The following is a 112,786-nucleotide window of genomic DNA, read 5'->3' on the forward strand; positions in this document are numbered from 1 at the left end:
TGCTGCCCAATGGCGCGCAACTGCGTGATTTGGCCGAGAACATCCTCGATTCCGGTAAGCAGAGCCTTGTTGACTATATCGCCAGCCCCAGCACCAATCGCAAACAGGCCGTGGCGGCGATCATGAAGACGCTGGCCGAAACCGCCAGCGAAGATGTCCGCACCCAGCAGGAACGCCTGCGCCTGAGCATTGCCCAGCGCCTGGCCACCGGTGACTATGCTGACGATGATGACCGAAAGCGGCTGCTGGACTTGTTGAATGCAATGAAGGGCTAGCCTGTCACACACTTGCCAAAGGGCAATCTGCGGCTAGGTTCATCGCCATGCGCTTTGTCCTGCTCTCACTGCTGCTCGGCAGCCCCGCCTATGCGTGGAACGCCACGATTGGCGAGATCTGCACATTGACACACGAGACCGAAGCAGAGGAGATCCGGCTCACCTACGATCCGGCGCAGCCGCTCTATACCCTCGAAATCATGCGACGCGCCGAAGGCTGGACGCAAACGCCTTGGTTTGCCATGCGATTTGAAGGCCCAAACCCGATTGAGATTGGAACGCCAAGACATAAGCTGTCGGACGATGCGATGTCCCTATTCGTCTCAGACACCGGCTTTGGCAACGTCTTGGATGGCTTGGAGTTCAACCAAACAGCCTACGCCTTCACGCAAGACCACCTGAGTGAATTCTCACTGGAAGGCGCCGCGCCAGAGGTGCGCAAGTTTCGCACCTGTGCAGCGGCACGGCTTTCGTAGCATTGCCTGAAGTGGCGCGGATCGGCCTGTGGTCAAACGTGCGTTCAGCCTTTGTCCCAATGGGCAACCACGTCAAAGCCCGCCGGGGTTGGCGGCGCTTCCATGAATTCAGCGAAATGCCCCCAAAGCTCGGCCACTTTTGGGGCGTTTGCGTTCGAGATATCCTCACTTTCGACCACCGAGATCACGTATCCGGTCCCATCCTCGTTCATGACGTTGGTAAAACAGTGCATGCCGGGCATGCCCATGATTTCAGATTTCAATTCGTTCATCTTCGCCGTGGCCGCCTCGCGCGTGCCAGGCTTCATTTTAAATTGAGTTACGCGTGCAAACATCTTTGTCCTCCCAACCTGGGCGAAATTGCCCGATGGAGGCACCAAACTGGTACCAACGCGGCGCATCATAGCATGTTCTGGCAGATTCCCGCAGCGCCACAGGCCAAACGGTCGCGGAGGAGACAGCCCTCAACCCACGGGTTTTAGGGCTTGATGAACTTGGCGTTGCCCAAGGACCTTTGGTTGACGGTTGTTTCGCGGGGCGTGGTCGTGCTTGGTGATGGGACCGTTTGACGCTGCGCCACATCCGGTCCACAGGCCACTCCATCCCCGTCGGGATCGTTGCGCGGATGATAGCCCGCATAGCCTTCGTAAAACGTTCCAAAACCCATGGACCGAGAGGCATCGCAGCCGGCCAGCGCGATCAGATGGACCATAGCTTCATCCCGACCATAGTCCGAAAGGCGCACGAACATGTTGAAAGAGATCAACGCGACGGTCAGCGGCAGGCACAGAACCATAAGCAGAATACGCACCGGAGAGAGTGCGCGTCGCCGGGCGGCTTCGGCCCGGCGCTGACGTTTGGTCGGCAAGGGTTCGTCCAGATTGGATTTGCGAAACATCATGCCATCGCGATACAGGGACTTTGTGGCGAAGCCGAGGCAGAACACGGCTTACCCACAAAGATCACCGCGGATAGAATTACCCTCACGCTCACCAATGCGAGGCACAATGCCAACGAAAGACCCCTACCAACCGCTGGACGACACCGCCCGGGGCCTGATCCGCGAATTGATGGATGAGGCGACCCATGCTGCGCTCGCCGTTTTGAGGCCAGGCACCGTTGTACCATCTGTATCGCGGATTGCAATGGCAACAGATGCCGAGGGGCAGCCGATCTCGCTGATTTCAAGCCTGTCGGACCATAGCCAGTCGCTACAGAACAACCCTGCCTGTGCCTTGCTGATCGGGGATCCCGGCGCTAAGGGAGACCCCCTCACGCATCCTCGGCTGACCTTGCACGCGACGGCCCGTTTGATTGCACGGGGAACGGCGGATCATGACAACCTCCGCCAGAGGTATCTGTCACTGCGCCCGAAGGCTAAACTCTATGCAGATTTCACTGATTTCAGCTTTGTCCGCTTTGAGATTGAAGATGGGTTGCTGAACGGCGGGTTTGGCAATGCTTACCGCGTCGAAGCTACAGACATCTGACCCCAATGCACGGGACCTGCGTCAATTAAATGTCTCAGCCACGTCATACATGACCGGCTCAAAACTCTTGCACAGCTCATTGATCTTGCGGTTGCGGTCGCGCATTTCCGGGGTACGCAGCATGGCCAGAAAATCCTCGCGCCGTTCCCATTGCGAATAATTGGCAATACGGGTCTGGGCGTCGTTGACATGCAGGCCGGCCGATACAAATCCGGGCTGTTTTGAGATGAATTCGGAATAGGCATCCGTCAGAGCCTCAAGCAGGTCCTGACAGGTGCCGGGTGTCATCTCAAATGTCGTGATAACGGTCTGAACGCTGGCGGTTTTGGCTATTGTCGGCATCTGAGTCCTCCTTTGGCTTACCCTCAGCCTAGCACAGGATTCCCAAACGTCTTGTCTTTCCTGTCACCCAAAGCGAAGCCGCCCCGATACAGGGGCGACTGGCTGCTATCGTTACTCTTCCAGACGCATCTGTACCGATACATCGCCGCTCAGGCTTTCGGCCCAGCGCAATTGGACGGCATCGCCATTGCTGCCCTGTTCGACATCGGCATAGGGAAAGGAATAGCGCACCGACCCCAGCGCCGTTCTGAGCGGCCCCAGAACCGCCACCGCATCGCAACTGCGCGCCTTGGAGCCAAACGGCAACCGACCGTACGAGTCGATGGTCCAGACCAGCGAGGCCGAGCTCTGGCTATGTCGTACCCGCAGCGGGTTTTCCACCTTGGCTTCAATACCGTGATAGGTGTTGTTGCTGAACGTGACGTTGATGTGCTGATCCGCATCCAGATCCGCAAAAGACGTATCCACCCGGTCGGCGCGCTCTAGGTCCGTTCCGTTAGAGCGGAACTTGTTACCGGTCACCGCCAGCCCGTCCAGAAAATGCCCCGGACCGTGCGGGCGGATCACGATATAGCTGAACCAGGGCGGGGCCTCGCTGGAATAGAAGATATTGTCAGTGATGCTCATGGCGCTGAAGGAATAGCCCGAGACATAGGCAGGCGTCGTGTCACGCTCGTTCGTCCATTGCACAAAGCAATTGTCTATGTAGTTCTCGGCGATGGTCGAGCTGTTATAGGTCCCGATCATGATCAGCCCTGCGGTCCGCACCCCTTGCGGAATACTGTCGCCCTGGAAGAAGTGGTTACCAAGGATCATATTGTTGTCCCCGCCGATAACCGCAAAATGCTTGAAGCGCACTGCCCGGTTGTGGCGGATCTTAACATCATTCGAGGTGGTGTTCAGCGCGATCGACTTGCGATCCGGCACAATGAACGACTCTTCCGAGGACAGGAACTGGCAATTGTCGATCAACATCCCTTTGCAGCCCGTGCCAATCGAGGTGATGCCGCGATCCAGCGGACGGCTGATGAAACAATCCGACAATGAGAATGTGCTGCCCGCAGGTGCCAGACGAATGGCGCTGCAGCGGCCGTTGCACTGGAACTCGATCTGTTCCATCCCGAATTTGCGCAGCACTCCGAAATTGCCGAAATCCAGCAGGTATTTGAAGGACACGAAGGTGAAGGTCTGGGTTCCTGCCGCGTCATACATCGGTGCGTTCAACGTCAGCTCTCCGGCGCTTTCATCTTTGCCGCGCACGTAAATCTCGCGCCCGACGCCGCTGCCCTGAACCAGCGAACCGATGGGGATGTTCGCGACGTTGGCCACATTGGTCAGACGGGTCGAATCCGCTGGATCATAGGTCGCGACCGAGGTGAAGGTCTCGGTATCCCAGGCTGAGCTGCTTTTGACATCGAACTGACCGTTACGGATGACGCGGCGGGTCGAAAACCCCGGCTTGTTGGGAACAGCGGCAAACATGTCGATTGGGGCCGTCACTTCGATCTTGCGCCCACCCAGATCCAGCGATTCATGGTCCGAGTTGTTCAACAATGCCTGAAACGCTTTTTTGAAGGCCAGCTCTTCATTCCCGAACGCGGCAATGTAAGTTGGCAGGTCATAGTTTTTCAGCAGCAAAAGCATCTTGTCGTCAGGCATCGTGACCGTGCCCTCAAACTCGACCTCCGAGGACAGGGTGGTGTTCTCTGCTAGACGATAGGTGCCTTGGGGCACAAAAATGCGTGGGCCTCCGGCGGCCTGATCCGCCGCCTCGAACGCGGCCGAGTCGTCGGCAATGCCGTCGCCCACCGCGCCGTAGTCGCGCACATCCACACGGCTGATGATCTCACGCAGGAACACGCCAGTGACATCCGTGATCTCCAGATCATCGACGCGGATGACGGCCCCGTTGGCGCCCTCAATATCAATGCCGAAATGACCGTAGAGCGCACTGACACCCCAAGCCATGTCCACGCCCGGCCGTCGCCCCGTGCCTACAATGGCGGTGATCTCGGTCACTGCGCCATAACTTGCCAGCTGAGTGGCTGGGCCTTGCTCGATTACCCCCGTCAGGTGGGTGTCGCCTGCTGCACCGGCCCAGGCCGCGATGCGCACCTCGGGCAGAGGACCACTGATCGCCTTGACCCGCGCCTTGATCTGCAAATAGCACCCCGGCAGGATCTGGGTCTGGCCCATGTAGCGCAACTGCTGCGGGCTGTTGATCTTCAGGATCTCAAGGCAGCCGCCAAAATCCGCATCCGACGGCACAAATGCCCCGGTGCCCGAGCCATCATAGGTCGGTGAGCCCGGCGTACCATCGCCCGCAGACCACACGCCCAGACCGTTTTCGAAAGCAGGCGGCATGAACACAATGCCGTCGGTGATTGCCTTGTTCATAGAAATCCCTTTCCTCGTCGCGCGGCCCAATGGCTGCACGTTCAAACGCCGTGTTCAGGTCCATCCCGAACGCGACAGTCTGAGTATCCAAAAGGGATTAACCGCCACTCATACGACCGTGACGGTGCTGTTGCATCAGGCTGCTGGGTCGGCGCGCCCAAGTAGCTGCACGCCGTTGATCTTCCAGCCATTCTCCTGCTGGATCATCTGATAGTCGAGAATGTGAACCGCGCCATCGCCATCGGTGATCATGACCTTCTGCCACATCGCGCCTGCGACCTCGCGCAGTTCCAGAAACCGCACATCAGAGGGACGCCAGACCATGGGATAGCCATTGCGTACCATCGCTCCGAAATTGTCCGGGTTTCCGAATAGACGCTGAATATTGGGGCTGGCAAAGGTAAAGGCGGTGGCGAAATCATCCGCCTTAAAGGCCTGAATCTGGGCCGCGATATTGGCCTCGATCTCGGTATTCTGGGCAAACGCACCCGAGGCCAAACCAGCACTCAGGGACAGGGCAAGCAGTAAACGACGCATGGGGCTACCTCCTGACGGAACGGTAGCCCCATGCGGGATCAGGTCAAATCAGACCAGCTCTCCGGCCAAGGCCTTTTCGATCAGCGCGATCGTTTCCGGCACGCCATAGAGGGCAATGAAGCCACCAAAACGCGGGCCTTGCGAGGCCCCCAACAGCACCTCGTAGAGGGCAGTGAACCAACCACGCATCGGGTCAAACCGCTCGCGCCCGATGGAATAGACCACCGATTGCAGCGCCTCGTCTTCGGCTGGACCGTCATAGGCCTCGAGCGCGGCTTTCAGAGCCTCCAACGCCTCGCGCTCTTGCTCCGTCGGGGCGCGGTGCTTGCGCGTTGGTTTGACGAAATCGTTGAAGTAGCGCACGGCAAAACCGGCCGCCTGATCCAGATCGGGGTGGCTCTCGGCGGTCGCCTCAGGCGCGTAACGGCGGATAAAGCCCCAAAGCGCCTCTTTGTCTTCTGCCCCGGAAACCGACGCGAGGTTCAGCAACATGGCAAACGGTACGATCAAGGTCGATTCCGGGACATCACCGCCATGGATATGCCAGACTGGATTGTTCAACTGAGCCTTCAGCTCCTGCCCCGGATAGGCCCGCAGCTGCTGATGGTATTCATCATAGGCCTTGGGAATGACGTCGAAATGCATCCGCTTGGCCGTCTTGGGCTTTTGATACATGAAATACGACAGGCTTTCCGTCGGCGCATAGGTCAGCCATTCGTCAATCGATACGCCATTGCCGGACGATTTCGAGATTTTCTGGCCGTTTTCATCCAGAAACAGCTCATACGAGAAATGCTCGGGCGCGCGGCCACCCAAAGCACGGCAGATCGCGTCATAGATCTTTTCGTTGGTGGCGTGTTCCTTGCCGTACATCTCAAAATCGACGCCCAGCGCAGCCCAGCGCGCGCCAAAGTCCGGCTTCCACTGCAGCTTGACGTTGCCGCCTGTGACGGGAACGGTCCATTCCTTGCCCGTCTCATCATCAAAGGTCACGGTGTAGGTCTCGGCGCAGACCTTTTTCATCGGTACATACATCACCCGCCCGCTTTCGGGATGCAGAGGCAGGAAGATCGAATAAGTTTGCTGCCGTTCTTCACGGAGACTTTTCAGCATGATCGCCATAATCTCGTCATAGCGTTCGACAGCACGCTTAAGAATCTCGTCAAATTGTCCGGACTCGTAGAATTCCTTCGCCGAATAGAACTCATACTCGAACCCAAAGGTGTCGAGGAATCGGCGTAGCATAGCGTTGTTGTGCGCCCCAAAGCTTTCGTATTCACCGAATGGATCGGGAACCGAAGTCAGCGGACGCTGCAGGTGCTGCTCCAGAATCTCCGGGTTCGGCACGTTGCTGGGCACTTTTCGCATACCGTCCAGATCGTCCGAAAAACAGATCAGCTTGGTTGGTATATCCGACAGCGCTTCAAACGCGCGCTTGACCATCGTGGTTCGCGCGACCTCCCCAAAGGTGCCGATATGCGGCAGACCCGAGGGGCCATAGCCGGTCTCGAACAACACAAACCCCTTCTCCGGAGCGTTCTTCTGATAGCGTTTGAGCAACCGGCGCGCCTCTTCGAAAGGCCAGGCCTTGGACGACATTGCGGTTTCACGCAGTTCAGACATCAGATTTGCTCCATCGGGAAAAACAGCGCCGGTCGCCCTTTGCAACCGACCGGCCCCTCCTATTGTGCCGGTGCAGCATGAGTCAATAAAAGCACGGGGTTTTTCTAGCGCCGCCCACTGCAAATAAGCATAAGCTCAGTGTGCAGAACCATTTTGAAATCCCGGGCAACGCGGTAACCTTCCGAAAAGATACACTGCACAAGCACGAGGTGCCTGATGAACCGCCCAGATATTTTTGCTTTTTTGCTCATCCTAGCGGTTAGCATCGCATCAGGCCCCAGATCGGCGACGTCGCAGCCAAGCGAAGATGTACAGACTTGGCCGAGAGGGGCGCTGCGGTTGGAAACTCCCATTCCCGACCTAAGTGCATTGAACCACCGGCCTGCGGGCCGTCACGGTAAAATACAGGCCGTTGGCGATGAGCTTTTCTTCGCGGATGGTACCCCGGCCCGATTTTGGGGGGCGAACCTTCAAGCCTATGCGCTGTTCACGACCGAAACTCGTTTCATGCGGGCCCACGCCCAACGCCTTTCTCGGTTGGGCTTCAATCTGGTGCGCATCCACCACCACGACTCGCATTGGGTGCAGCCCAATATCTTTGGCAACGAAGCGCAGACAACCCGCAAGCTCGATGCCTTCTCATTGAAAAAACTGGACCAATGGATCGCGGCACTAAAGGCCGAGGGCCTTTACATCTGGCTCGACCTTCATGTCGGTCGCAGCTTTACACCCGAAGACGGGGTCGAGGATTTCGAAGAGATCGCCAAGGGTGAGACCTCGATTCGCGTCAAGGGATTCAGCTACATTTCACCAAGCATCGAAGCGCTGATGCTTGAATTTCAGGACAAGTATCTACGACACATCAACAAGATAACTGGGCTATCCTACGCAGAAGATCCTGCGGTCATTGCCGTTATGATCACGAACGAAAATGATCTGACACATCACTTCGGAAATGCGCTGCTGCCAGACAAGAACGTCCCCCTGCATAACGCTGTCTATATGGAGGCCGCGCACGAATTTGCCGTGGAACACGGCCTTGATCCGGAGCTCACCTGGCGATCCTGGCTGCACGGGCCGTCCAAGCTGTTTCTCAACGAACTTGAACGCCGCTTCAATGACCGAATGATCGAGAATATTGAAGCGACCGGGTTTGAGGGTCTGATCACCACAACCAGCCTGTGGGGGGGGATGTCGGTCGCCGGGCTGCCCTCTCTCACGCGCGGCTCCATGGTTGACGGGCATAGCTATGGAAGCTCAAGCGAAGTTTATTACGACCCAAGAACGCAGTCCGGCTTTCTGGATTGGCTGTCTATTGGACAAGTGGTCGGAATGCCGTTCAGCATTTCCGAGTGGAACATCGGAGAATTTCCCGGCGACGACAGGTTTATTGCACCACTCAATGTCGCCGTGCGTGCCGCCCATCAGGGATGGGATGCCCCTATCGTCTATGGTTATGCGCAGCAGCCCTTGAATGGCCCGCTTCGCCCCACCAACTGGAGCATGGCCGAAGACCCCGCGATGATGGCCATGATGCCTGCGGCTGCTCTTCTCTATCGGCAGGGCCATGTGCGCCTTGCGGAAAAGACTTATGCCCTTTGCCCCGATCACGAGGCCTTTTTTGGCAGTTCGATAACGCCGGCATCCTCGGTCGGGATACGAACAATCGTCGAGCAAAGTAGATTGGTCACCTGTATGCCGGACACGCCGGCACTGCCTTGGTTGCAAGCCTCGGTACTGGAGGAGCAGCAACATGAAATACTCGATACCGAACACTCTTACCTGGAACCGGACGCTCAAACCGTTGCGGCGGATACCGGTGATTTTTATAGGGCATTCAACGATGGCCTGATTGTCATCGACACGGCCAAGACCCAGGCCGCCGCAGGACACCTTTCGGACAAAACGGTCGCAACCACGAATGTAGCTTTCGAGGTCGAGAACCCAACTGCGGCTGTTGTTGTCCAAAGTCTTGATGATGAAGAGATTACAACTTCAGGACGTATTCTGGTCTCACTGGCCGGCCGCGCAGTTCCGGAAGAACTCTCCTTCCGGATTGAGCCCTTAGTCGGACGGCTTCAGATAAAAGCATCGCCTAGGCTAACGCTTCGCTTCCCCGACCAGAAAAAAGCCGCCGTGGGAGCACACAGTTTTCAGGACGGTGTGCATGTCATTGACCTTGAAAAATTGGGCACCGGGAACTGGTTTTATCTCGAATAGAAATCCGGGGGCAGCATGAAACCCGTGCGCACCCACATTCCAATTGAACCTTCCAACTCCCCCTCCTGTCGTGTCGGTGCAGCATGAGTCAAAAAAGCACGGGGTTTTTCTTAGGGCCAAGGCCGATTCAACCGGTCAACTGGTCCAGTTTCGCCGCCCAGATAAAGTCATTCTCGCTGAGTCCGCCGATTTCATGGGTTGTCAGCCTGACATCCACATAGCCCCAGCCGAACGAGATATCGGGATGGTGGCCCTGCTGATCCGCCAGCCATGCACAAAGATTGGCCAGATATGTCGCCTTAGCGAAACCCTTGAACGCGAAGTGGCGGCTAAGCTCGGTCGACCCGACATTCAGTGTCCATTCCGATGACAGCTCGCCCATATGAGCATTCGCCTCGTCTGCCGTCAGGGCTGGAATGCCGCCGGAACAAGGTACGCACGTACGGTCTGACAAGTTGCAGGTTTGTCCTGTTGTGGTCATTTTCGATCACTCCGCTGCTGTTGCTTTGGGTGGGAACTTGTTGGGCAATAGACCGAGCGACTGCGCCTGTCTTACATCTGCCAACAGGTCCCTGTCGGCCGCGGCGAACAGCGCCTCGGGGTCTTGCAGAACAAAGTAGCCCATCTGGTGCATGTCGATCCGGTATGGAGTACGCAGGATCGTCAGCACGTCGAACGGGTCCCGGTCCGGCATATCACTTTCGACCGCATAGACAAGTTCAGTGGGCGAGGACGCCAGCCCCGATCCAAGCGCTTTGATCTCACCGTCTTGCCACCGTAACCCGAACTCGATCGAGAACCAATAGAGCCGGATCAGCCAAGCATAGTCCTTCGGCCCAGCCTGCACCCCGGCCTTGCCGATGGCCTGACTGAACGCCGCAAATCTGGGATCGCTGAGCAAGGGCGTATGCCCAAAGATCTCGTGAAAGATGTCCGGCTCTTCAATATAGTCGAAATCCTCGCGTGAGCGGATAAAGGACGCTGCCGGAAACACTCTGTCGGCCAGCATCCCGAAGAAGGTTTCGAACCCAATCAGCGCTGGCACGGGCTGAACCCGCCATCCGGTCAGGTCCAACAAACGTTCCGAGATATCCTTGCAAGAGGGCACACGGGTCTTCGGCAACTCCAACCGTTTCAGGCCGTCGAGATAGTCGCGCGCCATGTATTTCTGCACGTTGTCCTGCTGCGCCGAGTAGAGATCAGCCCAAACGGCGTCCTCTTCAGCCGTATACGCGATATGACCCTTCGCATCGGCGATTTTAGCGCGGTATTTCGTTGATTTCGGCATCTTCTCCTCCCCTTCACAAATATTCTATTCAAGGGCGGTGGCGAATTCAGTTTCTATAAATGGGAAAATCGCTTATAGTTGAACGGATCATTTTGCATTGAGGTCAAAATTGGCACAAACGTTTCATCCTGCTGATCTGGCCATCCTGCAACAGCTGCAAACCGATGGCCGGTTGTCGATGCAGGAACTTGCAGACCGCACAGGCCTGTCGGCCTCGCAATGCTGGCGTCGGGTGCGGGATCTTGAGGCATCGGGCGTTATATCGGGCTACTCTGCGCAGGTCCGCGCCAAGTCTGTCGGACTGAACGCAATTTCTTATATCCACGTCGCGTTGCAGAGCCATCAGGAAGACAACATCAATGCCTTCCTCCGTCTGGTTGAGACAGAACCTCAGATCGTGGAATGCGCGTCGATTACCGGAGATCATGACTTCCTACTCAAGGTCTATGCCAAATCGCCCGAAGATCTTGAGCTTTTCATAATGCAGTGCCTTCTGAAGTCAGGCCTGGTCCGTGACACCCGTAGCAATTTCGTGCTGCGCCAGACCAAAACGCGGGGACCACTGCCAATTCTCTGACACACACAGGCAAAAGCCGTTGAACCCGTCCGCCAGCCCTCCTATCGTGCGACGGCAGCAAATGACTCAGGACGACCCAATGACCGATCAAATTCCACACCCGATGTCTCCGCAAGATTGCCTTGTGGCGATCATGGTCGCGATCTCGGCGTCGGATGAGACGATCCGCACCGCCGAACTGGTCAAGATCGAAGGCGCGGTGAATATGCTGCCTGTGTTTGCGGGTTATGACATCGACCGCACCCGCCGGGTTTCGCAAATCGTTTTCGACCTGTTCGAACAGGAAGATGGGTTGGATGCCCTGTTCGGCCTGATCCGTGACAATTTGCCAGAACGCCTGAACGAAACCGCCTATGCGCTGGCCTGCGACGTGGCCGCCGCAGACGGTTCACTGGCCGAGACCGAGCTACGTTTGCTGGAAGAAATCCGCTATGAGCTGAACATCGACCGCCTGCACGCAGCCGCGATCGAACGCGGTGCCCGCGCGCGCCACGCGGTTTAGGCTCAACTGCCGTAGAGAGACCCCCAGCGTTCAATCAGCGCCCGCTGAAGCTTGCGCGACCGGCGGTTCCAACTACGGGCACCTTCGGGACGCTCGCGTTGTTCGCGCGGGATCGTGGCGCGGTGGTCCACATCTGCGGTAAAGATCGCAAAGGCCAGTTCGGACCCGTCGGCCGTGGTCAGAAAGCCGCCAAGACCCGAGACGAAGTTCAGCGTTCCGGTTTTTGCATTCACCTTGATGGGGTGATCCTTGACCGCCCGACCCTGACTATCGGTCAGCGTGAAAGGCTTGAGCAAGGGCCGCAGCGCCCCGGTTTTGCGCGCAGCAACAAGCGCCTTCACCAAATCGCCGGGAGGCATGCGAGACGCATCACCCAGGCCCGAATGATCCACCATGGCGATTTGACTGGCCCCATAGCTCTCAGCCGCCCAGCGGTTCATCTCAGCCGCCGAGTCCGCCAGATCACTCGGCCTGACCCCGCGTGCTTTCGTAGCCGCCATACCAACCATTTCTGCAGTTAGATTGGTCGAGTATTTCAGCATCCCTCTCAGGATGCTCTCCAACCGGTCGCTCTGGTGGACAACCAACGCAGTGCCTTTCGGGGTTTCCTGCGTGACTTGCACCCGACCCAGAACAACCCCGTTTGAACGGGCAAGCGTGCGAAACACATCGCCCGCATAAAGTGAAGGTTTTCGAACAGGCAACCAACGTGCGCCGCCATTGCCCAGCGCGCCTTTGGCCACGGTCCAGCGGTCCTGACGCGCGCTGGGTTGGTAGGTGTAGATCGGCAGGCTGCGCGGTTCGACCCGCATCACAGCCATATCGACATCTGGACGGTACTTGGCGCTGCGCGCATCCATCGTGACGTTGTAATTCGTCCCGGCCCGCTTCCATTCGAAATGAACGCGGTTGAAGTTCAAAGAAATTCCACTGATCGCCGGGCTATAGCCCAGATGATCTGGCTGCCCAGGGTCGATGCTGAACACGTAGGGCAAGGCTCCGTCATAGACTTTGAACGCCCCGCGAACTTCGGTCACCCCAGCCTCGCGCAGATTGGCTGCCATGCTTGCCAATGCATCTGTATCCAGCAGAGGGTCTCCGCCGCCGACAAGGATCAAGTCGCCCTTTAGAATGCCATTCTCAATTGGCCCATCCGCCAGAAGCTTGGTCTCAAAGCGATGATCTGGCCCCAGAACGTCCAACGCATAGAGCGCGGTCAGCGCCTTGCCCACACTGGCCGGAGGCAACCCGGCCTCACCCCCCAGCGCCTCAAGCTGGGTGCCCGTCTCAACATCTGCCACTGCAAAGATCACATCGCCCCGCAGCCCGGCTGCGCGCACGAACCGCTCTGCCCCGGTCAGCTGAGGTCCACGGGCCTGAGGCCGCAAGGACACCAAGGGGGCCTGCGCAAAGGCAGCAGCGGGGATCGCAGCTGCGCTCAACCCTGCAAGAAACAAACGGCGTGAAATACGATCAACCATGGGTCAATTAAAATCCCAGAGATGAAATTTGGACAACCATTGCATGAGAATATGCAGGCAATGTGGCTATTCGGGCAACACTCCGTTCGCCCAGATGCCGCGATTGCGAAGATCAGTTGAACTGAGATTTACCATCGGCACGTTCACGAAACACCATGCCGGCGCCTGCGCGCGTCCCAATAGATGCCGCGCCTGCCCGTCAATTCTGTAGGGTGCGTAGACCCGCGCCGCTGGCGACATCCGCGCGGAAATTCGATCCCCCGGTCGCGCCACAACGCCTACGGGGACGCTGTCCATGATCAGCCGCCAGTCCTTCCATTGGTGAAACTGCGCCAGATTGTCGGCCCCCATTATCCAGACGAACCGAACTTGAGGATAAAGCCGCCGGAGGGCCACCAGAGTATCCGCCGTCGCCCGCGTACCCGTCAGCGCCTCGATATCCGTAACGTCCACCCGAGGGTGCTGCATCACCGCCTGCGCGGCCCTTAACCGACGCGGCAAAGGCGCAGGCCCTTGCTGTTTCAGAGGGTTACCCGGAGAAACCAGCCACCACACACGATCCAAACCGAAAGCCTTCATCGCCTCAAGCGTGACATGCACATGACCTTGATGCGGAGGATCAAAGGACCCTCCGAACAGCCCAATGACCTGTCCGGGCCGAGCATAGGGTATCTGGTTGCGCAACATGCTTTGCTGTTGTTCAGAAGTGAAGCAGCTTGTCAATCAATCGGTTGCACCCTATCGCCCACCCGAACGCGTCCAGGGCGCACCACTTCCGCACACCACCCGCCATGCCCACGCACGGCAGAATAGCCGCCTTTTCCCAGCGCTTCCTCCATCCGGCTGCAAGGTGCGCAGATCACGGTAAAGCGCAGAACCGCCTCACCTACCTGCACCTCTCGGCCTTTAAGCGCGGAGAGGTTAATCCCCGAAACCACCAGATTGCGCCGCAATATCTCTGGCGCAATCGGCCCTTGTCCTAGATACGAGCCAATCGCCGCCAAATGCTCTTGCTGGATCAAGGTCACCGCCCTCTTTCCCGTGCGACTGCGATCTCCATCCAAACCATTGGTGCAAATCATAGCGGCACCTAAGGTGATGATCTCCGTCCGCCGGGCTGGACGCAAACCAATCCAATCGACCCGACCGGGCTTTGCCCACCCGGAAATCAAATCCGCAAGTTCTGACATCTCACGCGCCTCTCAAACCGAAGCCACTCTAGCCCGCCCAAGGTCTAAGCAAAAATCACGAAACCACCAGCTTGCCCCGCCCGCCCCGCTTGGATATCAAGCGTTTCAACCCAATTTCCCCGACCCAGAGGACGCGACATGGCCGCCTATCAATATGTCTACCACATGCAGGGTGTCTCCAAGACCTATCCCGGTGGCAAGAAGTGCTTTGAAAACATCCACCTGAGCTTTTTGCCCGGCGTGAAAATCGGTGTCGTCGGCGTCAATGGCGCGGGTAAATCGACACTGATGAAGATCATGGCGGGCCTGGACACCGATTTCACCGGTGAGGCATGGGCGGCCGAGGGAGCCAAAGTGGGCTATCTGCCGCAGGAACCGCAGCTGGATGAATCGCTGACCGTCCGCGAAAATGTCATGCTGGGCGTGGCCGCAAAAAAGACCAAGGTCGACCGGTTCAACGAAATCGCCATGGAGATCGCTGAGAATTATTCGGACGAGTTGATGGAAGAGATGACCACCCTGCAGGACGCGATCGACGCGGAAAACCTGTGGGACCTCGACAGCCAGATCGACGTCTCGATGGAGGCGCTGCGCTGCCCGCCGGACGACGCCAATATCGCTAACCTCTCGGGTGGCGAGAAACGCCGCGTGGCGCTGTGCAAGCTGTTGCTGGAAGCACCCGACATGCTGCTGCTGGACGAACCGACCAACCACCTGGACGCCGAGACCATCGCCTGGCTGCAACAGCACCTGATCGACTACAAAGGCACCATCCTGATCGTCACCCACGACCGCTATTTCCTGGATGACATCACCGGCTGGATTCTCGAGCTCGACCGTGGCCGGGGTATTCCTTACGAGGGCAACTACTCCGCGTGGCTGGAACAAAAGGCCAAACGGCTGGAGCAGGAAGCGCGCGAGGACAAGTCCAAGCAGAAGACCCTCCAGCGCGAGCTGGAATGGATGCGTCAGGGCCAAAAGGCCCGTCAGGCCAAATCCAAAGCCCGGATCAACGCCTATAACGAGCTGGCCGAACAGTCCGAGCGCGAAAAGCTGACCCGTGCCCAGATCGTCATCCCCAACGGCCAGCGCCTTGGTGGCAAGGTGATCGAGGTCGAGGGGCTGTCGAAACACATGGGCGACAAGCAGCTGATCGAAGGGCTGGACTTTGCCCTGCCCCCCGGCGGCATTGTCGGCGTCATCGGCCCCAACGGTGCAGGTAAATCGACCCTGTTCAAGATGCTGACCGGTCAGGAACAACCCGACAGCGGCACCATCACGCTGGGCGACACGGTCGAGCTGTCTTATGTCGACCAGTCCCGCGATGACCTTGCCGACAACGACACCGTGTGGGAGGCGATCACCGGCGGCGCTGAGATCATTCAGCTGGGCGACGCGCAGGTCAATTCCCGCGCCTATTGCTCGTCTTTCAACTTCAAGGGCGGCGATCAGCAGAAAAAGGTCTCTCTGCTATCAGGGGGTGAGCGCAACCGCGTCCACATGGCCCGCCTGCTGAAAGAGGGCGGCAACGTCCTGCTGCTCGACGAACCGACCAACGACCTCGACGTCGAAACCCTGCGCGCGCTGGAAGACGCGCTGGTCGATTTCGCCGGCTGCGCCGTGGTGATTTCCCACGACCGCTTTTTCCTCGACCGGATCTGCACGCATATTCTGGCCTTCGAGGGTGACGCCCATGTGGAATGGTTCGAGGGCAACTTCGAGGATTACGAAGAGGACAAAAAGCGCCGTCTGGGACCGGACGCGCTGGAGCCTAAACGGTTGAAGCATAAGAAGTTTGCGCGGTAGATCATGCCAATGGAATGGGAACGGATATCCGAGAGCATTCCATATTTGGACAGCGAAAGAACGATAGAGTTCGTAGTAGGCGACTACGCCTACTCGCTTCTTCTTGATCCATCTCTACCCAACAGAATTCGGCTAACAAACAAAGAAACAAGCGGAAATTGGATCGTGGAAGTAGCCAGAACCAGTCGGGGACTGCTACGGCTTGATGGAATTGCGTTTGGTGCCCCCGGTATTGAGCAAAGTGATTGTTGGTTTAGGTTAGAAACTGGGACGCGAAGTAAGATCACTTATTGGGGTGATAGTGTTGTCCTAAGAACCGACGAAACCACGAGTGGAATAAACGGATGACAACCGGCAATTCGTACCAACCGATCCCGGACTGATCGGCTCGATTTCATCGCTAGCATGCTTGCAAAACTGACTATTTCGAACAAACCCGCAAAGGCATCCCGTTAAAGATTTTTTGGCACTGCGAGAAGTGTTGTAGGTGTCGGGCTCGAGCCCGACCTACAAATTGCGCGTATCTACACTACGACTCTCCGAGCTTGCCAAAGGTAAAACCATCACTCCACTATGGACCCACTCGACCCGCGCGGATGTCGCGATGGATCGACGAATACGGCTAATCGGTTGGATGTTCTACGAGCCTATGCTTGACCGAATTGCTACAACAATACGCCTTGTCGTTGCGGCAATCCGTTTCACTACGGATACGGTGCTTCCAAAACTTGTGTTGCCAAATAGTCGCTTAGCGTTTGTTCCGCCGTAGGCCGGGCTTCAGCCCGGCATATCTGCCACTTGGTACGACGGGCAGGTTTGACGTCGCGAGTGCCGGGCTTAAGCCCGAACTACGACTTGGTTTGTCTACACACTTAGTTAATCGAGCTTTGATTGTGCCCCAACGCGTCGAGTAACCCGCATCCCCCGGTGGCAAAGTCCAAATTGCGTTAAGATGATCGGGCAAGACCACATAGGCATCGCACCAGAAAGCCAGCTCATATCGCGGAGTCCCAAAAGCCGCACGCGAATGCGCAACGTTTCGCACCAACAAATCGGACGACCTGTCGGCCAGCGAGACAATGAATAAATTCTTCGCTCCGGGTATTCGAGCGCGGCGGTAGTTTCTCATAAAGGCATCCCAACGCGCTCGTGGCTGCCAACGCGTTAACCGATTCCGCCCTTGCCACACCGCCACCCCAATGCCATATCCAAAGGGCTAACGTTTTTCTATTTCGACCCACTGTCTCCTTCTACGGCGCTCAGTCATTCGATCCAGACCGACGACGCCAGGCTGCCGCATCCACGTGGGCAGCACTAAACAGGAGACACGGAAATGCCTGCAGGCACCGTTAAATGGTTCAACACCACCAAAGGCTACGGCTTTATCGCACCCGAAGATGGCGGCAAAGACATCTTCGTTCACATCTCGGCTGTCGAGCGTTCGGGCCTGACCGGTCTGGCCGACAACCAGAAAGTCACCTACGAGCTGCGCTCGGGTCGTGACGGTCGCGAAAGCGCAGACAATATCGAACTGGCATAAGTCACTCAGACGGGCGGGGGTAAACCCCGCCCTTTTTTGTGGCCGAAAGGCCTCATATCACAATTTCGTAATATCTGCCCCATAATTGACCAATTAAGATATCATTCTGGAATTCGAGTGATGATTTTTCAGGTCAATTCAAGAGGCGCACATGTTTACACGTCGTGTTTTTCTGGCCGGAACGGCCCTGAGCCTTCTCCCCGGTATTGCCGTTGCCAAGAAGGCTGCCGAGTATGATCCCACACCGCAATTTGTCCGGATCAAAAAGCAGTTTCAGCCGGGGCAACTGCTGGTCGTGCCGCGATCATTCTACCTGTACTACGTGACCGAACCGCGCAAGGCGGTCCGCTATGGCTGTGGTGTCGGCAAAGCCGGGTTGGAGTTCACCGGCACTGCGACCATCGACGTGAAGAAGGAATGGCCCACCTGGCGTCCTACGCAAGAGATGATCGAGCGGGATCCGGTGGCCTATGCCCGTTTCAAGGATAACGACTATGTTCAGCCCGGCGGGGGCGACAATCCGTTGGGCGCGCGCGCGCTCTATCTATTCCAGAACGGGGTAGACACCTATTTCCGTATCCACGGCACAACGCAGCCCCAGACGATCGGGCGGGCCGCGTCGAACGGATGTATCCGGATGATGAACGAACACGTGGTAGATCTCTACAACCGTGTGCCGATCGGAACGGTCGTCACAGTGGTTTGACGGCCCCTAGCCCTGTTCACCCGACATCTTGACCAGTTCCAGCACGGATGGGCCAAGCGCCTCAACAATCCGCGCGACGCCTTGGGCATTCGGGTGAATCCTATCAGGCTGCATGTATTGGCTGACTGCGTTCGGATCACCACTCGAGGCGAGACCGTCAAAGAAACTCTCGGCGTAGAGGACATCAAACTGTTCAGCCAAATCCGGGTAGATCGTGTCGAACGCCTGTTTGTAGTCCGGACCATAGTTGCCGGGGGCCTGCATGCCGATCAGCAAAACGTCGACATCGCTTGTTTCAGCCGCGCTCAGGATTGCGGTCAAGTTGGCGCGCGACAGATCGGGGTCGAGGCCCCGCAGCAAGTCGTTGCCACCCAGCGCAACGATCATCGCGTCCACATCCGGCGTCAAAGTCCACTCGACCCGCGCCGCGCCGCCCGCCGTTGTATCCCCCGAGACACCTGCGTTGATCAAACGAACCTCGGCCCCGTTCGCCTGCAGCCAGCGTTCCAGCTGTGGGACAAACCCATCCTGTTCGACCAGCCCATAGCCTTGGGTTAGCGAATCCCCCAATGCGGCAATCACCACGGGCTCGGCTGTTGCAGTATAGCCCCAACTGACAAACAGCCCTGAAACCAGAACCTTGCGCAGAGCTACAAACGCTCCATATCCCAATTGACTGCCCTCCGATGGAAAGACCAATGACTTCAGCTGTTCTTACGCTCCAAAATGCCTCTTTGTCTCTAGATGGCAATGCCGGGCGGGTCGATATCCTGCATGAAATCTCTCTGTCCGTGACGAAGGGTGAGAGTCTGGGGCTGATCGGGCCATCCGGGTCGGGCAAATCTTCGCTGCTGATGCTGATGGGCGGGTTGGAGCAAGCGACCGGCGGTCGCGTCTCGGCTTTGGGTCAGGATCTGACTACAATGGATGAAGATACTCTGGCCCGCTTTCGACGCGACACGATGGGTATCGTGTTCCAGAACTTCCATCTGATCCCCACCATGACGGCACTGGAAAACGTTGCCACCCCACTGGAGCTGGCTGGCCACAAGGACGCATTCACCCGCGCCGAAGCAGAACTCGACACCGTCGGTCTGTCCCATCGGCGCGACCACTATCCGGCGCAATTGTCCGGGGGTGAGCAGCAGCGGGTTGCTCTGGCCCGCGCCTCGGCCCCGCGCCCTCAGATCCTGCTGGCGGATGAGCCGACGGGCAATCTGGATGAAACCAACGGTGCTGCAATCGTCGATCTTTTGTTCGGTCTGCGGGACAAGCACGGCGCGACCTTGGTATTGGTCACGCACAGCCCATCGCTGGCGGCGCGCTGCGACCGCGTTGTGCGCATGCGCGATGGCCGCATCTCGGATGAGACCAAGCAAGAGGCCGCGGAATGAGTCTGCGACTGGCCGGACGGCTGGCACGTCGTGAACTACGCGGAGACCTGCGCGGCTTTCGTATTTTCCTCGCCTGTCTCGCCCTTGGGGTTGCCGCCATCGCTGCGGTCGGCTCGGTCCGCTCGGCCATCCAGACAGGGTTGACGCAGGAAGGGGCTGCCTTGCTGGGCGGAGACGCGCAGCTTGAGTTCACCTATCGCTTTGCCAGCGACGAAGAACGGCGCTGGATGGACGAGACCGCGCAACAAGTGTCCGAGGTTGTCGATTTCCGGTCGATGGCTGTCGCCGCGCAAGACACCGGAACCGAGCGGGCGCTGACACAAGTCAAAGCGGTAGATGGCGCTTACCCTTTGGTGGGATCTGTCACTCTGGCCCCAGAGATGCCACTGGACAACGCTTTTGCGGGCGCAGACGGCCTGCCTGGTGCCGTCATAGCCCCCGAATTGATCGATCGGATGGGGCTGACGGTCGGCGATCGCTTCGCCTTAGGCACGCAGGAGTTTGTCCTGATGGCGGCCCTGAATCACGAGCCAGACGGTGCCGCGGACGGGTTCGCCCTCGGGCCAAGAACACTGGTCCGAACCGAAGACTTGCAAACGTCGGGGCTATTGGCCCCGGGCACCCTGTTTTCGACCAAATACCGCCTTAACCTGCCCAAAGGTACTGATCTTGCAGACCTCAACCAGCAGGCCAAGGAAGCCTTCGATGGCACCGGCATGCGCTGGACCGACGCCCGCAACGGGGCACCTGGAATCACTGAATTCGTCAACCGCCTCAGCGCGTTTCTGGTTCTGGTCGGCCTTTCGGGGCTGGCAGTCGGAGGCATAGGTGTATCCGCAGCCGTCCGAGCGTACCTGTCGCAAAAGACCGAAACCATCGCCACCTTGCGCACCTTGGGGGCCAACCGCGCGACGATCTTCCAGACCTATATGATCCAGATCGGGCTCTTGTCGGGCATCGGAATAGCCATCGGCGTAACATTGGGCGGGGTCTTACCGCTGGCCTTGGCTCCAATGATCGAAAGCATGCTGCCGATCCCGGCGGTTTTCGCCCTCTACCCGCAAGCTCTGGCCGAGGCTGCGATCTACGGCATTCTGACCGCTTTCCTGTTTACCCTCTGGCCACTGGCCCGAACTGAGGAAGTGCGCGCCGCCACCCTGTTTCGAGATGCGCTGACCACGGCCCGCGCCGCCCCCCGACCCATCTATGTCATGGCAACCGGTTTCGGGCTGGTCCTGCTGATCGCAATCGCCGCGTGGTTCAGCGGCTCGGCCCGACTGACGCTCTGGACCAGCGCTGGCTTGGTAGGCGCGCTCATCCTGCTTTACCTATCGGCCATCGCCATCGGTCGCCTCGCCCGGGCGGGCAAACCCGCCGCACGTGGTCGTCCCGCCCTGCGATGGGCGCTCTCGGCTATTTCCGACCCGCGGGAGGGCGCGGCATCGGTGGTCCTGTCCCTCGGTCTCGGCCTGTCTGTTCTGGCCGCTGTTGGGCAGATTGACGGAACCTTGCGCAATGCGATCTCGGGCAACCTGCCGGATGTCGCGCCGTCTTATTTCTTTGTCGACATCCAAAAAGACCAGATGCCAGGGTTCACCGAGCGTCTCGAAACCGACCCATCCGTCAGCCGCATCGAAAGCGCGCCGATGCTGCGTGGGATCATCACCCAGATCAACGGACGCCCCGCGCGCGACATAGCCGGGGACCATTGGGTTTTGGAAGGCGACCGGGGCATCACCTACTCGACCCGCCCGCCCGAAAACGCCCGCGTCACAGCAGGCGATTGGTGGGCCGAAGACTATTCCGGAGAACCGCAGGTCAGCTTCGCCGCAGAAGAGGCCGCGGAGATGGGCCTGACCCTTGGAGATGAACTGACGGTCAACATCTTGGGCCGAGATATCACAGCGCGTCTGACCTCATTGCGCGAGGTCGACTTTTCGACCGCGGGTATGGGCTTCATCATGTCCATGAACCCCTCGGCGCTGGCCGGGGCACCACACAGTTTCATCGCCACTGTCTATGCCGAGGAACAGGCCGAAACTGCGATCCTGCGCGATCTGGCCAACCAGTACCCCAATATCACCGCGATCCGGGTGCGGGACGCGATTGACCGGGTGTCGGGCCTGCTGGCCGGGTTGGCGGCGGCAACCTCCTACGGGGCAGGTGTCTCGCTTTTGACAGGGTTTCTGGTCCTGATCGGCGCAGCCGCCGCCGGAGAGCCTGCGCGACGCTACGAAGCCGCGGTTCTGAAAACACTCGGGGCGAACCGGCAGCGCATCCTGCAAAGCTTTGCTCTGCGTGCTGTCTTGCTGGGAGCAGCCGCTGGGGGAGTCGCCCTTGTGGTCGGAATTCTGGGGGGCTGGGCCGTCGCCACCTATATCTTCGACACCGGCTATACGGTTATATGGCCCTCCGCGGTTGGCATCGTGTTGGCCGGAATGGTCGTGACACTGTGTGCAGGGCTTGCCTTTGCCCTACGTCCGCTATCCGTACGACCAGCCCGCATCCTGCGCGCCAGCGATTGACGGCTTAGCGCGCGCAAGTGACGGGTTGCAGGATTTTCAACAAAGGATCGTTGTCACAAACCAACGCATCCAGCGTGATATCGTCCAGCGAGGCGTAAAACACCTCAGCCGCGTCTTTCAGCGCCAGCTTCAATCGACACGCTTCGGTCAGAGGGCAGGTGTTGTCGGCATCCGCAAAACACTCGGCAATCGGCAATGCGCCTTCCACATCCCGGAATACCGCCCCAACCCGGATCTCATCAGCCGAGCGCGCCAGCAACATGCCCCCATTGCGGCCCCGTTGGGTGCTCAGATAGTTCAACTGGCTCAACTGGTTGATCACCTGGGCCAAATGGTTCTCGGAAATGTTGCAGACCTCGGCGATCTCGGCCTTGGTCACCAGCCTTTCGGGATGTGCCGCGCAATACATCAACAGGCGCACGGCAATATTCGTCCGTTTGGTAATCCGCATAAGGGCCTCCCTAAATCAATGATGTGATCTTATTGCATGTCTGGCAAAAAAGCGGTTTGACATACATCAATCGACCCAAAGGACATCTCGCGCTGATGGCAGACCCCTATTTCTTTGGCTATGGCAGCCTCGTGAACCTGGCCACACATGACTTTCCCGATCCTCGGCCAGCAAAGCTCAAAGGTTGGCGGCGGGCATGGAAGCACACCGACTTGCGCTCAGTCGCGTTCCTGACGGCAGTCCCTGATCCGGATTCCGAGATCGAAGGTATGATCGCCCATGTGCCCAAAAACGACTGGGCCGCGCTGGATGAGCGTGAGTGGGCTTATGACCGAATTCCCGCCACGCAGTCGGTCGCGCACCCTCTTAAGCAGGATGTGGAAATCGCTGTTTATGCGGTGCCGAAGGACCGGCACAATGCGCCGACAGATCATCATCCGCTGCTGCTGAGCTACATAGACGTCGTCGTGCAAGGGTATCTGCGTATTTTTGGACCGGACGGGGCCGATCGGTTCTTCGCAACAACGGATGGCTGGGACGCGCCCGTCTTGAATGACAGGGCCGAGCCAAGATACCCGCGCCACCAACAGCTCAAACCTGACGAGACAGATTTTGTTGACGATCGCTTGCGCCGGGCGTCGGTGCGGGTCATTCAACCGCACCAACAAAAAGAGGCAGACGAACTGCCTGCCTCTTTCAAGTTCTAAGGTCCGGCAATCAGCCTCGCGCGCGGATCACTTGCAACAGTGGCAAGAGTGCCGCCATCTCAGGCCCGCGCTCCATCCCTGTCAACGCCTTGCGCAGCGGCATGAACAGGCCCTTGCCCTTACGGCCCGTGGCCTCTTTGACGGCCTTGGTCCAAGTGCCCCACGTGTCGCCATCAAACGGACCTTCCGGCAATAGCGCAATTGCCTCAGCGATGAAGTCACTATCCTCATCTGCGATCAGAGGCTCGGCCCCGTCCCGGCAAAGCTCCCACCAACCCTTTAGATCGGCCAGAGTGGTGATGTTCTCGCGCGCCATGGCCCAAAACGGCTCGGCCAGGTCAGCAGGAACGCCCGCCTCGGCAACGGCGTCTGCAACATCGGCCAGCGGAAGCGATTGCAGGTGCTTCGCCGTCAGCGGGAACAGGTCCTGCACATCGAACTTGGTCGGAGCCGCGCCAAAGCGGTTGATATCGAACCCATCGATCAGCTCGGCCATCTCGGACCGCAGCTCAACCGGGTCAGACGAGCCCAGACGCGCCATCAAGCTCAGCAGAGCCATCGGCTGCACGCCTTGCTCCCGCAGATCACGCAGGGCCAGCGTGCCCAGACGTTTCGACAGCGCCTCACCCTGCGGACCGGTCAGCAGCGAATGGTGCGCAAAACGGGGGCAGTTGCCGCCCAGCGCCTCGATGATCTGAATCTGCGTTGCTGTGTTGGTGACGTGGTCCGAGCCGCGTACCACATCGGTCACGCCCATCTCGGTATCGTCCACGACAGACGCAATCGTATAGAGCACCTGACCGTCACCCCGGATCAGCACCGGATCGGAAACCGAGGCCGCATCGATCGAGATGTCGCCCAGAATGCCGTCATTCCACTCGATGCGCTCGTGATCCAGCTTGAACCGCCAGACGCCATTGCCACGCTCGGCGCGCAGCGCGTCTTTCTCGGCATCGCTCAGGTTCAGCGCAGCACGGTCATAGACCGGCGGCTTGCCCATGTTCAGCTGCTTCTTGCGCTTGAGGTCCAGCTCGGTCGGCGTCTCAAACGCCTCGTAAAACCGGCCCATCTCGCGCAGCTTGTCAGCGGCTTCGGCGTAGCGGTCCAGACGTTCGGACTGACGCTCGACCCGATCCCAGTGCAGACCCAGCCACTCAAGATCCTGTTTGATCGCGTCGACATATTCCTCTTTCGAGCGCTCAGGATCGGTATCGTCGATGCGCAGGATGAAGGTGCCGCCTGCTTTGCGGGCGATCAGGTAGTTCATCAGAGCGGTGCGCAGGTTGCCCACATGGATATAACCGGTGGGCGACGGGGCGAAACGGGTGGTTGTCATGGGTGTCTCCTGTTGGCGCGGCTCTTGTCACAAAGGCGCGTTTTTGTCCAGCAGGCGTTTCGGACTACCCAAGTTCCGCAGGACCCCCCAGATCGCAAGATGAACAAATATTAACACGCAATGTTCATCCACGCAGACTAAGTACCGGTGTATAAGGTGGCACGCGACCCGAAGCGAACTACCTTTTTCGCTGGCGTTCTGACAGGGAGACTAAGAAATGGCCATCAATTTAACACGCAGAGCGGCCCTGGGCGCCGCAGCAGCCCTTCCATTTGCATCCGCAGCGACCCCACTTTTGGCGGCCGGAGCCGAGACAAAGGCGAACTCGACCATCGCAAGATCATTCCAGCTGGGCGACTTCACGGTCACAACCCTGCTGGATGGCAGCTTGCCGCGCGACGGTGCGCAGGAAATCTTCGGTGGCGGCGCCTCGGATGAGGAATTCGCCAAAGTATCAGCCGAAAACTTCATCTCGCCTGACGTGGCACAGTTCTTTTTCACGCCGACTCTGGTGAACACAGGCTCAGAGCTGATCCTGTTCGATACCGGACTTGGTCAGGGCGGCATTCAGGCCGCTTTGGCAGATGCAGGTGTCACGCCTGATCAGATTAACGTGGTCGTGCTGACCCATATGCACCCGGACCATATCGGCGGCATGACCACCAATGACGCGCCGACATTCCCCAATGCCCGCTATGTCACTGCGGCACCCGAATATGATTTCTGGTCCGCTCAGGAAGCCGGGAACCGGGTCGGCGATCTGGTTGCTGCCAAGGTCACCCCCCTGGCCGAGAAGATGACCTTTATTGAGGATGGCGGCGACGTGGCCTCGGGCGTGACGGCGATGGCGACCTTTGGGCATACCCCCGGTCACATGGTTTATCACCTGGAAAGCAACGGCCAGCGTCTTATTCTGACTGCGGACCTTGCCAATCACTATGTCTGGTCCTTTGCGCACCCAGAATGGGAAGTTCGGTTCGACATGGACAAAGCCGCCGCAACGGAATCACGCCGTAAGATTTTGGGCCTGCTGGCCGCCGACAAAGTACCGATGATCGGCTATCACATGCCCTTCCCGGGCGCTGGCTATGTCGAAACCCGTGGCGACGGCTTCCGCTTTGTGCCCGTCAGCTATCAAATGATGGGCTAAGCCTTCAATACCCTGGGTCCGGCCGGACCTTTGAGCCATCGGTAAATCGAGACAGGCGAAACGCGGCCGGATCCACACAGGGCGTTCTGTGCATGACCAGATCTGCCATCAGCAGACCCGCACCGGGGCCGATGCCGAAGCCGTGGCCAGAAAACCCGGTGGCAATGAACAGACCCGGCAGATCATCGGCCGACGACATCACCGGGATCGCGTCCGGTGTCACGTCAATCATCCCCGCCCAGCTTTGGACGATCTCGGCCTGCTCCAGCGCCGGATAACTCTTGCGCGCATTAGCCCATGCGCCCCGTATAACCTTTTGCGACGGCGCTGGATCCAGCACGCGGCAATGTTCGAACGGAGTCACATCGGTGGGCAGCCAGCGCCGATCCTCTCGCGCCTCGGTCGCCCAGCGGCCTGACAGGCGAAAACGCAGCGATCTCCATTCCTGCGCGAATGCTGGCAGGAACTTGAGGGCCAGCCGGAAACTGTCGGGCACGATATCCACCGTGTTTTCATGACCCGAAGCGATGGTATAGCCACCATCGGCCCGCTTTCGGATTGCAAACCCATCCGACCACAGCGCGACCTCGGGCCCTTCGGCCACCGGCGACACGCGCATGACCGTGTTCAGCACCTTCAGTTGAGGCAAGTCGAACCCCGCGTTTCCGGCGAACAGGCGCGACCAAGCCCCACCGGCTAAAACCACCCGGTCACACGCCACGCGGCCCCGTTCCGTGTAAACTCCGGCGACGCGGCCCGCTTGCATATCGACGCTACGGACGGCGCAATTGGTCATGACGATCGCCCCACGATCACGCGCGGCCTCAGCGATGGCGGGGGCGGCCCATTGCGGCTCGGCCCGACCGTCTTGTGGCATATAAAGACCGCTTGAGATATCCGACTGCGCCCCGGGCATAAGCTCGGCCAGTTCGGCCCCGACGACGATCCGCGCGCCAGTGTCTAACCCATCGACATGGCGCATCCAACGTTCAAGATTGCGCGCATCTCGCTGGCCTGAGGCCCCAAAGAGAATTCCTGATTGCGTGTAGCCGGTCTGACGCCCGGTCCGGTCCTCCATCCCTCGCCAAAGGCGCAGCGATTCCTGCATCAGAGGGATCTCCCTCGGGTCGCGCATACCAAGACGCACCCATCCCCAATTGCGAGAGCTCTGCTCGCCAGCGATCTGACCCTTTTCACAGAGCAGGACCGAAACGCCCCGCTCGGCCAGCTCCAAGGCTGTCGACACACCGACAATACCGCCGCCGATCACGACGACATCGGTTTGTTTCGGCAATGAAAGATCGGAGTCGAAAACAGTAGGCTTGGGACCGGGCATCAAAAGCTCATGGACAATCGCATGGACCGCCATGGAGACCGACCACTGAGCCGCTGGCAACCGGTTTTTTGAGGATCACAACAGGATTGTGCAGACCTGTGGCGCGCACGCCAAAGGTGCCGCGAAATACGCCGCACCTTCTAAGACTTTAGCCTAGCAATTTACGCCGCGCCTGACAGCTCAGCCCATTTCTGACGCAGATTGGCCGAGAACCCGCTCGCCTTGGGCTTTGACCCGGTCCTGACCTCTTCTTGAGGGACGAGATCAGGGAATTCAGGACGCTTCATCGGCGCGACATTCTGCTGACCTGCATCTTCCCTCAGCATGTCCGCAATGGCCGCATCCAGTTTCTCCTCGTCCAACTCTTGGGGAGGAGATTCCATCGTATTCAGCGCACGCGGCGCGTGAAGCGATTTATCATATTGCTCATTCATCGTAACACCACACTGTTCACTCAGACATCCCACCCGGATGTGGCGTCGTCAGGCTAAAGACAGTTTGCCATGACCCTGCGCCCCTCGCAGAAATACGTCACACCCGCCTCACATGAGGCAATATCCAAGCATAAATGTGGCGGAAAAACGCCGCAAAAACAAGGACAGCCTGCGGATCACCTAGGAAAATTAGCGGGGCACGCACGGCATCGGAAACAATGCGAGAGCTCAGAGTGGCACTACACCACAAATAGGAAACAATGTGCCTTATTTACCCCTGATCACGCCAACGATTCACGATCGGATAGCGACGGTCCAACCAGAAGGCCCGGCTGGTCAGGCGCGTGCCGGGGGCGGATTGGAACCGTTTATACTCGCTGATGTAAATCAGATGCTCGACCCGTTTAGCATCGGCCTCATCGAAACCGGCCGAAACACAATCAGCAATCGAGCCATCCTGATCGACCAGGATTTCCAAGATGCCATCCAGAACCGGATAGTCCGGAAGGCTGTCGCTGTCCTTCTGATCTTCACGCAGCTCGGCGCTTGGGGGTTTGTCGATGACCGACGGTCGGATGACCTCGCCTTCACGCCCCCTCATCCAGTCGCGATGATTGGCGTTGCGCCAGCGGCAGGTCTCGAACACGCGGGTTTTGTAGAGGTCTTTGATCGGGTTGTAGCCCCCGTTCATGTCGCCATAGATGGTGGCATAGCCCACGGCGACCTCGGATTTGTTGCCGGTGGTCAAAAGCATCTCTCCAAACTTGTTCGAGATCGCCATCAGCAACACACCGCGCAGGCGCGATTGGATGTTCTCTTCGGTCAGATCGGCATCGCGACCAGTGAACAGAGGGGCCAGAGTCTCAGTCACCGCCGCGCGGCTGTCCGAGATCGGCACATAGTCGTAGTGAACACCCAGTGCCTTGGCGACCGCCTCGGCATCGTCCAGCGAGGCTTGGCTGGTGTATTCCGATGGCAGCATCACGCAGCGCACATTGTCAGCGCCAATCGCGTCAACGGCGATGGCCGCAACCAAGGCTGAATCGACCCCGCCTGAAAGCCCAAGAACCGCCTTTTTGAAACCGGTCTTGCCCATGTAGTCGCGCAAGGATTGGACCATGGCACGGTAGTCCTGCTCCCACACATCCGGTTGGGGCACGATCTCGGCCGGAACGATGCGCCAGCCGTCATCACCACGCTCAAGATCTACATGGCGTATCGCTTCGTCGAATACAGGCATGCGGAAGGCAAGCTCACCACCCGGGTTCAGACCGAAAGTTGCTCCATCAAAAACCTGATCGTCCTGCCCACCAACCATGTTCAGATAGATCAGCGGCAGACCGGTCTCGACCACGCGGGCCACCATGTGGTTCAGACGCACATCGTATTTGTCCCGAAAATAGGGCGAGCCGTTGGGGATCAGCAGAAACTCGGCCCCGGTTTCCTCCAGCGTCTCAGCCACATCCGGGTGCCAGCCATCCTCGCAGATCGGGCTACCGATGCGGAAATTGCCCACCGAGTATGGCCCACCCAGCGGGCCGGAATCATAAAGACGGACCTCATCAAAAACGGTTTCGTTCGGCAGATGGTGTTTCAGGGACTTGCTGGTGATTCGGCCACCATTCAGGATCAGATACGCATTGTAGAGGCTTTCATCCTCGACCCACGGCCCGCCGATGGCGATGGCGGGACCCTCGGCGCAGTCCACGGCCAATGCCTCAATCGCGGCCATGGCAGCGCGGTGAAACACAGGCTTCATCACAAGGTCCTGCGTGTTGTAGCCGGTGATGAACATCTCGGGGAAAGCCACCATATCGGCCCCGGCCTCGCGGGCCTCCTGCCACGCTGCGCGCGCTTTGGCAGCATTGCCGGGAATATCCCCCACGGTGGGGTTAAGCTGCGCCAGAGTGATGCGGAAACGGTCGGCCATGCTGCCCTCTTGCCTTCGTCAGTCCATTTGCATTTAGCAGATCACCGCGCGAGTGAAAGGGCCATGCGGCAAAAGCCGTTGCTCTGCCCGTGACGGTCCCTTAGTTTTGCGCCGAAGAAAGCAAGCAATGATGACCGGGCAGGCAGGAACAACAATGGATGTGATCCGCAATTCGATTGCTGCAGGGGCCATGACCCTGATCGCAGCGGCAGCCTTTGCACAGGACGGAACCGTCATCGTCAAGGATGACGAGGTCGGAGGTGTCTATGAAGGCACCTTCCTGAACGGCTTGCGGCACGGGACCGGGTCGTATCGGCTACCCAACGGGTTCGAGTATTCGGGCGAATGGATCGAAGGCAAGATTCAGGGGCAAGGCACGGCGCGCTTTGCAAATGGCGCGATCTACGAAGGTACATTCGCCGATGGCCAGCCAGACGGCCAGGGCAAGATCACCTATCCCGATGGCGGCACCTACGAAGGGACGTGGTCCAACGGGGCCATCAACGGAACCGGCGTGGCCCAATATGCCAATGGCCTGCGATATGAAGGCGCGTTCAAAGACGCGCGCCATCACGGCAAGGGCACTCTGTCCGACCCCAACGGATACGCCTACGAGGGCGACTGGGTTGAGGGTGAAAAGCAGGGCATAGGCAAGATCACCTCGGCCGATGGCTCGGTCTATGAAGGTGAGATCGAACAGGGCCAGCGCCATGGTCAGGGTCGTCTGGTTCAGTCGGACGGCGTTGAATATGACGGTCAGTGGCAGAACAACGTGATGACAGGCACCGGGCGGCTGACGCTGGCCAACGGGGATGTCTACGAGGGCGCCTTGCTGGACGGGCGCCGTCAGGGCAAAGGCAAGGAAACCTATGCCAACGGCAACGTCTATGAGGGCGACTACGAAGACGATCAACGCCACGGCAAAGGCACCTTCACCGGAACAGATGGCTACAGCTATACGGGCGACTGGTCCCGTGGTCAGATCGAAGGTTTTGGTGAGATCACCTATCCCGATGGCTCAACCTATATCGGTGAACTCAGTGCGGACCTGCCGCATGGCAAGGGCCAGAACACCTATCCCGACGGCACCGTCTATGATGGTGAGTGGGTTGCGGGTGTCTTCGAGGGCCGAGGCAAGGCCACATACCCAAACGGTGTCGTCTATACCGGCGAGTTTCGGAATGCGGTCAGCCATGGTACCGGCGTCGTCACCTTTGCCAACGGTTACCGCTATGAGGGCGAATGGGTTGATGGTGCGCGGCAGGGCAAAGGCAAGGCCAGCTACGCGGACGGCACGATCTATGACGGAGATTTCCTGAATGGCAAGCGCCACGGCAAAGGCACGATCACCGCGCCCAGCACCTTCACCTACACGGGCGATTGGGTTGACGGCAAAATCAGCGGAGTGGGTGTTGCGACCTACAGCACAGGCGACGTTTACGAAGGCGGCTTCCTCGACAACAAACGCCACGGCGAAGGCACCATGCGCTATGCCAACGGCCAAGAGGAGACAGGCGTGTGGGACAATGACGCTCTGCCGCCGCAAAGCGCAGCAGAAGAATCGCCCGCGCAAGAGGATCAACCCGCTCAGGCTGAAAACGCTGACGAACCAACCGAGGCGGAACCCTCCGACGGTTAACTTGCTACCACGGAACGGGTTTTCCGGCCCAGTCGAAGAACCCACCCGTGTCATCGGTCGTTAGACTGTTGACCACGTTCAGCAGGTTCATCGCGGCCTCTTCAGGCTCCACTGCCGGATGTCGACCAAGGTATTTCTGCGTGAAGGCCGTTTTGACGGTTCCGGGATGCAAAGACACGCAGATCGCCTGTTTGTGCGTGCGCGCCAGTTCAATGGCCGAGGTGTGGACGATCTGGTTTACCGCGGCTTTCGCGGCACGGTAGCTGATCCAACCACCGATCCGGTTGTCCCCGATCGACCCCACACGCGCCGACAGAACACCAAAAACAGATCGCCTGTCGCGTGGTAGCAATCTGTGCGCACGGCTGAGGACCAAGGCCGGACCAACCGAATTCAACGCAAACTGATCCATCATGGCCTGCGCCGATACAGCTCGGATCGTCTTTTCCGGCTCCGCCCCGTTGATCTCCAACGCGCCAGAGGCCACCAGAACCAGATCGAACGGATCAGGCAGGTCATCCAACATCTGCAAAGCCTGCTCCGGTTGGGTCAGATCAAACCCGTCAACCGACCGGGACAGGCTGGTGACCTGTATGCCCTGCTCCTCAAGACGCGCGCAAAGCGCCGAACCAATTCCGCCAGAGGCGCCTATAACCAAAGCTGTTTTCATGCCTCACGACCTAGCGGCAGCGACGGTTGGATCAATAATGGGTCCTCAAGAATTCGCATAGAAAGGACCACGCCCTCATTTTGGTTCTTTTCATTCCGCGCAAGCTGGGTATAACCTCATCCTCATGATCAACCGCGCAGATATCCTTGTTGCCGACACCGCCCTTCGCGGTGCGTCGCTGCGTGGCCTACTGATCCTAATCCGCCTCTGAGCGTGCCAACCGGCGCGCCCGCTCAGAGGAGGACGCCAGCGCGCCAAGAGGCTTTAGGACAGAAGAAGAAAGAGAACCCCATGACCAACGTGACCGACCAAGACCGCGTCTTGATCTTCGATACCACTTTGCGCGACGGCGAGCAGAGCCCCGGCGCAACCATGACCCATGACGAAAAGCTCGAGATTGCCGAGCTGCTGGACGAGATGGGCGTCGACATTATCGAAGCCGGTTTCCCCATCGCATCCGAGGGCGACTTCAAGGCCGTTTCCGAGATTGCGCAACGATCGAAAAACAGCCGTATCTGCGGTCTGGCCCGTGCGAACTTCGCCGATATCGACCGCTGCTGGGAGGCTGTAAAACACGCCGAGAAGAACCGTATTCACACCTTCATCGGCACCTCCCCCCTGCACCGCGCCATTCCGAACCTGACGATGGATGAGATGGCCGAGAAGATCCACGAAACCGTCAGCCACGCGCGCAACCTGTGTGAAAACGTACAATGGTCACCGATGGATGCGACGCGGACCGAGTGGGATTACCTCTGCCGAGTGATCGAGATCGCGATCAAGGCCGGGGCGACTACGATTAACATCCCTGACACTGTGGGATATACTGCACCTGTGGAGTCCGCCGACCTGATCAAACGCCTGATCGAGACTGTACCGGGCGCGGATGAGGTGATCTTTGCCACCCACTGTCACAACGACCTTGGCATGGCGACCGCGAACTCTCTGGCCGCTGTAGCAGGCGGTGCGCGTCAGATCGAGTGTACCATCAACGGTCTGGGCGAACGGGCGGGCAATACGGCTTTGGAAGAGGTCGTGATGGCTCTGCGCACCCGCAACGACATCATGCCTTGGCACACGGGCATCGACACAACCAAGATCATGCATATCTCGCGCCGCGTGGCGACCGTGTCGGGCTTCAACGTGCAGTTCAACAAGGCCATCGTCGGCAAGAACGCCTTCGCGCATGAAAGCGGCATCCATCAGGATGGGATGCTGAAGAACCGCGAAAACTTCGAGATCATGCGCCCCGAGGATATCGGTCTCTCAGGGACTTCTCTGCCCTTGGGCAAGCATTCAGGCCGCGCCGCGCTGCGCGACAAGCTCGAGACGTTGGGTTTTGATGTGGGCGATAACCAGCTCAAGGACATCTTCGTGCGGTTCAAGGATCTGGCCGACCGCAAGAAAGAGGTGTTCGACGACGACCTGATCGCGCTCATGACCATGGACGAGCATGACGACTATCTTCAGCTTGTCTCGATGAAAGTGACCTGCGGCACCGGGGGCCAGGCCGAGGCAACCGTCGAACTTGAAATGGACGGCAAGGACATCATCGCCACCGAACATGGCGACGGGCCTGTGGATGCAACGTTCAAAGCGATCCGCGCGATCTACCCCAACACAGCCCGGTTGCAACTGTATCAGGTCCATGCCGTCACCGAAGGCACCGACGCGCAAGCCACAGTCTCGGTCCGCCTGAGCGAAGACGGCATGATCGCAACCGGCCAATCGGCCAACACAGACACGGTCGTTGCGTCAGCCAAGGCCTATATCCACGCGCTGAACCGCCTGATCGTTCGCCGCGAGAAAACCGGCCCCGGCGCAGACACGCGTGAGATCAGCTACAAAGACCTGACCTAGAAACGGCAAAGGGCTCCCGCACCCGCGGCGGCCCGGCTTCGCCGACCCATCTTGGGTTTTGGGCCCGGCAGCGCGCCTGCGGCGCGCTGCCGGGCCCAACGCGTTTGACGGCATCTTTGATGCAGGCAAACGGGGCGCGAGGTTTGCTTGTTCCTCTCCAAGACCTCAAAGTTTTTTGAACAAAGCAGACAGTCTGTGGGTTTCCTGATCCAACCCAAAGGGCGCGTTGATCACGAACATTCCAGACCCGACCATCCCATGCCCTTTGCGCGCTGCGGGGAATGTCACCTCGTGTTTCAACACCTTCGGGAAATCCTGAGACGTCAGCGCGTCCACCATCGGCTTTTGACGGGCATCCTTCAGGATCGGGTACCACAAAGCGATCACGCCCACATTCCATTTGCGATGCAGCTTGGCGATTATCCCCGGAAGGCGGTCATATTCCGCCTTCACCTCGTAGCTGGGGTCAATCAACAGCATACCCCGTCTGGGCGTCGGCGGCAGTAGGGACTGCGCCAGCTCATACCCGTCTTGCTTGTAGACGCGCGCATTGCCCCCCGGCACCGCCAGTGACAATGCCGCATATTCCTGCGGATGCAATTCGGCGAGGTGCAGACTGTCCTGCGACCTCAGCAGGCTAGCTGCAATCAGGGGCGATCCGGGGTAGCTGGCCTCTCCAAAACGCGCACGTGTCATCCCGATCGCTTGCGCCAGCGGATGATCATCGCCAAACCATGCGCCACGCTGAACACGCTCAATCCCGGCGGCTGCTTCTCCGGTCTTGCGGGCTTCGTCTGAATCTAGTCTGTAAAGCCCACGTCCCGAATGGGTTTCGACGTAAGTCAGCGGTTTGTCCTTTTGGGTCAGATAGGACAGCGCCCATGCCAATAAAGCGTGCTTTTGCACATCAGCCAGATTCCCGGCGTGGTAAATATGTTGATATGAGAGCATATTGCCTTCTACAGTCCCTGCAAATGAGGCGAAAAGGTGCTGATTGCCGCGGAATCAGCCCTTTTACCGGGCGAGTTGGCACCCTATAAGTCATCCGTCCCGGAACCGTCGAGTCGCGGGCAGTAGAAAAACCGACATACAGGATCAGGGGAAACATGGGGATCTTTGGCAATCTGGGCGGCCTGTTCACAGCGGACATGGCTATCGACCTTGGAACGGCAAACACGCTGGTCTACGTCAAGGGGCGCGGTGTGATCCTGTCTGAACCCTCGGTTGTAGCCTATCACGTCAAGGACGGCGTGAAAAAGGTTCTGGCGGTTGGCGAAGACGCCAAGCTGATGCTGGGTCGGACACCGGGTTCGATTGAAGCCATTCGCCCGATGCGCGAAGGCGTGATTGCCGACTTCGACACCGCCGAGGAAATGATCAAGCACTTCATCCGCAAAGTGCATAAGCGTTCGACCTTCTCGAAGCCAAAGATCATCGTCTGCGTCCCGCATGGCGCGACCCCTGTTGAAAAACGCGCGATCCGCCAGTCGGTTCTGTCCGCAGGCGCGCGCCGCGCTGGCCTGATTGCCGAACCGATTGCAGCGGCAATTGGCGCAGGCATGCCAATCACCGATCCGACCGGAAACATGGTCGTCGATATCGGTGGCGGCACCACCGAGGTTGCGGTTCTGTCGCTGGGGGATATCGTCTACGCCCGCTCGGTCCGCGTGGGTGGAGACCGTATGGACGAGGCGATCATCTCCTACCTGCGTCGTCAGCAGAACCTTCTGGTCGGCGAATCCACCGCTGAACGCATAAAGACCACCATCGGCACCGCGCGCATGCCCGACGATGGCCGCGGCCAGTCGATGCATATCCGTGGTCGCGACCTACTGAACGGCGTGCCAAAAGAAATCGAGATCAGTCAGGCTCAGGTCGCCGAGGCGCTGTCGGAACCCGTCCAGCAGATTTGCGAGGCTGTAATGACCGCGCTGGAGACCACGCCCCCCGATCTGGCCGCAGACATCGTGGATCGTGGCGTGATGCTCACCGGTGGCGGAGCGCTGCTGGGCGATCTGGATCTGGCTCTGCGCGAACAGACAGGTCTGGCCGTGTCGATTGCCGATGAAAGCCTGAATTGTGTGGCTTTGGGCACCGGCAAGGCGCTAGAATACGAAAAACAGCTGCGCCACGCGATTGACTACGAAAGCTAAGGCGCGCACCCTTTAGAAAATAGGGTAAACTCGGCCCGAGCAGCACGGGAAGGTAACCTGTGGCAAAAGACCGATCACAGCGCGACGACTACACGGCCCCACTGAGGCGTTTGCTTCTGGGGATCGTTGTGCTGTGCCTGCTGGGCATCTTCATTGTCTGGCGGATCGACAGCCCTCGGGTTGAACGGTTCCGCGCGCAGGTTGTAGATGCTGTTGTGCCCTCAATGGATTGGGCCATGGTTCCGGTCACCGCAACCGTCAACCTGTTCCGTGATTTCCAAAGCTATCAGAGCCTGAGCGAGCAGAACCGCGAGCTGCGCTCGGAACTGCGGCTGATGCGCGCCTGGAAAGAGGCAGCGTTGCAGCTGGAACAGGAAAACGCGCGGCTACTGGATTTGAACAATGTGCGGCTTGACCCGCGCCTGACCTATGTGACCGGCGTGGTGATGGCCGATAGCGGCTCTCCCTTCCGGCAGTCGGTGCTGTTGAATGTTGGGGAACGGGACGGGATCGTCGATGGCTGGGCCACGATGGACGGGATCGGCCTGGTTGGCCGTATCTCGGGTGTTGGGCCGGATACGGCGCGCGTCATTCTGATGACGGACGCCTCAAGCGTCATTCCCGCCACCATCCAGCCCTCGGGCCAGACCGCTTTGATCACGGGCGACAATACCCCTGCCCCTTCGGTCGAGTTTCTGGAAAACCGTGAGCTTGTGCGCCCCGGCGACCGGGTCGTGACCTCGGGCGATGGAGGCGTGTTTCCCGCCGGTCTGCTGATCGGCCAGATCGCCGCCGACCCCGGAGGTCGCCTGCGCGTGCGCCTCTCCGCCGATTTCGAACGGTTGGAGTTCCTGCGCGTTCTTCGCTACAACTCGGCCCCCACGATCCGCGATCCGGGTCAGATCGTCGGCCCCTCACGCCCCGCTGCTTCGTTGTCGTCTGAGGAAGCTGGTGATGGATAAACCGGCCTCTCACAAATGGGCGATGCGCGGTCTTTACGGGGCGCTCGCGGTGTTCGTTCTGTTCCTGCATCTGCTACCGCTGGATACGCAGCCGGATCGCTGGCCTTTTCCGGACTTTCTGATCGTCCTTACTTTTGCTTGGGTGCTCAGGCGGCCGGACTATGTGCCGACCGTTTTGGTCGCTTTGGTCATGTTGCTGGCCGATCTGCTGCTGCAACGCCCTCCGGGCCTATTGGCCGCATTAGTGGTGCTGGGCGCGGCTTACTTGCGGTCTGCGGCACCGGGGATGCGGGATGCGGGCTTTGTAGCTGAATGGATGTCGGTCAGTGCAATCGTTGCTGGCGTCTTTCTGGGCAACCGGGTCATCCTTGCAATCCTGTCTGTTGATCAGGCGGCTTTGTTACCGGTTTTGATCCAGCTTGTGCTGACAATTCTGGCCTATCCCGTCATTGTGCTGCTGTCTCAGAGTGTATTCGGCGTGCGCCGCGTCTCGGCTGCGGATGCCAGTGCTACGGGGGCGCGTGCATGAAACAGCGCAAGATCAAAAGCGAAGGTGTCGCCTACAAACGTCTGCCCCGGCGGGCCCTGCTGCTGGGTGGTCTGCAGGCGGTTTTCATTGGCGGGCTGGCCGCGCGCATGCGGTACATGCAAGTCGACCAAGCGGATGAATATCGCCTTTTGGCCGAAGAAAACCGGATCAATATCCGCCTGATCCCGCCGACACGGGGGCGCATCTATGACCGCAATGGGCAGGTCATCGGGCAGAACTCACCGTCCTACCGCATCGTCATTGTACGCGAGGATGCCGGTGACATCGACAAGGTGATCGCCAAACTGTCGGACCTGATCCCGCTGAACGAGGATGAGATTGAAAGGGCGCGCACGGAAATGCGCCGCTCGGCCCCGTTTCTGCCGGTCACGCTGGTCGATCAGGTGACGTGGGAGGATATCTCGAAAGTCGCGGTGAACGCCCCGGCCCTGCCCGGTGTCACGCCTGAGGTCGGCCAGACCCGACAATACCCGCGCTACGAGGATTTCGCCCATATCGTCGGCTATGTCGGCCCGGTCAGCGACTATGACCTCAGCCAAATCGAAGACCCAGAGCCGGTGCTGCGAATCCCCCGGTTCCAGATCGGAAAGGTCGGCTTGGAAGCCAAGCAAGAGATCGACCTGCGCGGCAAGGCAGGCTCCAAGCGGGTCGAGGTGAACGCCACCGGCCGCGTCATGCGCGAATTGGACCGGCAGGAAGGCCAACCGGGTGCTGATCTGCAACTCTCGGTCGACGCGGACCTACAGCAATACGCTCAAGCACGGCTTGCCGGAGAAAGCGCCGCCGCCGTTGTCATTGATTGCGAAACCGGCGATCTGCGGGCAATGGCCTCGGCCCCCAGTTTCGATCCAAACCTGTTCGTGCGCGGTATCTCGGTCGCGGACTATCAGATCCTGACGCAGGACAAATACCGCCCACTGGCCAACAAGACGGTTCAGGGCACATACCCGCCCGGATCGACCTTCAAAATGGTCACCGCCTTGGCCGCGCTTGAGGCCGGTGTCGTTGGCCCCGGCAACACCGTGTACTGCCCCGGCCACCTCAAGGTCGGCAGTCGCCGCTTCCACTGCTGGAAGCGCGGGGGACACGGTATGGTGGACCTCAATACATCGCTCAAGCGCAGCTGCGATGTCTACTACTACGACGTGGCGATCAAGGTCGGCATCGACAAAATCTCAGAGATGGCGCGGACCCTCGGGCTGGGCATCAAGCACGACATTCCGATGTCCGCCGTACGTGCCGGTCTGGCGCCCAATCAGGAATGGAAGCAACGCACCCATGGCGAGGACTGGCTGATAGGCGATACGGCCAATGCATCGATCGGGCAAGGATTTATGCTGGCCTCACCGATGCAGCTGGCCGTGATGACCGCGCGGATTGCCACGGGGCGGGCCGTGACACCGCGACTGGTCCGCTCGATTGATGGGGTCGAACAGCCAACGGGCGCGGGCGAGCCGCTTGAGATCAGCCCGGCCAATCTGAACTACATCCGCGAGGCGATGTGGTCGGTCTCAAACGACCGGCGCGGCACGGCCTATCGCAGCCGGATCATCGCCGATGACCTCCGCATGGCAGGTAAAACCGGTACCAGCCAGGTACGCAACATCACCAAAGCGGAACGTGCCGCAGGTGTGATCCGCAACGAGGACCTGCCATGGGAGCGGCGCGACCATGCGCTGTTCGTCAGCTTCGCCCCTTACGACAAGCCTAAATACGCCATCGCGGTGGTCGTCGAGCATGGCGGCGGTGGCTCCAAAGCGGCGGCCCCGGTCGCGCGCGACATCATGCTTCAGGCGCTTTACAACGGCACGCCCCCGCTCGAGGCCTACCCGGCCGGAGATCGAGAGCGCATCAAGGAACAGCAAAAACGGCTCGAGGGCGATCGCCGCCCCAAAGCGCGCCCCAGCGAGAAGGACCGCGCATGAGCTATCTTGAATATGCGGTCAAATCCACGCCATCGGGGTTCCGTAAATTCCTGTATATGAACTGGCCGCTGACGCTGTTGCTGATCAGCACAGCCAGTGCCGGGTTCCTGATGCTATACTCGGTGGCGGGTGGCTCTTGGATGCCGTGGGCCGAGCCTCAGATCGAACGTTTCGGGCTGGGCCTGACGGTGATGTTCATCGTCGCGCTGGTGCCGATCTGGTTCTGGCGCAACATGTCGGTACTGGCCTATCTGGCCTCGATCGCCCTGCTGGTGTTTGTGGAGCTGTTCGGAACCATCGGCATGGGCGCACAGCGCTGGATCGACCTTGGTTTCATGCGTTTGCAGCCGTCCGAGGTAATGAAAGTCGCGCTGGTGATGCTGCTGGCGGCCTATTATGACTGGCTGCCCTCGCATAAAACCTCACGCCCACTTTGGGTTTTGATCCCTGTCGTGCTGATCCTGATCCCTACCTTCATGGTGCTGCGGCAGCCGGACCTTGGGACCTCGATCCTGCTGTTGGCAGCGGGCGGAGGGCTGATGTTTCTGGCCGGTGTTCACTGGGCCTATTTCGCCGCCGTGATCGCCGCGGTCGTTGGCCTGATTGCGGCCGTTTTCAACAGCCGAGGGACCGAGTGGCAGTTGCTGAAAGACTACCAGTTCCGCCGGATCGACACGTTTCTTGACCCGTCTACCGACCCGCTGGGCGCGGGCTACCACATCACCCAGTCCAAGATCGCCTTGGGATCGGGTGGATGGAATGGGCGCGGCTTCATGCAGGGCACGCAATCGCGGCTGAACTTCCTGCCTGAAAAACACACCGACTTCATCTTCACCACATTGGCGGAAGAGTTCGGCTTTGTCGGTGGCATCACCCTATTGCTGCTTTACGCGCTCATCCTGATCTTCTGCATGGTCACGGCGCTGTCGACCAAAGACAGGTTCTCATCGCTGGTCACCATGGGGATCGCGCTGAACTTCTTCCTGTTCTTTGCGGTCAACATGTCGATGGTGATGGGGCTGGCTCCGGTTGTCGGGGTGCCTCTGCCCATGGTCAGCTACGGCGGTTCTGCCATGCTGGTTCTGATGGCCGCCTTCGGTGTCGTGCAAAGCGCCCATATCCACCGCCCCCGTTGATCGGAAAGCCCCTCGATGCCTGTCAATATCCTGTTCTCCGCACGTCCTGAGCTTTGGCCGGTGTACCAGCCGCTTCTGACCGAGGGGCTGCAAAAGGCAAGCGTCTCATTCAATCTGGCAACCGAGTTCCCCGAGGATGCGGTGGACTATATCGTCTATGCCCCAAGCGGCGGGCTGCTGGATTTCACACCCTACACGCGGCTGAAAGCGGTTCTGAGCCTCTGGGCCGGAGTCGAGAAGATCGCAGGGAACGAAACGCTGACTGTCCCACTGGCGCGGATGGTCGATCACGGTTTAACCCAAGGCATGACCGAATGGGTCGCAGGGCATGTGCTGCGCTATCATCTGGGGATGGACCAGCACATCAAAGTGCAAGATGGTGTGTGGACGCCCGACGCACCGCCATTGGCGAACGAACGTCAGGTCTGCATTCTCGGCCTTGGCGCATTGGGGCAGGAGGCTGCGCAAGCGGTAGCCGCATTGAATTTCAACGTCACCGGATGGAGCCGCACCCCCAAAGACGTCCCCGGAGTAACCTGCCTGAGCGGCGAAGACGGGTTGCGAGAGGCTCTGTCAAAGGCCGAGATCACCGTCCTCTTGCTGCCTGATACACCGGCGACCGAGAACACACTGAACGCCGAAACCCTTGCGTTGATGCCCAAAGGCGCGCGGATCATCAATCCGGGACGTGGGCCTCTGATAGACGATGACGCGCTATTGCAGGCGTTGAACTCAGGCCAGATCGGACATGCCACGCTGGATGTGTTCCGGGTTGAGCCTCTGCCCGCCGATCATCCCTACTGGGCGCATCCGAACGTAACGGTGACGCCGCATATCGCCTCGGAAACTAGGCCGGTCACAGCGGCGCAGGTGATCGTCGAGAATATCCGGCGCGGGGAAGCTGGCGAGCCGTTCGTGCATCTGGTGGATCGCCAGCTGGGGTATTGATCCCTCGATCCAAGGGCTGGAAGAGAACGGTTTAAGCTGCGATCAGGCCGCGCCCTTTCAGCAAGGCTTCGACACCTGGCATCCGGCCCCGGAAGGCCAGATACAGCTCCTCAGCCTCGCGCGAGCCGCCAGTGGACAGGATATTGTCTTCCAGAGCTTTGGCGCGTTCCGGATCAAATGCCCCTCCGGCCTCTTCAAAGGCCTCGAATGCGTCGGCATCCATCACTTCGGACCACATGTAGCTGTAGTAGCCCGAGCTATAGCCATCGCCCGCGAAAACATGCGCGAAATGCGGGGTCGCGTGGCGCATGCCGATGGCCGCGGGCATGCCGATGCCTTCCAGGACCTCGGCCTGTTTCGCCATCGGGTCCGCCGGGGCCGCGCCTTCATGGAAAGCCAAGTCAACCAAGGCCGAGGCGACATATTCCACCGTCTGGAACCCCTGATCGAAATTCGCAGCTTTCAGCACTTTCTCGAGCATTTCTTGCGGCATTGCCTCGCCGGTGTCCGCGTGGGTGGCAAACTCGGCCAGAACCTCGGGGACCTCCAACCAATGTTCGTAAAGCTGGCTTGGCAGTTCGACAAAGTCGCGCGCCACGGACGTGCCCGAGATGCTTTCATAGGTCACATTCGAAAGCATCTGATGCAGGGCATGCCCGAACTCATGGAACAAAGTGCGCGCGTCGTCATAGGACAACAGCGCCGGATCGCCTTTGGCGAAGTTGCACACGTTGATCACGACCGGAGCCTGCTCCTTGGGGAATTTCGCCTGCCCCCGCATCGCGCTGCACCACGCGCCCGACCGTTTGGACCCGCGCGCGAAATAGTCACCAATGAAGACTGCGACGTGCTTGCCGTCTCGCGTCACCTCCCACGCCCGGCAATCCGGGTGGTAGAGCGGCACGTCCAGCGGTTTGAACTCCAACCCGAACAGACGGTTGGCGCAGGCGAACGAGGCCTCGATCATCCGGTCCAGTTGCAGGTAGGGCTTCAGTGCGGCCTCATCCAGATCATGCTCAGCCTTGCGGCGTTTCTCGGCGTAGTAGCGCCAATCCCACGCCGCCAGAGGGCCGTTCACGCCATCCTCCTGCATCATCGCCGTCAGAACTTCGGCATCTGCGTCGGCGCGCGCCTTCGCAGGCTCCCACACTTGCATCAGCAGGTCGCGGACGCGGTCAGGCGAGCGGGCCATTTCGGTTTCCAGCTTGTAGTCGGCAAAGCTGTCATAGCCCAACAGCTTGGCGCGTTCCTCGCGCAGGCTAAGGATTTCGGCTGCGATGTCGCGGTTGTCGGTCTCACCACCGTTTGCGCCGCGCGCGGTCCAGGCGCGATAGGCTTTTTCCCGCAGGTCGCGACGAGGGGAGAACTGAAGGAACGGCACAATGATCGACCGGGACAGGGTGACTACTGGACCAACAGCGCCCTTTTCCTGACCCGCCGCGCGTGCGGCATCGACAACGAAATCCGGCAGGCCCTTCAGGTCATCCTCGGACAGGTCCATGAACCAGTCGCGCTCATCCGCCAGCAGGTTCTGAGTGAAGGATGTTCCCAGTGACGCCAGCCGCGCTTTGATCTCTTGCATCCGGACGTCCTTCTCGCCCTCCAACGCGGCGCCGGCTCGGACAAAACCGCGATGAGACAGCATCAGCACGCGCGCCTGTTCGTCACTTAGGCCCAGATCATCGCGCCGCGCCCACAGGTCCGCCACACGTTTGAACAGCGCCTTGTTCGAGGATATCCCCGAAAAATGCGCCGCCAGCTGTGGCGAGAATTCCCGCTGTAGCTCTTCACGTTTCGGATTGCTGTCCGCACCCGCAACTGTAAAGAAAACCGACAGCACTTTGTCCAGTTGCTCACCCGCCGCCTCAAGCGCTTCGATCGTGTTGGCGAAACTCGGGGCCTCAGCGTTTGCGGCGATTTCGTCAATCTGCGCGTTATGCGCCTGCAGCGCCTCATCCAAAGCGGGGGCGAAATCATCATCCGGAATCTTGGCAAAAGGGGCGATTTCGAACGGGGTGGTCCAGTCGGACAGGATCGGGTTGGTCATTCAGATCTCCTTTGGCCACAACCTAGGAAGGGCCGGTCAGATGATCCAGAGCAACACGGCGTTTATTCACCACCCGCGCCGCAAATCGGGCAGTCAGAGCGCTTGGAGAGGGTGATCTTTCGGCTTTCACCATAAAGCGCGTCGTAGATCAGCATTTCGCCGCGCAGCGCTTGGCCGGCCCCGGTGATCACCTTGATCGCCTCAACCGCCATCATGGACCCAACCACGCCCGGTAAGGGGCCGATCACGCCCGCCTCGGAACAGGATGGGGCCAGACCGGCTGCGGGGGCTTCGGAGAAAATACACTGGTAGCAGGGGGCATCATTGGCCGGATCGAAGACGCTCAGCTGTCCTTCCCATTGAGACAACGCACCCGAGATCAGCGGTTTGCCCAACGCAACGGCCTTGCGATTGGCCAGATAGCGGGTTTCGAAATTGTCGGTGCCATCTAGGATCAGGTCGAAGTCGCCCAAAAGGTCGTTCGCGATATCATCGCTCAGACGACGATTGTAGGGCAGGACAGTGACGTTGGGGTTCTGTGCCTCCATCGCTTGCTTGGCCGAAAACACTTTGGGCATTCCGATATCGGCATCGCGGTGGATGACCTGACGCTGGAGATTGGCGTTTTCGACCACGTCGTCGTCGATCACCCCTATCGTGCCAACACCCGCTGCCGCCAGATACTGCAAGGCAGGAGCGCCGAGACCCCCGGCCCCAATCACCAGCACGCGCGCCTTTTTCAACCGTTTCTGCCCCGGTCCACCCAGTTCGCGCAGAACGATGTGGCGGGCATAGCGGTCTAGCTCTGTCTCAGTGAACCGGTCCGAGGGTTTGACCTCGGCCTGATCCGCTTCGGGCTGCGCCCGGTTTCGCAGCGCTTTCAGCCCCTTGCCATAGACCATGACCAGAGCGGCCGCCCCGGCCAGCATCAGCCACAGCGCCGCCGATCCTCCGGTTGCTTCGCGCAAGGGATGGCCGCTCGGCAAAACCAGATGCGACAGGATCACCCCGACCATAAGCACACTGACTGAGGTCACACGCGCCGTCCGGGACACGCCCGCGATATAGCCGACGCCCCACAGACCCGCGGCAAGGACCAGAACCAGCAGCATCAGCCGCGCCCGGTTGAGCCGAACCCGCCAGCGCCACGCTCGGTCTCGCCAAGGGTTTCGGTCAGTTCGAATGTGGCCTGCACGACAGGCGCGACGATCAGCTGCGCGATACGTTCTCCGTGGGTGACCTCGAACCGGTCTTGCCCGGCGTTCATAACGATCACACCCAGCGGGCCGCGATAGTCACTGTCGATAGTCCCCGGCGTGTTGGGCAGGGTGATGCCGTGCTTCAATGCCAGCCCGGAGCGCGGGCGGACCTGCACCTCATAGCCCGCCGGGATCTCGATTCGCAGGCCGGTGGGGACAAGGGCGCGCTGCCCCGGCTCCAGGAAAATCGACTCGCCTTCGGGCAGGTTGGCGCGCACATCGGCCCCGGCCGCGCCTGAGGTCTCATATGAAGGCAGGGGAACGGCAGCATCTGCCCCTTCTTCCCGGATCACGCGGATAGCTACCATCTGTATTCCTTCTGTCTTATCCGGCCAGCGCGTCGGCAATCTTTTGTGCCAGACGCGCGGCGACCATGTCTTTGCCCATGCGCGGCCAGCTCTCGGCCCCTTGATCCGAAATCAGGACGACCGCATTTTCCGAGCCCCCCATGATGCCGGTCGCCGGGCTGACGTCGTTTGCCACGATCCAGTCGCATCCCTTACGGGCGCGCTTTGCCGTCGCGTTGTCAATCACATCGTTGGTTTCCGCCGCAAAGCCCACAACCAGATCAGGGCGACCCGCACCCATCTGCGAGACACGTTTCAGGATGTCGGGATTCTCGGCGAACTCCAGCGAGGGCAAACCATCGCGGCTTTTCTTCAGTTTGCGATCCGAGGCGGTGGCCACTTTCCAGTCGGCGACTGCGGCGGCAAACACACCTGCATTCACAGGGAGTGCCGCATCCACTGCGTCAGACATCTGCTGTGCTGTCTCAACTTGCACGACCTGCACGCCTTGGGGCGGAGGAACGTCGGCGGGACCAGTGACAAAAACCACCTCAGCCCCAAGCGCCGCCAAGGCGCGGGCAACGGCAGTCCCCTGCGCCCCGGATGAGCGGTTGGCAATGTAGCGCACCGGATCAATCGGTTCATGCGTCGGGCCGGAGGTCACAAGGATACGTTTTCCCATCAACGGCCCATCGGCCAGTTGCGCCTCGACCGCAGCAACGATCTCTAGCGGTTCGGACATCCGGCCCGGGCCATATTCGCCACAGGCCATGTCGCCCTCGTTGGGTCCTACAAAGCGGATGCCGTCCTGCTGCAACTGTTTTAGACTGCGCTGGGTCGCCGGGTGATCCCACATGCGAACATTCATGGCGGGCGCACATAGAACAGGCGTGTCAGTGGCCATCAGCAGGGTCGAGGCCAGATCGTTGGCCAATCCTGCCGCCATCTTGCCCATCATATCCGCCGTAGCTGGGGCAACCACGATCAGGTCAGCCGAGCGTGACAGCTGGATATGCCCCATCTCGGCCTCATCGGTCAGGTCGAAGAGATCAAGATAGGCTTTCTGACCTGCAAGTGCAGAGACCGACAGCGGCGTCACGAATTCCTCGGCGGCACGGGTCAAAACGGGAGTGACTTGAGCGCCGCGCTCTTGCAGCCGTCGGATCAAGTCCAGCGACTTATAGGCCGCAATGCCACCGCCGATGATCAGCAGAATGCGTTTGGATGACAGCATGTTTAGCCCTTCCCGTCCCGGTCGGTCCCGACATTAGGCAAGGCCACCGGGTAGTTCCAGCGGTTAATTCTGCGTCTCAAACGCTTTGCAGGGGTCTTCACGCTCTATTTCCGGGCTGTCGATCACCGCATCAAAGGACCCGTCGATCACGCCGCCTTCGGACTGGCCTAGCACAAAGACCTTCAGCCCCGGCTTCAGGCGTGACAGAAAGGTCGGGATGCCCCGGTCAGTCCTAGCATGGCCATTGCCGGTGATCACGGCAATCGGACCACCGGTTTCCTCCTCCGCGCGCAGGATTGCGCGGGTCAGTACGGCGTCACGCAGGCGTTGGATCGAGACCATCTGAGGCAACATCTCAACGGGCAGGGCATCGCAATGGGCAGCCAGTTGATCTGCCTCGCGCGCGGCTTGATCTTCTGGCGACAGCGGAACAGTCAGGCCATAGCGCGCGGCGTCTGCACCAAGGGCAGTGGCGGCACCCTTTTCCATAGCGGCGCGCGCGGCTGTGCGTGGAACCATGGCGCCATAGACCGGCGCGTCCGACGCCTGAAAGACTGGGTAGTACATGCTCAAAGGAGGCCAACCCGATTCCGCCCAGCGCAGGATCCGTGACAATTCTTCAGGGTTGGAGGCGGCGGTCTGCGCCAGACGCTGCGCGCCTTCTTCGGTTACCATTTCCCACACCACAGCCGACGGAGAAATCGCTCCCAATGCCTCGGTCTGCACAAGGTGGTGACGCGGATTGTCGTGGATTTCACCAAGGATCACCACATCTGCGTCCTGCATGGCTGCCAGGACATCATCGGGGATCAACTCACCGGCCTGGACCGGGCGCAAAGCGCTGACTGTAAACGCCAGCGCACACAACAGAATCGCAAATCTTGTCATGCGATGAAGTGTTGCACCTCACGCGATTGGGCTTCAAGGTTCTTGCGCATCTTGGTGAAGGCTGCAGCCTCGAGCTGGCGTACACGTTCCTTCGATAGACCCAGCTCATTCCCCAAGCTTTCAAGGGTTCGGGCCGGTTCGCGCAGCTTGCGTTCACGCACGATAAATCTTTCGCGGTCATTGAGGGATTGCATCGCCATCAGCAACCATTCGCGCAGCTGCTCGGTGTCGTGGCGATGTTCGACCGCCTCGGCGGCCTGCTCACGATCATCTTCCAGCGCATCAATCCACTCGCGCCCATCTTCATCCGCTGACTGCACCGCGTTGAGCGAAAAATCCGAGCCGGACAGACGCCCTTCCATCATCTCGACATCGCGCAAGGGCACACCGATTTCCGTAGCAATCATCTGGTGCAGCTGATGCCGATCCAGTTCCTGCCCCTCGGTGGCGGCTTCACGTTCCAACCGGGCCTGAACGCGGCGCATGTTGAAGAACAGAGATTTCTGGGATGAGGTCGAACCGGTCCGCACCATCGACCAGTTGCGCATCACATAGTCCTGAATGCTGGCCTTGATCCACCACACTGCGTAGGTCGAGAAGCGCACACCGCGATCCGGGTCAAACTTGTCGGCGGCTTTCATCAATCCAAGTCCGGCCTCTTGGATCAGATCATTCATCGGAGCGCCGTAGCGCTTGAACTTGGCCGCCATCGAAATAGCTAGGCGCATATAGGCGGTGATCAGTCGGTGCAGTGCTTGTTCGTCGCGGTTGTCACGCCACGCATAGGCCAGTTGCAATTCGGTTTCCGCGTCCAGCAGTTCGGCCTTCATCGCTTTGCGGGACATCGAGAAATCGGATGCGTTGTCCAGTGCCATGAAACTCTCCCTTTTTGCAGGCATCAGCCGGGCTTGCCTTGCCGACTTAGGGTCGATACGCAGATCATCACCAAGTGGATCACCAGAAAGGTAAGAATTGTGACCGCCAATTTAACCTTTGTGCTGGGTGGGGCTGCATCAGGTAAGTCGGCCTATGCCGAACAACTGGTTGTATCCTCTGGGAAAAGCCGGATCTATCTTGCGACATCACAAGTGTTTGATGGCGAGATGCAGCAAAAGGTCGATCGCCACATCGAACAACGCGGGTCCGGCTGGGAAACCATCGAGGCACCGCTGGACCTTGCCCCAGTTTTGGCGGAACTGAGCCCCGACCAAGCCTGTCTGATTGATTGCGCCACGATGTGGCTGACCAATCACCTGCTGGCCGAGAACGATCTGGATCAGGCCCAATCCCAACTGCTGAGCGCGCTGCGCGGCTGCCCCGCGCAGCTTGTGATCGTCTCGAATGAAGTCGGTCACGGCATCGTGCCTGAAAACGCCCTCGCCCGCCGGTTCCGTGAGGCACAGGGTCGGTTGAACATCGCGCTGGCGGCACAGGCCGCCCTGGTGGTTCAGGTCACGGCGGGGCTGCCGATGGTCTTGAAGGGACACTTGCCATGACGCGTCTGCACCTGGTCCGCCACGGTCCTACCCATGCCAAAACGATGGTCGGCTGGTCCGATCTGCCCGCCGATCTGAGCGATCAGGCCGCGCTGCAGCGGTTGCATGATCACATCCCGGCGGACGCGGTTGTTGTCTCATCCGACCTGTCGCGCGCGGCGGATACGGCAACGGCGATCCAAGGCCAGCGCCTGCGCCTGCCCCACCATCCTGACCTGCGCGAGATCAACTTCGGCACATGGGAGCTGCGCGGTTTCGCCGAAATCGAAGCCGAAGACCCCGAACTTGCCTTTGCCTATTGGGACAATCCCGGCGAAGTGCGCCCTCCGAACGGAGAAAGCTGGAACGACGTCCGTGCGCGGGTCGACAAAACCGTGGATACGCTGATGGCCGTACATGCGGGCGCGGATCTCGTCATTGTTGCCCATTTCGGAGTGATCCTGACGCAAGTACAGCGCGCTTTGAATATTGAGGCGCAACAAGCGTTTTCACACCGGATCGACAACCTATCGGTTACCCAGATCGCCTATAACGCGGGCGAATGGTCCGTCGGCGCCATCAATCATCTTCCGTGATCCGACGGGTCACAAATCACTGATTTACGAGCGCTTCCGGCTCCGTCATCCTTTGATCATGACCTATGATCTCTTTATCGGTGACCGCCTGTTTTCCAGCTGGTCCATGCGCGGCTGGTTGATGCTCGAGAAGTTCAGCCTGCCCTATCGCAGCCACTTGGTTGGCCTCTATTCCGACACCATGGCCGCGGATATGGAATCCCTTGCCCCGGCCCGTCTGGTCCCTGCTTTGCGTCTGCCCGATGGTACGGTTGTGGGCGAAAGCCTCGCGATGGCGGAGACATTGGCTGAACGGCACCCCGCAGCTGGCCTTTGGCCATCAGACCCAGCCGCGCGCGCAACGGCCCGTTGGCTGTGCGCCGAAATGGTCGCGGGTTTTGCCGCACTGCGCGGTGAATGCCCGATGCAGTTGGCGCATGTTTGGAAAGGTTTCCAGCCGTCACTGGACACTTTGAAAGACCTCGCCCGGATTGAGACGCTTTGGGCGCATGCTCGGGCGATCTCGGGCGCGTCAGAAGGGCCGTTATTCGGTGCCTACTCGCTGGCTGATGTCTACTACACCCCAGTCGCGGCTCGGATCATTGGGTATGATCTGCCGGTCTCAGCCGAAAGTCGCAACTATTGCCTCAGCCTGCTGTCGGATACATCGGTTCGACAATGGCGCGCGATGGGGCTGACCGTTCAATACAATCCGTACCCCTACCCGGAATATTTCCCTTCGGCCCACTGGCCAGTTGGCGAACCGTCCGAGGCACGACCCGCCGACGAAGGCCCCTCAGTCAACGCGCGCTGCCCGTATTCCGGCGATCCGGTCACCGATTTCCTCGACCTCGACGGCCAGCGCTGGGGCTTCTGCAACACGTTCTGCCGCGACAAAACAGTCGCCGATCCAGACGCTTGGCCCAAATTCACCGCAATGCGCACAGCCGTTAACCATTCCTAAACCGCCGCCATGGCAGCAACGTCCTGTTAACCAAGAACAGGATTGCCATGGTCGCCCGCGCTCATACGGTTGCGTTTCAAGGGGTTGATGCCCGCCCGGTCGAGGTGCAATGCGCCGTCTCTCCGGGCCTACCCGCCTTTTCCATCGTCGGCCTGCCGGACAAAGCAGTGTCCGAGGCCCGAGATCGAGTGCGCAGCGCGCTTGGTGCCATGGCCATCGCCTTGCCGTCAAAGCGGATCACCATCAACCTGTCCCCCGCTGACCTGCCCAAAGAGGGCAGCCATTTCGACCTTCCCATCGCCGTCGCCCTCCTGTCCGCTTTGGAGATCATCCCAGCAGACGCGGCCGAGGGCACTGTTGCGTTAGGCGAACTATCCTTGGACGGGTCGCTGGTTCCGGTCGTAGGCGCTTTGCCCGCCGCGATGACAGCAGCGGCCGAGGATCGCGCCCTGCTCTGCCCCCGCGCCTCAAGCGCCGAGGCTGCATGGGTGGACGCCACTCAGGTCATCGGAGCCGGTTCGCTGGGTGACGTGGTGCGCCATTTCTCGGGCCAGGCCCCATTGGCAGCGGCCACACCGGGCGAGGTTAGCCTGTCCTCCAACACCCGCGACCTGCGCGACGTCAAAGGACAGGAACGCGCCAAACGCGCGCTTGAGATCGCTGCGGCGGGACGGCACCACCTGATCATGATCGGCACGCCGGGATCGGGCAAATCCATGCTCGCGGCGCGCCTGCCCGGCATCCTGCCACCTTTGACCCCGGTCGAGTCGCTGGAAACGTCGATGATCCAATCCCTCTGCGGATTATTGGACGAAGGCGGCATCAACCGGACGCGGCCCTTTCGCGAACCACACCACACCGCCTCGATGGCGGCGATTGTCGGAGGGGGACGCGGTGCAAAACCCGGAGAAATCTCTTTGGCCCACAACGGGGTCCTGTTCATGGATGAGTTCCCCGAGTTCCCCCGCACCGTTTTGGAAACCCTGCGGCAACCAATCGAAACCGGAGAGGTCATGGTCGCCCGCGCCAACGCCCATGTGAAATACCCCTGCCGTTTCATGCTGGTCGCGGCAGCCAACCCCTGCAAATGCGGGTACCTGACCGATCCGTCCCGCGCTTGTTCCCGAGCACCAGGGTGCGGCGAAGACTACCTGAACCGCATCTCCGGCCCTTTGATGGACAGGTTCGATATGCGCATCGAAGTGCCTCCGGTAGCGTTTACCGACCTTGATCTGCCGCCGTCTGGCGACAGTTCGGCCACCGTGGCCGCGCGTGTTGAGCAGGCCCGCGCCGTTCAAGCCGATCGGTTCGAAGGTCACGAGGGCGTACGCCAGAATGCTGATATCGAAGGTAAATTGTTGGAAGAGGTTGCCGCCCCAGATGCCGAGGGCAAAGAGCTGCTGCTCAAGGCTGCCGACCGGTTCGGCCTGTCGGCGCGCGCCTTTCACCGCATCCTACGGGTCGCGCGCACCATAGCCGACCTGGATGGCTCCCCTGATATTCGCCGCCCTCATGTAGCTGAGGCGCTGAGTTTTCGGATCAGCGCACGGGTCATGGCATAGATGTTCGCCCTTAGTCTGTTGCGAAGCCGATTGGGGTACAAACTACGGCGGACCCGATCCTACCCGCCGTCCTGGGCAAGCCCGGCAGCCTACCGCTTGCGCCATGTTCACGCGAGGAACTCAACCTTCAGTGCGACCGCCCATTCCAATGAACGGACCGCATCGAACACCTAAGCGCTGCCGCACACCTGTTGCGCTTAAACCTTGGCCTCGATCGCCTGCCAGATCTTTTCGGCGATGTTCTCACCGTTGAACCGCTCAAGCTCTTGAATGCCGGTGGGGGAGGTGACGTTGATCTCGGTCAGGTAGTCTCCGATCACATCGATCCCGACAAAGATCTGGCCTTTTTCTTTGAGCAGAGGGCCGATGGCCGCGCAGATTTCGAGATCCCGCTCGGTCAAACCGATCTTTTCGGGTCGCCCGCCAACATGCATATTGGAACGCGTCTCACCTTCGGCCGGGACGCGGTTGATGGCACCCACCGGCTCTCCATCCACGAGAATCACGCGTTTGTCGCCGTTCTTCACATCAGGCAGGAATTTCTGAACGATCAACGGCTCGCGCGAGAATCCGGTGAACAGCTCATACAGCGAGGTCAGGTTGCGGTCATTGGCATCCAACCGGAACACCCCAGCCCCTCCATTTCCATAGAGAGGTTTCAGGATGATGTCCTGATGCTTGTCCTTGAATGCCTTGATGGTCTGCATGTCCCGCGCAATTGTGGTCGGAGGGGTCAATTCGGGGAAATCCAGAACCAGCAGTTTTTCGGGATAATTGCGTACCCAAAACGGGTCATTGACCACCAAAGTTTGCCCCTTCAACCGATCCAGCAGATGCGTCGAGGTGATGTAATGCATGTCGAACGGCGGGTCCTGACGTAGCCACACCACGTCAAACTCAGCCAGATCAACTTCACGCTCGGGACCGAGGACCGCGGGGTCTCCGGCAACGCGCTGAACCTGCATGTCTTGTCCCCGCGCGGTGATCCGCCCCTCCTGATAGGCCAATTGATCCGGCCCGTAGAAGAACAGCTCATGCCCGCGGGTCTGCGCCTCTTCCGCAAGGCGGAAAGAGCTGTCGGCGTTGATATCCACGGCCCCGATCGGGTCCATTTGAAAGGCGATTTTCATGGCATGTCCCTCAACTTCACGCCAGATACATGGCGCAGCAGGCCGAGGGGTTCAATGGGGCTTAGGCCGGTCCGAAGGCGTTTTCGATGATTTGAACAGCGCCCGTGCCATCGACCAGCGCCGCGTCGAACCGAACATTCGTCAATTGCCCGCCGGGTTCATTTTCAAGAAACTGCGCCGCTGATGCGCAGATACGCTGGGTCTGCCGTGGGGTGATCCGAGCCGCAGCCCTGTCGAAACTGGTGCTTTTCTTGACCTCAATGAAAACGAGCCCTTCGTCACCCCGCGCAATCAGGTCAATCTCACCCCCGGCACCGCGCCAGCGTCTGTGAGCGATCGAGAATCCGCGGCGTTCGTAATCGGCTGCAACCCGCAATTCCGCAGATTGCCCCGCATGATAAGATACCGACCCCCGCACCGCACGCTGCGTCATGTCATCCCTTTCCCAGTTTGAGAGCCTGCTGGTAAATGGGACGTCTGGGAAGTTCATACATCTTTGACACCAAATCCGCCGCATCCCGAACCGAATGGGTTTGCAAGGCCTGTTTCAATGCCTCTTCTACGTCAGATTCGTTAACGCTTGGCGAATGGCTGCGATCCACGAGCAGAACGACCTCACCCTTGGGGGTTTGGTCTCGGTAGGCCTCTGCCAGGTCTTGCAAAGAGCCACGTCGAACTTCCTCGAACTTCTTCGTCAGTTCGCGGCACAAAGCCGCCTGCCGGTCGGAGCCGAGGATGTCGGACAGATCGGACAAGCATCCAGCGACGCGCTTGGGTGATTCGTAGAACACCAGTGTTCCGGGAATATCCCGCAACGCCTCGATTCGGCTGCGACGAGCGCCAGACGCATTCGGTAAAAAGCCCGCAAAAAAGAACGCATCCGTTGGTAGACCCGCCAGCGTCAGCGCCGTCAGCGCGGCGGACGGACCCGGAGCGCAAGTGACGGTGTGCCCGGCCTCGGCCGCCTGCCGCCCTAAATCGTAGCCCGGATCGGCGATCAGCGGCATACCGGCCTCGGACGCATAGGCAACGGATTGCCCTGCAGCCAAAGCATCCATGATCTTGCCGCGTGCGCCTGCTCCACTGTGGTCGTGATACGCCTGAATGCGCCGCCCGCCCAAGGGGATACCGTGGATTTCCATCAACCGGCGCAGGCTGCGGGTGTCTTCTGCGGCGATCATGTCGGCCGAAGCCAGCACATCCAACGCTCTGAGCGTAATATCGCGCGCCGTACCGATCGGAGTGGCAACAAAATACAGGCCAGCAGCCAAACTTATGTTTTGGAAATTCAAAGCTGGACCCTCACAGCGTGACGTTTATTATCGCGGCTCGATAGAACAGCAGCGTCGCAAGCCGCCGGATCAGGGAGTTTTCTTTTAGATGTTTACCGTTTGCAAGTCCGTAAGCAAGTTGGCCAAAACCACAATTGCCCTGACTACCGCCGTTTTTCTGGCCGCATGTGAAACCACTGGCGTCGGCGGAGGCCCCTCGATCAACACCTCGGAACCGGTGCCCGTTGCGCTTCTGGTTCCGCGCGGATCAGGCCAGTCGGGCGACGCGGCGCTGGCGCAAAGCCTTGAAAATGCAGCACGTCTGGCGATGTCGGACCTGCCGAACGTTACGATTGACCTGCGTGTCTATGATACGGCGGGCAATGCCGGTACGGCCTCGGGCGTGGCGCAACAGGCTGTGGCGGATGGGGCCAAGATCATCATCGGACCGGTCTACGCACAGGCCGCCAACGCGGCCGGTCTTGCGGTGCTGAACAACAACGTCAACGTTCTGTCCTTCTCAAACAACACAAGCATCGCGGGTGGAAATGTCTTTGTGCTGGGGCCGACATTCCAGAACACGGCCAATCGATTGGCCAATTATGGCGGAAGACAGGGCAAGACAGGAGCAATCATCGTACACAGCAATGACGCCGCCGGAGAGGCTGGCCGCTCGGCCATTGCCAATGCGCTCGCCAGCAGCAGTATGAACAATGCTGGCAGCGTCGGTTACGACCGGTCGCAGCAGGGCGTGATCAACGCGGTGCCCAACATCAAATCCGCCATGGATTCGACGGGGGCGGACTCGGTCTTCCTGACTGCAACCACCGCAGGGGCGCTGCCTTTGTTCTCGCAGCTTCTACCTGAAGCGGGGGTTTCGCCGTCGACCTCCCAGTATATCGGTCTGACGCGGTGGGACATTCCGGCCCAAACGTTGGAATTGCCCGGTGTTCAAGGCGGTTGGTTTGCCCTGCCTGATCCCGCAAAAGCGCAGGCCTATCGTCAACGCTACAATGCGACCTATGGCGAAGCGCCTCATCCGATCAGCGGGCTGGCCTATGACGGGATCGCTGCCATCGGGGCGCTTGTCAGCCAAGGCAAATCGAATGCTCTGACCGGGGCAGCGCTGACTCAGAGCGCCGGTTTCCAGGGTGTTGGCGGCATCTTCCGCCTGCGCTCGGACGGTACCAATGAACGCGGTCTGGCGGTTGCCACGATCCAGAACAAACAGGTGGTTGTGATTGACCCTGCCCCTCAAAGCTTCTCAGGGGCCGGTTTCTGACCAGCCTCACCTGACCGCAGTGCCTGAAAACTCACTTATCTGCCCGCCTGAGGATATTTTCGACGGCGCCCGCGTTGACGCTCAGCTTGCTGCAGCGTTCGAGGCAGGTACTGACAATTCCGCGCTGCGCGCCGAAACCGTGCGCATTCTGCGTGAGGCGCAAAAGTCCGGGCGCGCTGCCATTGCCGAGGCCTTTGCCGCCCACCCATTCGACGCGCGCCCTCTAACCCGGTCCTATACCTACCTCACGGATTGTCTGGTCGGTACCGCGATGCGGGTCGCCAGCGAGAATCTGCACCCTCTGGCCACCCCGACGCAGGGGGAACGCATCGCTGTTCTGGCGGTCGGCGGTTATGGGCGCGGTGAGATGGCACCCGCGTCGGATGTCGATCTGCTGTTCCTGACGCCGTACAAGATCACCGCCTGGGCCGAGAGTGTGATTGAATCCATGCTCTATATCCTGTGGGATCTGCGCCTGAAGGTCGGCCATTCCTCACGCACGATCAAAGATTGCCTGCGTTTGGGGACCGAAGATTTCACCATCCGCACCGCGATGCTGGAGCAGCGCTACCTGGCTGGTGATACGAATCTCGCCAAGGAACTGGACCAACGCCTCAAGGCCGATCTCTTCAAAGGTACCGAGCGCGAGTTCATCGAGGCCAAGCTTCAGGAGCGCGACGAGCGCCACTTGAAACAGGGCCAGCGCTACGTAGTCGAACCCAATGTGAAAGAGGGCAAAGGCGGGCTGCGCGATCTGCAGTCGCTCTACTGGATCGCGAAATACATCTACGGCGTACAAGACGTGGCCGAGCTGGTCCCGCTGGGCCTGTTCACACCGGATGAATTCAAGACCTTTGCCGAGGCCGAAAACTTCCTCTGGGCCGTACGCTCGCACCTGCATCTGGTCACGGGGCGCCCGACCGAGCAGCTGACCTTCGACATGCAGGTCGAGGTTGCGGCGCGTATGGGCTATGAAGACCGGGCCGGGCGGCGGGCCGTCGAAGTGTTCATGCAGCGTTATTTCCGCCATGCTACCAGCGTTGGGGAGTTGACTCGGATCTTCCTGACCAAGCTGGAAGCCCTGCATATGAAAGGCGCCCCGCTGCTGGAGCGGATTTTCCGCCGCCGCCCTCGGGTCAAAGCCGGGTACAGCATGGTTCATGGTCGTCTGGACATTGCCGATCCGGATACATTCCTGACCGACAAGCTGAACATGTTGCGCCTGTTCGAGGAAGGCCTGCGCACGGGCATGCTGATTCACCCTGACGCAATGCGGCTGGTCACGGCCAATCTGCACCTGATCGACGACGATATGCGCAACGACAAAGAAGCCCAGCGTATCTTCCTCGACCTGATGCTGAAACACGGCAATCCGGAACGCGCCCTGCGCCGGATGAACGAACTTGGGGTTCTATCAGCCTTCATACCCGAGTTCGAACCCATCGTAGCAATGATGCAGTTCAATATGTATCACAGCTACACGGTGGACGAGCATATCATCCAGTGCATCGTCAACCTCGCCCAGATCGAACGCGGAGAGCTGGTTGAATCGCTGCCACTGGCGTCCTCGATCCTTGAAGGGGGCGTAAACCGCAAGGTCCTCTATGTTGCGCTGCTGTTGCACGATATCGCCAAGGGCCGGCCTGAAGATCACTCGATCCTCGGGGCACAAATCGCGCGGAAAGTGGCACCCAGGCTGGGGCTAAACAAATCCGACGCCGAAACCGTCGAATGGCTCGTGCGCTATCACCTGCTGATGTCGGACATGGCGCAGAAACGCGATATCTCGGACCCTCGGACCGTACGGGATTTTGCCAAGGCTGTGCAAACGGTCAAACGGCTGGATCTGCTGACCGTGCTGACCGTCTGTGACATTCGCGGTGTCGGGCCCAATACGTGGAACAACTGGAAAGCAACGTTGCTGCGCGCGCTGCATGCGGAAACCAAACGTGCCTTGGAAACGGGCATGGAGGATCTGAACCGTGCCAATCGCGGGGCCGAGGCCAAGAAACTTCTGCGCGCAGAACTGGCCGAATGGTCCAAGGCCGATCTGAAGACGGAAACCGGGCGGCACTATGCTCCGTACTGGCAGGGCCTGAACGTCTCGACCCATGTGGAATTTGCCGAGATGCTACGGGCGCTGGAACACAGCGGCGATCCCGGCGCGATGGAAATCCGCCTGCACCCGGACGAGGATCGAGACGCCACCCGCGCCTGCTTTGCCATGGGTGATCACCCCGGTATCTTTGCGCGGATCGCGGGGGCCTTGGCCTTGGTCGGTGCCAACGTCGTGGATGCCCGAAGCTACACCACCAAGGATGGCTATGTCACGGATGCGTTCTGGATACAGGATGCCGAAGGCCACCCGTTCGAAGCCAGCCGTCTGCCGCGTCTGACCCAGATGATTCACAAAACGCTGAAAGGCGAGGTCGTGGCCCGCGACGCGCTGAAATCGCGCGACAAGATCAAGAAACGCGAACGCGCTTTCAACGTGCCGACCCATATCACCTTCGACAATGACGGGTCCGAGATCTACACGATCATCGAGGTCGATACCCGCGACCGCCCCGGCTTGCTTTATGACCTGACGCGCACTCTGGCGGCTGCCAATGTCTATATCGCCAACGCCGTGATCGCGACCTATGGCGAGCAGGTGGTGGATACATTCTACGTCAAGGACATGTTCGGGCTGAAATACCACTCGGAAAGCAAACAGCGCGGGCTTGAGACCAAACTACGCAAAGCCATTACCGAGGGCGCCGAGCGCGCGGCCTCATGAAACAGATCCGGCTGTTTTCCGGCTTTTTCACGGTCGGTTTCTGGACGTTGGCCAGCCGCATTCTGGGCTTTCTGCGTGAAATCCTGCTGACCGCGTTCATCGGCCCCGGCCCGGTGATGGACGCCTTCGTCGCGGCTTTCCGTCTGCCCAACATGTTCCGCCGCTTCTTTGCCGAAGGCGCATTCAACGCAGCTTTCGTGCCGATGTTTTCCAAGCGGCTAGAGGGCGGAGAGAACGCGCAAGGGTTCGCGCAAGACGCTTTCAACCTGTTGGTCGCCGCGGTATTGGCCCTGGTCGGGTTGGCGATGGCATTCATGCCCGGTCTTGTCTGGTTGACGGCCGAAGGGTTCTACGGCGATGAGCGCTTCGACTTGGCAGTCGACTATGGCTATGTCGTCTTCCCCTACATCCTGTTCATGTCACTGGCGGCGCTGTTTTCGGGCGTTCTGAACGCAACCGGGCGATTTGCGGCGGCCGCTGCAGCGCCTGTTCTTCTGAACATCTTCGCCTGCACCGCCCTGATCGCTGGCGCGATATCCGGGGGCGAGGTCATTCGCTGGCTCATCGCCGTGATCCCTTTGGCAGGTGTGGCACAGTTGGCGTTGGTCTGGGTCGCCACCGAACGCGCCGGTATCCGCATACGCTTCGGTCTGCCACGCCTGACGCCCGAGATGCGGAATATGGTCCGTATCGCTGTACCCGCCGCCTTGGCCATGGGGGTGACGCAGGTCAATCTGGTCGTAGGGCAACTTGTGGCCTCAAAAACCGAGAAAGCCGTCAGCTGGTTATTTGCAGCAGATCGTCTGTATCAGCTGCCTCTGGGCGTCGTCGGGATCGCCATCGGAATCGTTCTGCTGCCCGACCTGTCTCGCCGCTTGCGCGCGGATGACAAAGCGGGCGCGCGCAATGCGTTTTCGCGGGCCGGAGAGTTCATGTTGCTGCTCACCCTACCCTCGACCGTAGCCTTCCTGATCATCCCGAACCCGCTGGTCTCAGTCCTGTTCCAGCGAGGCCAGTTCACCGCTGAAGACACAGCCGCGACAGCCTTGGCCGTTGCGATCTATGGCATCGGCCTGCCCGCATTCATGCTGCAGAAGCTACTGCAACCGCTGTATTTCGCGCGCGAGAATACGCGGTCTCCGTTCCACTATGCTTTGGTGGCAATGATCATCAACGCGGCGCTTGCCTTTGGCCTTTACCCGATTTTCGGATGGATTGCCCCTGCCATTGCGGCCTCTGCCGCTGGCTGGGCCATGGTTGGCCTACTGGCCTTTGGCGCGCGGAATATGGGCGATGAGACGCGGTTCGACGACCGCTTCCGGCGGCGCGCGGGGCGGATCATCTTGGCATCGGTCGGGATGGGCGTGGTGTTGTTTGCCGCTATTCAACTGTTCGGCTGGACGCTTGATGTGCCCGGGTGGCGCTATTTGGCTCTGCTTGCGCTGATCATGGTTGCAGCGGTCAGCTATTTCGCTTTCGGCCACCTGTTGGGGGCATTCAAACTATCCGAGTTCAAAACGGCCCTGCGCCGGTCTTGATCACTCGCGCCGGATGCGGCCCTTGATCCGCTCCCAACCACCCGGCGCCAAAAAGAAGGACAGGCCGAACCCGGTGGCAAAACCGCCCAGATCGGCCACCCAATCACCTGTGCCGCCAAAGATCAGGCCAAACAGCAGCTGAATGCCCATCAGCACCGCAATCAACTGAAACGCCCGGGCCTGATTGGCCCCAACCAAAGACAGTTTGCGCCACAACAACCAAGTAAATGCCCCGATCAGCCCATAGACCGGAGGGAACCCTCCGACCAGCGGATAAGACGGGTTCAGAAACAGCGCATAGGCGAGCGCGCCACCAACACCCGACAGCACGAAGATCAGCAACATCGGAAAGCCGCCAAAGACCTCACCCACCATCTTGCCCATGGCCAGCACGAACACGCAGACAAAAACCGCCTGCGTAAAACTGCCCGAAACGAACGGATAGGTCACAAAGCGGATGACATGCTCGAACGGCCAGCGCCCGTTTTGCACCATCCAATCGAAGATATCGGCCGAGAACGCGTAGCTCTGCAGCGCATCCAGCCTCCACCCGACCGCGCCCGGCCCTCCGACTAGACCCCGAGCGCCCAGCGTAAACGCCAGTTCGATCCCCATGATGAACAGAACCAAGGCCACCACGACGGGCGGCAGAGGGTTCACGGCGGGTGTATAATGCTCACTGCTCATTGGGCTGGCCTTTCGCGGCTGTTGACGTCCCTTGGCCTCATGGGTAAGCGACGAGGGCTGATTTTTCCAGACGGGAGTTCCCTTCGATGACCCAGACCCAATTCACGCCGCGCGTGTTTTCCGGCATCCAGCCTTCGGGCGGGCTGACCTTGGGCAACTATCTGGGCGCGATGAAGCGCTTTGTGGATATGCAGGGGCCAGAGTTCGAAACCATCTATTGCATGGTCGACCTGCACGCAATCACCGTCTGGCAGGACCCCGCCGCCTTGTCGCACAACACGCGCGAATTGTGCGCGGGTTATATTGCGGCGGGCATCGACCCAGAACAATCCATCCTGTTCAACCAAAGCCAGGTGCCCGAACACGCGCAATTGGCGTGGATCTTCAACTGCGTTGCCCGGATGGGCTGGATGCAGCGCATGACCCAATGGAAGGACAAGGCGGGCAAGAACACGCAAAACGCCTCGCTGGGCCTGTTTGCCTATCCGGCGCTGATGGCCGCGGACATTCTGATCTATCACGCGACCCATGTTCCTGTGGGTGAGGACCAGAAACAGCATCTTGAGCTGACGCGCGACATCGCGATCAAATTCAACAACGATTTCGGCGTCGACTTCTTCCCGGTCACCGAACCCGTGATCGAAGGGGCGGCCACACGGGTCATGAGCCTTCGTGACGGCTCCAAGAAGATGTCCAAGTCTGACCCGTCAGACATGAGTCGGATCAACATGACCGACGATGCCGACACGATCTCCAAGAAAATCCGTAAGGCCAAGACTGATCCGGACGCCCTGCCATCAGAAGTCGACGGTTTGGAAGATCGTCCCGAGGCGCGCAATCTGGTCAATATCTACGCCGCGCTCAGCGACAGCTCGGCCGAGCAGGTGCTGGCCGAGGTTGGCGGCAAGCAGTTCGGTGAGTTCAAACCGATGCTTGCGGAACTGGCGGTCGAAAAACTGTCCCCGATCTCGTCCGAGATGGCCCGCCTGATGGGCGAGCAGTCCGAGATTGACCAGATCCTGGCCCGTGGTGCGGAAAAGGCGCGCGCGATTGCCGCGCCGATCCTGAAACAAACCTACGAGATTGTGGGCATGGTCGGCGCTGCATCGCGCTGATTGCACTGGACCTTCGCCTGACGCCCTCCTAGGTTTGCCGAAAGCTAAGGGAGGGCGCTATGGCAGTCGGCAAGAATATCCGCACCTATTTCGAAGGCCAATGGCATGAAGGGGACGCACCGATCATGCGGGCGGCGGATCATGGATCGTGGCTGGGGTCCTCGGTCTTTGATGGCGCGCGCTACTTTGATGGCATGGCTCCTGACCTGCTGGCCCATTGCGCCCGCGTGAACCGTTCGGCCGAAGCGCTGATGCTGACCCCGACCGTAACGCCGGAACAGATGGTCGATCTGGTGCGCGAGGGGCTGCAATCCTATAGCCAGGATCAGGCTGTCTATATCCGCCCGATGTATTGGGGCATCCACGGAGACGTCACGGCCATCGTGCCCCAGAAAGACATTACCGGTTTCGCCATCTGTCTCGAAGAGATCCCAATGGCGCCCGAAACGGCCTCGGTCACGTTGACGACCACCCGGTTCCGCCGTCCGGTACTGGAATCCGCCGTGGTGAATGCCAAGGCCGGGTGTCTCTACCCGAACAACGCCCGGATGCTGACTGAGGCGCGCTCCAAAGGGTTCTCGAACGCGCTGGTCGCCGACGCGATGGGCAATGTGGCCGAGACCGCCACGGCCAATATCTTCATGGCCAAAGACGGTGAGGTCTTTACCCCCATGCCCAACGGCACCTTTCTGGCCGGGATCACGCGCGCACGGCACATCAAGAACCTGCGCGCCGATGGTTTTAATGTACATGAGTCAGTCCTCAGCTTTGATGATTTCCATGCGGCGGATGAGGTGTTCATGTCCGGCAACATGAACAAGGTGACGCCCGTGACCGCTCTGGACGACACGCAATATCAGGTTGGCCCTATCGCCCGTCGCGCCCGCGCGCTCTACTGGGATTGGGCAGCAAGCGAGCGCTAGGGATTTACCCGAGTTGCCAGCACGCTATCGGTCGGGCATGATCCCAGAAAATCAAGAGGACCCAAATGCGCAAGTTTCTCGTCATTCTGGATGACAGCCGCGAATGCCTGAACGCCATGCGTTTTGCCGCGATGCGGGCCGCGCATACCGGCGGCGGCGTGACAATCCTGTCGGTGATCCCGCCGGATGAATTCAATCACTGGATCGGTGTGGCCGAAACCATGCGCGAAGAGGCCCGCGAACGCATCCACGCCCATTTCGAAGTCTTCGCCAAATGGATGCGCGACAAGCAAAGCGTTGAGCCTGAATTGGCCATTCGCGAAGGCGATCCGGTTGCACAGATCATCGAACACGTGCAGTCCGACCCGGAGATTGGGGTCCTGGTTCTGGGCGCCGGCACCGACAAGAAAGGGCCGGGTCCGCTGGTAACTCAGCTGACCAAGAACTCGGGCAGCATGCCGATCCCGATCACCATCGTGCCAGGTGATCTGAGCAAGGAAAAACTGGAAGAGATTACCTGAGGCACCATGGCAGCACCCGTTCAGTTCTGGTTCGAGTTCGCCTCAACCTATTCTTATCTCAGCGCGATGCGGATCGAGCAACTGGCCGCTGAAAAGGGGGTGCCCATAGATTGGCAGCCCTTTCTTTTGGGGCCCATCTTTGCCGAACAGGGCTGGAACACGTCTCCATTCACGATCTACCCCGCCAAGGGCCGCTACATGTGGCGCGATATGGAGCGTTTATGCGCCGCGCGCGCGCTGCCGTTTCAGCACCCTGATCGGTTTCCGCAGAATTCTCTGACGGCTGCGCGTTTGGCCGTCGCCATCGAGGCCCAGGACCAGCGGGCCGCGTTTGCCCGTGCCGTCTACATGGCCGAGTTCGGTGAGGGCCGCGACATCTCGGCCGCATCGACATTGACCGATTGTCTTGCAGCCGCACGTCTGCCCGCCGGTTTTATGGACAAATCGCAAGACCCGCAGGTCAAAGCGGCGCTCTTTGCTCAATCCAGCCGCGCCAAAGAACTCGACTTGTTCGGCGCACCCAGTTTTGTCGTCGGGGATGAGGTTTTCTGGGGTGACGACCGGTTGGTTGACGCGATAAACCACGCTCTCGCAATTTAGAACGGTTCCAAATCTTGACTTCCACGGCGGCTGCCCGCATATCAGAAGCAACGAAAACGGAGCTGCCTCATGTTCATTCAGACCGAATCCACCCCGAACCCGGCAACCTTGAAGTTCCTGCCCGGCCAGACGGTGCTTGAGGCAGGCACAGCCGACTTCCCATCCGCAGAAGCGGCCGAAAAATCGCCCCTCGCCCAGCGCATCTTTGCGGTCAGCGGCGTGACCGGCGTGTTCTTTGGCAATGACTTTGTCACGGTGACCAAGGCGGATGACGTCGATTGGGACCACATCAAGCCAAGCATCCTCGGCGCGGTGATGGAGCATTACCAATCCGGCCAGCCCGTCATGGGAGCCGAGGCGGCGCCGGCATCCGGCCATGCCGAACATACCGGCGAGGATTCGGAAATCGTCGATCAGATCAAGGACCTGCTGGACAGTCGCGTGCGCCCTGCGGTGGCTCAGGACGGTGGCGACATCACCTTCCACGGCTTTGACCGCGGCGTGGTCTACCTGCACATGCAAGGGGCCTGCGCGGGCTGCCCGTCCTCGACCCTGACCCTGAAAATGGGGATCGAGAACCTGCTGCGCCACTACATTCCCGAAGTGACCGAGGTTCGCCCCGTTGCCGTCTGAACCGACGCTGCTGGCATTTGACACATCGGCCGCGCATTGCGCGGCCGCTTTGTTGCGTGGCTCTGAAATTGTCGTCACGCGGGCCGAGGCCATGTCACGCGGGCAAGCCGAACGCCTGATGCCCTTGCTGGAGGAGGTTCTGTCTGAGGCAGGTCTTGGCTGGAAAGACCTGGACGCCACTGGTGTTGGCGTAGGACCGGGAAACTTCACCGGCATTCGAATCTCAGTCTCAGCGGCGCGCGGGCTTGCATTGGGTTTGAACATCCCGGCCGTCGGCGTGTCAGGTTTTGACGCTTTGGCCGAGATCATGCCCGACGGTCACCTGTCCGCAATCTCAGCCCCACGCGATCAGGTCTATATGCAAACCTCCGAAGGCCCACGCCTGATGCCTCGAGCCGAGGCCGAGGGGCTTGGCCCCCTCTTCACTGCCACGGACCCAAACGCGCATGTTCAGGCCATCGCCCATGTCGCGGCGCGCCGATACGGCACGGAAACAGACCCACCCGCACCGCTTTATATTCGCCCCGCGGATGCGGCGCCTTCTCGCGACCTCCCTCCTATGCTGCTGGACGAATGACCCCGGAAGACATGGCCCTGACCCACGCTGCGGCCTTCACACAGGCGCGCCCGTGGACGGCTGCCGAGTTCGAAGACCTGCTGCAAAACCGCTTCACCCATGTCGTCGGAGACCCCAACTCCTTTGCTCTGTTTCAGGTAGTCACGGGCGAAGCCGAGTTGCTGACCATCGCGACTCACCCTATGCATCAGCGTCAGGGATTGGCATCAGCCTGCATGGAAAATTGGCACGCCTTAGCTGCCGACCTCGGTGCAGCGCGTGCGATTCTTGACGTGGCGGCTGACAATGGGGCCGCTATCGCGCTCTATGAGCGCTTCGGATACAGCCCATGCGGGAGGCGAAAAGGCTACTATACACGGGATTCCGCCTCAAATTGCGACGCAATCGTGATGGAACGCCCCCTACCGTAGCCCTACATCCCACTTTTTAGACCAAGTGGTCAAAAATCAGTTGACCATGCCTGTTGCATACGGCCTTAATTCCCGTCATCACAACGGTTATGCTCGCTATAGGTGGGTAAACGAGGCTAGTTTAACCTCGAACCGACAAAAACAACGGGAGTACCAAATGACCCTGATGAAATCCTTGATGGGCGCTGCCGCCGCCGTCGCTCTGACCGCTGGTGCCGCACTGGCCGAACCGGCCCTGATCTTTGACCTGGGTGGCAAGTTCGACAAGTCGTTCAACGAAGCCGCACATAACGGCGCACAGCGTTGGGCCAACGAAACCGGCGGCACCTATCGCGAGATCGAGCTTCAGTCCGAAGCACAGCGTGAACAGGCCCTGCGCCGTTTCGCCGAAGCTGGCGCGAACCCGGTGATCACCATGGGCTTCGCCATGGCCGATCCGCTGTCTGCCGTTGCCGGCGACTATCCTGAGACCAAGTTCGTCGCGGTTGACGTCACCTGGCTGGACGCCCCGAACATCCGTCAGATCGGCTTTGCCGAGCACGAAGGCTCGTACCTTGTTGGTATGATGGCTGCAATGGCGTCGGAGTCGGGCACTGTCGGCTTCATCGGCGGCATGGATATCCCGCTGATCCGCCACTTTGGTTGCGGCTATGCGCAAGGCGCCAAGGCCGTGAACCCCGACATCAATGTTGTTGCCAACATGACCGGCACAACACCTGCCGCATGGAACGACCCGGTTAAAGGGTCCGAGCTGACCAAAGCGCAGATCAGCCAAGGCGCCGACGTGATCTATGCGGCCGCAGGCGGCACCGGTGTTGGTGTTCTGCAGACCGCAGCGGATGAAGGCATCCTGTCGATCGGCGTGGACAGCAACCAGAACCACCTGCACCCGGGCAAGGTTCTGACCTCGATGCTCAAGCGCGTGGACGTGGCCGTCTATGACGCGATGAAAGCGGGTGAAGATCTGGAAACCGGCGTATTCGCCATGGGCCTGGCCGAGGACGGCGTAGGCGTTGCCATGGACGAGAACAACAAAGAGCTGGTCTCGGTTCGTATGAACGACGCCGTGGACGAAGCACGCAAAGCGATCATCAACGGCGACATCTCCGTTGTCAGCTACTACGAGAACGACAGCTGCCCGGCGCTGCAGTTCTGATATCGCACGGGGCGGGGGGTGACCTCCGCCTCGGTCCCACTCTGCCGCGAACTTCGCGGCCCTTCGGCAACCCAAGGACAAGACATGACAGTCCCCGCCATTGAGCTCAAAGGGATTTCCAAAGCCTTTGGGCCGGTTCAGGCCAATAAAGACATTTCCATCAGCGTCGCCCCCGGCACGATCCATGGGATCATCGGTGAAAACGGTGCGGGCAAATCCACGCTGATGAGCATTCTCTACGGCTTCTACAAAGCCGATAAAGGTGAGATTTGGATCAACGGCACCAAGACCGACATTCCAGACAGTCAGGCGGCCATCGCCTCGGGTATCGGGATGGTGTTCCAGCACTTCAAGCTGGTCGAAAACTTCACCGTTCTTGAAAACATTGTTCTGGGCGCCGAGGATGGCGGGCTGCTGGCCCCGTCTCTGGCCAAAGCCCGGAAAGAGCTGAAAGCGCTGGAAGAAGAGTACGAGCTGTTCGTCGATCCCGACAAGCGCATCGATGAGATCGGCGTGGGCATGCAGCAACGGGTCGAGATCCTCAAGGCGCTGTATCGCAAGGCCGAGATCCTGATCCTTGATGAGCCCACCGGCGTTTTGACCCCGGCCGAGGCCGACCAGCTGTTCCGCATCCTCGACCGTCTTCGGGCCGAAGGGAAGACGATCATCGTGATCACGCATAAGCTGCGCGAGATCATGGAGAACACCGATACCGTTTCGGTCATGCGGCGCGGAGAGATGACGGCCACGGTCAAAACCTCCGAAACCAGCCCGGAGCATCTGGCCGAACTGATGGTGGGCCGCAAGGTCCTGCTACAGGTCGACAAGGTGCCCGCGCAGCCCGGAAAACCCATTCTTGAGGTCCAAGACCTGCGCGTGTTCGATGCCGCAGGTGTTGAACGTGTCAAAGGCATCGACCTGACCGCGCGCGCCGGTGAGATCGTCGGCATCGCAGGCGTCGCGGGCAACGGCCAGTCGGAATTGTTGGAAGTTCTGGGTGGGATGCGCCCCGGTCAGGGCTCGATCAAGCTGAACGGTACGCCCTTGCCCCTCAGCGGGGCCGGGTCTGATGGTCAGGCGCGTCGCGCGCAGCACATCGCGCATGTACCGGAAGACCGTCAGCGCGAAGGTCTGATCATGGATTTCCATGCTTGGGAAAACGTTGCCTTCGGCTATCACCGTGACCCGGCCTACAAGCGCGGCCTGTTCATGGACAACGCCGCCCTTCGCGCGGACACCGAAGCAAAGATCGAGAAATTCGATGTGCGTCCCCCAAACGGCTGGCTGACCGCCAAAAGCTTTTCCGGAGGCAACCAGCAGAAAATCGTCGTCGCGCGCGAGATTGAGCGGAACCCAGACCTGTTGCTGGTCGGCCAACCGACCCGCGGCGTCGACATTGGCGCGATCGAATTTATTCACAAACAGATCGTAGCCCTGCGCGACCAAGGCAAAGCGATCCTGCTGGTCTCGGTCGAGCTGGAGGAGATCTTCTCGCTCTCTGACCGGATCGCCGTGATGTTTGACGGACATATCATGGGTGAGCGTCTGCCCCATGAGACAGATGAAAAAGAACTGGGCCTGCTGATGGCCGGTGTTGCGGGAGAGGCCGCGTAAGATGGAAAAAATGCCCAAATGGGCCGACGTCGTGCTGATCCCCATCATCAGCCTGGTGTTGGCCACGATCCTGTCGGCGCTGGTGATCCTCGCCATCGGAGAGAACCCGGTTGAGGCCGTGAACCTGATGGTCACAGGCGCGCTGGGGTCGACCTATGGCTGGGGCTATACGCTCTACTACGCGACCAACTTCATGTTCACTGGGCTCGCGGTGGCCGTGGCTTTTCACGCACGGCTGTTCAACATCGGCGGCGAAGGTCAGGCCATGCTGGGCGGCCTTGGAGTGGCGATGGTGTGTCTCTACATCCCTTGGCCGCATTGGAGCATCGCTCTGATCGCTGCAGGACTGGGGGCCGCTGTATTTGGCGCAGCATGGGCCGCAATCCCGGCTTACCTGCAAGCCAAACGTGGCAGCCACATCGTGATCACCACGATCATGTTCAACTTTATCGCAGCCGCCTTCCTGAACTACATGCTGGTAAATGTCATGCGCCCGCAAGGCTCGCAGGACCCGGCAACAGCGCGCTTCCCCGAGGCAGTACACCTGCCGACCTTCCAATCCATGTTCTCAACCGCTGAGAACGTGATGTTCCGCGGCGCACCGGCCAATATTTCGTTCTTCGTGGCGATCATAGCCTGTTTCGTGGTCTGGGCTCTGATCTGGCGCACCCGGCTGGGCTATGAAATTCGGGCTTATGGTCATTCGGAAACCGGTGCCGTCTATGCCGGGATCTCGCCGGTTCGCATCACCATCATCGCCATGCTGATCTCGGGCGGGTTAGCTGGTCTGATGGCCATCAACAACGTGATGGGTGAGGCAGAGCGTCTGGTTCTGAACTCAACCGAAGGCGCGGGTTTCATCGGGATCGCCGTGGCGCTGATGGGCCGTTCGCACCCGTTCGGCGTGTTCCTCGCGGCGCTTCTGTTCGGCTTCCTCTATCAAGGCGGTGCCGAACTGGCCTTGTGGACATCCATCCCGCGTGAGCTGATCGTCGTCATTCAGGCGCTGGTGATCCTGTTTACCGGAGCGTTGGACAACATGGTGCGGATGCCGCTTGAAAAGCTGTTCCTTGCCCTGCGGAAGGAGCCTCAGTGATGGATTCGTTCGTAACACTGATCCAGGTTCTAGACTCCACCGTCCGCCTGGCGACACCATTGCTGCTGGCCTGTCTTGCGGGCCTCTATTCCGAACGCGCCGGGATCTTCGACATCGGGCTTGAGGGCAAAATGCTGATCTCGGCCTTCTTCTCGGCCGCTGTTGCTGCAGTGACCGGCTCGGTCTGGTTGGGATTGCTCGCGGGGATCGTGTCGTCTCTGGTTTTGTCGGCACTACACGGCGTAGCGTCGATCACGTTCCGAGGCAATCAGCTGATCTCTGGCGTGGCGATCAACTTCCTGGCCTCAGGCCTGACGGTTCTGATCGCGCAAAGCTGGTTCCAACAGGGCGGGCGCACCCCGTCGCTGTTCGGGCAAGGCCGATTTGAGCCGATCAACTTCCCCTTCGCCGAAGCGCTGAGCGACGTGCCCTTCATCGGCCCGATCTACTCCGAGCTGCTGTCCGGCCATTCGATCCTTGTCTATATCGCCTTCCTGATGGTGCCTGCGACGTGGTGGATCCTTTATCGCACCCGGTTCGGGTTGCGGTTGCGCGCTGTGGGTGAAAACCCGGCTGCCGTGGATACTGCCGGCGTCTCGGTCGTCGGCCTGCGCTTTGCGGCTGTAGCCATCTGCGGCGTGCTTTGCGGTATCGCCGGGGCCTATCTTGCGACCGCCCTGCAGGCTGGGTTCGTCAAGGAAATGACAGCTGGTCGCGGTTTCATTGCACTGGCGGCGCTGATCTTTGCGAAATGGCGGCCCTGGCACGCGATGTGGGCCTGTTTGCTGTTTGGTCTGCTTCAGGCCATCGCGCTGCGGTTCCAGAACATCGATCTGGGCGGCATCGTGATCCCTGTGCAGGTGATGGACGCCCTGCCCTATATCCTGACCGTGGTGATTCTTGCGGGCTTCGTTGGCAAGGCAGTTCCGCCCCGCGCCGGTGGCGAGCCCTACGTGAAAGAACGCTGATAAGTCCAGTTCAGGGCCAATTCTGGGTCCTGTTCGCTGCAGAGCGGCATGCAGAGTTGATTTTGCATGCCGCAACCGCTCTAAGAGGGTATGTGCGTGTTTCCTCTGATAGAAAAGAGTGCAAACCTCCTCTCGTATTTGCCAAAGACGGGTGGTAGGCCTGTGACCGCAGCGCCCGATATTCAGGCTGCACGCATTTCCGATGCCGGCGGGTCCACCGCTTTGCACAGCCGAACTCAATACGACTAGAGCATGCCATGCAAATTTACCTTCCGATTGCCGAAGTCTCCGTAAACGCCTTTCTATTGCTAGGGCTCGGAGGCATGGTCGGCATTCTGTCGGGCATGTTCGGCGTCGGCGGTGGGTTCCTTATGACGCCGCTTCTGTTCTTTATCGGCATCCCTCCGGCAGTTGCCGTCGCGACCGAAGCCAACCAGATCGTCGCCTCGTCCTTCTCGGGCGTTCTGGCTCATTTCAGGCGAAGGACGGTCGATTTCAGGATGGGCACGGTGCTTTTGATCGGCGGCCTCATCGGGGCCGCGCTTGGCGTTGTCGTGTTCAACTACCTCAAGAGCTTGGGCCAGGTCGATCTGCTGGTGACGCTGTGCTACGTCGTCTTCCTTGGCGTGATCGGCAGCCTGATGTTTGTCGAAAGCCTGCGCGCCCTGCGCAAGGCCAAGAAGGGCGGAGGGGCACCTGCCAAGCGCCGTCAGCGCGGCTGGGTCCATGCGATGCCCTTCAAGATGCGCTTTCGCACCTCGGGTCTGTATATCTCGGTCATCCCTCCAGTTCTGGTCGGCCTCTGCGTAGGCGTTCTGTCCGCGATCATGGGCGTCGGCGGCGGCTTTATCATGGTGCCCGCGATGATCTATCTGCTGGGCATGCCCACCAAGGTTGTGGTCGGGACATCCCTGTTCCAGATCATCTTCGTAACCGCCTTCACGACAATGTTGCATGCCACCACGAACTACACCGTGGACGTGGTTCTGGCCGTGCTACTTCTGGTCGGCGGCGTTATTGGGGCTCAGATAGGAACCGTGATCGGCGCCCGGATGCCAGCCGAGCAGTTGCGAGTTTTGCTGGCAGCACTTGTGCTGGTCGTTTGCGGCAAGCTCGCGCTTGATCTGCTTCTGGAACCGTCCGAGCTGTATTCGCTTGGCGCTAGCGGGGGGCACTGATCATGGTCCGCTCATTGATCGCCGCCCTGTGCCTGTTCTGCCTGCCCGCCGCTGCCGCGGAAGAGCAGGTGGTCTTGGGACTTAGCCAGGACCGGGTTGCCATTACCGCAACGTTCGACGGGTCCGAGATTCTGATCTTCGGGGCCATCAAGCGCGAAGCCCCGATCCCCGAAGGCCCTCCGCTTGAGGTGATCGTCACCGTTGCAGGCCCGTCCGAGCCTCTGACCGTGCGCCGCAAGGAGCGCAAGTTAGGAATCTGGGTGAACACCGACAGCGTCGAGGTCGATCTGGCCCCCAGCTTCTACGCTGTTGCCACCAGCGGGCCATTCAAAGAAATCCTCACCAATACCGAGGATCTGCGCTATCGGGTTTCCATCGAACGGGCCATCCGCTCGGTTGGGGCGGCCATGCATATCGAGGCCGCTCAGGACTTTGCCGATGCCGTGATACGCATTCGCGAAAGCGAGAGCCTGTATTCGATCCGCGAAAACACGGTTGCCGTGGATGAACAAACCCTGTTCCGTACTTCCATCGACATGCCCGCCGACCTGACCGAAGGCGACTATGCCGCGCGCATTTTCCTGACGCGGGGCGGCAATGTGGTGTCGCAATACGAAACCACAATCGACGTGCGCAAAGTGGGGCTGGAGCGGTTTCTCTACAATATGTCCCGCGAGCAGCCCGTTTGGTACGGGCTGATGTCACTGGTCATCGCAATTGCCGCTGGTTGGGGGGCCTCGACAGCTTTCCGTCTGCTCCGCGAAAAGTAGCGCTCAGCCCCGGCCTATATAGGGCATGGTCGTGGCCATCACGGTCATGAACTGCACATTGGCCTCGGGCGGCAGATTGGCCATGTGCAGCACCGATTTGGCAGCGTCTTCCACATCCATAGTCGGATCGGGCGTCGTACCATCGGCAATCGCAGCATCAACCAGCCCCTGCACCATCTGGGTGCGGGCGTTCCCTATATCGATCTGACCACAGGCAATGCCAAAATCGCGCCCATCCAGCGACAGGCTGCGCGTCAGCCCGGTGATGGCGTGTTTCGTTGCAGAATAGTGCACCGAATTCGGGCGCGGCACATAAGCCGCGATTGAGCCGTTGTTGATGATGCGTCCGCCTTGTGGGGTTTGATGACGCATGATCCGAAACGCCTCACGCGCGCTCAGGAACATACCGTTGAGGTTGACGTTGACGCTTTGGTACCAGTCCTCCAACGCGATTTCATCAATCGTACCGCCGGGTGCGAAGATGCCTGCATTGTTGAACAGAACGTCCAGCCGTTCGGCCCTGTTCGAGAACGACCGAAAGGCGCGCGCAACCGCCACCGGATCCGTCACATCCGCAACCAGAGGGATGGCGTTGCGATGCCCTTCGGCCAGTTCCGTCAGTTTGTCTTCGCTGCGGGCAAGCAGGCCGACGGTCCAGCCCTCAGCCAGAAACAGCTCTGCTGTAGTCTTTCCGATCCCGGAACTCGCGCCGGTTATGAGGATGGATTTCATATCTCTTCAGCCTCCAGTGTCAGGGTCGTCGCCGGAATGGCACGCAGATCATCGACGCGCAGAGGATGGGTGGGTTTGGACAACCGATTGCGCACCACCCAGATCAAGCGTTCCTGCGCGCGGGTGATGGCAACATAGGCCAGTCGTTTCCACAAGGGCTGCCCGGCCTCGGTCCGACCCATGCGGGCAGCGGCGTAGATGTCCGGCGCAAAGACCTGCACCGTGTCCCATTGCGAGCCCTGCGCCTTGTGGATGGTCACCGCCGCCCCATGCAGAAAGGTCGCGCCCATACGCGCGGCATAGGGTATGAACGGTTCCTCTTCATCCGGCTTTTCGATCTGCACAATCGACGCCGCACTGACCTGAGGGTCCTCGGCACCCATGACATGCAGGCGCGAGAAACCGGGTTTTCGCCCCGGCCCTAGATAAACGACCTGCGCGCCTTTGATCAGGCCGCGCGCCTCAAGATCCAGCCGTTTCTTGCGGTGTTTCAGAGGCAACTCAATCCCGTCGCAGATCAGCGGCTCACCTTCCAGCAGCTCCGTTTCGGGCGCGCCATGGACCTGCCGGAAGGCCTGGATCAGACGGATGCGCGTTGCGTTGCGCCAGACCAGAACCGGGCTGCGGGCCATTAGGTCAACCTCGACCCTCTGCCCCCAGACCACACGGTCATCGCGACGCGCGGTGTCTTCGACCAGACGCTCGAAATCCTCAAACCCCATGGCAGGGTCAGCAAGCGCATGGGCCAGATCGAGGATGGGATTGTCGGCATCCTGACGGTGTATGCGATGCAGGGTCAGCTTGCGCGGCTCGGGCAGGGTTTCGAATACCATGCTGCCGGATTGGTTGACCGGCGCCAGCTGTGCTGGATCGCCAAACAGCAGCAACGTGGGGAAGATCTCCTTCAGATCATCAAACTGGCGGTCATCCAGCATCGAGGCTTCGTCGACAAAACCGATGTCCAGCGGCTCTTCCCGGCGCTTCCAGCCAGTGATGAAATCCGACCCGCGCAGACCCGCGGCAGCCAAAGCACCGGGGATCGACTTGTTGTTCTGGTAGAAGGCAGCCGCCCGGTCCAGCGCCTCATCCGTCAGGCCTTCGATTTCGGGCCGTTCGTCATTGCCCTCAAGCCATTCGGCGATGCGCTCATATTCAGGGTCGTAGACGGGCGTATAGAGAATCCGGTGGATGGTCGTCGCGGGTACCCCGCGCAGGCGCAAAACGCTCGCGGCTTTGTTCGTGGGGGCCAGAATCGCAAGACTGCGCTTGTCACGAGACTTGCGGCTTTCATAGTCGCCTGAGACGATGTGAACGCCCGTCTCGGCCAGCGCCTTGTACAATTCCGCCAGCAAAAGGGTCTTGCCCGAACCGGCCTTGCCGATCACGGCCATAACACCCGATTCACCGTGTCCCGGCAGTTTCAGCAGGGCATCATCTTCAAGGTCCACCCCGGCAGAGCGCAGCATCTCGGCGATGCTGTCATAGGCGGCGGCCTGATCTTCTGAGAAGGTCACATTGGGCAAAGACATGGCGCGACCCTACAGGGCCGCGCCACCCTTCACCAGATACGGATTTGGGTTTTCAAGGCCCTAGGCCGACAGCGCAAACCGGTGCTGTTTGGCTGGGCCGAACGCGGTTCTGAACCACAGGCGCGAAAGCTCGCGCGGGATGCCCGCCCGATCCGCCACACGGTTGCAATCATCCGCGGAATACGGCCACAAACCAACCGAGATCTGATCGCGCCCTTTCCCTTCGGACCCTAACACAATTGGCGACGACCCAATCAGGCGGTAGATCCGGATCATCCGCGCATCAAAGACGCCGGCGATATGAGTCAGACCGAACCCCTCCATCATTTCACCGCCGCTCAGCATAATAGCCCCCGCCGTATGAGGGCTGGCTGTGCGCGATAGGCAAAAGCGCGTGACCTCCCAGATCAGAGGGCTGCAGATCGGCTCGCCCTCGTTGAGATGACCGAACACCTCGTTCACCATGACCGGGCCAGTGGTAGGCAGAACCCGCATTGAGCCGCCATGGCTGCCATCCGGTTCCTCCCAAATCACGTAGAGCGGGTTGAGATCATCGTATTGATCCCGCTCTTCACCTTTTTCATTGACGTAAACGTCCCATCCCAGCCGGGTTTTGAACTGATCCGCGCGATCGCGAAACATCCCGTCGGCCAAAACTGGAAATTCATGCAGCTCATCAGCATACAAGTAACGCAACATGACTAATTCCCCTTGTCGTCCTGTGCAGGAACGAAAGGGGTACGAACTCGTGGTTAATTTACTGTTCTAAGACCGTACGTTGCTTAAACGACTATTAACCCACGGCTGAGCGCGGTCGCGATGGCGTGCGTCGTATTTTGCGCACCCAGTTTCGAGCGCGCGCTTTCAATATAGACCCTAAGAGTGTGTTCCGAGATCGAAAGCGAATGCGCAACCTGCGCTCGGCTGAAGCCCTGCGCAAGCAACGTCATCGCATCAATTTCACGCGGAGACAGACCTCGGGTCGCTTCAGGCTGCCTGTCCTTTTCAAACTCCAGTGCTTTGCGGTTGATGTAATGCGCCACGAGAATCAATTCTCGGCCAAAAGTCGAGATGAAATCCTGCCAGGTGCCGTCGTCACAACTGTGATTGACGGTGAACAGCGCAAACTGCCCGTTCGGCCCTCGGATCGGGATCGAATAACCCTGATTGCCCACCCCATGTTCCAATGCATCCTGAAGAAACGCTTTGGACACCCTGCCGGACCAGTCCAGCGATTTCCAATCAACCGGGTGAAATCGTTGGAAACACCCCAGTATCACAGGGTCGATGCGGTGATAGTTTTTTTCGCGATACCGTTCATCCCAGGCATCGGAATAGGTGGTATAGCCGTACTGATCCCCGGCGGCATCCACCCAATGATATGTCAGATGTTCGACTTTCAGACAGTCGCGCAGGCGAGTGGCGACCGAGCCAAGCTCATCAAGCGTGCTGGTGTTTTCCAAATCCTTCAGGATCTGACCCAAATCGAGTTCTGTTCCCATCCGCGGGCGCCCGTGCCTTATCTGTCATGGACGCGATCTCGGCTGCGGCAATCAGCTTGGTGTCGTCCAGCTGTTCGGCCAAGGCAGTCAACCCATTCGCAACAGCGAACGCGTTGAGGTCCGACAATACGTCCAGTATCCACTCATTTTGCGCCATAAGGGTCTCTCTGAAACAGTTAACGAAGTGTTAACACAACCATAGCATGTGCGATCTTTTTGACCTATTCACCGGTTTCTACTCCCCAAAAATAGTGAGGGGCAAAATTCCAACCTGTTGAAACAAAAAAGGGCTTTCCCAGAAGGCAAAACACCCGCGTATCGAAGATCCGATTCGCGGGTGTTTTTGTCTATTTCAGGATGGGCTTATGGACGCGCGTCCAGGACCTCTTCCAAAGTGCGCATGCCGGTGCGCGGGGCCTGAACCAGAACCGACATGTTGCCCGGCTTGTGCTCGTTGCGCAGCATTTTCATATGCGCTTCGGGCAGGTCGTTCCACGCGAACACTTCCGACATGCAGGGGTCCAGACGGCGTTCGACCATCAGCTTGTTGGCGGCTGCCGCTTGCTTCAGATGCGCAAAGTGCGACCCCTGCAGGCGCTTCTGGTGCATCCACATGTAGCGCACGTCGAAGGTACAGTTGAACCCGGTGGTCCCAGCACAAATCACGACCATGCCGCCCTTTTTCACCACGAAGGTCGACACTGGGAAGGTGCTTTCGCCGGGGTGCTCGAACACCATATCAACGTTATTGCCCTTACCGGTGATGTCCCAGATCGCTTTGCCGAACTTGCGGGCCTCTTTGAACCACTCGGCGTATTCGGGCGTGTTGACCGTTGGCAGCTGACCCCAGCAGTTGAAGTCCTTGCGGTTCAGAACGCCTTTGGCGCCCAGCCCCATCACGAAATCCCGTTTGCTTTCGTCCGAGATCACGCCGATCGCATTTGCACCAGCCGTGTTGATCAACTGGATCGCGTAAGAGCCCAGACCACCCGAGGCACCCCAGACCAGAACGTTCTGGCCGGGCTTCAGGTCATGAGGTTCGTGCCCGAACAGCATCCGGTAGGCCGTAGCGAGCGTCAGGGTATAGCATGCCGCCTGCTCCCAGGTCAGGTGCTTGGGACGCGGCATCAGCTGTTGCGCCTGCACGCGGGTGAATTGGCTGAACGACCCGTCTGGGGTCTCATAGCCCCAGATGCGCTGGCTGGGCGAGTACATCGGATCGCCGCCGTTGCATTCCTCATCGTCGCCATCGTCCTGGTTGCAGTGGATCACCACCTCATCGCCGACCTTCCAGCGCTTGACCTTGTCACCCACGGCCCAAACGATGCCCGACGCATCCGAACCAGCGATGTGGTACGGGGCCTTGTGGCCATCAAACGGACTGATCGGCTGGCCCAAAGCGGCCCAGACGCCGTTATAATTGACGCCCGCCGCCATCACGAGGACGAGAACCTCGTTGCTGTCCAACTCGGGAACATCAACCACTTCCTGCTGCATCGCAGTATTTGGTTCTCCGTGACGCTCTTTGCGGATCGCCCAGGCGTACATCTGCTTGGGCACAAACCCCATCGGAGGGATTTCCCCCATTTCATAGAGGTCCTTTTCGGGTGCCTCGTACGACGCGATACCGCTTTCGGTGTCCAAAGCCATGCTGGCCTCCTTTTCAATATCTTTGCCGCGGCGCAGAATCGCCGCCTCTCCTACAGAGGGATAGGAGGGGTTGCGCAACATTGCAACCATCTTTGGTCTATTTTTGTAATTTTATGACCCAGCGGGTGCAGAAACATCTTTCGCGAGCGCAGCATTGGCGGATTTCACCTGTTCTGGTACTGACTCTGCATAATAATCCAAAAGATCCTCGCGCTGCCCGGACAGATTCAAAACCCCGTCTTCAAGGGTCAGAATGCGCCGTTCGACCATTTGATCCACAGCGCTGGTGATGGCGTCCTCTGATTCCGCCAGCGCCAGACCATCGGCTTCCATGAGGGCACGGATACGACTCCGCACCTCTTGTTCGGGCATAGGGCCATTCTCGCGCAGCAGCCAGCACGCGGCCGGCCCCGGCACCAAGGGAATCGCTGCGCCAATCCGTTTCATCAACGCGCGGGCGAGGTCGGTCATGACGTCATCACCGGCTCGTGCCTCAAAGTCTTTCAGCGAGATCGGCTTACCATACCGAACCGCGGCCAGTCCGAACCGCTTGTAGCGACCGATCAACCGACGCCAGATTTGCTTGAGAACCCAGCTTGTGATCACCCCGATCCGCGCGCGAAAACGTCGATCGGTTCCGAGGGCGGCGCGCGTCAGGATCGTGTCCTCAAGCACGCGGTCATAGTTCAGGGCCACCGGCACAAACACCACATCGCGCCCCTCGGGCGAGGTGCCGTCGATAATATATTTCAACAAACCCAGCTTGGGGCGCCCTAAAGCGCCGGTCAGGCTGAGCCCGCCTTCGGGGAACATTGCCTGCGTTACACCCGCTTCGGTCGCGTGCCGGACATAGCTGGCCAGAACCTGGCGATACAGCTCGCTGCCTGATTTGCGACGGATGAAGTACGCGCCCATCGCGCGGATCAACCGACTAAGCGGCCAAACCCTTGCCCATTCGCCAACGGCATAGGACAGGGCGGATTGCTGCGCCGCCAGATAGGTGACCAGAACATAGTCCATATTGCTGCGATGGTTCATCACAAAGACAACCGTCGCTTCGGGGTCGATATCCTTGATCGCGCTTTCATCCTTATAGCTGAGATGCACGTTGTAGAACGCGTTGCTCAGCAATCGGGACAGGCGAATGGCAAAGCTGAAATAGGCAAAAGCCGAAAAGGAGGGCACGATCTCACGCGCGTATCGGCGCGCTTGTTCGAACGCAACGGCTTCGGGGATACCTTCGTCATGGGCATGCTGCTGCACCGCTTGCCCGACCTGAGGATCATAGATGAGCCGCTGGATCATGTCGTGCCGCCGCGCCAGTTTGAACGGTTGGATCGGCCGCTGCAGGCGCTTGTTTAACCGAGAGACCGCCCTCTCAAGCCTGCGGCGAAAGAACCAGCGGACAGACGGGAACAGAAAATGCGAGGCAAAAGTGACCATGGCAAAGACCACGATCAACAGGAATAGCCACAGCGGAAGTTCCACGGTTCTCAACATCGGGCCACACTGCCACCAAACGAGACGGCTCACAATCTAGACAATTTGCATATGCCGCAACGCAGCGAATTGACAATGCCTGAAAATTGCGATTTAGAACCCGTAGACGTAATTTTGTTGCTCACCGAAACACGAGGCCCGCCCATGACGCAGATGCAGAAAGACCGCCCCTGGCTGATCCGAACCTACGCCGGTCATTCCACCGCCAAAGCCTCGAACGCGCTGTATCGCGGCAACCTCGCCAAAGGTCAGACTGGCCTGTCGGTGGCGTTCGATCTGCCGACTCAAACAGGCTATGACAGCGACCACACACTGGCGCGCGGTGAGGTCGGCAAAGTGGGTGTGCCGATCTGCCATCTGGGCGACATGCGGGTGCTGTTCGATCAGATTCCGCTAGAGCAAATGAACACCTCGATGACGATCAACGCGACAGCCCCATGGTTGCTGGCGCTTTACATCGCCGTGGCCGAGGAACAGGGCGCGGATGTCTCAAAGCTGCAAGGCACTGTTCAGAATGACTTGATCAAGGAATATCTCAGCCGCGGCACCTATGTCTGCCCGCCAAAGCCGTCACTGAAGATGATCGCGGATGTGGCCGAGTATTGCTATACCAACGTGCCAAAATGGAACCCGATGAACGTGTGTTCCTACCACCTGCAAGAGGCCGGTGCGACACCGGAACAGGAGCTGGCCTACGCACTCGCCACAGCCATCGCAGTGCTGGACGAACTACGCCCGCGTGTGCCTGCCGAGGACTTCCCTGCCCTGTGTGGGCGCATTTCCTTCTTCGTGAATGCAGGTATCCGCTTTGTCACCGAAATGTGCAAAATGCGGGCCTTCGTCGACCTTTGGGATGAAATCCTTCAACAACGCTATGGTGTTGAGAACCCCAAGTTCCGCAGATTCCGCTATGGCGTTCAAGTGAACTCGCTTGGGCTGACTGAACAGCAACCGGAAAACAACGTCTACCGCATCCTAATCGAGATGCTGGCCGTGACCCTTTCGAAAAAGGCGCGCGCCCGTGCCGTTCAGTTGCCCGCCTGGAATGAGGCTTTGGGCTTGCCCCGTCCGTGGGACCAGCAGTGGTCGATGCGCATGCAGCAGATTCTGGCTTATGAGACGGACCTGCTGGAATATGGCGATCTGTTCGACGGGAATCCGGCGGTTGATGCCAAGGTCGAAGAACTCAAGGAAGGCGCGCGCGCCGAGTTGGCCAATCTCGACTCTATGGGCGGTGCCGTGGCCTCGATCGAATACATGAAATCCAGACTGGTCGATTCCAATGCAGAACGCCTGAACCGCATCGAACGGAACGAGACAATCGTGGTCGGAGTGAACAAATGGGTTGATGGCGAACCTTCGCCTCTGCAAACCGAAGATGGCGGGATCATGGTTGTGGACCCGGCAGTGGAACAGGAGCAGATCGACCGTCTGAACGACTGGCGCGCGGAACGCGACGACGCTGCGGTCAAAGCGGCCTTGGCAGCACTGCGTGAGGCAGCGCAGAGCGGTACAAATGTCATGGAGCCCTCAATCGCTGCAGCGAAAGCAGGTGTCACCACCGGTGAGTGGGCCGAGGAAATGCGCAAGGTCTACGGCACATACCGTGGCCCAACCGGCGTGTCCGGCTCGGTCTCGAACAAGACCGAAGGGTTGGAGGAGCTGCGCGCGTCGGTCGATGCGGTTAGTGACCGGCTCGGGCGTCGTTTGAAATTCCTGGTCGGCAAGCCGGGGTTGGATGGCCATTCCAACGGAGCCGAACAGATTGCCTTCCGCGCCCGCGATTGCGGCATGGATATCAGCTATGAGGGCATTCGCCTGACGCCAGAAGAAATCGTCTCAGCCGCGTCCGAAGATGATGCCCATGTGATCGGTTTGTCGATCCTGTCTGGCAGTCATCTGCCTCTGGTTGAAGACGTAATGACCCGCCTGAAACAGGCAGGCCTATCGCACGTACCTGTCATTGTCGGCGGGATTATTCCGGATGATGACGCAGATGCTTTAAAAAAAATTGGCGTTGCCAGAATCTACACCCCAAAGAATTTCGAGTTGAACGCAATCATGGGCGACATCGTCGCCTTGGTGGATCCGCAGGAAATCGCCGCCGAATAACACCCGTTTTGAAAAACTCTTGATGGCTATTCCCGAAATCAAGGGAATAGCCTATATCGGCGTGTGCAAATACGGCTTGTATTTTTCAACCGTAACCACTCACGCCTAAAAGAGGAAAAACAATGGGACTTGAGCTGAAAAACATGTCGCGCAATGAACTTCTGCAATTGCGCAACGATATTGATAAAGCCCTGGTAAATGCTGAAAAGCGCGAGCGTAAAGCCGCTCTGGAAGCTGCCGAAAAAGCCGCAGCCGAATTCGGGTTTTCCTTGTCCGAGCTTTCACACACCGCCCCGAAAGGCGCCAAACTACAGAAATCAAAAGCGAAATACCGCAACCCAAACGCCCCGGAACAAACCTGGACCGGCCGTGGACGTAAGCCTCAATGGGTGCATGACGCGCTGAATTCCGGCACCGATATCGCCGAATTGGAAATCTGAATTTGAGGTCGTTTCAGAAATGACAATCCACATTGGCGCAGAAAAAGGCGACATCGCAGAAACCGTTCTTTTGCCCGGAGATCCCTATCGGGCGAAATGGGCGGCGGAAACGTTTTTGGATGACGTGAGGTTAGTCAATGACGTACGCGGCATGCTCGGGTTTACCGGTACGTGGAAAGGGAACCCAGTCACCATTCAGGGCAGCGGTATGGGGATGCCCTCACTTTCCATTTACGTGAACGAATTGATCCGGGATTTCGGTGCGAAGACACTGATCCGCATCGGCTCCTGCGGTGGTATGCAGGACAGCGTCAATGTACGCGATGTTATTCTGGCCATGACGTCGACCACGCTCAGCACACCGTCGCGGGGCATCATGAAGGAACTGAACTTTGCCCCCTGCGCCGATTGGGATCTTTTGCAGGCCGCGGCCGATGCAGCGGCAGCCAAGGGAACACCGACCCATGTGGGCGGGATCTATTCGTCCGACGTGTTCTATGATGAGCGCCCCGATCTGAACGAACAGATGGTGCGTCACGGCATTCTGGGGGTCGAGATGGAAGCGGCCGAGCTGTATATCCTCGCCGCCAGACACAAATGCCGTGCTCTTGCGGTTCTAACCGTCTCGGACCACCTGCTGGCGGGTGAAGCCCTGCCCTCATCTGAACGGGAGCGTAGTTTTGGCGACATGGTCGAGATCGCACTGCAAGCGGCCTTCCCGGACGCAGCATAGAGTGAAACGGGCCGAGCATGTCTCGGCCCGATTTCTATTTGCCGATTGATTGTCGCAGACATTTCGAAGGACGATCTGATCCGTCGGATCTCGCGCCGCAAAAGGCGCAGACCCACAGATCCTCGTCTCGATGCTGTCGCCAGCGACAATCGCGTGTCAGCGAAGACGTGCGGGACCGCCAGAAGAAATAGGCGAAAACCCCAGCGGCCAGAAGAAGCAGAATAACAGGCATAGTTCTGTTTGGCCCGCTCCAGCCGCAAATGGCAAGGCTGGTGTTAGGCTGCGTTTGCGTATTCGAACAGATCAGGCTCTCGCTGATCCTCGGCAACAACAGGTTCAGGCGTATAATACGCCCAAGCTTGCTCCAACAGGGTCAGAGCTTCCTTGGCGTCGGTTTTCGTTGTGTTTGCTTGTGTACTCATCGGAGTGATCCTGATTTCATCACTCCTCCCTTCTGCAAATATACGGCGTCGGTGGTTCTCCGACATCGGACGTTTTTGCAAAGGGGGCATGCGCTTGCCGCAGCACGGCAAGCGCATCGGTCGATCAGACAGAGCGTTCGACCATCATCTTCTTGATCTGCGCGATCGCTGCCGCCGGGTTCAGACCCTTCGGGCAGGTCTTGGCGCAGTTCATGATCGTGTGGCAGCGATACAGCTTGAAGGGATCTTCTAGCTCATCCAGACGCTCGCCCGTGGCTTCATCACGGCTGTCGATGATCCAGCGGTAGGCATGCAGCAAAGCTGCGGGGCCAAGATAGCGGTCGCCGTTCCACCAGTAGCTCGGGCAGGAGGTCGAGCAGCTGGCGCACATTACGCATTCATACAAGCCGTCCAGCTTCTTGCGGTCTTCAATGGACTGCTTCCACTCTTTAGCGGGGCGGTTTGTCTTGGTTTCCAGCCACGGCATAATGCTGGCGTGCTGCGCGTAGAAATGCGTCAGGTCGGGGATCAGGTCCTTGACTACAGGCATATGCGGCAGCGGATAGATCTTCACGTCGCCCTTGATCTCATCCATGCCGTAGATACAGGCCAGCGTGTTGATCCCGTCGATATTCATCGCGCAGGAGCCACAGATCCCCTCGCGGCACGAACGGCGGAAGGTCAGGGTCGGATCAATCTCGTTCTTGATCTTGATCAGCGCGTCCAAAATCATCGGACCGCAGGTGTCCATATCGACGAAATAGGTGTCGACACGCGGGTTCTGGCCGTCATCGGGGTTCCAGCGATAGATCTGGAACTTGCGCAGGTTCTTCGCGCCGCCCGGTTTGGGCCATGTCTTACCGGTGGTGATCCGGGAATTCTTGGGCAGGGTCAGTTGAACCATGTCAATTCTCCATTCAGCCTGTCCGGGCGCGGTCAGACGCGCCTCGATTGTAGTGCCCCCAATGGGCAATGTTCACGTCAAAATCCGCAGATAACCAGTCGGCAATCGCCTGAGGGTCATCGCGGTCGATATCAAAGCGCAGGAACCTTGGGTTCCCGTCGAAATAGGCCTGCACCTCGGCGTGGTGTACGTCATACATCCGGCGCCAGCCCTGTTTCACCTCGTCTGCGCCCATCCCGTTGGCCTTGCAGCAGCGTTCGAGATAGCCGCCATTGCTGTGCAGCGCGCGCGACGAAATCCAATCCTCGCGATTGCGCGTGTTCAGCAGAAAGTAGGCATCCGAATAAGCCGCATGCAACTCGCGGAAGAACCGCGTGCCATCCAGCATGAACCGTGCATTCACAAAGGCAATGTCAGTAAAGGCCCGGACCGGGCCGAACCCATCCAGTGGTTTCCGACCCATGGCGATATTCGTCACCATTTTTTGGGCCAGATTATCCCCCTGATTGTCCACCCAATGCACCGACGCGATGCCGCTGTTCTGAAACAGCTTGTGCAGCGACGTGGTGGCGCAGCGGTTCAGACCGATCAGGATGATCTTGGGGGCCCGCGGACCCGAGGGCAGCTGTTCAACCGTCATGGCAAGCACCCCTCACCGCGCCCGAAAGGGGCGTTTGTCGCGTCGGTGGGTATGTGGCGCTTGCACCTCATTGCCTGATGCCTGCTTCTACTTAGAAAGTCCGCGCTTTAGGCGCGATTTTCTTGAGGCTGATGCCGCCCTGATCCTCGTTGGTCAGAGGATCAACGATCACCGGACGGTAACTGAGTTCAACCTTGTTACCCTCGACCCGGCTGACGGTGTGGACACGCCAGTTCTCATCGTCGCGCTCTGCGAAATCCTCATGCGCATGTGCGCCACGGGACTCTTTGCGTGCTTCGGCCCCCACGATGGTGGCCAGAGCGCTTGGCATCAGGTTGGTCAGTTCCAGTGACTCCATCAGGTCACTGTTCCAAACCAGAGACCGGTCCGAAACCTTCAGATCGTCCATCTTAGCCGCGATCGTCGTCATCTTTTCGACGCCTTCCGCCATGGTCTTTGCGGTCCGGAACACGGCCGCGTCCTGCTGCATGGTCTTTTGCATTTCAAGCCGAAGGTCAGCGGTCGGGACTGCGCCCGAGGCGTTCCGTACGGCGTCAAACCGATCAAATGCCTTGTCAACCGATGCCTGATTCAGCACAGGGTTCGGCGCGTCTGCGTCCACTACTTTACCGGCCCGGATGGCCGCCGCGCGACCAAAGACGACCAGATCGATCAGAGAGTTAGATCCCAGACGGTTGGCACCGTGGACCGAAGCACAGCCCGCTTCGCCCACTGCCATCAGGCCGGGAACAACTGCGGTTGGGTTGTCTGCAGTTGGGTTGAGAACCTCACCCCAATAATTCGTCGGAATACCGCCCATATTATAGTGCACGGTCGGCAGAACCGGGATGGGTTCCTTGGTAACGTCAACACCAGCAAAGACACGCGCCGATTCCGAGATTCCAGGCAGCCGTTCCGCCAGCGCCTCGGCTGGCAGGTGGCTCAGGTTCAAATGAATATGATCCCCGTCATCGCCATGACCACGTCCTTCGCGGATCTCCATCGTCATTGAACGCGAGACATAGTCGCGCGGCGCCAAGTCCTTATACTGGGGCGCATAGCGCTCCATGAATCGCTCGCCTTCGGAGTTGGTCAGGTAACCGCCCTCACCCCTCGCACCTTCGGTGATCAGGCAACCCGAGCCGTAGATTCCAGTCGGGTGAAACTGAACGAACTCCATATCCTGCAGGGCCAGACCGGCACGGGCCACCATGCCGCCACCGTCGCCGGTGCAGGTATGGGCCGAGGTCGCGCTGAAATATGCACGACCGTAACCGCCGGTCGCCAGTACAACCATCTTGGCGTTGAAGACATGCATCGTGCCGTCGTCCAGCTTCCAGCAGACGACGCCCTGACACTGCCCGTCCTCGGACATGATCAGGTCGATGGCGAAATATTCGATGTAGAATTCAGCGTTGTTTTTCAGCGATTGTCCATAAAGCGTATGCAGGATCGCGTGACCGGTCCGGTCTGCGGCCGCGCAGGTACGCTGCACGGCAGGGCCTTCGCCAAACTCGGTGGTGTGACCGCCGAAGGGACGCTGATAGATTTTACCCTCTTCCGTACGGCTGAAGGGCACGCCGTAGTGTTCCAGTTCATACACAGCTTTGGGGGCTTCACGCGCGAGATATTCCATCGCATCGGTGTCACCCAGCCAGTCAGAGCCCTTAACGGTGTCGTACATGTGCCATTGCCAATGGTCAGGCCCCATGTTGGACAGGGACGCGGCAATACCACCTTGCGCGGCAACCGTATGTGAGCGTGTCGGGAACACTTTGGTGACACAGGCTGTACGCAGCCCCTGCTCGGCCATGCCCAATGTTGCCCGCAGACCGGCCCCACCTGCACCTACGACGACCACGTCGTATTCGTGGGTTTCATATTCATATGCTGCTGTCATCGTTCTTGTTCCTTATCGCGCGTCACAGGGCCAGCTTGACCAGGGCAAACAGCCCCGCAGCCATCAGCGTGTAGCCAAGCGCCCACATCGCAACGAGAGAGATTTTCTCAAGAATGCCATGGATATAGTCTTCGATAGTTTCCTGCGCCTCATACATAAGCTGCTGCAGGCCCACGACCAGCGTCAGAGCGGTGACAATCGCAGGGAAAGGGCGACTGAAATAGGCTAGAACCTCTTCGTACGTGCCGCCGAGGCCCAGTCCGAAGGTGATGATGAATATTGGAACCAGCACGGTCAGAATCATCGCGCGCACCATGGTACGCCAATGTGTTTGTGTTCCCGATTTCCCTGCGCCCAGGCCCTGCGCGCGTTTGCGGTCGGTCAGATATCGCATGTCCGTCTCCTTAAACCACAAGCACGGTGAGAATGGTCAGGACGGTGGCCCCGATGAACATACCCATCCCCAGTTTTTCCGAGGTATTCACGTCGAGGCAGTAGCCGAAGTCCCAGAACACGTGACGCAGGCGGCCCAGCGTGTGATACCAAAGCGCCCAGGTCGCGACGATGAGGATCAGATTGCCGAACCAGCTGGTCAGAAACCCGTCGATCAGCGCAAATGCACTTTCCGAGGTTGACGCGGCCAGCAGCCACCAGACGACCAGAATGGCAACGGCAAACACCCCGAGGCCGGAAAACCGAACCATGATGGATGACATGGAAGTCATCTGTGGGCGATAGATCATAATATGTGGCGAGAGCGGGCGGTTGCCCCGATTGACATCGGCCATGGCGGCTCCTCTTACTTTGGCTACCAGACTTTTTACTTGTTTTTGCGCTTCTGTCACGTGCTGCACCTGCAAAAACAGGTAAAATTGCCTCAAAAACGGTGATTTTGACCAATTGTGATCACGCACTTTAAAAGTGTGATCACAAAATACAATGCGATCATTCTATGTTAGCGTTTTCAACGCCGAAGCATTGTGATCACGAATCCCTGCAGATCATCGAAAACCGGCAGATTGCTGCGTCACCTCGCGCAGCAGCTTTTTTCGTATGCGCTCCGGGTAGTCTGCAAAACCCGAGGCCGACACGACAAACGCCCCCTCTCCGAAAATGACGTTTTCAAAGAAATAGGCCGTCAGATCCGGTTCACTTTCTTCAATGGCTATGGCGTTTACTGTCACGCCTCGATCTTTCAGAAGGCCATGAATCTGCGTCGGCTCAATCCCTTCGTTGGAAACCCCATCTCCCGAGATATCAATCAGCAGTCGCCTGCACTCTGCAACTTCGTCAAACCGCAGCAGGGTGGCCTCCAAAGCTTCTCCGATCGCGGTTGAGAAGTTTCGCCAGACCCTTGGATCCTGCGCAACTTGATCAGCAAACTTCTCCAGAGCGACAAAGCTGTCGATTTTCGTCCACGGGATTGTCACCCGCTGGCGGGATTCGCCCGTCCACTGCACCAGCATAACCCGCGCCTGCCCGCGCACTAAAGCCTCGGACACGACCGGGTCACGCAACCCAGCGGCGAGGCCATCCATCTGAATGCGGTATTCGCTGCTGTCGACAGAGCCAGAGACATCCACCGCCAAGGCCAGCGCCAGATCGCACGCCCAGGCGGGGCGTGTAAGGCACAGGAAAAGGGTGAGAAAACGTAGAAACATGCCGCCACCCTAGCACGGATTGCGGGTGCTGTGTTCACATCACTGTAACCCGACTAGATCGGCATCAAGGCCCAATAGTCGAGGTCCAGCAACACATCCGACGTGTATTTTCCGTCTTCGCCGCGCAGCTCGAACGGCGCGCCGCCTTTGGTCGCCACCAGACGCAGACGGATCGCCCCTACCCCGGGCACGTCGGTTTCGGCCTTGTCCAGAACCTCGGACCACGCCTTGATCGTGTCTCCTGCGAAACAGGGGTTGGCATGTGCGCCGCCATTCAGACCCACGATCATCTGCGCATTGGCCAACCCGTTGAACGACAAAGCCCGCGCCATCGAAATCACGTGACCGCCGTAGATCAGGCGGCCTTCGGGGCGGAAGGTCAGGTCGAAATGCACCTTGGCCGTGTTCTGCCATAGGCGTGTGGCCAACATATGCTCAGCCTCTTCCACCGTCACGCCGTCCACGTGGTCAATGGTCTCGCCGATCTCATAGTCGCCCCAACGATGCGGCTCACCCGCCAGGGTGAAATCGTAGTTCGAGAAATCCAGCCCCTCGGGGACGACCAGATCGCTCGGCTCCAACACTTTCTTCAGCTCGGGCACGACCGTTTCCGGTGCCGGCGCATCCGGGTTTGCCTTGCGCACCATCACCCAGCGGACATATTCCATGACCACTTCGTCCAACTGGTTCAGACCACGCGTCCGCACCCAGACCACACCAGTCTTACCGTTCGAGTTCTGCTTGAGCCCGATCACCTCGGACACCGACCGCAGCGTGTCGCCCGCATGAACCGGTAGCAGCCAACGCCCTTCTGCATATCCCAGATTGGCCACTGCGTTCAGCGAGATATCGGGCACCGTTTTGCCAAACACCACGTGGAAGGCCGCCAGATCATCAATCGGGCTCTCCTGCAAACCACAGGACCGCGCAAACTCATCCGAGGAATACAGCGCATGACGCGCAGGATAGAGCGCATGATAGAGGCCGCGCTCTCCCTCCGTCACGGTGCGAGGGACGGCGTGCGGCAGCACCTGCCCGACGGAATAATCCTCAAAAAAGCGGCCCGGATTGGTTTTTGCCATTATTGCTGTCCCAGTTTCATCTCAGGTGAATAGTCCGCGTCGACCTCTTTGGTCACAGCCTGCGCGCACCGCATGACGTTGTTGGCCTGATCGAAAGCGTAGGAGGGATCGCCATAAAGCTCCCACCCTTTTGCCAAGGCGTCCGACACTTTGTGACAGAAGGCCGAGGTGTCTTCCTCGGTCAGCAGGCGATAGAGTTTTGCCATTCTTTCAGGTCCTTATCATCCGAACGGAGACGGGCCGACCAGCCCGTGGATATAGCCGATCACACCCAGCAGCACGATCGAGGCAACAAAGAACATCGCGTCCATGCCATAGGTGCCGGGTTCGCCAGGGGTCCAGTCGGGTTCGGATTTGTTGATCACGATCACCTCGACCACGGCCCAGGCCAAAAGCCCGCCGAACAGGATGATCGAGGCCAAATCGCCATTCACCAGAAGATGCGCGAAGGCCCACAGTTTGAATCCGCCCAGCATCGGATGGCGCAGCTTGTGCAGCAAGCGGCCTTTCTTGGGGGCCGGGCTCATCATGTAGATCGCGATCAGAACCAACAGGTTGTTGATATGGGTCATGAAGCTTGGCGGCGCCCAGACATAAATGAACTCGGTCATGCGGTAGCCGAAGATCATCAGCAGAATCGCGGCCACCAGCGCGAGCGCCACAGCCCCCTTGCCGCCATCGCCCATGGCCGCGCGCTGCGCAGGCAGGACGCGTTTGAACAGGTGTGCGGCCCACCATAGCGCCACACCAAGGATCAGAAGAACAAAGCCCATGCTGGCTTACCCCGCTTGCAAAGCTGAAATCGCCTCCGCTTTTGCCAGAATTTCGCGGGCAGTTACAACATGCAGGTTTTCGACGATCTTACCGTCGACAACGGCAACACCCTGCCCTTGCGCCTCGGTTTCCTCAAACGCGCTGATCTGGCGGCGGGCGAGGTCTATCTCGTCATCCGACGGAGCGAAGGCTGTATTGGTGACCTCAATCTGCGCCGGGTGGATCAGCGTCTTGCCATCAAAGCCCATATCGCGGCCCTGTTCGCATTCCGCTGTCAAACCGTCTGTGTCCTTGAAGGCGTTGTAGACGCCATCAACGATGATCAGCCCTTCGGCCTTGGCCGCCAGCAGACATAGGCCGAGCGAGGTCATCAGCGGCAGACGGTCGGGACGGAACCGGGTTTGCAGGTCCTTGGCCAGATCGTTTGTCCCCATCACGAAGCCCGCCATCAGCGGATGCGCTGCAATCTCGGCTGCATTCAGCATACCGCGCGGGGTCTCCATCATGGCCCAGATCGGCAGGTCCCCGGTGATCGCGGCCAAAGCATCCACATCCGCGGCGGAGTTCACCTTGGGTAACAGAACCGCATCGGCATCCATCTCGCGCACGGCCTTGGCGTCATCTGCGCCCCACGGAGTATCCAGCCCGTTGATGCGCACGATCTTGACCCGAGGGCCGTATCCGCCAGCGGCCAGAGCTGCCTTCAGGGTCTCGCGTGCATTGGCCTTTTCGTTGGCAGCCACCGCGTCTTCCAGATCGAAGATGATGGCATCAACCGGCAATGTGCGGGCCTTGTCCAAGGCCCGGTCACGCGAACCGGGAATGTATAGAACCGAGCGATAAGGGCGCTGACGCGGGTGCATTGGCCTCTCCCGTTGAAATAATATTGCGCAGAAAGGGGCATTTTTCTCAGGAAAGTTCAAGGTAAAAATCGCCGCAACGCAGCATAAGTGACGCAACGCTCTCTGCTTTAACGCAATATCGCCCTCTTGACCGCAGGCTTTGGACGACTGGAGACAGATGGGGTCAGAGATGAAAAAGACAGTATTAAAGATGACAATTGGGCTGGGAATCATGGTCCTCGCGGCGCAACAGGTTCAGGCCCAGGCCCGCAATTGCGCCCCTCGGGCCGATGTGTTGCAGCGCCTTGCCGAGACCTATGGCGAAACGCGCCGGGGGATCGGCATTGCCCGTCAGGGTGCGGTGATGGAGCTGTTTGCCTCGGACCAATCCGGCAGTTGGACGATCACGGTGACCCTGCGGGACGGGATGACCTGCCTTGTGGCCTCAGGGCAGGCCTATGAACAGATGGCCGATTCCCTGCCGCCAAATACCTAGGTCAGCGCGTCCCAGATCAGCTTGCCTCCGGTCAGGGTCAGCAACACATAGGCGATGCCAAAGAACAGGCGTTCGGACAGCATGAAATGCGCCCGGACGCCCAACCAGGCCCCCAATATGGCGAACGGGGTCAACAGAAGATCCGCCAGCGCCGTGTGCCATGTGAACAGGCCAAGATAGGCATAGGGCACGAATTTCGCGGCGTTGATCACCCAGAACACCAAAACGGTCGAGGCCTGAAACTCGGTCTTCGACAGGCGCTGGGACAACAGATAGACGGCAGCCGGTGGACCTCCTGCATGGCTGACGAAGCTGGTAAACCCGGCGACAAGCCCCGCGAACAGACCTGCAGACGCAGGCAACCGGCGGGTGAAACCGCGGATCCAGCCTTTGCTTTGGGCGACGTGCCAGATCACAAACCCGATCGAGATCCCTCCGATCAGCAGGCGAAGCAGGTCGTCATCTGTAACGCGGTAAAGCCAGGTACCCAGCAGAACACCCGGAACCGCGCCCAGGATCAGCAAACGCGAATCCGGCCAGCTCCAGCGTTTCCAGTAGGGTCCCAGCGTGGCCATGTCGATCACCATGAGGATCGGCAGCATCAGCGCCAACGCCTGCCCCGGTGTTAGTATCAGAGCCAGAATCGACGACGACGCAAAGGCCACGCCCGAGCCAAACCCACCCTTCGAGATGCCCGCAAAGATCACCGCCGGGATCGCGACTGCAAAAAACATTAGGTTCAATTCAAACATGAAGCGTCCCGGGAATTGGCTTGATTCACAGGCGGTTTAGCGCAATCGGATTGGGGATGGCAAACGGTATGCGGTGGCATGCCGCGCCGCAGGACCCTTGCGCAAAAGCCATTTAGCGACTAGCAAACCCGCGATTTCAATACCGACCGGAGATATTCCAAATGGCCAGACCCAAGATTGCGCTGATCGGCGCTGGGAACATCGGCGGCACGCTTGCGCATCTTGCAGCTGTCAAAGAACTCGGTGACGTCGTCCTGTTTGACATCGCTGACGGACTGCCTCAGGGCAAGGCGCTCGACATCGCCGAGTCCGGCCCGTCCGAAGGCTTTGACGCCGCAATGTCGGGAAGCAGCGACTATGCGGACATCGCAGGCGCAGACGTTTGCATCGTAACCGCAGGTGTCGCCCGCAAACCGGGGATGAGCCGCGATGACCTGCTTGGCATCAACCTGAAAGTCATGAAGTCGGTCGGCGAAGGCATCGCAGCCCACGCGCCCGACGCGTTCGTGATCTGCATCACCAACCCGCTGGACGCGATGGTCTGGGCTCTGCGCGAATTCTCGGGCCTGCCGCACAACAAGGTCTGCGGCATGGCGGGCGTTCTCGACTCGGCGCGTTTTGCGCATTTCCTGTCGGAAGAGTTCAACGTCTCGATGCGCGACGTCACCGCCTTTGTTCTGGGCGGTCACGGCGACACGATGGTGCCGTCGGTTCGCTATTCGACCGTTGCCGGTATCCCGCTGCCCGATCTGGTTGAGATGGGCTGGACCACGCAAGAGAAATTGGACGCCATCGTTCAGCGTACCCGTGACGGCGGCGCCGAGATCGTTGGCCTGCTGAAAACCGGATCGGCCTTCTATGCGCCAGCGACCTCAGCGATCGAAATGGCCGAAGCCTACCTGAAAGATCAAAAGCGCGTTCTGCCCTGCGCTGCCTATTGCAACGGCGAGTTCGGCGTTGACGGCATGTATGTCGGCGTTCCGACTGTCATCGGCGCCGGCGGCATCGAGCGTATCGTCGACATCAAGCTGAACGAAGATGAACAAGCGGGCTTTGAAAACTCGGTCAACGCTGTCAAGGGCCTGATTGAGGCTTGCAAAGGTATCGACGGCTCGCTGGCTTAAACGCTCTAAAACTCAATTTCAGAACCGGCCCTGAATGGGCCGGTTTTTGTATGCGGCGGGCCCACTACGTCACTAATCCGCCGCCTGGAATGTTAGGGCAAACGTCGCAAATGCCTATTTTGAAGCGGTTTTGAAACTCCGTTCGATGTGGATTCGAATCAATACTCATTCCGTTTAGTTTTGTGATCACACCCTAAAATACTGTGATCACAAATCGAAAAAATCTTCACTAAAAACCACTCCGAAGTCAAAAAAGCCTTTATAATTGCGCCCTAGACACCTCTATATCGGTTTAATCGTAGTCAGACGGGACAATTTCGATGAACATTCACGAATACCAAGCCAAGGCGCTTCTTCGCAGCTATGGCGCTCCGGTCTCCGACGGTCGCGCGGTTCTGCGCGCCGAGGAAGCCAAAACCGCAGCCGGTGAACTGGACGGCCCTCTTTGGGTTGTTAAGGCCCAGATCCATGCAGGTGGACGTGGCAAGGGCAGCTTCAAAGAGGCAGACGCAGGTGAAAAAGGCGGTGTCCGTCTGACCAAGTCGGTGGAAGAAGCAGCCGAGGAAGCAAAGAAGATGCTGGGTCGCACTCTTGTCACCCACCAGACTGGCCCCGCGGGCAAACAGGTCAACCGCATCTATATCGAAGCCGGTTCCGGTATCGAGCGTGAATTGTACCTGGCCCTGCTGGTGGATCGCCAGACCAGCCGCATCTCTTTTGTCTGCTCGACCGAAGGCGGCATGGATATCGAAGAAGTGGCCGCGTCCACGCCCGAAAAAATCCTCTCTTTCTCGGTGGACCCTGTGACTGGCTATCAGGCCTATCACGGCCGCCGCATCGCGTTCTCGCTGGGTCTGGAAGGCGCGCAGGTCAAACAATGTGTGCGCCTGATGGGCATCCTCTACAAAGCCTTCGTCGAGAAGGACATGGAGATGCTGGAGATTAACCCGTTGATCGTCTCGGACAGCGGCGAGCTCAAGGTACTGGACGCCAAGCTGGGCTTTGACGGCAACGCGGTTTACCGCCACCCCGACATAGCCGAGCTGCGCGACGAGACCGAGGAAGACCCTAAAGAACTCGAAGCCTCCAAGTACGACCTGAACTACATCGCGCTGGATGGTGAGATCGGCTGCATGGTCAACGGTGCAGGTCTGGCGATGGCGACGATGGACATCATCAAACTCTACGGTGCCGAGCCTGCCAACTTCCTCGATGTGGGCGGCGGTGCGACCAAAGAGAAAGTGACCGAGGCGTTCAAGATCATCACCTCGGACCCGAACGTCAAAGGCATTCTGGTCAACATCTTCGGCGGCATCATGCGCTGTGACGTCATCGCCGAGGGCGTTGTCGCCGCGGTGAAAGAGGTTGGCTTGCAGGTTCCGCTGGTCGTGCGTCTGGAAGGCACGAATGTCGAGAAGGGCAAAGAGATCATCAATACCTCTGGCCTGGACGTGATCGCGGCGGACAACCTGAAAGACGGTGCCGAGAAGATCGTGAAAGCCGTGAAAGGCTAAGCCCAATTCCGTGGAGTGGGTTTCGCCCCACTTTTCCGAAGAATTCTGGCAGGCCCTGGCCCGCCTTAAATAGGAGAACGCCAAATGGCAGTCCTCATCGACGAAAATACCAAAGTGATCTGTCAGGGCTTTACTGGCTCGCAGGGCACATTCCACTCTGAACAAGCCATTGCATATGGCACTAAAATGGTCGGCGGCGTGACCCCCGGCAAAGGCGGGATGGAGCATTTGGGCCTGCCCGTGTTCAACTCGGTCCACGAAGCCAAGCACGTGACCGAAGCCAATGCCTCGGTGATCTATGTTCCGCCGCCTTTCGCGGCTGACTCGATCCTCGAAGCGATTGATGCCGAGATGGAAGTGATCGTCTGCATCACCGAAGGCATCCCGGTTCTGGACATGATGAAGGTGAAGCGCGCGCTCGAAGGCAGCAAATCGCGCCTGATCGGCCCGAACTGCCCCGGCGTCATCACACCTGACGCCTGCAAGATCGGCATCATGCCCGGTCACATCCACAAGCGCGGCTCGGTCGGCGTTGTGTCGCGCTCGGGCACCCTGACTTATGAGGCCGTCAAACAGACCACCGATGTGGGTCTGGGCCAGTCCACCTGCGTAGGCATCGGCGGCGACCCGATCAAAGGCACCGAGCATATCGACGTGCTGGAATGGTTCCTGGCGGATGACGAGACCCATTCGATCATCATGATCGGTGAGATCGGTGGCTCGGCCGAGGAAGAAGCCGCACAGTTCCTGGCGGATGAGGCCAAGAAGGGCCGCAAGAAGCCGGTTGCCGGTTTCATCGCAGGCCGCACCGCCCCTCCGGGCCGCCGCATGGGCCACGCAGGCGCGATTGTCGCGGGCGGCAAAGGCGGCGCCGAGGACAAGATCGAAGCCATGCGCTCGGCCGGTATCGTTGTGGCAGAAAGCCCTGCGACGCTGGGTGAGGCAGTGCTGGAAGCGATTGGGTAAATGATCAACTGCCGGGCATACGCTCTAAGGGCGGCGCCCGAAAAAAGGGTGGGCGCGTTGCGTCCATCCTTCTCATCTTTAGCTTGGCTGTGGTCTTTGTTCGCGACTGCGATATTCGCATCTTCTGCCGCTGGGCAAGCCAAAGCAAAGGAATGTGAAGTTCGTATTGGCTGGTCCAGTGAGGGACAGTTTATTCAGGACGAGGCTTGCGGCATACACCAAGTCGCCAAGGAAAAAGGTTTTTTTGACCTCGAGTTATCGGGGAGCAAAAAATACCAATTCCGCTTTCGCGCAAACAACGTATCCACCAAGGATGAAATAGTGCGGCGCGTTGGTTATGTTTGCGAATTGATAGGCAGCAAAAGGGCCGTTTTCTCAGCCAATCGCGGAAGGGAGCGTGCGCTGATCGTTTCTTTTTCATGTGACGACGCAAGGGGGTGAATTGACTGCCATGACCTTCTCTGACGCGATCCGCACTTGTTTTTCCAAGTTCTTCACCTTCTCGGGTCGCGCCTCACGGCCCGAATACTGGTTCTTTTTCCTGTTCATCGTGATCTGGAGCATCCTTGCCGGCATCATTGATGCGCAATTCTTCACTCAGGTCTCGGTGACCGAGGGAGATGGCGTGAAATCCGTCACCGCCATATCCCGTCAACCGGTGCAAAGCATCGTCAGCCTGATTGTGTTCTTCCCACATCTGGCCGTCGCGTGGCGGCGGATGCACGATTCTGGGCGCAGTGGGCTTTACGCTCTGTTGCCGATCCTACTGATCCTCGGGGCCTTTGCGGTTCTGATCTTCGGTATCGGCCTTGCCTCGAGTTTCCAGCATGGCGGCAATCTGGACATTCTGCTCACACGTGCCACTCTGCTGATCGTCATTCCGACACTGCTTGTTTTGTTTGTGTCGCCCCTCCTGGTTCTGTGGTGGCTGACCCGCCCGTCTCAACCAGGCACCAACCAATACGGTCCCAACCCATATGAGGTAGCCCAATGACCGAACACACGCCCAATTCCGCGTTCCATGCCTCAAGCTTTATGCAAGGCCACAATGCCGAATATCTGGAGCAGCTCTATGCCCAATACACGAAGAACCCCGGGGCGGTGGATGCCGCCTGGGCCGAGTTCTTCAAGGCGATGGGCGACGCTTCTCCGGATGTTCAGCGCGAGGCCGAGGGGCCATCCTGGGCGCGGACCGACTGGCCGCCGATGCCTGCGGATGATCTGACTGGGGCGCTGACCGGTGAGTGGGCCGAGATCGATGCCAAGGCTGCGGGCAAGAAGATCAAGGAAAAAGCGGCAGACAAGGGCGTAGAGGTCAGCGATGACCAGATCAAGCGCGCCGTGCTGGACAGCTTGCGAGCGCTGATGCTTATCCGGGCCTACCGGATCCGGGGCCATCTGGCCGCCGATCTGGACCCGCTGGGGATGCGCGCGGCCAGCACACATCCGGAACTCGATCCGAAGACCTATGGCTTTACCGAAGCCGACATGGACCGGCCGATCTTTATCGACAATGTTCTGGGCCTGCAGATGGCTTCGATGCGGCAGATCGTCGAGATCGTGAAGCGGACCTACTGCGGCACCTTCGCGCTGCAATACATGCATATCTCAGACCCGGAACAAGCCGCGTGGCTGAAGGAGCGGATCGAAGGTTACGGCAAGGAAATCGCCTTTACCAAGGAAGGCCGTAAGGCGATCCTGAACAAGATGGTCGAGGCCGAGGGTTTCGAGAAATTCCTGCATGTCAAATACATGGGGACCAAACGGTTCGGTCTGGATGGTGGTGAAAGCCTGATCCCGGCGATGGAGCAGATAATCAAACGCGGTGGTGCTCTGGGCGTCAGCGACATTGTCATCGGCATGCCGCACAGAGGCCGCCTGAATATTCTGGCCAACGTGATGGGCAAGCCCTACCGCGCGATTTTCAATGAGTTCCAGGGCGGTAGCTTTAAGCCTGAAGATGTGGATGGCTCTGGCGACGTGAAATATCATCTCGGTGCCTCCAGCGACCGTGAGTTTGACGGCAACAGCGTCCACCTGTCGCTTACTGCCAACCCCTCGCACCTAGAAGCGGTGAACCCTGTGGTTCTTGGGAAGGTCCGCGCCAAACAGGATCAGTTGAACGACACCGACCGCACCAAGGTTATGGGCATCCTGCTGCACGGCGATGCGGCCTTTGCCGGTCAGGGTGTGGTCGCCGAAGGGTTTGGCCTATCCGGCCTCAAGGGCCACAAGACCGGCGGCACTATGCATATCGTGGTGAACAACCAGATCGGCTTTACCACTGCGCCGCACTTCTCGCGCTCCAGCCCCTATCCGACCGATATCGCGCTGATGGTTGAAGCGCCGATCTTCCACGTGAACGGCGACGACCCCGAGGCGGTTGTTCACGCAGCCAAGGTCGCGACCGAGTTCCGTCAGAAGTTCCACAAGGACGTGGTTATCGACATCTTCTGCTACCGCCGGTTTGGTCACAACGAGGGCGATGAGCCCATGTTCACCAACCCGATCATGTACAAGAAGATCAAGACGCATAAGACCACTCTGTCGCTCTATACCGAGCGTCTGGTCAAAGACGGCCTGATCCCGGAAGGTGAGATCGAGGATATGAAGGCCGCCTTCCAGGCCCATCTGAATGATGAGTTCGAGGCCGGCAAAGACTATAAACCCAACAAGGCCGACTGGCTGGACGGGCGCTGGTCTCACCTGGACAAGAACAAAGAGGACTATGTGCGCGGCGAAACCGCCATCGCCCCGGCGACTCTGGCCGAGATCGGCAACGCGCTGACCCACGCCCCTGCGGATATTGCGGTACACAAAACCGTTGCGCGTCTGCTGGACCACAAGAAACTGATGTTCGACAGTGGCAAGGGCTTTGACTGGGCCACAGGTGAAGCGCTGGCCTTTGGCTCGTTGCTGACCGAGGGCTTTCCGGTTCGACTGTCCGGTCAGGACGCGACGCGCGGGACGTTCAGTCAACGTCACTCGGGCTTTGTCCATCAGGAAACGGAAGAGCGGTTTTATCCGCTGAACAACATCCGCGAGGGTCAGTCGCACTACGAAGTGATCGACTCGATGCTGTCTGAATATGCGGTTCTGGGTTTTGAATACGGCTACTCGCTGGCCGAACCCAACGCTCTGGTCCTGTGGGAAGCGCAGTTTGGTGACTTTGCCAACGGGGCGCAGATCATGTTCGACCAGTTCATCAGCTCGGGCGAAAGCAAATGGTTGCGGATGTCGGGTCTGGTGACGCTGCTGCCGCACGGGTTCGAGGGGCAAGGCCCCGAACACAGCTCAGCGCGTTTGGAGCGGTTCCTGCAGATGTGTGGTCAGGACAACTGGATCGTGGCGAACTGCACGACACCGGCGAACTATTTCCACATCCTGCGCCGCCAGCTGCACCGCACCTTCCGTAAACCGCTGATCCTGGTGACCCCGAAATCGCTGCTGCGCCACAAGCTGGCTGTCAGCACGGCCGAGGATTTTACCACTGGCTCCAGCTTCCACCGGGTGCTGTGGGACGATGCGCAACAGGGCAACTCGGACACCAAGCTGGCCGCGGACGACAAGATCAAGCGCGTGGTTCTGTGTTCCGGCAAGGTCTATTACGACCTGCTGGAGGAACGCGACGCCCGTGGTATCGACGACGTCTACCTGATGCGGATCGAACAGTATTACCCGTTCCCGGCGCACTCGTTGATCAACGAGCTTGAGCGTTTCAAAGGGGCTGAGATCGTCTGGTGCCAGGAAGAGCCTAAAAACCAAGGTGCCTGGACCTTCATCGAGCCAAATATCGAATGGGTGCTGACCCGTATCGGCGCCAAACATACACGGCCGCTCTATGTCGGCCGCGCAACCTCGGCCTCGCCTGCGACGGGTCTGGCCAGCCAACACAAAGCTCAACAAGAAGCGCTCGTGAACGAAGCGCTGAGCCTCGAAGGAAAGTAAACGATGACCATTGAAGTTCGTGTTCCCACGCTAGGCGAGTCTGTTACCGAAGCCACGGTTGCGACCTGGTTCAAGAAACCTGGTGATGCCGTCGCCGTGGATGAGATGCTCTGTGAGCTTGAAACCGATAAGGTGACGGTCGAAGTCCCCGCCCCCGCCGCTGGCGTTATGGGCGAGATCGTCGCCGCCGAAGGTGAAACCGTTGGCGTCGACGCCCTGCTGGCAACCATTGCCGCAGGCGAAGGCGCAGCCCCTGCTCCGGCCGCAGCAGCGCCCGCCCCTGCGGCCGCCCCGGCAGCGTCGGGTGGAAGTGTCGATGTGATGGTGCCCACGCTGGGTGAGTCGGTCACCGAAGCCACCGTCTCGACCTGGTTCAAACAGGTTGGTGACGCGGTCGCGCAGGACGAGATGCTGTGTGAGCTGGAGACAGACAAGGTCTCCGTCGAGGTTCCCGCTCCTGCTGCTGGCGTTCTAGCGGAAATCGTTGCGCCCGAAGGCACAACCGTGGATGCCTCGGCCAAACTGGCGGTGATCTCGGGCTCAGGCGCAGGCGCTACCCCAGCACCCGCCCCTGCCGCCGCGGCAACTCCGGCTGCAGCAGCAACCGGCAAAGATGTCGCCAACGCTCCGTCGGCAGAGAAAGCCATGGCCGAGGCCGGTCTGTCCGCCGCTCAGGTCTCTGGCACCGGACGTGATGGCCGCATCATGAAAGAAGACGTGGCCCGCGCCGTGGCAACGGCTGCTGCACCCGCGCCTGCTGCCGCTCCGGCTCCGGCCCCTGCGCCACGCGCGCCTGTGGCCGCCGATGACGCCGCGCGCGAGGAACGGGTCAAGATGACACGCCTGCGCCAGACCATCGCCAAGCGTCTGAAAGACAGCCAGAACACCGCTGCCATGCTGACCACCTATAACGAGGTGGACATGACCGAGGTGATGGCCCTGCGCAGCCAGTACAAGGACCAGTTCGAAAAGAAGCACGGCGTGCGTCTGGGCTTTATGTCCTTCTTCACCAAGGCCTGCTGCCATGCGCTGAAAGAAGTGCCCGAGGTGAATGCCGAGATCGACGGCACCGACATCGTCTACAAGAACTTCGTCCACATGGGTGTCGCCGCCGGTACACCCACAGGTCTGGTTGTTCCGGTCATCCGCGATGCAGACTCGATGTCTTTTGCAGCGATCGAAAAGGCCATCGCCGAGAAAGGCAAACGCGCCCGTGACGGCAAGCTGAGCATGGCCGAAATGCAAGGCGGCACCTTCACCATCTCGAATGGTGGTGTCTATGGCTCGCTGATGTCCTCGCCGATCCTGAACCCCCCGCAATCGGGTATTCTGGGCATGCACAAGATCCAGGACCGCCCGATGGCGATCAACGGTCAGGTTGTGATCCGTCCGATGATGTATCTGGCGCTGTCTTATGACCACCGGATCGTTGACGGCAAAGGCGCGGTGACCTTCCTTGTCCGCGTGAAAGAGGCGCTGGAAGACCCGCGCCGCCTACTGATGGATCTGTAATCATGGCAACGCATGTTCTGTGGCAAGCCGATGTTGCCGACTTTGATGCCTGGCTGAAGGTGTTTCGAGAAGACATCGCGATGCGCCAGGCAGCCGGTATTCACGACCTGTATGTCTGGCGTGACCCAGATCAAAAGGATCACGCCATCGCCATGTTCGAAGTGGATGACATACAAAAAGCCCGCGCTTTCTTCGACTCGGAAGAGCTGGCCATGCATCTCGAACGCGGTGGGGTCGCCCATATCCAGGTGAAACTTCTGGACCTGGTCTTACCGTAAAAACTCTGCTGTGTGCGGGGCCGCCCTGCACACAGCCCCGCAAATACACGTGAAGCGCGCCTGCTATTGATGTCAGAGACATGCTAACCGACAAACGGACTCTGGTTGAAAAAGGATACTCGTCATGTCTTCCGAACTTTCCATTCTTGCCCTGTACGGCCTTCTGATCATCGTAGTGGTTCTGTTAAATGTGCTGACAGCCATGTCGCAGGTCGGGTTGATGACATTGGGTGGCGCACGGGACGACATGCCTGCCCTGACCGGTGTTGCGGGCCGGGTCGAGCGGGCTCTGACCAATTCGGTCGTCGCCATGGCCCTGTTTGCCCCCGCCGTTCTGATACTGTCCGCCAAGGACGCCTTCACCTCCGGATCTCTGCTGGCCGCGCAGATTTTTCTGATCTCGCGTGTCGTTTTCGTTCCGGTCTACGCTTTCGCAATCCCGGTTCCCTTCCTGCGCACGATCGTGTGGATGGCTGGGTTTCTTGCGACGATCTACCTTTACCTGCTAGCCCTATAGCTTAGTACGCCGCACCCAGAAGCGGCCAAGACACACCAAGGAGTGCCCTCAATGTCCAGCTATGACGTCATCGTAATCGGAGCCGGTCCCGGCGGCTATGTCTGTGCCATCCGCTGCGCCCAGCTGGGTCTGAAAACCGCCGTTGTCGAAGGCCGTGAGACGCTGGGCGGCACCTGCCTGAACGTGGGGTGCATCCCGTCGAAGGCGCTGTTGCATGCCTCTCATCAGCTGCACGAGGCCGAGCATAACTTTGCCAAGATGGGCCTGAAGGGCAAATCTCCGTCCGTCGACTGGAAACAGATGCAGGCCTACAAGGACGAGGTGATCGAGGGCAACACCAAGGGCATCGAGTTCCTGTTCAAGAAGAACAAGATCGACTGGCTGAAAGGCTGGGGGTCAATCCCGGCTGCCGGCAAGGTCAAAGTGGGTGATGAGGTTCACGACACCAAGAACATCATCATCGCATCGGGCTCCGAGCCTTCGGCCCTGCCGGGTGTCGAGGTTGACGAGAAGGTCGTCGTGACCTCAACCGGGGCGCTGTCGCTGGGCAAGATCCCGAAGAAGATGGTGGTGATTGGTGCCGGTGTGATCGGTCTGGAACTGGGCTCGGTTTACAGCCGTCTGGGCGCTGAAGTGACGGTGATCGAATTCCTCAAGGAAATCACCCCCGGCATGGACCCCGAGGTGCAGAAGACCTTCCAGCGGATCCTCAAGAAGCAGGGTCTGAACTTCGTGATGGGTGCGGCGGTGCAAAAGACCGAAGCGTCAAAAACCAAAGCGAAAGTCACCTACAAGCTGCTCAAGGATGACAGTGAACATGTAATTGAAGCCGATACCGTTCTGGTCGCCACCGGACGCAAGCCATACTCGGACGGGCTGGGGCTGGATGCGCTGGGTGTCGAGATGACGCCGCGCGGTCAGATCAAGGTCGGCTCGGACTGGCAGACCAACGTGCCGGGCATCTACGCGATCGGCGACGTCACCGAAGGCCCGATGCTGGCCCACAAGGCCGAAGACGAAGGCATGGCCGCCGCCGAGCAGGTCGCAGGCAAGCACGGCCACGTGAACTACGGCGTCATCCCCGGCGTGATCTACACCTGGCCCGAGGTTGCCAATGTGGGTGAAACCGAGGCGACCCTGAAAGAACAGGGCCGCGCCTACAAGGTCGGCAAGTTCATGTTCATGGGCAATGGCCGCGCCAAGGCCAACTTTGCTTCAGATGGTTTCGTCAAGATTCTGGCCGACAAGGAAACCGACCGGATTTTGGGTGCGCATATCATTGGCCCCGCCGCGGGTGATCTGATCCACGAGGTTTGCGTCGCGATGGAGTTTGGCGCCTCAGCCGAAGATCTGGCGCTGACCTGCCACGCCCACCCGACCTATTCGGAAGCCGTACGTGAGGCCGCTCTGGCCTGTGGTGACGGCCCAATTCACAGCTAAAGCTCTCTGACTCCGGCAGCTATCAGCCTGTCGGGGTCAACCAGGCATCCAGATAGGTTTCCAGCCTGTCGGTGAAGGTTGTTGCCGAATGCAACGCGCAGAACCTAAGAGACATGGCCTGAATCGCAAAGGCCTGCACACCTTCGGCCAAAAGTTCGGACGGCACATCCTTGCGCATCTCGACTGCGTCCAACCACATCATCACCACCCGGAAATACCGCTCAAAGCAATAGGCGATCGGCCCAACATCCGCGATGGCGGTTGCGCCGGAATACCGGATCAGCAGATCAAATACATACCGTTCGGACATCATGAAGCTGTGGACCGGTTCCAAAGCTGCGATAAGCTGCCTGACGGTTTTGGGTGATGGCCCTGCCTCGGCCTGATCCAGACACGCATTCAATCTGTCCGCGATTAGGATCTCCATTAACGCGTCCTTGTCGCGGAAATGCGCAAAGAAGGTGCCCTTAGCGACACCGGCCGTTTGCACCACCTCTTCCACCCGAAGGCCCTCATACCCGCTTTTCTGAATCAACTCTTCCGATACCGCCATCAGGCGGGCGCGGGTTTTCAACGTGCGTTTCTGAACTGTCTTTTGCATGAGGTCAGATTGCATGTTTTTTAACCGTGGTCAAATTTTATATTGACCGCGGTCATTTTTATCTCCTATAAACTGACCACGGTCATTTTTAGGAGACATCCCATGCATGCCAAGAAAATCCTGATTCTCGACGGACACCCTGCCGAAAGCAGCCTGTCCCGTACTTTTGCGAAAACCTACGGCGACGCTGCGCGCCAGAACGGTCATGAAGTCCGCCTGATCCATCTGAGCGACCTTCAGTTCGATCTCGATTTTGGACAGGGCAACTATCACGAGTTCAAACCACTTGAGCCCGAGCTTGAGAAGCTGTTGCAAGATTTCGAATGGAGCGACCATCTCGTTATGACCGCGCCTATGTGGTGGGGTGGCCTGCCTGCAAAGCTGAAAGGCCTGATAGATCGCATGTTCATCCCAGGGCGAACGTTTGATACCCGAAACACCACCAAGCTGGGCTTTCCGGCCCCGATGCTGACCGGCCGCACCGCACGCGTCATCCTGACCTCGGACACACCTGGCTGGTTCATGCGCCTGATCTACCGTCAAGCATTGATCCGGCAAGTCCGCGATCAAATACTCGGCTTTGTCGGCTTTAAGCCAACGCGGTTCACCTATTTCGCAGGGGCCAGCGAGCCAAAACCGGGTAGCGTTGAACGCTGGATTTCCAAGGTCGCCAGAATTGGCGCAGAGGCTATCTAGGTGCCCTGCCTACCACATCGTCTTCGCGGCGCGCGCACCCCATTCGGAGTCGTATTGCGCGCCGCCTTCCTCACCGGATGAGGCTTCTGCAAGAATCTCGCCAACCGTGGGCAATCCTTCGCTTTGATCGCCGCTGGTCCATGTACCCGCCCGCATCAAGGCCCGGGCGCATTGGGTGTAGATTTCGGCAATCTGGATGACGATCACTGTGGCCGGCTGCTTGCCTTGCTTGTCGAACCGTGCCCTCAACTCTTGATCCGCAGATACCCGTGCCGTCCCATTCAGGCGAACCACAGTGTTGGATCCGGGCACGATAAACATCAGCGAAACCCTCGGGTCGCGAACGATGTTGCGCAAGGAATCCAGACGATTGTTCCCCCGCCAATCCGGCATTGCCAGCGTGTTGGGATCAAGCTCCAAAACAACGGACCCATCGTCCCCGCGCGGGCTGCCATCGACACCTTCGGGGCCAACGGTGCTGAGGACACATAGGCGCGATGCCATGATCCATTGCCGGTAGAGCGGCGTCAGGCTGTGTGCTACTTTGCGCAACGACGGCGCTGCGGGCGTGCCATAGAGCGCCTCTAGGCTCGGGATGTCTTCAATGAACTCCATCCGGATCAAACCCCACTTCTTTCATCAAAGCGTCTGAGCGTGTCTCGATCACATCTTCCAAACGGTTCAGAAACGCGTCCCGTTCGACGCCCGGTTCGATCGGGTCGAGGAAATCGACGATCGCCAACCCCGGTTTGCGCAAGATACCAGTGCGCGGCCAGAATAAGCCGGCATTGGTCGCAACTGGCACACAGGGAAAGCCCAGCCCGCTGTACAGGATCGCCGTGCCGACCTTGTATGGTTTGGACACGCCCGGCGCGACGCGGGTGCCCTGAGGGTAAATCACCAGTTGGCCGGGTTCGGCGAATTCCTTGGCGACGTCTTTGACCATCTTGGCCACTGCCGCACCCTTCTTGCCGCGATTGACCGGGATGCAGCCCAAACGCCGCGCATACATTCCAATGACCGGGGTCCAGAGAAGCTCTCGCTTCATGATGAACTTACCATGCGGGATGGCGTCGAAGATCATGATAATATCAAGGAAAGACTGGTGCTTGGCCCCGATGACAACCTCGCCGGTTGGCACAGTGCCACGCACCTCGCACCTTATGCCAACCATCCATCGCGCCAACCACATCGTGCTGCGCGCGTAGGTTTTGCAAGCCCGCAATGCGCCCTGTTTCGTGAAGATCGCGTATGGCAGATAGACGATTCCAAGGATCAACATCCAAACGTAGATCACAATCATGAAGATCAGGGAACGGATCCATTGAAAGCCCTGTGACATCAGGAAAGCTCCTTCAACTTGCGGCGGGCGGCGGTCCAGGTGGCGAAGAAGGCAACCACAGCGCCCAGAACGGGGATCAGCAAGGGCAACACCCAGCCAAGCCCCTGAAACCCTACTCCGGTCAGAAATCCGCCCTCGTCCGAGGGCTCGGGCAAGAGCAGAACACCCGTCATCCCCAACATCGTTCCGACAAATGCGCCAAAGAAGGCGCGGTAGGTAAAGCGGCGGACAAATGCGCCGGCGATGAACCGATCCCGCGCGCCCACCTGCCGCAGCACTGCGATGATACTGGCATTCGCAGCAAGCGACGCGTTGGCCGCGAGCGTGATCATGGCTGCGGTCGCGCCTCCGATCAGCAGGATCGAGACCCAGCCCAGCCGTCGCAGGGACATCGCCGCATCCACCAGGGGCTCGCGCCAACGGGTGTGGTCATCCAGAACCGCTCCGGGCACTTCGGCGCCCAATCGCAGACGGAGACCAGCCGTATCCAGACCCGGCTCACCTTCAACGATTTCAACCAGTTGCGGGATGGGTAGTGTCTCAATCGGCAAGTCCGGCCCAAACCACGGGGACAGCAGCGCGGCCTGTTCCTCGGCCGTCAACGCGCGGGCCGAGGCGACGCCGGGTGTCTGGCCAAGAACGGTCAGCGCGGTTTCCGTCTGTGCCGCCATCTGCTCGGCCGGGGCGTTGATACGCAAGGTGGCAGCCCCCGCCAGCTCCGAGGCCCAACGGTCTGCAATCCGGCCCGAGGCAAGTGACAGCGCCAGCGCAAACACCGCCAGAAACGCCATTGCGCCCGAAACAAACAGGGTCAGATGCGCAGTATATCCGGTCGGAGGGACCACGCGATCCGCGCGCGTATCCCGGCGCAGGAGGTTGCGGATGTCGCCATTGCTCATAGGTCCGCTCCGGCCAGATTCAGTTTGCGCTGCGAGATGCGCAACACGCGGGCCTGTACTTGGCTTTTGGCCGCCCGGATCAGACTCAGGTCGTGGGTAGCGATCAAGACGGTCTTGCCCATGCGGTTCAGCTCGATCAGCAAGCGCAGCAGCCGTTGCGACATCTCCCAATCGACGTTGCCAGTCGGCTCATCCGCCAGCACAACGTCTGGCGACAGAATTACGGCTCGGGCCAAAGCCGCACGCTGACGTTCACCACCCGACAGTTCGGGTGGATGGGCGTCAAGTCGGCCCCCCAGTCCGACCCAGGACAAAAGCTCGGTCAGGTTGTCCTGCTCTTCCGACTCGGCCCGTCCCGACACCATCAGAGGCAGAGCCACATTTTCAGCCAGCGTCATGTGGTCCAGAAACTGGCAATCCTGATGCACAACCCCGACCCGGCGCCGCAGCAGGGCCATCTGATCCCGATCCAGACGCGCGATATCTTCGTCAAACACGCTCAACCGACCCGAGGTCGGCAACAACGCGCCATAGCACAGCTTTAGCAACGTGGTTTTACCCGCGCCGGAAGGTCCGGTCAGGAAATGGAACGAGCCGGGCTGCAATTTGACTGAGACATCGCTCAGCAATGCGCCGTCGCCATAGGTATAGCTGACATTTTCCAGCTCGATCACAGGTGTCCCCAGTTCTTTTGCCGATCTTCTTGCCCGAGCTTGCCTGCGGTTTCAATGCCTGCACCGAGTCCAATTGGCGACACTTGCACCATGAAACCGAAAACGCCCTTTGCTGTTGGGTCTTAACGGAATATCATCCCTGAAAAAACTACTATCGGGCCGAACGTCAGGCCGGGGAGGCAGTATGAGACTTACATGTCCGAATTGCGGCGCTCAGTACGAAGTGCCGGGCGAGGTTATCCCCGAAGAGGGGCGCGATGTGCAGTGCTCCGCCTGTGACCAGACGTGGTTTCAGCCCAAGCACCCGGAAGACGCAGCACCCACTACCGACGCGCCTGAAGCCACCGCCGAGCCGGACGCTAAGCCAGAGCCGACCCCTGAACCCGACACAAAAGTTGAGGTTGTTGATGAGCCGCCGTCCGATACTGGCAAAACCGGCAATGTCGACCCGGCCGTTGCGAGCATTCTGAAGGAAGAGGCCGCGCGTGAGGCGGAGCTGCGCTCTCAAGAAGGCAGCAGCCTTGAGACGCAACCAGATCTGGCGCTGGAGGATTCTGTCGAACCCGAGTTTCAGATCAAGCACCCAACTGCGACCGAGACCGCCGAGGATGCGGGTCAAAAGGATGAGCTTCCTGACGTTGAGACCATCAATTCAGGCATGATGAGCGACGAGGGCGACGACACGCCCCCGGCCAAACAATCCCGTGGCTTCGTGCGCGGTTTTGCCGTGATGCTGATCATCGGCGTGATCCTCTATTTGATCTACGGCAATGCGCAACAAATCAGCGAGGCCGTGCCGCAAGCAGATCCGGTGCTGGACTCCTACGTCTCTTTGATTGATCAGGCCCGTATCTGGCTTGAGACGCAGGCCGGGGCAGGCGCGCCGCAGGAATAATGCGTTCGGGTTTTACCTTAGTCATCAAGTGACACGAATGTCCCGATAACGCTGAAGGCGTGGCAGGGTATTTGTGTCTCAGGTTTAAGCCGAAACGATATAGCGGCTCAGAACCGTTCCAACAGACGCTTGAGGTATTCCAGCTCGATCTCGGGCCGGTCGGTTTCTCCGGTCCGACGGCGGATTTCGTCCAGCAACTCACGCGCGCGGCGGTAAACGTCTTCACCCTGCAACAGGTTGTCATCGGTGGAGATCGACCCGGCCGCACCGGGATTTCGGCCCAGCGGGTCGCGGCTGTTGGCTTGCGCCTCACCTTCCTCGGTGCCTTGTCCGGATTGGTTCTGCTGATTCTGCGCCATGGCTTCACCCAGTGATCGCATGCCTTCGCGTAGGGCCTCCATCGCTTCGGACTGACGATCGATCGCTTCGGCCAGATCATTGCCGCGCAGCGCCTCCTCCGCCTCCTCCATGGCACCTTCTGCGCGGCCCAACGCATCGCGCGCCGCGTCGCCTTCGGGGGTGCCTGCACCGGGCAAACCCTGTTGCTGTCGGTTCAGTTCCTGCCGCAGGGCCTGCTGCCGATCCGCCAGAGACCCCTCACCCGGTTGGCCTTCGCCCGCCTGATCCGAACCCTGACCCTGGCCGCCCTGACCCTCGTGGCTTTCACCACGGCCCTGACCGCCATTGCGGCCTTCATTGCCCTGGTTTTCTCCGGCCTGAGCGCCGGGGTTGAACTGTTCCTGCAGATCGCGGAATGCCTGATCACTCAAGCCTTGCTGTTCGCGCAGGGTCTCGGCCAAACCTTCCATAGCCTGCTGCCCTTCGGATTGACCACCCTGGCCTTGGCCTTGGGTGACGCGCATGTTCTCCATCATCTGCTGGAACTCTTCCAGCGCCTGCTGCGCCTCGGCCATGCGGCCCTGTTCCATCAATTCCTGAATGCGATCCATCATGGCCTGAAGATCGTCCTGCGTCATCTGCATGCTTTCGCCATTCTGACCGGACTGGCGCTCATCACTGTCGCCGTTTTCCTGCGCAAGGCGCTGCAACTGGTTCAGGTAGTCCTGCGTGGCCTCACGCAGTTCCTGCATCAGCTCGGCGATTTCCTCATCGCTGGCCCCGTTCTGCATCGCCTCAGTGAGACGCTCCTGCGCCCGGCGCATCCGCTCCAGCGCATCAGCCAGAGTGCCCTCTTCGATCAAAACCGCCAGATCCCAAAGGGCCTGCGCGATCTCGGCCTGTTGCTTGTCCTTCAAACCGTAGTCGTTGAAGGTTTCCAACCGCCGCAGGGTGACCCGCAGCCGCAGATAGGCGGTATCGGAGCGAAACAGTTCCTCGGGCCGGTGTGAGATCGCCCGCAGCACCTGAGCCACTCGCGGCGCATTGGTCCGCGACCAGAGTAGATCGCGGCGTTGTTCGATCACCGCAGCGGCCAAAGGATCAAAGAACCGGCGCGCGGGCAGATCGGTCAAATACGGCTCGGAGGTGCTTTCCTGATCCGAAGCGTCACGCGCCATCAACGTGATACGAACCGGCAGATGCGCCCATGGGTGCTGCGAGAAATCCTCGATTAGGTCTTCGGTGAAATCCGCGCGGTCGCCGGTGATCGGCATTGGCAATTCGACCTCGATCACCTCGCGCGGTTCCGGGTCAGCCGTCAGACCATAGCGACGATCAACCGAGGTCATATCCAACTCGATCACCGCCGAACCGGAGACGATCCCGTAGTCATCCGAGGCCGCAAAGGGCAGCTTCATCTGACCGCCCGCCTCGGCCTCGGCCGCGCCTGCAACCGCAATGTTGGGTGGGGTGTCGGGGATGACGTCCACCATCCAATCCCGCCCGGCAGGCCCGTCAATACGCATCTGGCCTGAACGGGCGACGGTGAAATCCTGCTCAGTTTCGGTCGCGGCCTCGGCACCGAGGGGAGAGCTTGTTTCGGTCAGGCTATGCGCGCCGACCTCGCCATAGAAACGCAGGGTGACGCGACTGCCTTGCGGGATCGACAGCGTGGGGCCGGTCTGGTCGGCCAGATAGAGCGTCGGCAGTCCGGTATAGCGTGGTGGTTCGACCCAACCTTCCCATGTTGGTCCTTGCCCCGCCACTGCAGTTCCGGGGGCCATCTCGGCCACCGAGCCAATCCGCCAGAACGAACCGAACAGGGCTGCGACCACCAGCGCCAGCAAAGCTGCGTAGCGCAGAGCGTAAGGATCGCGCGAGGCCAGTCTCAGGTCGGGTTTGGCAACGCGCGCTTGCGCGGCACGGTCCGCCATCCGCGCCTTGTGCGCCTGCCAGAGGGCAACCGAATCCGCATCCCCCGCACCAATCGCCTGATCATCCATCAATGCCTGAATCGGACGCCCGGGCAGGGTTTCATCCAATCGGGCCAGCGCTTCGGCTCGTGATGGCAGGTGGAATTGCCGAATCCCCCAGATCGCGCTGACAAGCAGCGCAATGGCTACGACGACAGCTGCGCCCCACACGATCTCAACCCGCACAACATCATGCAGACCCAGCATCAACGCGGCCAAAACAGCCATCAAAACCGAGAAAAACGGCCAAAACGCGCGCAAAACCTGCTCGGCCAGCAATCCGGCATGTGTCATCCACACGGACAGACGGGGAACGGGCAGGTTTGGTTTGTCGCTCAAAGCGGGCCTCCGGGTGTTGGCCCGCGCGCCTACCGCGTCAGAGCCACTCAGGTATGGTATCGCGGTTTATGATTTCGTCAAAGCTTGGGCGTTCACGAATTACGGCAAATTGATCCCCATTCACCAAAACCTCGGGGATCAGGGGGCGCGTGTTGTATTCGCTGGCCATCACCGCGCCATAGGCCCCGGCGCTGCGGAAGGCGATTAGATCACCCGGCGCAAGCGGCGGCATGTTGCGCTGTTTGGCAAAAGTATCACCGGATTCGCAGACGGGGCCCACGATGTCATAGGGCTGTTGTTCGACCCCCGCTGCGGGTTCCTGTACCGCAACGATATCGTGATGCGCCTCATACATGGCCGGGCGGATCAGATCGTTCATCGCGCCGTCAACGATCAGGAAATCACGCCCTTCGCCGGATTTCACATAGATCACCTTGCTGACCATCAGACCGGCATTGCCTGAAATCAGGCGACCGGGTTCGATTTCGATTTCACAGCCCAGATGACCCAGCGTTTTCTTGATCAGCGCACCATATTCCAACGGCAGAGGCGGCGCGTCGTTCGAGCGCGTGTAGGGAATGCCAAGCCCACCGCCCAGATCGAGGCGGCGGATGTTGTGGCCCTCTGCACGCAACTGCTCGGTCAGTTCGGCGACCTTGGTGTAGGCCAGCTCAAACGGCTCCAGCTCGGTCAGTTGCGAGCCGATATGGACGTCGACGCCGATGACCTCCAGCCCCGGCAGAGATGCCGCGTGGGCATAGACCTCGGACGCGCGCGAGATCGGGATGCCAAACTTGTTCTCGGACTTGCCGGTTGCGATTTTGGCATGGGTCTTGGCGTCCACATCCGGGTTCACCCGAACGGTGATCGGCGCGACAACACCGAGGTCAGTCGCCACCGCGTTGATCACTTCCATCTCGGGCTCGGATTCGACGTTGAACTGGCGGATGCCGCCGGTCAGCGCTGTGCGAATCTCATCCGCCGTCTTGCCAACACCCGAAAAAACGATCTTGTCACCCGGCACACCGGCGGCCTTGGCCCGCAGGTATTCCCCGCCCGAGACCACATCCATCCCGGCACCCGCCTGCGCCAGCGTTTTCAGGATCGCCTGATTGCTGGCGGCCTTCATCGCATAGCAGACAAGGTGATCAGTGCTTTCAAGCGCGTCATCGAACAGCTTGAAATGCCGCAACAGGGTCGCAGTCGAATAGACATAGAACGGGGTTCCGACCGCGGCTGCGATTTCGGAGATCGGGACATCCTCGGCGTAAAGCGCGCCGTCGCGGTAGAGAAAGTGATCCATAAAAGCGCGATTAGACCAAAACCGCCCTATGGATCAATGGATTCGCACTGAAACGATACGCCGCAGGGCGTTCAGAAATCGTTCGACACGCCGACACGCGCATAGCCGGACACTGAGACTCCGGTTGAACTGGGCTCTTTTTGCGGCGCCGGCCGTTGGCTGGAGGTCGGCTCGCAAGCCGCAAGCGCGACGAGCGCCAGAAGAAATACGAAAACTCGCATGAAGTCAGTCTCTGAGTACTAGAACGAAGGGCCGCGCCTTGGCGAGCCAGACCCTATTTGGGTGTTTCACCCGGAATTACAACGAGATCAGCGATTAAACGCCCAGGTAGAGTCCAAAACCCCCGCGGCGGAAGCCGATGCCTCCGCCCACATGCGTTCCGCTGGAGCCGACGCCAACACCCACGCTTGCCGTTGGCTGAACCGGCTCACCATCCGCGCCACATCCGGCCAGCGCGAACCCAGCCGCCACAATCACCGCTATGCGTAGAACTGTCATCACACCAGCGCCTTCCATCGCTCAACCTGCGCCCGCACCTGATCCGGGGCGGTGCCACCATAGGACTGACGCGAGTTTACAGAGTTTTGGACAGTAAGAACAGAATAGACGTCATCGGTGATATCCGCATGGACCGACTGCATGTCTTCCAAGGTCAGATCA

Annotated in this window: 113 protein-coding genes (2 of these 113 only partly in view); 57 read left to right on the top strand and 56 right to left on the bottom strand. The window is 59.5% G+C overall.

Features of this window, described 5'->3' with window-relative positions; all coding sequences use genetic code 11:
• Positions 1–275, top strand: the 3' end of a protein-coding gene (locus ACR0I8_RS14525; protein ID WP_170691398.1) for an ORF6N domain-containing protein. Its footprint begins 427 nt before the window's first position; only the last 275 of its 702 coding nucleotides appear in the window; the start codon falls outside the window, past its left edge; its stop codon occupies positions 273–275.
• 47 nt (positions 276–322) lie between these two features.
• On the top strand, positions 323–751 hold the full coding sequence (locus ACR0I8_RS14530; RefSeq protein WP_170691400.1) for a hypothetical protein: 429 nt from the start codon (positions 323–325) through the stop codon (positions 749–751).
• Between the two features lie 44 nt (positions 752–795).
• Here ACR0I8_RS14530 and ACR0I8_RS14535 read toward each other — a convergent pair whose 3' ends face one another.
• Together ACR0I8_RS14535 and ACR0I8_RS14540 are read right to left on the bottom strand one after the other, a co-directional pair.
• Complete coding sequence (locus tag ACR0I8_RS14535) at positions 796–1,086, bottom strand: hypothetical protein (protein ID WP_170462745.1); 291 nt, start codon at positions 1,084–1,086, stop codon at positions 796–798.
• A 143-nt stretch (positions 1,087–1,229) separates the two neighbouring features.
• On the bottom strand, positions 1,230–1,649 hold the full coding sequence (locus ACR0I8_RS14540) for an excalibur calcium-binding domain-containing protein (RefSeq protein WP_480703314.1): 420 nt from the start codon (positions 1,647–1,649) through the stop codon (positions 1,230–1,232).
• A gap of 109 nt (positions 1,650–1,758) precedes the next feature.
• Between ACR0I8_RS14540 and ACR0I8_RS14545 the strand changes: the two genes are divergently transcribed.
• Positions 1,759–2,241 carry a pyridoxamine 5'-phosphate oxidase family protein gene (locus ACR0I8_RS14545; RefSeq protein WP_170691402.1) on the top strand — a complete coding sequence of 161 codons (483 nt, stop codon included), beginning with the start codon at positions 1,759–1,761 and terminating at the stop codon, positions 2,239–2,241.
• 21 nt (positions 2,242–2,262) lie between these two features.
• On the opposite strand, the gene ACR0I8_RS14550 is transcribed toward ACR0I8_RS14545, so the two are convergent.
• The 4 genes from ACR0I8_RS14550 to ACR0I8_RS14565 form a co-directional block, all read right to left on the bottom strand.
• Positions 2,263–2,583, bottom strand: a complete 321-nt coding sequence (locus tag ACR0I8_RS14550) for an antibiotic biosynthesis monooxygenase family protein (protein ID WP_170462743.1) — start codon at positions 2,581–2,583, stop codon at positions 2,263–2,265.
• 111 nt (positions 2,584–2,694) lie between these two features.
• Complete coding sequence (locus tag ACR0I8_RS14555) at positions 2,695–4,980, bottom strand: glycosyl hydrolase family 28-related protein (RefSeq protein WP_170691404.1); 2,286 nt, start codon at positions 4,978–4,980, stop codon at positions 2,695–2,697.
• A gap of 135 nt (positions 4,981–5,115) precedes the next feature.
• Positions 5,116–5,517 carry a DUF4864 domain-containing protein gene (locus tag ACR0I8_RS14560; RefSeq protein WP_170378812.1) on the bottom strand — a complete coding sequence of 134 codons (402 nt, stop codon included), beginning with the start codon at positions 5,515–5,517 and terminating at the stop codon, positions 5,116–5,118.
• A gap of 48 nt (positions 5,518–5,565) precedes the next feature.
• A complete protein-coding gene (locus tag ACR0I8_RS14565; RefSeq protein ID WP_170691405.1) occupies positions 5,566–7,140 on the bottom strand; it encodes a lysine--tRNA ligase in 1,575 nt (524 codons plus the stop codon).
• A gap of 216 nt (positions 7,141–7,356) precedes the next feature.
• Here ACR0I8_RS14565 and ACR0I8_RS14570 point away from each other — a divergent pair, with 216 nt between their 5' ends.
• Positions 7,357–9,360, top strand: a complete 2,004-nt coding sequence (locus ACR0I8_RS14570) for a cellulase family glycosylhydrolase (protein ID WP_480703316.1) — start codon at positions 7,357–7,359, stop codon at positions 9,358–9,360.
• A gap of 127 nt (positions 9,361–9,487) precedes the next feature.
• Here ACR0I8_RS14570 and ACR0I8_RS14575 read toward each other — a convergent pair whose 3' ends face one another.
• Entirely contained in the window at positions 9,488–9,841 is a 354-nt protein-coding gene (locus tag ACR0I8_RS14575; protein WP_170691407.1) for a 4a-hydroxytetrahydrobiopterin dehydratase, read from the bottom strand.
• Between the two features lie 6 nt (positions 9,842–9,847).
• Positions 9,848–10,648 (bottom strand): phenylalanine 4-monooxygenase, encoded by an 801-nt coding sequence (gene phhA, locus ACR0I8_RS14580; protein WP_170691409.1) that lies wholly within the window; start codon positions 10,646–10,648, stop codon positions 9,848–9,850.
• Positions 10,649–10,757: 109 nt separating this feature from the next.
• On the opposite strand from phhA, the gene ACR0I8_RS14585 reads away from it, so the two are divergent.
• A complete protein-coding gene (locus ACR0I8_RS14585) occupies positions 10,758–11,225 on the top strand; it encodes an Lrp/AsnC family transcriptional regulator (RefSeq protein ID WP_480703318.1) in 468 nt (155 codons plus the stop codon).
• Between the two features lie 79 nt (positions 11,226–11,304).
• Complete coding sequence (locus ACR0I8_RS14590; RefSeq protein ID WP_170661134.1) at positions 11,305–11,727, top strand: tellurite resistance TerB family protein; 423 nt, start codon at positions 11,305–11,307, stop codon at positions 11,725–11,727.
• A 2-nt stretch (positions 11,728–11,729) separates the two neighbouring features.
• Here the strand turns inward: ACR0I8_RS14590 and dacB are convergent, their stop codons facing one another.
• From dacB to ACR0I8_RS14605, 3 genes are all read right to left on the bottom strand, one after another.
• The gene (dacB, locus tag ACR0I8_RS14595) at positions 11,730–13,208 is read right to left on the bottom strand and encodes a D-alanyl-D-alanine carboxypeptidase/D-alanyl-D-alanine endopeptidase (RefSeq protein ID WP_170691410.1); all 1,479 of its coding nucleotides are present in this window, start codon (positions 13,206–13,208) and stop codon (positions 11,730–11,732) included.
• A 66-nt stretch (positions 13,209–13,274) separates the two neighbouring features.
• Positions 13,275–13,895, bottom strand: a complete 621-nt coding sequence (locus ACR0I8_RS14600) for a nicotinate-nucleotide adenylyltransferase (RefSeq protein WP_170691412.1) — start codon at positions 13,893–13,895, stop codon at positions 13,275–13,277.
• Positions 13,896–13,927: 32 nt separating this feature from the next.
• Entirely contained in the window at positions 13,928–14,398 is a 471-nt protein-coding gene (locus tag ACR0I8_RS14605) for an MOSC domain-containing protein (protein ID WP_170691414.1), read from the bottom strand.
• A gap of 138 nt (positions 14,399–14,536) precedes the next feature.
• Here ACR0I8_RS14605 and ettA point away from each other — a divergent pair, with 138 nt between their 5' ends.
• From ettA to ACR0I8_RS14620, 3 genes are all read left to right on the top strand, one after another.
• Positions 14,537–16,204: an energy-dependent translational throttle protein EttA gene (gene ettA, locus ACR0I8_RS14610; protein WP_170378836.1), complete on the top strand. Its 1,668-nt coding sequence runs from the start codon at positions 14,537–14,539 to the stop codon at positions 16,202–16,204.
• A 1,333-nt stretch (positions 16,205–17,537) separates the two neighbouring features.
• Positions 17,538–17,744 (top strand): cold-shock protein, encoded by a 207-nt coding sequence (locus ACR0I8_RS14615; protein WP_170378838.1) that lies wholly within the window; start codon positions 17,538–17,540, stop codon positions 17,742–17,744.
• Positions 17,745–17,895: 151 nt separating this feature from the next.
• Entirely contained in the window at positions 17,896–18,450 is a 555-nt protein-coding gene (locus ACR0I8_RS14620; RefSeq protein WP_170378840.1) for a L,D-transpeptidase, read from the top strand.
• Positions 18,451–18,456: 6 nt separating this feature from the next.
• On the opposite strand, the gene ACR0I8_RS14625 is transcribed toward ACR0I8_RS14620, so the two are convergent.
• A complete protein-coding gene (locus ACR0I8_RS14625; protein ID WP_170378842.1) occupies positions 18,457–19,122 on the bottom strand; it encodes an arylesterase in 666 nt (221 codons plus the stop codon).
• A gap of 26 nt (positions 19,123–19,148) precedes the next feature.
• Between ACR0I8_RS14625 and ACR0I8_RS14630 the strand changes: the two genes are divergently transcribed.
• Positions 19,149–19,844 (top strand): ABC transporter ATP-binding protein, encoded by a 696-nt coding sequence (locus ACR0I8_RS14630; RefSeq protein WP_170691416.1) that lies wholly within the window; start codon positions 19,149–19,151, stop codon positions 19,842–19,844.
• Complete coding sequence (locus ACR0I8_RS14635) at positions 19,841–22,369, top strand: FtsX-like permease family protein (protein WP_170691417.1); 2,529 nt, start codon at positions 19,841–19,843, stop codon at positions 22,367–22,369. Before ACR0I8_RS14630 ends, ACR0I8_RS14635 begins: the two co-directional genes overlap by 4 nt.
• A gap of 4 nt (positions 22,370–22,373) precedes the next feature.
• On the opposite strand, the gene ACR0I8_RS14640 is transcribed toward ACR0I8_RS14635, so the two are convergent.
• Positions 22,374–22,820, bottom strand: a complete 447-nt coding sequence (locus tag ACR0I8_RS14640) for an Rrf2 family transcriptional regulator (RefSeq protein ID WP_170691419.1) — start codon at positions 22,818–22,820, stop codon at positions 22,374–22,376.
• Positions 22,821–22,915: 95 nt separating this feature from the next.
• Here ACR0I8_RS14640 and ACR0I8_RS14645 point away from each other — a divergent pair, with 95 nt between their 5' ends.
• On the top strand, positions 22,916–23,527 hold the full coding sequence (locus ACR0I8_RS14645) for a gamma-glutamylcyclotransferase family protein (protein ID WP_170691421.1): 612 nt from the start codon (positions 22,916–22,918) through the stop codon (positions 23,525–23,527).
• A 10-nt stretch (positions 23,528–23,537) separates the two neighbouring features.
• Here the strand turns inward: ACR0I8_RS14645 and gltX are convergent, their stop codons facing one another.
• Positions 23,538–24,863 carry a glutamate--tRNA ligase gene (gene gltX, locus ACR0I8_RS14650; RefSeq protein WP_170691422.1) on the bottom strand — a complete coding sequence of 442 codons (1,326 nt, stop codon included), beginning with the start codon at positions 24,861–24,863 and terminating at the stop codon, positions 23,538–23,540.
• Positions 24,864–25,080: 217 nt separating this feature from the next.
• Between gltX and ACR0I8_RS14655 the strand changes: the two genes are divergently transcribed.
• Positions 25,081–26,013, top strand: coding sequence for an MBL fold metallo-hydrolase (locus tag ACR0I8_RS14655; protein WP_170691424.1), 933 nt, complete (start codon positions 25,081–25,083; stop codon positions 26,011–26,013).
• A gap of 4 nt (positions 26,014–26,017) precedes the next feature.
• On the opposite strand, the gene ACR0I8_RS14660 is transcribed toward ACR0I8_RS14655, so the two are convergent.
• From ACR0I8_RS14660 to ACR0I8_RS14670, 3 genes are all read right to left on the bottom strand, one after another.
• On the bottom strand, positions 26,018–27,349 hold the full coding sequence (locus tag ACR0I8_RS14660; RefSeq protein WP_170691426.1) for an NAD(P)/FAD-dependent oxidoreductase: 1,332 nt from the start codon (positions 27,347–27,349) through the stop codon (positions 26,018–26,020).
• 161 nt (positions 27,350–27,510) lie between these two features.
• Positions 27,511–27,732: a hypothetical protein gene (locus ACR0I8_RS14665; protein WP_480527608.1), complete on the bottom strand. Its 222-nt coding sequence runs from the start codon at positions 27,730–27,732 to the stop codon at positions 27,511–27,513.
• 322 nt (positions 27,733–28,054) lie between these two features.
• Positions 28,055–29,713: an NAD+ synthase gene (locus ACR0I8_RS14670; RefSeq protein WP_170691427.1), complete on the bottom strand. Its 1,659-nt coding sequence runs from the start codon at positions 29,711–29,713 to the stop codon at positions 28,055–28,057.
• 154 nt (positions 29,714–29,867) lie between these two features.
• Between ACR0I8_RS14670 and ACR0I8_RS14675 the strand changes: the two genes are divergently transcribed.
• Positions 29,868–31,352, top strand: coding sequence for a 2-isopropylmalate synthase (locus ACR0I8_RS14675; protein WP_170691693.1), 1,485 nt, complete (start codon positions 29,868–29,870; stop codon positions 31,350–31,352).
• A 4-nt stretch (positions 31,353–31,356) separates the two neighbouring features.
• On the opposite strand, the gene ACR0I8_RS14680 is transcribed toward ACR0I8_RS14675, so the two are convergent.
• Entirely contained in the window at positions 31,357–32,022 is a 666-nt protein-coding gene (locus ACR0I8_RS14680) for an SDR family NAD(P)-dependent oxidoreductase (RefSeq protein ID WP_170691429.1), read from the bottom strand.
• Positions 32,023–32,313: 291 nt separating this feature from the next.
• Between ACR0I8_RS14680 and ACR0I8_RS14685 the strand changes: the two genes are divergently transcribed.
• On the top strand, positions 32,314–33,882 hold the full coding sequence (locus tag ACR0I8_RS14685; protein WP_170553395.1) for a 2-isopropylmalate synthase: 1,569 nt from the start codon (positions 32,314–32,316) through the stop codon (positions 33,880–33,882).
• Positions 33,883–34,047: 165 nt separating this feature from the next.
• On the opposite strand, the gene ACR0I8_RS14690 is transcribed toward ACR0I8_RS14685, so the two are convergent.
• Complete coding sequence (locus tag ACR0I8_RS14690) at positions 34,048–34,833, bottom strand: 23S rRNA (adenine(2030)-N(6))-methyltransferase RlmJ (RefSeq protein ID WP_170691430.1); 786 nt, start codon at positions 34,831–34,833, stop codon at positions 34,048–34,050.
• Positions 34,834–34,988: 155 nt separating this feature from the next.
• Here ACR0I8_RS14690 and ACR0I8_RS14695 point away from each other — a divergent pair, with 155 nt between their 5' ends.
• The 6 genes from ACR0I8_RS14695 to ACR0I8_RS14720 are packed head-to-tail and all read left to right on the top strand — an operon-like array spanning position 34,989 to position 41,556.
• Complete coding sequence (locus ACR0I8_RS14695) at positions 34,989–36,035, top strand: rod shape-determining protein (RefSeq protein WP_039523195.1); 1,047 nt, start codon at positions 34,989–34,991, stop codon at positions 36,033–36,035.
• A gap of 59 nt (positions 36,036–36,094) precedes the next feature.
• Positions 36,095–36,997 carry a rod shape-determining protein MreC gene (gene mreC / locus ACR0I8_RS14700; RefSeq protein WP_170378866.1) on the top strand — a complete coding sequence of 301 codons (903 nt, stop codon included), beginning with the start codon at positions 36,095–36,097 and terminating at the stop codon, positions 36,995–36,997.
• Entirely contained in the window at positions 36,990–37,526 is a 537-nt protein-coding gene (locus ACR0I8_RS14705; RefSeq protein WP_170378868.1) for a rod shape-determining protein MreD, read from the top strand. The genes mreC and ACR0I8_RS14705 overlap by 8 nt, the downstream gene beginning before the upstream one ends.
• Positions 37,523–39,472 carry a penicillin-binding protein 2 gene (mrdA, locus tag ACR0I8_RS14710; protein WP_170378870.1) on the top strand — a complete coding sequence of 650 codons (1,950 nt, stop codon included), beginning with the start codon at positions 37,523–37,525 and terminating at the stop codon, positions 39,470–39,472. The genes ACR0I8_RS14705 and mrdA overlap by 4 nt, the downstream gene beginning before the upstream one ends.
• Positions 39,469–40,608 (top strand): rod shape-determining protein RodA, encoded by a 1,140-nt coding sequence (gene rodA / locus ACR0I8_RS14715; RefSeq protein ID WP_170462716.1) that lies wholly within the window; start codon positions 39,469–39,471, stop codon positions 40,606–40,608. The genes mrdA and rodA overlap by 4 nt, the downstream gene beginning before the upstream one ends.
• Before the next feature lie 15 nt (positions 40,609–40,623).
• Complete coding sequence (locus tag ACR0I8_RS14720) at positions 40,624–41,556, top strand: 2-hydroxyacid dehydrogenase (RefSeq protein WP_170691432.1); 933 nt, start codon at positions 40,624–40,626, stop codon at positions 41,554–41,556.
• Positions 41,557–41,587: 31 nt separating this feature from the next.
• Here the strand turns inward: ACR0I8_RS14720 and ACR0I8_RS14725 are convergent, their stop codons facing one another.
• The 6 genes from ACR0I8_RS14725 to ACR0I8_RS14750 all read right to left on the bottom strand — a co-directional run bounded on the left by ACR0I8_RS14725 (position 41,588) and on the right by ACR0I8_RS14750 (position 48,146).
• Complete coding sequence (locus tag ACR0I8_RS14725; protein ID WP_170691435.1) at positions 41,588–43,603, bottom strand: M3 family metallopeptidase; 2,016 nt, start codon at positions 43,601–43,603, stop codon at positions 41,588–41,590.
• A gap of 62 nt (positions 43,604–43,665) precedes the next feature.
• Positions 43,666–44,715 carry a molybdopterin-synthase adenylyltransferase MoeB gene (locus tag ACR0I8_RS14730; RefSeq protein WP_170691437.1) on the bottom strand — a complete coding sequence of 350 codons (1,050 nt, stop codon included), beginning with the start codon at positions 44,713–44,715 and terminating at the stop codon, positions 43,666–43,668.
• Positions 44,715–45,170 (bottom strand): dUTP diphosphatase, encoded by a 456-nt coding sequence (gene dut / locus ACR0I8_RS14735; RefSeq protein ID WP_170553422.1) that lies wholly within the window; start codon positions 45,168–45,170, stop codon positions 44,715–44,717. Before dut ends, ACR0I8_RS14730 begins: the two co-directional genes overlap by 1 nt.
• 16 nt (positions 45,171–45,186) lie before the next feature.
• Positions 45,187–46,383 (bottom strand): bifunctional phosphopantothenoylcysteine decarboxylase/phosphopantothenate--cysteine ligase CoaBC, encoded by a 1,197-nt coding sequence (gene coaBC, locus ACR0I8_RS14740; RefSeq protein WP_170691438.1) that lies wholly within the window; start codon positions 46,381–46,383, stop codon positions 45,187–45,189.
• Between the two features lie 63 nt (positions 46,384–46,446).
• The gene (locus tag ACR0I8_RS14745) at positions 46,447–47,271 is read right to left on the bottom strand and encodes a ChaN family lipoprotein (protein WP_170691440.1); all 825 of its coding nucleotides are present in this window, start codon (positions 47,269–47,271) and stop codon (positions 46,447–46,449) included.
• Entirely contained in the window at positions 47,268–48,146 is an 879-nt protein-coding gene (locus ACR0I8_RS14750; protein WP_170378887.1) for an RNA polymerase factor sigma-32, read from the bottom strand. Before ACR0I8_RS14750 ends, ACR0I8_RS14745 begins: the two co-directional genes overlap by 4 nt.
• A gap of 99 nt (positions 48,147–48,245) precedes the next feature.
• On the opposite strand from ACR0I8_RS14750, the gene cobU reads away from it, so the two are divergent.
• From cobU to ACR0I8_RS14770, 4 genes are read left to right on the top strand one after another with little or no spacing between them, the layout of a single operon-like run.
• On the top strand, positions 48,246–48,767 hold the full coding sequence (cobU, locus tag ACR0I8_RS14755; RefSeq protein WP_170691442.1) for a bifunctional adenosylcobinamide kinase/adenosylcobinamide-phosphate guanylyltransferase: 522 nt from the start codon (positions 48,246–48,248) through the stop codon (positions 48,765–48,767).
• Complete coding sequence (locus tag ACR0I8_RS14760) at positions 48,764–49,342, top strand: histidine phosphatase family protein (protein WP_170378891.1); 579 nt, start codon at positions 48,764–48,766, stop codon at positions 49,340–49,342. Before cobU ends, ACR0I8_RS14760 begins: the two co-directional genes overlap by 4 nt.
• A 58-nt stretch (positions 49,343–49,400) precedes the next feature.
• A complete protein-coding gene (locus ACR0I8_RS14765; protein WP_170378893.1) occupies positions 49,401–50,285 on the top strand; it encodes a glutathione S-transferase in 885 nt (294 codons plus the stop codon).
• Between the two features lie 47 nt (positions 50,286–50,332).
• Positions 50,333–51,847, top strand: coding sequence for a YifB family Mg chelatase-like AAA ATPase (locus tag ACR0I8_RS14770; protein ID WP_170691444.1), 1,515 nt, complete (start codon positions 50,333–50,335; stop codon positions 51,845–51,847).
• 197 nt (positions 51,848–52,044) lie between these two features.
• Here ACR0I8_RS14770 and gshB read toward each other — a convergent pair whose 3' ends face one another.
• From gshB to rsmI, 3 genes are all read right to left on the bottom strand, one after another.
• A complete protein-coding gene (gshB, locus tag ACR0I8_RS14775) occupies positions 52,045–52,977 on the bottom strand; it encodes a glutathione synthase (protein WP_170468849.1) in 933 nt (310 codons plus the stop codon).
• Positions 52,978–53,038: 61 nt separating this feature from the next.
• Positions 53,039–53,410, bottom strand: a complete 372-nt coding sequence (locus tag ACR0I8_RS14780) for a YraN family protein (protein WP_170691445.1) — start codon at positions 53,408–53,410, stop codon at positions 53,039–53,041.
• Between the two features lies 1 nt (position 53,411).
• Positions 53,412–54,269 (bottom strand): 16S rRNA (cytidine(1402)-2'-O)-methyltransferase, encoded by an 858-nt coding sequence (gene rsmI, locus ACR0I8_RS14785; protein WP_170691447.1) that lies wholly within the window; start codon positions 54,267–54,269, stop codon positions 53,412–53,414.
• Positions 54,270–54,357: 88 nt separating this feature from the next.
• On the opposite strand from rsmI, the gene ACR0I8_RS14790 reads away from it, so the two are divergent.
• From ACR0I8_RS14790 to murJ, 3 genes are read left to right on the top strand one after another with little or no spacing between them, the layout of a single operon-like run.
• Complete coding sequence (locus ACR0I8_RS14790; protein WP_170378902.1) at positions 54,358–55,530, top strand: penicillin-binding protein activator; 1,173 nt, start codon at positions 54,358–54,360, stop codon at positions 55,528–55,530.
• Positions 55,490–58,309: a [protein-PII] uridylyltransferase gene (locus tag ACR0I8_RS14795; protein WP_170691449.1), complete on the top strand. Its 2,820-nt coding sequence runs from the start codon at positions 55,490–55,492 to the stop codon at positions 58,307–58,309. Before ACR0I8_RS14790 ends, ACR0I8_RS14795 begins: the two co-directional genes overlap by 41 nt.
• Positions 58,306–59,847: a murein biosynthesis integral membrane protein MurJ gene (gene murJ / locus ACR0I8_RS14800; protein ID WP_170691451.1), complete on the top strand. Its 1,542-nt coding sequence runs from the start codon at positions 58,306–58,308 to the stop codon at positions 59,845–59,847. Before ACR0I8_RS14795 ends, murJ begins: the two co-directional genes overlap by 4 nt.
• Here murJ and ACR0I8_RS14805 read toward each other — a convergent pair whose 3' ends face one another.
• Complete coding sequence (locus tag ACR0I8_RS14805) at positions 59,848–60,534, bottom strand: rhomboid family intramembrane serine protease (RefSeq protein WP_170691453.1); 687 nt, start codon at positions 60,532–60,534, stop codon at positions 59,848–59,850.
• An 86-nt stretch (positions 60,535–60,620) separates the two neighbouring features.
• Here ACR0I8_RS14805 and trpS point away from each other — a divergent pair, with 86 nt between their 5' ends.
• The 13 genes from trpS (at position 60,621) to ACR0I8_RS14870 (ending at position 72,095) form a co-directional block, all read left to right on the top strand.
• On the top strand, positions 60,621–61,649 hold the full coding sequence (gene trpS, locus ACR0I8_RS14810; RefSeq protein ID WP_170691455.1) for a tryptophan--tRNA ligase: 1,029 nt from the start codon (positions 60,621–60,623) through the stop codon (positions 61,647–61,649).
• 59 nt (positions 61,650–61,708) lie between these two features.
• Complete coding sequence (locus ACR0I8_RS14815; RefSeq protein ID WP_170691457.1) at positions 61,709–62,572, top strand: branched-chain amino acid aminotransferase; 864 nt, start codon at positions 61,709–61,711, stop codon at positions 62,570–62,572.
• 65 nt (positions 62,573–62,637) lie between these two features.
• The gene (locus ACR0I8_RS14820; RefSeq protein WP_170378913.1) at positions 62,638–63,093 is read left to right on the top strand and encodes a universal stress protein; all 456 of its coding nucleotides are present in this window, start codon (positions 62,638–62,640) and stop codon (positions 63,091–63,093) included.
• A 6-nt stretch (positions 63,094–63,099) separates the two neighbouring features.
• Complete coding sequence (locus ACR0I8_RS14825) at positions 63,100–63,693, top strand: 2-hydroxychromene-2-carboxylate isomerase (RefSeq protein ID WP_170691459.1); 594 nt, start codon at positions 63,100–63,102, stop codon at positions 63,691–63,693.
• 69 nt (positions 63,694–63,762) lie between these two features.
• Entirely contained in the window at positions 63,763–64,326 is a 564-nt protein-coding gene (locus ACR0I8_RS14830; RefSeq protein WP_170462695.1) for a NifU family protein, read from the top strand.
• Positions 64,316–64,903, top strand: coding sequence for a tRNA (adenosine(37)-N6)-threonylcarbamoyltransferase complex dimerization subunit type 1 TsaB (tsaB, locus tag ACR0I8_RS14835; RefSeq protein ID WP_170691461.1), 588 nt, complete (start codon positions 64,316–64,318; stop codon positions 64,901–64,903). The genes ACR0I8_RS14830 and tsaB overlap by 11 nt, the downstream gene beginning before the upstream one ends.
• Positions 64,900–65,313, top strand: a complete 414-nt coding sequence (locus ACR0I8_RS14840) for a GNAT family N-acetyltransferase (protein ID WP_170691463.1) — start codon at positions 64,900–64,902, stop codon at positions 65,311–65,313. The genes tsaB and ACR0I8_RS14840 overlap by 4 nt, the downstream gene beginning before the upstream one ends.
• Before the next feature lie 157 nt (positions 65,314–65,470).
• On the top strand, positions 65,471–66,469 hold the full coding sequence (locus ACR0I8_RS14845) for a BMP family ABC transporter substrate-binding protein (protein ID WP_170378922.1): 999 nt from the start codon (positions 65,471–65,473) through the stop codon (positions 66,467–66,469).
• A gap of 84 nt (positions 66,470–66,553) precedes the next feature.
• The gene (locus ACR0I8_RS14850; protein WP_170691465.1) at positions 66,554–68,083 is read left to right on the top strand and encodes an ABC transporter ATP-binding protein; all 1,530 of its coding nucleotides are present in this window, start codon (positions 66,554–66,556) and stop codon (positions 68,081–68,083) included.
• Position 68,084: 1 nt separating this feature from the next.
• Positions 68,085–69,179, top strand: coding sequence for an ABC transporter permease (locus ACR0I8_RS14855; protein WP_170378926.1), 1,095 nt, complete (start codon positions 68,085–68,087; stop codon positions 69,177–69,179).
• Positions 69,179–70,147: an ABC transporter permease gene (locus tag ACR0I8_RS14860; RefSeq protein ID WP_170691467.1), complete on the top strand. Its 969-nt coding sequence runs from the start codon at positions 69,179–69,181 to the stop codon at positions 70,145–70,147. Before ACR0I8_RS14855 ends, ACR0I8_RS14860 begins: the two co-directional genes overlap by 1 nt.
• Before the next feature lie 257 nt (positions 70,148–70,404).
• Positions 70,405–71,325 (top strand): sulfite exporter TauE/SafE family protein, encoded by a 921-nt coding sequence (locus ACR0I8_RS14865; RefSeq protein ID WP_170691469.1) that lies wholly within the window; start codon positions 70,405–70,407, stop codon positions 71,323–71,325.
• A 2-nt stretch (positions 71,326–71,327) separates the two neighbouring features.
• The gene (locus ACR0I8_RS14870) at positions 71,328–72,095 is read left to right on the top strand and encodes a TIGR02186 family protein (protein ID WP_170691471.1); all 768 of its coding nucleotides are present in this window, start codon (positions 71,328–71,330) and stop codon (positions 72,093–72,095) included.
• Positions 72,096–72,098: 3 nt separating this feature from the next.
• On the opposite strand, the gene ACR0I8_RS14875 is transcribed toward ACR0I8_RS14870, so the two are convergent.
• The 6 genes from ACR0I8_RS14875 to ACR0I8_RS14900 all read right to left on the bottom strand — a co-directional run bounded on the left by ACR0I8_RS14875 (position 72,099) and on the right by ACR0I8_RS14900 (position 79,008).
• Entirely contained in the window at positions 72,099–72,827 is a 729-nt protein-coding gene (locus ACR0I8_RS14875; RefSeq protein WP_170691472.1) for an SDR family oxidoreductase, read from the bottom strand.
• On the bottom strand, positions 72,824–74,356 hold the full coding sequence (locus ACR0I8_RS14880) for an AAA family ATPase (RefSeq protein ID WP_170691475.1): 1,533 nt from the start codon (positions 74,354–74,356) through the stop codon (positions 72,824–72,826). The genes ACR0I8_RS14875 and ACR0I8_RS14880 overlap by 4 nt, the downstream gene beginning before the upstream one ends.
• Before the next feature lie 60 nt (positions 74,357–74,416).
• Positions 74,417–75,055, bottom strand: a complete 639-nt coding sequence (locus ACR0I8_RS14885; RefSeq protein WP_170691477.1) for an acyl-homoserine-lactone synthase — start codon at positions 75,053–75,055, stop codon at positions 74,417–74,419.
• Positions 75,056–75,138: 83 nt separating this feature from the next.
• Entirely contained in the window at positions 75,139–75,858 is a 720-nt protein-coding gene (locus ACR0I8_RS14890) for a LuxR family transcriptional regulator (protein ID WP_170642782.1), read from the bottom strand.
• A 363-nt stretch (positions 75,859–76,221) separates the two neighbouring features.
• Entirely contained in the window at positions 76,222–77,508 is a 1,287-nt protein-coding gene (ccrA, locus tag ACR0I8_RS14895; RefSeq protein WP_170468948.1) for a crotonyl-CoA carboxylase/reductase, read from the bottom strand.
• A gap of 111 nt (positions 77,509–77,619) precedes the next feature.
• The gene (locus tag ACR0I8_RS14900) at positions 77,620–79,008 is read right to left on the bottom strand and encodes a 1-acyl-sn-glycerol-3-phosphate acyltransferase (protein ID WP_170691479.1); all 1,389 of its coding nucleotides are present in this window, start codon (positions 79,006–79,008) and stop codon (positions 77,620–77,622) included.
• A gap of 144 nt (positions 79,009–79,152) precedes the next feature.
• Here ACR0I8_RS14900 and ACR0I8_RS14905 point away from each other — a divergent pair, with 144 nt between their 5' ends.
• From ACR0I8_RS14905 to deoD, 3 genes are all read left to right on the top strand, one after another.
• The gene (locus ACR0I8_RS14905) at positions 79,153–81,120 is read left to right on the top strand and encodes a protein meaA (protein WP_170691481.1); all 1,968 of its coding nucleotides are present in this window, start codon (positions 79,153–79,155) and stop codon (positions 81,118–81,120) included.
• A 122-nt stretch (positions 81,121–81,242) separates the two neighbouring features.
• The gene (locus ACR0I8_RS14910; RefSeq protein ID WP_170691483.1) at positions 81,243–81,560 is read left to right on the top strand and encodes an H-NS histone family protein; all 318 of its coding nucleotides are present in this window, start codon (positions 81,243–81,245) and stop codon (positions 81,558–81,560) included.
• Positions 81,561–81,579: 19 nt separating this feature from the next.
• Positions 81,580–82,293: a purine-nucleoside phosphorylase gene (deoD, locus tag ACR0I8_RS14915; protein ID WP_170691485.1), complete on the top strand. Its 714-nt coding sequence runs from the start codon at positions 81,580–81,582 to the stop codon at positions 82,291–82,293.
• Positions 82,294–82,568: 275 nt separating this feature from the next.
• Here deoD and ACR0I8_RS14920 read toward each other — a convergent pair whose 3' ends face one another.
• The 11 genes from ACR0I8_RS14920 to ACR0I8_RS14970 form a co-directional block, all read right to left on the bottom strand.
• The gene (locus ACR0I8_RS14920) at positions 82,569–82,715 is read right to left on the bottom strand and encodes a hypothetical protein (RefSeq protein WP_170691487.1); all 147 of its coding nucleotides are present in this window, start codon (positions 82,713–82,715) and stop codon (positions 82,569–82,571) included.
• Positions 82,716–82,839: 124 nt separating this feature from the next.
• A complete protein-coding gene (locus ACR0I8_RS14925) occupies positions 82,840–83,619 on the bottom strand; it encodes a succinate dehydrogenase iron-sulfur subunit (RefSeq protein WP_170691489.1) in 780 nt (259 codons plus the stop codon).
• Positions 83,620–83,632: 13 nt separating this feature from the next.
• A complete protein-coding gene (locus tag ACR0I8_RS14930) occupies positions 83,633–84,259 on the bottom strand; it encodes a sulfotransferase (protein WP_170691491.1) in 627 nt (208 codons plus the stop codon).
• Positions 84,260–84,350: 91 nt separating this feature from the next.
• Positions 84,351–86,159 carry a succinate dehydrogenase flavoprotein subunit gene (gene sdhA, locus ACR0I8_RS14935; RefSeq protein WP_170691492.1) on the bottom strand — a complete coding sequence of 603 codons (1,809 nt, stop codon included), beginning with the start codon at positions 86,157–86,159 and terminating at the stop codon, positions 84,351–84,353.
• A gap of 22 nt (positions 86,160–86,181) precedes the next feature.
• Positions 86,182–86,553, bottom strand: a complete 372-nt coding sequence (locus ACR0I8_RS14940) for a succinate dehydrogenase, hydrophobic membrane anchor protein (protein ID WP_170639919.1) — start codon at positions 86,551–86,553, stop codon at positions 86,182–86,184.
• A 10-nt stretch (positions 86,554–86,563) separates the two neighbouring features.
• A complete protein-coding gene (gene sdhC / locus ACR0I8_RS14945; RefSeq protein WP_170666836.1) occupies positions 86,564–86,947 on the bottom strand; it encodes a succinate dehydrogenase, cytochrome b556 subunit in 384 nt (127 codons plus the stop codon).
• A 213-nt stretch (positions 86,948–87,160) separates the two neighbouring features.
• Complete coding sequence (locus ACR0I8_RS14950; protein WP_170691494.1) at positions 87,161–87,820, bottom strand: DUF1194 domain-containing protein; 660 nt, start codon at positions 87,818–87,820, stop codon at positions 87,161–87,163.
• Positions 87,821–87,873: 53 nt separating this feature from the next.
• Positions 87,874–88,902 carry a MaoC family dehydratase gene (locus ACR0I8_RS14955; protein WP_170691496.1) on the bottom strand — a complete coding sequence of 343 codons (1,029 nt, stop codon included), beginning with the start codon at positions 88,900–88,902 and terminating at the stop codon, positions 87,874–87,876.
• Complete coding sequence (locus tag ACR0I8_RS14960; protein ID WP_170378966.1) at positions 88,902–89,108, bottom strand: DUF1737 domain-containing protein; 207 nt, start codon at positions 89,106–89,108, stop codon at positions 88,902–88,904. The genes ACR0I8_RS14955 and ACR0I8_RS14960 overlap by 1 nt, the downstream gene beginning before the upstream one ends.
• Before the next feature lie 15 nt (positions 89,109–89,123).
• Entirely contained in the window at positions 89,124–89,675 is a 552-nt protein-coding gene (locus ACR0I8_RS14965; protein WP_170691498.1) for an NnrU family protein, read from the bottom strand.
• 6 nt (positions 89,676–89,681) lie between these two features.
• Positions 89,682–90,539 (bottom strand): HpcH/HpaI aldolase/citrate lyase family protein, encoded by an 858-nt coding sequence (locus tag ACR0I8_RS14970; RefSeq protein WP_170691500.1) that lies wholly within the window; start codon positions 90,537–90,539, stop codon positions 89,682–89,684.
• A 169-nt stretch (positions 90,540–90,708) separates the two neighbouring features.
• Here ACR0I8_RS14970 and ACR0I8_RS14975 point away from each other — a divergent pair, with 169 nt between their 5' ends.
• Positions 90,709–91,014 carry a hypothetical protein gene (locus ACR0I8_RS14975; RefSeq protein ID WP_170691502.1) on the top strand — a complete coding sequence of 102 codons (306 nt, stop codon included), beginning with the start codon at positions 90,709–90,711 and terminating at the stop codon, positions 91,012–91,014.
• Here the strand turns inward: ACR0I8_RS14975 and ACR0I8_RS14980 are convergent.
• A complete protein-coding gene (locus ACR0I8_RS14980) occupies positions 91,011–91,766 on the bottom strand; it encodes a sulfite exporter TauE/SafE family protein (protein WP_170691504.1) in 756 nt (251 codons plus the stop codon). The two genes, ACR0I8_RS14975 and ACR0I8_RS14980, sit on opposite strands and share 4 nt — an antisense overlap.
• A gap of 161 nt (positions 91,767–91,927) precedes the next feature.
• Between ACR0I8_RS14980 and mdh the strand changes: the two genes are divergently transcribed.
• The 10 genes from mdh to lpdA all read left to right on the top strand — a co-directional run bounded on the left by mdh (position 91,928) and on the right by lpdA (position 103,065).
• Entirely contained in the window at positions 91,928–92,890 is a 963-nt protein-coding gene (gene mdh / locus ACR0I8_RS14985; RefSeq protein ID WP_170378975.1) for a malate dehydrogenase, read from the top strand.
• A gap of 320 nt (positions 92,891–93,210) precedes the next feature.
• Positions 93,211–94,404, top strand: a complete 1,194-nt coding sequence (gene sucC, locus ACR0I8_RS14990) for an ADP-forming succinate--CoA ligase subunit beta (protein WP_170378977.1) — start codon at positions 93,211–93,213, stop codon at positions 94,402–94,404.
• Between the two features lie 84 nt (positions 94,405–94,488).
• Positions 94,489–95,370, top strand: a complete 882-nt coding sequence (gene sucD / locus ACR0I8_RS14995) for a succinate--CoA ligase subunit alpha (RefSeq protein WP_170378979.1) — start codon at positions 94,489–94,491, stop codon at positions 95,368–95,370.
• Positions 95,371–95,811, top strand: coding sequence for a hypothetical protein (locus ACR0I8_RS15000; RefSeq protein ID WP_170691506.1), 441 nt, complete (start codon positions 95,371–95,373; stop codon positions 95,809–95,811).
• Between the two features lie 10 nt (positions 95,812–95,821).
• Complete coding sequence (locus ACR0I8_RS15005) at positions 95,822–96,364, top strand: DUF805 domain-containing protein (protein ID WP_170691508.1); 543 nt, start codon at positions 95,822–95,824, stop codon at positions 96,362–96,364.
• Positions 96,361–99,318, top strand: a complete 2,958-nt coding sequence (locus ACR0I8_RS15010; RefSeq protein ID WP_170691510.1) for a 2-oxoglutarate dehydrogenase E1 component — start codon at positions 96,361–96,363, stop codon at positions 99,316–99,318. The genes ACR0I8_RS15005 and ACR0I8_RS15010 overlap by 4 nt, the downstream gene beginning before the upstream one ends.
• Before the next feature lie 3 nt (positions 99,319–99,321).
• Entirely contained in the window at positions 99,322–100,830 is a 1,509-nt protein-coding gene (odhB, locus tag ACR0I8_RS15015; RefSeq protein ID WP_170691512.1) for a 2-oxoglutarate dehydrogenase complex dihydrolipoyllysine-residue succinyltransferase, read from the top strand.
• Positions 100,831–100,832: 2 nt separating this feature from the next.
• Positions 100,833–101,108 (top strand): hypothetical protein, encoded by a 276-nt coding sequence (locus tag ACR0I8_RS15020; RefSeq protein ID WP_170691514.1) that lies wholly within the window; start codon positions 100,833–100,835, stop codon positions 101,106–101,108.
• A 124-nt stretch (positions 101,109–101,232) separates the two neighbouring features.
• Positions 101,233–101,625: an MAPEG family protein gene (locus tag ACR0I8_RS15025; protein ID WP_170691516.1), complete on the top strand. Its 393-nt coding sequence runs from the start codon at positions 101,233–101,235 to the stop codon at positions 101,623–101,625.
• Positions 101,626–101,676: 51 nt separating this feature from the next.
• Positions 101,677–103,065 (top strand): dihydrolipoyl dehydrogenase, encoded by a 1,389-nt coding sequence (lpdA, locus tag ACR0I8_RS15030; RefSeq protein ID WP_170469018.1) that lies wholly within the window; start codon positions 101,677–101,679, stop codon positions 103,063–103,065.
• A 22-nt stretch (positions 103,066–103,087) separates the two neighbouring features.
• On the opposite strand, the gene ACR0I8_RS15035 is transcribed toward lpdA, so the two are convergent.
• Complete coding sequence (locus tag ACR0I8_RS15035; protein WP_480703329.1) at positions 103,088–103,681, bottom strand: TetR/AcrR family transcriptional regulator; 594 nt, start codon at positions 103,679–103,681, stop codon at positions 103,088–103,090.
• An 87-nt stretch (positions 103,682–103,768) separates the two neighbouring features.
• On the opposite strand from ACR0I8_RS15035, the gene ACR0I8_RS15040 reads away from it, so the two are divergent.
• Entirely contained in the window at positions 103,769–104,362 is a 594-nt protein-coding gene (locus ACR0I8_RS15040) for an NAD(P)H-dependent oxidoreductase (protein WP_170691517.1), read from the top strand.
• A gap of 9 nt (positions 104,363–104,371) precedes the next feature.
• Here the strand turns inward: ACR0I8_RS15040 and ACR0I8_RS15045 are convergent, their stop codons facing one another.
• The 4 genes from ACR0I8_RS15045 to ACR0I8_RS15060 are packed head-to-tail and all read right to left on the bottom strand — an operon-like array spanning position 104,372 to position 107,277.
• Positions 104,372–104,977, bottom strand: coding sequence for a pyridoxamine 5'-phosphate oxidase family protein (locus ACR0I8_RS15045; protein ID WP_170691519.1), 606 nt, complete (start codon positions 104,975–104,977; stop codon positions 104,372–104,374).
• Positions 104,964–105,704, bottom strand: a complete 741-nt coding sequence (locus ACR0I8_RS15050) for a lysophospholipid acyltransferase family protein (RefSeq protein ID WP_170691521.1) — start codon at positions 105,702–105,704, stop codon at positions 104,964–104,966. Before ACR0I8_RS15050 ends, ACR0I8_RS15045 begins: the two co-directional genes overlap by 14 nt.
• Positions 105,704–106,603 carry an FtsX-like permease family protein gene (locus ACR0I8_RS15055; RefSeq protein ID WP_170691523.1) on the bottom strand — a complete coding sequence of 300 codons (900 nt, stop codon included), beginning with the start codon at positions 106,601–106,603 and terminating at the stop codon, positions 105,704–105,706. The genes ACR0I8_RS15050 and ACR0I8_RS15055 overlap by 1 nt, the downstream gene beginning before the upstream one ends.
• Complete coding sequence (locus tag ACR0I8_RS15060) at positions 106,600–107,277, bottom strand: ATP-binding cassette domain-containing protein (protein WP_170691525.1); 678 nt, start codon at positions 107,275–107,277, stop codon at positions 106,600–106,602. The genes ACR0I8_RS15055 and ACR0I8_RS15060 overlap by 4 nt, the downstream gene beginning before the upstream one ends.
• Positions 107,278–107,461: 184 nt before the next feature.
• Here ACR0I8_RS15060 and ACR0I8_RS15065 point away from each other — a divergent pair, with 184 nt between their 5' ends.
• Positions 107,462–108,172, top strand: coding sequence for a zinc-ribbon domain-containing protein (locus ACR0I8_RS15065; protein WP_170691527.1), 711 nt, complete (start codon positions 107,462–107,464; stop codon positions 108,170–108,172).
• 107 nt (positions 108,173–108,279) lie between these two features.
• On the opposite strand, the gene ACR0I8_RS15070 is transcribed toward ACR0I8_RS15065, so the two are convergent.
• The 4 genes from ACR0I8_RS15070 to argH all read right to left on the bottom strand — a co-directional run.
• Complete coding sequence (locus ACR0I8_RS15070; protein WP_480703332.1) at positions 108,280–110,823, bottom strand: TIGR02302 family protein; 2,544 nt, start codon at positions 110,821–110,823, stop codon at positions 108,280–108,282.
• A gap of 37 nt (positions 110,824–110,860) precedes the next feature.
• Positions 110,861–112,126: a diaminopimelate decarboxylase gene (lysA, locus tag ACR0I8_RS15075; protein ID WP_170691530.1), complete on the bottom strand. Its 1,266-nt coding sequence runs from the start codon at positions 112,124–112,126 to the stop codon at positions 110,861–110,863.
• 315 nt (positions 112,127–112,441) lie between these two features.
• A complete protein-coding gene (locus ACR0I8_RS15080; RefSeq protein ID WP_170469036.1) occupies positions 112,442–112,624 on the bottom strand; it encodes an argininosuccinate lyase in 183 nt (60 codons plus the stop codon).
• Positions 112,624–112,786 carry the 3' end of an argininosuccinate lyase gene (gene argH, locus ACR0I8_RS15085; protein WP_170691532.1) on the bottom strand. The gene runs 1,226 nt beyond the window's last position, so the window shows 163 of its 1,389 coding nt (coding positions 1,227–1,389); the start codon falls outside the window, past its right edge; its stop codon occupies positions 112,624–112,626. The genes ACR0I8_RS15080 and argH overlap by 1 nt, the downstream gene beginning before the upstream one ends.

Source organism: Ruegeria sp. BG9, assembly GCF_056538305.1.

Coding starts and splice junctions, on each gene's coding strand:
- ACR0I8_RS14555 (WP_170691404.1), bottom strand. CDS start 4,980: ATGAACAAGGCAATCACCGACGGCATTGTGTTCATGCCGCCTGCTTTC.
- ACR0I8_RS15040 (WP_170691517.1), top strand. CDS start 103,769: ATGCATGCCAAGAAAATCCTGATTCTCGACGGACACCCTGCCGAAAGC.
- ACR0I8_RS14640 (WP_170691419.1), bottom strand. CDS start 22,820: ATGCGGATTACCAAACGGACGAATATTGCCGTGCGCCTGTTGATGTAT.
- mrdA (WP_170378870.1), top strand. CDS start 37,523: ATGAAACAGCGCAAGATCAAAAGCGAAGGTGTCGCCTACAAACGTCTG.
- ACR0I8_RS14970 (WP_170691500.1), bottom strand. CDS start 90,539: ATGCACCCGCGTCAGCGCCCTTATCGCTCGGTTCTATACATTCCCGGT.
- ACR0I8_RS14705 (WP_170378868.1), top strand. CDS start 36,990: ATGGATAAACCGGCCTCTCACAAATGGGCGATGCGCGGTCTTTACGGG.
- ACR0I8_RS14975 (WP_170691502.1), top strand. CDS start 90,709: ATGAAAAAGACAGTATTAAAGATGACAATTGGGCTGGGAATCATGGTC.
- ACR0I8_RS14885 (WP_170691477.1), bottom strand. CDS start 75,055: ATGTTGCGTTACTTGTATGCTGATGAGCTGCATGAATTTCCAGTTTTG.
- ACR0I8_RS14630 (WP_170691416.1), top strand. CDS start 19,149: ATGACTTCAGCTGTTCTTACGCTCCAAAATGCCTCTTTGTCTCTAGAT.
- ACR0I8_RS14655 (WP_170691424.1), top strand. CDS start 25,081: ATGGCCATCAATTTAACACGCAGAGCGGCCCTGGGCGCCGCAGCAGCC.
- ACR0I8_RS14955 (WP_170691496.1), bottom strand. CDS start 88,902: ATGGCAAAAACCAATCCGGGCCGCTTTTTTGAGGATTATTCCGTCGGG.
- ACR0I8_RS14905 (WP_170691481.1), top strand. CDS start 79,153: ATGACGCAGATGCAGAAAGACCGCCCCTGGCTGATCCGAACCTACGCC.
- ACR0I8_RS14665 (WP_480527608.1), bottom strand. CDS start 27,732: ATGGAATCTCCTCCCCAAGAGTTGGACGAGGAGAAACTGGATGCGGCC.
- ACR0I8_RS15065 (WP_170691527.1), top strand. CDS start 107,462: ATGAGACTTACATGTCCGAATTGCGGCGCTCAGTACGAAGTGCCGGGC.
- mdh (WP_170378975.1), top strand. CDS start 91,928: ATGGCCAGACCCAAGATTGCGCTGATCGGCGCTGGGAACATCGGCGGC.
- trpS (WP_170691455.1), top strand. CDS start 60,621: ATGACCCAGACCCAATTCACGCCGCGCGTGTTTTCCGGCATCCAGCCT.
- ACR0I8_RS14600 (WP_170691412.1), bottom strand. CDS start 13,895: ATGTTGCGCAACCAGATACCCTATGCTCGGCCCGGACAGGTCATTGGG.
- ACR0I8_RS14670 (WP_170691427.1), bottom strand. CDS start 29,713: ATGGCCGACCGTTTCCGCATCACTCTGGCGCAGCTTAACCCCACCGTG.
- ACR0I8_RS14540 (WP_480703314.1), bottom strand. CDS start 1,649: ATGTTTCGCAAATCCAATCTGGACGAACCCTTGCCGACCAAACGTCAG.
- ACR0I8_RS14550 (WP_170462743.1), bottom strand. CDS start 2,583: ATGCCGACAATAGCCAAAACCGCCAGCGTTCAGACCGTTATCACGACA.
- ACR0I8_RS14690 (WP_170691430.1), bottom strand. CDS start 34,833: ATGCTCTCATATCAACATATTTACCACGCCGGGAATCTGGCTGATGTG.
- ACR0I8_RS15050 (WP_170691521.1), bottom strand. CDS start 105,704: ATGTCACAGGGCTTTCAATGGATCCGTTCCCTGATCTTCATGATTGTG.
- ACR0I8_RS14680 (WP_170691429.1), bottom strand. CDS start 32,022: ATGAAAACAGCTTTGGTTATAGGCGCCTCTGGCGGAATTGGTTCGGCG.
- ACR0I8_RS14870 (WP_170691471.1), top strand. CDS start 71,328: ATGGTCCGCTCATTGATCGCCGCCCTGTGCCTGTTCTGCCTGCCCGCC.
- phhA (WP_170691409.1), bottom strand. CDS start 10,648: ATGCCGAAATCAACGAAATACCGCGCTAAAATCGCCGATGCGAAGGGT.
- ACR0I8_RS14695 (WP_039523195.1), top strand. CDS start 34,989: ATGGGGATCTTTGGCAATCTGGGCGGCCTGTTCACAGCGGACATGGCT.
- ACR0I8_RS14840 (WP_170691463.1), top strand. CDS start 64,900: ATGACCCCGGAAGACATGGCCCTGACCCACGCTGCGGCCTTCACACAG.
- ACR0I8_RS14890 (WP_170642782.1), bottom strand. CDS start 75,858: ATGGGAACAGAACTCGATTTGGGTCAGATCCTGAAGGATTTGGAAAAC.
- ACR0I8_RS14730 (WP_170691437.1), bottom strand. CDS start 44,715: ATGCTGCTGGTTCTGGTCCTTGCCGCGGGTCTGTGGGGCGTCGGCTAT.
- sdhC (WP_170666836.1), bottom strand. CDS start 86,947: ATGGCCGATGTCAATCGGGGCAACCGCCCGCTCTCGCCACATATTATG.
- sucD (WP_170378979.1), top strand. CDS start 94,489: ATGGCAGTCCTCATCGACGAAAATACCAAAGTGATCTGTCAGGGCTTT.
- odhB (WP_170691512.1), top strand. CDS start 99,322: ATGACCATTGAAGTTCGTGTTCCCACGCTAGGCGAGTCTGTTACCGAA.
- ACR0I8_RS14950 (WP_170691494.1), bottom strand. CDS start 87,820: ATGTTTCTACGTTTTCTCACCCTTTTCCTGTGCCTTACACGCCCCGCC.
- ACR0I8_RS14570 (WP_480703316.1), top strand. CDS start 7,357: ATGAACCGCCCAGATATTTTTGCTTTTTTGCTCATCCTAGCGGTTAGC.
- ACR0I8_RS14825 (WP_170691459.1), top strand. CDS start 63,100: ATGGCAGCACCCGTTCAGTTCTGGTTCGAGTTCGCCTCAACCTATTCT.
- ACR0I8_RS14770 (WP_170691444.1), top strand. CDS start 50,333: ATGGTCGCCCGCGCTCATACGGTTGCGTTTCAAGGGGTTGATGCCCGC.
- ACR0I8_RS14605 (WP_170691414.1), bottom strand. CDS start 14,398: ATGTCAGAACTTGCGGATTTGATTTCCGGGTGGGCAAAGCCCGGTCGG.
- murJ (WP_170691451.1), top strand. CDS start 58,306: ATGAAACAGATCCGGCTGTTTTCCGGCTTTTTCACGGTCGGTTTCTGG.
- ACR0I8_RS14620 (WP_170378840.1), top strand. CDS start 17,896: ATGTTTACACGTCGTGTTTTTCTGGCCGGAACGGCCCTGAGCCTTCTC.
- ACR0I8_RS14925 (WP_170691489.1), bottom strand. CDS start 83,619: ATGGTTCAACTGACCCTGCCCAAGAATTCCCGGATCACCACCGGTAAG.
- ACR0I8_RS14865 (WP_170691469.1), top strand. CDS start 70,405: ATGCAAATTTACCTTCCGATTGCCGAAGTCTCCGTAAACGCCTTTCTA.
- gshB (WP_170468849.1), bottom strand. CDS start 52,977: ATGAAAATCGCCTTTCAAATGGACCCGATCGGGGCCGTGGATATCAAC.
- ACR0I8_RS14725 (WP_170691435.1), bottom strand. CDS start 43,603: ATGACCAACCCGATCCTGTCCGACTGGACCACCCCGTTCGAAATCGCC.
- ACR0I8_RS15005 (WP_170691508.1), top strand. CDS start 95,822: ATGACCTTCTCTGACGCGATCCGCACTTGTTTTTCCAAGTTCTTCACC.
- ACR0I8_RS14965 (WP_170691498.1), bottom strand. CDS start 89,675: ATGGGCTTTGTTCTTCTGATCCTTGGTGTGGCGCTATGGTGGGCCGCA.
- ACR0I8_RS14830 (WP_170462695.1), top strand. CDS start 63,763: ATGTTCATTCAGACCGAATCCACCCCGAACCCGGCAACCTTGAAGTTC.
- ACR0I8_RS14760 (WP_170378891.1), top strand. CDS start 48,764: ATGACGCGTCTGCACCTGGTCCGCCACGGTCCTACCCATGCCAAAACG.
- lysA (WP_170691530.1), bottom strand. CDS start 112,126: ATGGATCACTTTCTCTACCGCGACGGCGCGCTTTACGCCGAGGATGTC.
- sdhA (WP_170691492.1), bottom strand. CDS start 86,159: ATGACAGCAGCATATGAATATGAAACCCACGAATACGACGTGGTCGTC.
- ACR0I8_RS14660 (WP_170691426.1), bottom strand. CDS start 27,349: ATGCCCGGTCCCAAGCCTACTGTTTTCGACTCCGATCTTTCATTGCCG.
- ACR0I8_RS14815 (WP_170691457.1), top strand. CDS start 61,709: ATGGCAGTCGGCAAGAATATCCGCACCTATTTCGAAGGCCAATGGCAT.
- ACR0I8_RS15025 (WP_170691516.1), top strand. CDS start 101,233: ATGTCTTCCGAACTTTCCATTCTTGCCCTGTACGGCCTTCTGATCATC.
- ACR0I8_RS14530 (WP_170691400.1), top strand. CDS start 323: ATGCGCTTTGTCCTGCTCTCACTGCTGCTCGGCAGCCCCGCCTATGCG.
- ACR0I8_RS14910 (WP_170691483.1), top strand. CDS start 81,243: ATGGGACTTGAGCTGAAAAACATGTCGCGCAATGAACTTCTGCAATTG.
- rodA (WP_170462716.1), top strand. CDS start 39,469: ATGAGCTATCTTGAATATGCGGTCAAATCCACGCCATCGGGGTTCCGT.
- ACR0I8_RS14720 (WP_170691432.1), top strand. CDS start 40,624: ATGCCTGTCAATATCCTGTTCTCCGCACGTCCTGAGCTTTGGCCGGTG.
- dut (WP_170553422.1), bottom strand. CDS start 45,170: ATGGTAGCTATCCGCGTGATCCGGGAAGAAGGGGCAGATGCTGCCGTT.
- ccrA (WP_170468948.1), bottom strand. CDS start 77,508: ATGGCTTTGGACACCGAAAGCGGTATCGCGTCGTACGAGGCACCCGAA.
- ACR0I8_RS14535 (WP_170462745.1), bottom strand. CDS start 1,086: ATGTTTGCACGCGTAACTCAATTTAAAATGAAGCCTGGCACGCGCGAG.
- ACR0I8_RS15020 (WP_170691514.1), top strand. CDS start 100,833: ATGGCAACGCATGTTCTGTGGCAAGCCGATGTTGCCGACTTTGATGCC.
- ACR0I8_RS14565 (WP_170691405.1), bottom strand. CDS start 7,140: ATGTCTGAACTGCGTGAAACCGCAATGTCGTCCAAGGCCTGGCCTTTC.
- ACR0I8_RS14615 (WP_170378838.1), top strand. CDS start 17,538: ATGCCTGCAGGCACCGTTAAATGGTTCAACACCACCAAAGGCTACGGC.
- ACR0I8_RS14875 (WP_170691472.1), bottom strand. CDS start 72,827: ATGAAATCCATCCTCATAACCGGCGCGAGTTCCGGGATCGGAAAGACT.
- ACR0I8_RS14980 (WP_170691504.1), bottom strand. CDS start 91,766: ATGTTTGAATTGAACCTAATGTTTTTTGCAGTCGCGATCCCGGCGGTG.
- ACR0I8_RS14805 (WP_170691453.1), bottom strand. CDS start 60,534: ATGAGCAGTGAGCATTATACACCCGCCGTGAACCCTCTGCCGCCCGTC.
- ACR0I8_RS14545 (WP_170691402.1), top strand. CDS start 1,759: ATGCCAACGAAAGACCCCTACCAACCGCTGGACGACACCGCCCGGGGC.
- ACR0I8_RS15000 (WP_170691506.1), top strand. CDS start 95,371: ATGATCAACTGCCGGGCATACGCTCTAAGGGCGGCGCCCGAAAAAAGG.
- ACR0I8_RS14855 (WP_170378926.1), top strand. CDS start 68,085: ATGGAAAAAATGCCCAAATGGGCCGACGTCGTGCTGATCCCCATCATC.
- deoD (WP_170691485.1), top strand. CDS start 81,580: ATGACAATCCACATTGGCGCAGAAAAAGGCGACATCGCAGAAACCGTT.
- ettA (WP_170378836.1), top strand. CDS start 14,537: ATGGCCGCCTATCAATATGTCTACCACATGCAGGGTGTCTCCAAGACC.
- ACR0I8_RS15055 (WP_170691523.1), bottom strand. CDS start 106,603: ATGAGCAATGGCGACATCCGCAACCTCCTGCGCCGGGATACGCGCGCG.
- ACR0I8_RS14850 (WP_170691465.1), top strand. CDS start 66,554: ATGACAGTCCCCGCCATTGAGCTCAAAGGGATTTCCAAAGCCTTTGGG.
- ACR0I8_RS14745 (WP_170691440.1), bottom strand. CDS start 47,271: ATGACAAGATTTGCGATTCTGTTGTGTGCGCTGGCGTTTACAGTCAGC.
- ACR0I8_RS15035 (WP_480703329.1), bottom strand. CDS start 103,681: ATGCAATCTGACCTCATGCAAAAGACAGTTCAGAAACGCACGTTGAAA.
- ACR0I8_RS14900 (WP_170691479.1), bottom strand. CDS start 79,008: ATGTTGAGAACCGTGGAACTTCCGCTGTGGCTATTCCTGTTGATCGTG.
- ACR0I8_RS14860 (WP_170691467.1), top strand. CDS start 69,179: ATGGATTCGTTCGTAACACTGATCCAGGTTCTAGACTCCACCGTCCGC.
- ACR0I8_RS14675 (WP_170691693.1), top strand. CDS start 29,868: ATGGATGTGATCCGCAATTCGATTGCTGCAGGGGCCATGACCCTGATC.
- ACR0I8_RS15045 (WP_170691519.1), bottom strand. CDS start 104,977: ATGGAGTTCATTGAAGACATCCCGAGCCTAGAGGCGCTCTATGGCACG.
- ACR0I8_RS14685 (WP_170553395.1), top strand. CDS start 32,314: ATGACCAACGTGACCGACCAAGACCGCGTCTTGATCTTCGATACCACT.
- coaBC (WP_170691438.1), bottom strand. CDS start 46,383: ATGCTGTCATCCAAACGCATTCTGCTGATCATCGGCGGTGGCATTGCG.
- ACR0I8_RS14940 (WP_170639919.1), bottom strand. CDS start 86,553: ATGCGATATCTGACCGACCGCAAACGCGCGCAGGGCCTGGGCGCAGGG.
- ACR0I8_RS14560 (WP_170378812.1), bottom strand. CDS start 5,517: ATGCGTCGTTTACTGCTTGCCCTGTCCCTGAGTGCTGGTTTGGCCTCG.
- ACR0I8_RS14780 (WP_170691445.1), bottom strand. CDS start 53,410: ATGACGCAGCGTGCGGTGCGGGGGTCGGTATCTTATCATGCGGGGCAA.
- ACR0I8_RS14930 (WP_170691491.1), bottom strand. CDS start 84,259: ATGACGGTTGAACAGCTGCCCTCGGGTCCGCGGGCCCCCAAGATCATC.
- ACR0I8_RS14920 (WP_170691487.1), bottom strand. CDS start 82,715: ATGAGTACACAAGCAAACACAACGAAAACCGACGCCAAGGAAGCTCTG.
- ACR0I8_RS15080 (WP_170469036.1), bottom strand. CDS start 112,624: ATGACAGTTCTACGCATAGCGGTGATTGTGGCGGCTGGGTTCGCGCTG.
- ACR0I8_RS14765 (WP_170378893.1), top strand. CDS start 49,401: ATGACCTATGATCTCTTTATCGGTGACCGCCTGTTTTCCAGCTGGTCC.
- ACR0I8_RS14645 (WP_170691421.1), top strand. CDS start 22,916: ATGGCAGACCCCTATTTCTTTGGCTATGGCAGCCTCGTGAACCTGGCC.
- ACR0I8_RS14575 (WP_170691407.1), bottom strand. CDS start 9,841: ATGACCACAACAGGACAAACCTGCAACTTGTCAGACCGTACGTGCGTA.
- ACR0I8_RS14635 (WP_170691417.1), top strand. CDS start 19,841: ATGAGTCTGCGACTGGCCGGACGGCTGGCACGTCGTGAACTACGCGGA.
- lpdA (WP_170469018.1), top strand. CDS start 101,677: ATGTCCAGCTATGACGTCATCGTAATCGGAGCCGGTCCCGGCGGCTAT.
- gltX (WP_170691422.1), bottom strand. CDS start 24,863: ATGACAACCACCCGTTTCGCCCCGTCGCCCACCGGTTATATCCATGTG.
- ACR0I8_RS14880 (WP_170691475.1), bottom strand. CDS start 74,356: ATGTCTTTGCCCAATGTGACCTTCTCAGAAGATCAGGCCGCCGCCTAT.
- dacB (WP_170691410.1), bottom strand. CDS start 13,208: ATGGTTGATCGTATTTCACGCCGTTTGTTTCTTGCAGGGTTGAGCGCA.
- ACR0I8_RS14590 (WP_170661134.1), top strand. CDS start 11,305: ATGACCGATCAAATTCCACACCCGATGTCTCCGCAAGATTGCCTTGTG.
- ACR0I8_RS15010 (WP_170691510.1), top strand. CDS start 96,361: ATGACCGAACACACGCCCAATTCCGCGTTCCATGCCTCAAGCTTTATG.
- ACR0I8_RS14820 (WP_170378913.1), top strand. CDS start 62,638: ATGCGCAAGTTTCTCGTCATTCTGGATGACAGCCGCGAATGCCTGAAC.
- ACR0I8_RS14845 (WP_170378922.1), top strand. CDS start 65,471: ATGACCCTGATGAAATCCTTGATGGGCGCTGCCGCCGCCGTCGCTCTG.
- sucC (WP_170378977.1), top strand. CDS start 93,211: ATGAACATTCACGAATACCAAGCCAAGGCGCTTCTTCGCAGCTATGGC.
- ACR0I8_RS14750 (WP_170378887.1), bottom strand. CDS start 48,146: ATGGCACTGGACAACGCATCCGATTTCTCGATGTCCCGCAAAGCGATG.
- ACR0I8_RS14790 (WP_170378902.1), top strand. CDS start 54,358: ATGTTTACCGTTTGCAAGTCCGTAAGCAAGTTGGCCAAAACCACAATT.
- ACR0I8_RS14960 (WP_170378966.1), bottom strand. CDS start 89,108: ATGGCAAAACTCTATCGCCTGCTGACCGAGGAAGACACCTCGGCCTTC.